Annotated in this window: 77 protein-coding genes and 1 pseudogene; 52 read left to right on the top strand and 26 right to left on the bottom strand. The window is 60.0% G+C overall.

The annotated features are described in order from the left end of the window. Positions 1 to 207: 207 nt before the first annotated feature. From Mal15_RS31885 to Mal15_RS31855, 7 genes are all read left to right on the top strand, one after another. Positions 208 to 1,149, top strand: a complete 942-nt coding sequence (locus Mal15_RS31885) for a type II secretion system F family protein (RefSeq protein ID WP_147871424.1) — start codon at positions 208 to 210, stop codon at positions 1,147 to 1,149. Then, positions 1,146 to 2,216 (top strand): type II secretion system F family protein, encoded by a 1,071-nt coding sequence (locus Mal15_RS31880; protein ID WP_147871423.1) that lies wholly within the window; start codon positions 1,146 to 1,148, stop codon positions 2,214 to 2,216. The genes Mal15_RS31885 and Mal15_RS31880 overlap by 4 nt, the downstream gene beginning before the upstream one ends. 8 nt (positions 2,217 to 2,224) lie before the next feature. After that, on the top strand, positions 2,225 to 3,301 hold the full coding sequence (locus Mal15_RS31875) for a type II secretion system F family protein (protein ID WP_147871422.1): 1,077 nt from the start codon (positions 2,225 to 2,227) through the stop codon (positions 3,299 to 3,301). A 102-nt stretch (positions 3,302 to 3,403) separates the two neighbouring features. After that, a complete protein-coding gene (locus Mal15_RS31870; RefSeq protein ID WP_233903152.1) occupies positions 3,404 to 3,889 on the top strand; it encodes a type IV pilus modification PilV family protein in 486 nt (161 codons plus the stop codon). Further along, the gene (locus Mal15_RS31865; protein WP_147871420.1) at positions 3,886 to 4,422 is read left to right on the top strand and encodes a pilus assembly FimT family protein; all 537 of its coding nucleotides are present in this window, start codon (positions 3,886 to 3,888) and stop codon (positions 4,420 to 4,422) included. The genes Mal15_RS31870 and Mal15_RS31865 overlap by 4 nt, the downstream gene beginning before the upstream one ends. Beyond that, positions 4,419 to 4,796 (top strand): hypothetical protein, encoded by a 378-nt coding sequence (locus Mal15_RS31860; RefSeq protein ID WP_147871419.1) that lies wholly within the window; start codon positions 4,419 to 4,421, stop codon positions 4,794 to 4,796. The genes Mal15_RS31865 and Mal15_RS31860 overlap by 4 nt, the downstream gene beginning before the upstream one ends. Continuing rightward, positions 4,793 to 5,632 (top strand): DUF1559 domain-containing protein, encoded by an 840-nt coding sequence (locus Mal15_RS31855; protein ID WP_147871418.1) that lies wholly within the window; start codon positions 4,793 to 4,795, stop codon positions 5,630 to 5,632. Before Mal15_RS31860 ends, Mal15_RS31855 begins: the two co-directional genes overlap by 4 nt. Positions 5,633 to 5,670: 38 nt before the next feature. On the opposite strand, the gene Mal15_RS34830 is transcribed toward Mal15_RS31855, so the two are convergent. From Mal15_RS34830 to pyk, 5 genes and pseudogenes are all read right to left on the bottom strand, one after another. Beyond that, on the bottom strand, positions 5,671 to 7,185 hold the full coding sequence (locus Mal15_RS34830) for a carboxypeptidase-like regulatory domain-containing protein (RefSeq protein WP_233903151.1): 1,515 nt from the start codon (positions 7,183 to 7,185) through the stop codon (positions 5,671 to 5,673). A gap of 222 nt (positions 7,186 to 7,407) precedes the next feature. Beyond that, positions 7,408 to 8,295: pseudogene (locus Mal15_RS35220) on the bottom strand (M56 family metallopeptidase); the annotation flags it as partial. 19 nt (positions 8,296 to 8,314) lie between these two features. Then, positions 8,315 to 8,707, bottom strand: a complete 393-nt coding sequence (locus tag Mal15_RS31845; protein WP_147871416.1) for a BlaI/MecI/CopY family transcriptional regulator — start codon at positions 8,705 to 8,707, stop codon at positions 8,315 to 8,317. 175 nt (positions 8,708 to 8,882) lie between these two features. Next, positions 8,883 to 9,845, bottom strand: a complete 963-nt coding sequence (locus tag Mal15_RS31840; RefSeq protein WP_147871415.1) for an oxidoreductase family protein — start codon at positions 9,843 to 9,845, stop codon at positions 8,883 to 8,885. Continuing rightward, positions 9,842 to 11,278, bottom strand: coding sequence for a pyruvate kinase (gene pyk / locus Mal15_RS31835; protein WP_233903149.1), 1,437 nt, complete (start codon positions 11,276 to 11,278; stop codon positions 9,842 to 9,844). Before pyk ends, Mal15_RS31840 begins: the two co-directional genes overlap by 4 nt. A gap of 189 nt (positions 11,279 to 11,467) precedes the next feature. Here pyk and Mal15_RS31830 point away from each other — a divergent pair, with 189 nt between their 5' ends. The 4 genes from Mal15_RS31830 (at position 11,468) to xylA (ending at position 18,990) form a co-directional block, all read left to right on the top strand. After that, on the top strand, positions 11,468 to 12,292 hold the full coding sequence (locus Mal15_RS31830) for an SDR family NAD(P)-dependent oxidoreductase (protein ID WP_167547174.1): 825 nt from the start codon (positions 11,468 to 11,470) through the stop codon (positions 12,290 to 12,292). A 152-nt stretch (positions 12,293 to 12,444) separates the two neighbouring features. Continuing rightward, the gene (locus Mal15_RS31825; RefSeq protein ID WP_233903148.1) at positions 12,445 to 15,084 is read left to right on the top strand and encodes a secretin N-terminal domain-containing protein; all 2,640 of its coding nucleotides are present in this window, start codon (positions 12,445 to 12,447) and stop codon (positions 15,082 to 15,084) included. Positions 15,085 to 15,236: 152 nt separating this feature from the next. Continuing rightward, the gene (locus tag Mal15_RS31820; RefSeq protein WP_147871413.1) at positions 15,237 to 17,123 is read left to right on the top strand and encodes a proprotein convertase P-domain-containing protein; all 1,887 of its coding nucleotides are present in this window, start codon (positions 15,237 to 15,239) and stop codon (positions 17,121 to 17,123) included. Positions 17,124 to 17,670: 547 nt separating this feature from the next. Next, the gene (xylA, locus tag Mal15_RS31815; protein ID WP_147871412.1) at positions 17,671 to 18,990 is read left to right on the top strand and encodes a xylose isomerase; all 1,320 of its coding nucleotides are present in this window, start codon (positions 17,671 to 17,673) and stop codon (positions 18,988 to 18,990) included. A gap of 154 nt (positions 18,991 to 19,144) precedes the next feature. Here the strand turns inward: xylA and Mal15_RS31810 are convergent, their stop codons facing one another. Then, entirely contained in the window at positions 19,145 to 20,125 is a 981-nt protein-coding gene (locus Mal15_RS31810; protein ID WP_147871411.1) for an ROK family protein, read from the bottom strand. 218 nt (positions 20,126 to 20,343) lie between these two features. Here Mal15_RS31810 and Mal15_RS31805 point away from each other — a divergent pair, with 218 nt between their 5' ends. The 5 genes from Mal15_RS31805 (at position 20,344) to Mal15_RS31785 (ending at position 26,546) form a co-directional block, all read left to right on the top strand. Next, positions 20,344 to 20,961 carry an RNA polymerase sigma factor gene (locus Mal15_RS31805; protein ID WP_147871410.1) on the top strand — a complete coding sequence of 206 codons (618 nt, stop codon included), beginning with the start codon at positions 20,344 to 20,346 and terminating at the stop codon, positions 20,959 to 20,961. Positions 20,962 to 21,013: 52 nt separating this feature from the next. Beyond that, on the top strand, positions 21,014 to 21,619 hold the full coding sequence (locus Mal15_RS31800) for a hypothetical protein (protein WP_147871409.1): 606 nt from the start codon (positions 21,014 to 21,016) through the stop codon (positions 21,617 to 21,619). Further along, entirely contained in the window at positions 21,609 to 22,235 is a 627-nt protein-coding gene (locus Mal15_RS31795) for a coiled-coil domain-containing protein (RefSeq protein ID WP_147871408.1), read from the top strand. Before Mal15_RS31800 ends, Mal15_RS31795 begins: the two co-directional genes overlap by 11 nt. Before the next feature lie 81 nt (positions 22,236 to 22,316). Continuing rightward, a complete protein-coding gene (locus tag Mal15_RS31790; RefSeq protein ID WP_233903147.1) occupies positions 22,317 to 25,181 on the top strand; it encodes a DUF1549 and DUF1553 domain-containing protein in 2,865 nt (954 codons plus the stop codon). A gap of 60 nt (positions 25,182 to 25,241) precedes the next feature. After that, positions 25,242 to 26,546, top strand: coding sequence for a DUF1501 domain-containing protein (locus Mal15_RS31785; protein WP_147871407.1), 1,305 nt, complete (start codon positions 25,242 to 25,244; stop codon positions 26,544 to 26,546). A 655-nt stretch (positions 26,547 to 27,201) separates the two neighbouring features. Here the strand turns inward: Mal15_RS31785 and Mal15_RS31780 are convergent. From Mal15_RS31780 to Mal15_RS31765, 4 genes are all read right to left on the bottom strand, one after another. Further along, entirely contained in the window at positions 27,202 to 27,918 is a 717-nt protein-coding gene (locus Mal15_RS31780; RefSeq protein ID WP_147871406.1) for a flagellar biosynthesis protein FlhF, read from the bottom strand. A gap of 290 nt (positions 27,919 to 28,208) precedes the next feature. Continuing rightward, positions 28,209 to 30,860 (bottom strand): [protein-PII] uridylyltransferase, encoded by a 2,652-nt coding sequence (glnD, locus tag Mal15_RS31775; RefSeq protein WP_167547173.1) that lies wholly within the window; start codon positions 30,858 to 30,860, stop codon positions 28,209 to 28,211. 276 nt (positions 30,861 to 31,136) lie between these two features. Continuing rightward, positions 31,137 to 31,475, bottom strand: a complete 339-nt coding sequence (locus Mal15_RS31770) for a P-II family nitrogen regulator (RefSeq protein ID WP_145391120.1) — start codon at positions 31,473 to 31,475, stop codon at positions 31,137 to 31,139. 317 nt (positions 31,476 to 31,792) lie between these two features. Further along, complete coding sequence (locus Mal15_RS31765) at positions 31,793 to 32,347, bottom strand: cob(I)yrinic acid a,c-diamide adenosyltransferase (RefSeq protein WP_147871404.1); 555 nt, start codon at positions 32,345 to 32,347, stop codon at positions 31,793 to 31,795. 126 nt (positions 32,348 to 32,473) lie between these two features. On the opposite strand from Mal15_RS31765, the gene Mal15_RS31760 reads away from it, so the two are divergent. Beyond that, entirely contained in the window at positions 32,474 to 32,932 is a 459-nt protein-coding gene (locus Mal15_RS31760) for a bis(5'-nucleosyl)-tetraphosphatase (RefSeq protein ID WP_147871403.1), read from the top strand. Here Mal15_RS31760 and Mal15_RS31755 read toward each other — a convergent pair. Then, on the bottom strand, positions 32,917 to 34,569 hold the full coding sequence (locus tag Mal15_RS31755; protein ID WP_167547172.1) for a transglutaminase-like domain-containing protein: 1,653 nt from the start codon (positions 34,567 to 34,569) through the stop codon (positions 32,917 to 32,919). The two genes, Mal15_RS31760 and Mal15_RS31755, sit on opposite strands and share 16 nt — an antisense overlap. Before the next feature lie 427 nt (positions 34,570 to 34,996). On the opposite strand from Mal15_RS31755, the gene Mal15_RS31750 reads away from it, so the two are divergent. Continuing rightward, on the top strand, positions 34,997 to 35,740 hold the full coding sequence (locus Mal15_RS31750; protein ID WP_233903146.1) for a hypothetical protein: 744 nt from the start codon (positions 34,997 to 34,999) through the stop codon (positions 35,738 to 35,740). A 221-nt stretch (positions 35,741 to 35,961) separates the two neighbouring features. Continuing rightward, positions 35,962 to 36,489, top strand: coding sequence for an NADPH-dependent FMN reductase (locus Mal15_RS31745; RefSeq protein ID WP_147871401.1), 528 nt, complete (start codon positions 35,962 to 35,964; stop codon positions 36,487 to 36,489). A 146-nt stretch (positions 36,490 to 36,635) separates the two neighbouring features. Here the strand turns inward: Mal15_RS31745 and nadD are convergent, their stop codons facing one another. Next, the gene (nadD, locus tag Mal15_RS31740; protein WP_147871400.1) at positions 36,636 to 37,250 is read right to left on the bottom strand and encodes a nicotinate (nicotinamide) nucleotide adenylyltransferase; all 615 of its coding nucleotides are present in this window, start codon (positions 37,248 to 37,250) and stop codon (positions 36,636 to 36,638) included. Positions 37,251 to 37,477: 227 nt separating this feature from the next. On the opposite strand from nadD, the gene priA reads away from it, so the two are divergent. After that, positions 37,478 to 39,997 (top strand): replication restart helicase PriA, encoded by a 2,520-nt coding sequence (gene priA, locus Mal15_RS31735; RefSeq protein ID WP_147871399.1) that lies wholly within the window; start codon positions 37,478 to 37,480, stop codon positions 39,995 to 39,997. A gap of 7 nt (positions 39,998 to 40,004) precedes the next feature. Here priA and Mal15_RS31730 read toward each other — a convergent pair whose 3' ends face one another. After that, on the bottom strand, positions 40,005 to 40,514 hold the full coding sequence (locus Mal15_RS31730) for an SET domain-containing protein (RefSeq protein ID WP_147871398.1): 510 nt from the start codon (positions 40,512 to 40,514) through the stop codon (positions 40,005 to 40,007). A gap of 399 nt (positions 40,515 to 40,913) precedes the next feature. Here Mal15_RS31730 and Mal15_RS31725 point away from each other — a divergent pair, with 399 nt between their 5' ends. From Mal15_RS31725 to Mal15_RS31695, 7 genes are all read left to right on the top strand, one after another. After that, positions 40,914 to 41,660 carry an SDR family oxidoreductase gene (locus Mal15_RS31725; protein ID WP_147871397.1) on the top strand — a complete coding sequence of 249 codons (747 nt, stop codon included), beginning with the start codon at positions 40,914 to 40,916 and terminating at the stop codon, positions 41,658 to 41,660. A 119-nt stretch (positions 41,661 to 41,779) separates the two neighbouring features. Beyond that, positions 41,780 to 42,721 (top strand): PP2C family protein-serine/threonine phosphatase, encoded by a 942-nt coding sequence (locus tag Mal15_RS31720; protein ID WP_147871396.1) that lies wholly within the window; start codon positions 41,780 to 41,782, stop codon positions 42,719 to 42,721. Positions 42,722 to 42,821: 100 nt separating this feature from the next. Continuing rightward, positions 42,822 to 43,739, top strand: coding sequence for a DMT family transporter (locus Mal15_RS31715; protein WP_147871395.1), 918 nt, complete (start codon positions 42,822 to 42,824; stop codon positions 43,737 to 43,739). 231 nt (positions 43,740 to 43,970) lie between these two features. After that, entirely contained in the window at positions 43,971 to 44,504 is a 534-nt protein-coding gene (locus tag Mal15_RS31710) for a hypothetical protein (RefSeq protein WP_147871394.1), read from the top strand. A gap of 301 nt (positions 44,505 to 44,805) precedes the next feature. Continuing rightward, a complete protein-coding gene (locus Mal15_RS31705) occupies positions 44,806 to 45,384 on the top strand; it encodes a hypothetical protein (RefSeq protein ID WP_147871393.1) in 579 nt (192 codons plus the stop codon). A gap of 258 nt (positions 45,385 to 45,642) precedes the next feature. Further along, on the top strand, positions 45,643 to 46,953 hold the full coding sequence (locus Mal15_RS31700) for a tetratricopeptide repeat protein (protein ID WP_233903145.1): 1,311 nt from the start codon (positions 45,643 to 45,645) through the stop codon (positions 46,951 to 46,953). A 146-nt stretch (positions 46,954 to 47,099) separates the two neighbouring features. After that, a complete protein-coding gene (locus Mal15_RS31695) occupies positions 47,100 to 48,452 on the top strand; it encodes a S1C family serine protease (RefSeq protein ID WP_147871392.1) in 1,353 nt (450 codons plus the stop codon). Positions 48,453 to 48,862: 410 nt separating this feature from the next. On the opposite strand, the gene Mal15_RS31690 is transcribed toward Mal15_RS31695, so the two are convergent. The 4 genes from Mal15_RS31690 to Mal15_RS31675 all read right to left on the bottom strand — a co-directional run bounded on the left by Mal15_RS31690 (position 48,863) and on the right by Mal15_RS31675 (position 53,022). Beyond that, entirely contained in the window at positions 48,863 to 50,188 is a 1,326-nt protein-coding gene (locus Mal15_RS31690) for a PQQ-binding-like beta-propeller repeat protein (RefSeq protein ID WP_233903144.1), read from the bottom strand. Between the two features lie 291 nt (positions 50,189 to 50,479). After that, the gene (locus Mal15_RS31685; RefSeq protein WP_147871391.1) at positions 50,480 to 51,709 is read right to left on the bottom strand and encodes a DUF1559 domain-containing protein; all 1,230 of its coding nucleotides are present in this window, start codon (positions 51,707 to 51,709) and stop codon (positions 50,480 to 50,482) included. A gap of 71 nt (positions 51,710 to 51,780) precedes the next feature. Beyond that, a complete protein-coding gene (locus tag Mal15_RS31680; protein WP_147871390.1) occupies positions 51,781 to 51,963 on the bottom strand; it encodes a hypothetical protein in 183 nt (60 codons plus the stop codon). A gap of 114 nt (positions 51,964 to 52,077) precedes the next feature. Further along, positions 52,078 to 53,022, bottom strand: a complete 945-nt coding sequence (locus Mal15_RS31675) for a LysR family transcriptional regulator (protein WP_147871389.1) — start codon at positions 53,020 to 53,022, stop codon at positions 52,078 to 52,080. A 97-nt stretch (positions 53,023 to 53,119) separates the two neighbouring features. Between Mal15_RS31675 and Mal15_RS31670 the strand changes: the two genes are divergently transcribed. After that, positions 53,120 to 53,299 carry a hypothetical protein gene (locus tag Mal15_RS31670; RefSeq protein WP_147871388.1) on the top strand — a complete coding sequence of 60 codons (180 nt, stop codon included), beginning with the start codon at positions 53,120 to 53,122 and terminating at the stop codon, positions 53,297 to 53,299. 209 nt (positions 53,300 to 53,508) lie between these two features. On the opposite strand, the gene Mal15_RS31665 is transcribed toward Mal15_RS31670, so the two are convergent. Together Mal15_RS31665 and Mal15_RS31660 are read right to left on the bottom strand one after the other, a co-directional pair. Continuing rightward, on the bottom strand, positions 53,509 to 54,795 hold the full coding sequence (locus Mal15_RS31665) for a DUF1559 domain-containing protein (RefSeq protein ID WP_147871387.1): 1,287 nt from the start codon (positions 54,793 to 54,795) through the stop codon (positions 53,509 to 53,511). A 262-nt stretch (positions 54,796 to 55,057) separates the two neighbouring features. Next, positions 55,058 to 58,036: an FG-GAP-like repeat-containing protein gene (locus tag Mal15_RS31660; protein WP_167547171.1), complete on the bottom strand. Its 2,979-nt coding sequence runs from the start codon at positions 58,034 to 58,036 to the stop codon at positions 55,058 to 55,060. 395 nt (positions 58,037 to 58,431) lie between these two features. Between Mal15_RS31660 and Mal15_RS31655 the strand changes: the two genes are divergently transcribed. Next, complete coding sequence (locus Mal15_RS31655; protein WP_147871385.1) at positions 58,432 to 58,632, top strand: hypothetical protein; 201 nt, start codon at positions 58,432 to 58,434, stop codon at positions 58,630 to 58,632. Positions 58,633 to 58,721: 89 nt separating this feature from the next. On the opposite strand, the gene Mal15_RS31650 is transcribed toward Mal15_RS31655, so the two are convergent. From Mal15_RS31650 to Mal15_RS31640, 3 genes are all read right to left on the bottom strand, one after another. Beyond that, a complete protein-coding gene (locus Mal15_RS31650; RefSeq protein ID WP_147871384.1) occupies positions 58,722 to 60,005 on the bottom strand; it encodes a DUF1559 domain-containing protein in 1,284 nt (427 codons plus the stop codon). 325 nt (positions 60,006 to 60,330) lie between these two features. Then, on the bottom strand, positions 60,331 to 63,591 hold the full coding sequence (locus Mal15_RS31645) for a TolC family protein (RefSeq protein WP_147871383.1): 3,261 nt from the start codon (positions 63,589 to 63,591) through the stop codon (positions 60,331 to 60,333). Positions 63,592 to 63,923: 332 nt separating this feature from the next. Next, entirely contained in the window at positions 63,924 to 64,859 is a 936-nt protein-coding gene (locus Mal15_RS31640) for an alpha/beta hydrolase (protein ID WP_199773772.1), read from the bottom strand. A 311-nt stretch (positions 64,860 to 65,170) separates the two neighbouring features. Between Mal15_RS31640 and nrfH the strand changes: the two genes are divergently transcribed. Continuing rightward, a complete protein-coding gene (nrfH, locus tag Mal15_RS31635) occupies positions 65,171 to 65,710 on the top strand; it encodes a cytochrome c nitrite reductase small subunit (RefSeq protein ID WP_147871382.1) in 540 nt (179 codons plus the stop codon). Between the two features lie 58 nt (positions 65,711 to 65,768). Next, positions 65,769 to 67,316 carry an ammonia-forming cytochrome c nitrite reductase subunit c552 gene (locus tag Mal15_RS31630; protein WP_147871381.1) on the top strand — a complete coding sequence of 516 codons (1,548 nt, stop codon included), beginning with the start codon at positions 65,769 to 65,771 and terminating at the stop codon, positions 67,314 to 67,316. Positions 67,317 to 67,584: 268 nt separating this feature from the next. Here Mal15_RS31630 and Mal15_RS31625 read toward each other — a convergent pair whose 3' ends face one another. Together Mal15_RS31625 and Mal15_RS31620 are read right to left on the bottom strand one after the other, a co-directional pair. After that, complete coding sequence (locus Mal15_RS31625; protein WP_147871380.1) at positions 67,585 to 68,907, bottom strand: ABC transporter permease; 1,323 nt, start codon at positions 68,905 to 68,907, stop codon at positions 67,585 to 67,587. Continuing rightward, positions 68,907 to 70,646, bottom strand: coding sequence for an efflux RND transporter periplasmic adaptor subunit (locus tag Mal15_RS31620; RefSeq protein ID WP_147871379.1), 1,740 nt, complete (start codon positions 70,644 to 70,646; stop codon positions 68,907 to 68,909). The genes Mal15_RS31625 and Mal15_RS31620 overlap by 1 nt, the downstream gene beginning before the upstream one ends. A gap of 584 nt (positions 70,647 to 71,230) precedes the next feature. Here Mal15_RS31620 and Mal15_RS31615 point away from each other — a divergent pair. From Mal15_RS31615 to Mal15_RS31600, 4 genes are all read left to right on the top strand, one after another. Next, positions 71,231 to 72,127 carry an ATP-binding response regulator gene (locus tag Mal15_RS31615; protein ID WP_147871378.1) on the top strand — a complete coding sequence of 299 codons (897 nt, stop codon included), beginning with the start codon at positions 71,231 to 71,233 and terminating at the stop codon, positions 72,125 to 72,127. Between the two features lie 13 nt (positions 72,128 to 72,140). Beyond that, positions 72,141 to 75,056, top strand: coding sequence for a hybrid sensor histidine kinase/response regulator (locus Mal15_RS31610; RefSeq protein ID WP_147871377.1), 2,916 nt, complete (start codon positions 72,141 to 72,143; stop codon positions 75,054 to 75,056). Between the two features lie 614 nt (positions 75,057 to 75,670). After that, positions 75,671 to 77,119 carry a protein kinase domain-containing protein gene (locus Mal15_RS31605; protein ID WP_167547170.1) on the top strand — a complete coding sequence of 483 codons (1,449 nt, stop codon included), beginning with the start codon at positions 75,671 to 75,673 and terminating at the stop codon, positions 77,117 to 77,119. Between the two features lie 460 nt (positions 77,120 to 77,579). After that, the gene (locus tag Mal15_RS31600) at positions 77,580 to 79,265 is read left to right on the top strand and encodes a cation:proton antiporter domain-containing protein (protein ID WP_167547169.1); all 1,686 of its coding nucleotides are present in this window, start codon (positions 77,580 to 77,582) and stop codon (positions 79,263 to 79,265) included. Between the two features lie 177 nt (positions 79,266 to 79,442). On the opposite strand, the gene Mal15_RS31595 is transcribed toward Mal15_RS31600, so the two are convergent. Beyond that, entirely contained in the window at positions 79,443 to 80,930 is a 1,488-nt protein-coding gene (locus Mal15_RS31595; protein ID WP_147871374.1) for an arylsulfatase, read from the bottom strand. 489 nt (positions 80,931 to 81,419) lie between these two features. Here Mal15_RS31595 and Mal15_RS31590 point away from each other — a divergent pair, with 489 nt between their 5' ends. From Mal15_RS31590 to Mal15_RS31575, 4 genes are read left to right on the top strand one after another with little or no spacing between them, the layout of a single operon-like run. Then, a complete protein-coding gene (locus Mal15_RS31590) occupies positions 81,420 to 83,648 on the top strand; it encodes a DUF1549 and DUF1553 domain-containing protein (RefSeq protein WP_147871373.1) in 2,229 nt (742 codons plus the stop codon). A 12-nt stretch (positions 83,649 to 83,660) separates the two neighbouring features. After that, positions 83,661 to 85,001 (top strand): DUF1501 domain-containing protein, encoded by a 1,341-nt coding sequence (locus Mal15_RS31585; RefSeq protein WP_147871372.1) that lies wholly within the window; start codon positions 83,661 to 83,663, stop codon positions 84,999 to 85,001. Between the two features lie 2 nt (positions 85,002 to 85,003). Further along, positions 85,004 to 86,728 (top strand): serine protease, encoded by a 1,725-nt coding sequence (locus tag Mal15_RS31580; RefSeq protein ID WP_147871371.1) that lies wholly within the window; start codon positions 85,004 to 85,006, stop codon positions 86,726 to 86,728. 22 nt (positions 86,729 to 86,750) lie between these two features. Continuing rightward, on the top strand, positions 86,751 to 89,753 hold the full coding sequence (locus Mal15_RS31575; RefSeq protein WP_147871370.1) for a WD40 domain-containing protein: 3,003 nt from the start codon (positions 86,751 to 86,753) through the stop codon (positions 89,751 to 89,753). Positions 89,754 to 90,162: 409 nt separating this feature from the next. On the opposite strand, the gene Mal15_RS31570 is transcribed toward Mal15_RS31575, so the two are convergent. Continuing rightward, complete coding sequence (locus Mal15_RS31570; RefSeq protein WP_147872760.1) at positions 90,163 to 91,023, bottom strand: helix-turn-helix domain-containing protein; 861 nt, start codon at positions 91,021 to 91,023, stop codon at positions 90,163 to 90,165. Positions 91,024 to 91,226: 203 nt separating this feature from the next. Here Mal15_RS31570 and Mal15_RS31565 point away from each other — a divergent pair, with 203 nt between their 5' ends. The 13 genes from Mal15_RS31565 to Mal15_RS31505 all read left to right on the top strand — a co-directional run bounded on the left by Mal15_RS31565 (position 91,227) and on the right by Mal15_RS31505 (position 115,004). Next, a complete protein-coding gene (locus Mal15_RS31565; RefSeq protein WP_147871369.1) occupies positions 91,227 to 92,510 on the top strand; it encodes an L-rhamnose isomerase in 1,284 nt (427 codons plus the stop codon). A 48-nt stretch (positions 92,511 to 92,558) separates the two neighbouring features. Then, the gene (locus Mal15_RS31560) at positions 92,559 to 94,001 is read left to right on the top strand and encodes a hypothetical protein (RefSeq protein WP_147871368.1); all 1,443 of its coding nucleotides are present in this window, start codon (positions 92,559 to 92,561) and stop codon (positions 93,999 to 94,001) included. 10 nt (positions 94,002 to 94,011) lie between these two features. Further along, entirely contained in the window at positions 94,012 to 94,209 is a 198-nt protein-coding gene (locus Mal15_RS31555) for a hypothetical protein (protein ID WP_147871367.1), read from the top strand. A 54-nt stretch (positions 94,210 to 94,263) separates the two neighbouring features. After that, positions 94,264 to 97,683 (top strand): glycoside hydrolase family 78 protein, encoded by a 3,420-nt coding sequence (locus Mal15_RS31550; RefSeq protein ID WP_147871366.1) that lies wholly within the window; start codon positions 94,264 to 94,266, stop codon positions 97,681 to 97,683. A 243-nt stretch (positions 97,684 to 97,926) separates the two neighbouring features. Then, positions 97,927 to 101,226: a sulfatase-like hydrolase/transferase gene (locus Mal15_RS34820; protein ID WP_233903142.1), complete on the top strand. Its 3,300-nt coding sequence runs from the start codon at positions 97,927 to 97,929 to the stop codon at positions 101,224 to 101,226. A gap of 20 nt (positions 101,227 to 101,246) precedes the next feature. Further along, positions 101,247 to 102,674, top strand: a complete 1,428-nt coding sequence (locus Mal15_RS31540) for a sulfatase family protein (RefSeq protein ID WP_147871365.1) — start codon at positions 101,247 to 101,249, stop codon at positions 102,672 to 102,674. Position 102,675: 1 nt separating this feature from the next. Beyond that, positions 102,676 to 104,592: an arylsulfatase gene (locus Mal15_RS31535; RefSeq protein WP_147871364.1), complete on the top strand. Its 1,917-nt coding sequence runs from the start codon at positions 102,676 to 102,678 to the stop codon at positions 104,590 to 104,592. A 142-nt stretch (positions 104,593 to 104,734) separates the two neighbouring features. Next, positions 104,735 to 105,883 carry an alpha-hydroxy acid oxidase gene (locus tag Mal15_RS31530; RefSeq protein WP_147871363.1) on the top strand — a complete coding sequence of 383 codons (1,149 nt, stop codon included), beginning with the start codon at positions 104,735 to 104,737 and terminating at the stop codon, positions 105,881 to 105,883. A gap of 401 nt (positions 105,884 to 106,284) precedes the next feature. Then, positions 106,285 to 108,552, top strand: a complete 2,268-nt coding sequence (locus tag Mal15_RS31525; protein ID WP_233903140.1) for a DUF1549 domain-containing protein — start codon at positions 106,285 to 106,287, stop codon at positions 108,550 to 108,552. 315 nt (positions 108,553 to 108,867) lie between these two features. Continuing rightward, positions 108,868 to 110,940: a PPC domain-containing protein gene (locus Mal15_RS31520; RefSeq protein ID WP_233903139.1), complete on the top strand. Its 2,073-nt coding sequence runs from the start codon at positions 108,868 to 108,870 to the stop codon at positions 110,938 to 110,940. Further along, positions 110,937 to 112,388 carry a DUF1501 domain-containing protein gene (locus Mal15_RS31515; RefSeq protein ID WP_199773771.1) on the top strand — a complete coding sequence of 484 codons (1,452 nt, stop codon included), beginning with the start codon at positions 110,937 to 110,939 and terminating at the stop codon, positions 112,386 to 112,388. The genes Mal15_RS31520 and Mal15_RS31515 overlap by 4 nt, the downstream gene beginning before the upstream one ends. 178 nt (positions 112,389 to 112,566) lie before the next feature. After that, positions 112,567 to 113,880, top strand: coding sequence for a Gfo/Idh/MocA family protein (locus tag Mal15_RS31510; protein WP_147871362.1), 1,314 nt, complete (start codon positions 112,567 to 112,569; stop codon positions 113,878 to 113,880). Further along, a complete protein-coding gene (locus Mal15_RS31505; RefSeq protein ID WP_147871361.1) occupies positions 113,880 to 115,004 on the top strand; it encodes a Gfo/Idh/MocA family protein in 1,125 nt (374 codons plus the stop codon). Before Mal15_RS31510 ends, Mal15_RS31505 begins: the two co-directional genes overlap by 1 nt. Positions 115,005 to 115,343 lie beyond the last annotated feature (339 nt).

The following is a 115,343-nucleotide window of genomic DNA, read 5'->3' as shown; positions in this document are numbered from 1 at the left end:
TCAGACAAATCGACCGCCCCGGCGCATCAGCCCTTTGCCCTGATGATTATTTCCCGGCCTGTCGATTTAATCCGATTCTACGTGGGATCAGCCGTTTCGCGCGAGCGTACGGGCATTGAAACAGCAAAAGATCTCACCCGGGCCCGTAGGCTCGCGCCATACGGCTGATTAAATCAACGGGCCGTTCCGCCGCCGGCAAGCTGTTACATGTCCGACACCACTGCTGCACGATTGCTTTCGTTGAACCAACAAGCGATCGCGATCTTGCATCTGAACATCCCGTTGGATTTTGGGCTCGGCGGCGACACCGCCGAGCGGCTTCGGGAAATCAATGACCGATTGCTCAGCGACGTCGGCCGCGACCTTGCGCCGGACGCCTTGCTTGAGCGACACGCGTTGCCCGATCGCTACCGGGCGATCGCCCGCATGCTGCTGGAGTCCGATGATCCGGTTCCGATCTTTGAATCGATTGCGATCCAAAACTTGGATCGCGACGCGGCGGCCACCCCGCTCCGTCAGGCGATCACGGAGCCACTGATCGTTGCGGCCCTGGCGTACATCGGGATGATTATCTTGTGTACGTTTTCGGTTCCCCACATCCAAGCCCAATACACCCAGCAGGGCCTGACGCCCAGCGGTGTCTCGCGGTGGTTGATCGCGGTCCGCGAGGCGATGCCCCTGTGGGTTGCCGGCTTCCCGTTCGTGATGATCGCAACCTGGTGGGTCTGGCGAAAACTTGCCGCCGGCCCGCTGCTGAATCTCGTTCCGGGCAGTTCCCAGTACGCGCGGTGGCTGGCGGCCGAATCACAATCGCGCCGCTTGGCCGTGTTGGTCGGCTCGGGTGTCGAACCGGAAACAGCGCTCTCGTTGGCCGGCACCAGTGTTTCGCCCCAGCTGCCCGTCCGACCGATCGCCGAAAGTATTGTCCGCGACGGAACCCCACCCTCACGGCCGCGGGCGCTCGGACGCTTGGCTCGGTTCTACCATTTTCTGGCCGATGACCGTCGCCACGCCTTCTTTTCCAAAACACCTGGCTACGTCGGCCTTTTGATCGCGGCGCTGCTGGTGCTGGGCTATGCACTGGCAACGTTTCTGCCCTGGATCGCCATCTTGCAAAATGAAAGCTCGATGGAGGCGTTGAATCGATGAAGATCCAGTCCAAGGGCGGTGCTGCCGGCGGAGCCGAAACACTGGTTCCGATGAAGTCACTCTACGATCGCATCGACCAGGTCCGCACGGCGCGAAAGGACCTGCCCAAACAGTTGCGCGACATCGCCGAAGAGATCCCCGGGGCTTGGACGCGAAACACGCTGCGTCAACTCGCCGTCGATCTGGACCGCAACGTCTCCTCGGCGCATTTGGTCGCCCACTATCCAGAACATTGTTGGCTACTGACGCTTCAATCATCCGCGGCAACGACCGATGCGTTGACCGCGATGCTCGAACAATCCGCGTTTCAGCACGGTCTGCGCACCAAAAAGATCCGCACCATCGCCTACCCCGTCGTCCTGTTGGCGATCGCGGCGACCCTGATGACCGCGGTCATCGCAATCCTGGTTCCGACCTTTGACGAGATGTATCGCGAGTTCGAACTGCGGTTGCCGGTGACCACCGAAGCGCTGGTCAACGTCTCCAGAGCGGTTAACGCGCATCCGTTGGTCACCGTCGCCCTGCTGATCGCGTTTCTCGCCTGCCTGGCCGGTGGGCTGTGGGCCTGGATCGGCAACGGTGTTCTGAAAACCAAACTCCTCGGCCCCAGGATCGACGGCCAGACGATCCGACAGTCGCTGGCGAAAACCTCGCTGCAGGTGGCCGAACTGCTGGACGAAGGCATCGAGTTGGATCGCGCGTTGAAGATCGCCGCGGAATCGGCTTCCGAGGTAACCGTCAGGACTCTGGTCGGCGATCTTGCGATCCAAGCCGGCCACGACGCCGGAAATCTGCATCGGACGCGGGCGGCAATGGTTTTTCCACCGAACTTCCTGTTCGCACTCAGCCCCACCCGACCGTCCACCGGAAGCATCGCGTCGGCACCCAACACGACCATGCTTCGTGAACTGGCCGCCAGCTACCGCGAATTGTCGATTCGCCGCCGGGACTGGATCGCCTTTGTGCTCGGGCAGATCACCGTCATCGGCGTCGGATTGATGATCGGCTTTCTGGTGCTGGCGTTGTTTTCACCGATGATCAGCCTGGTTTCAGCCCTTTCCTCGTAATCGATCCCATGTTTAATTTCATCACCGGGCCTGTTCAATCGATCCTTCCCAGCGGGTTGGTCGGCAATTCGACGCGCAGCAAGCAGCACGCGCTGCTGCGGATTCTCGCGCTCGCCCACTCGCAACGCCTGGATCCGAAACTACTGATCCAGAACCTGGCCGCCGAGCACCGAGGCCGCTACGGCAAAAAACTGACGCTGCTCCAACACTGGATCGCCGCCGGCAGTTCGATCGGCGCGGCACTCGTGCACACGCCCGGTGCCTTGGACGACGACGACACGCTGGCCATTCAGTGTGCGATCGAAACCCGGACGCTCGACGAAACCTTTGCGTCCCTCTTGGAACGTAGCGACGTGGAGGATCAATCGTCGGTCGGTGAAGTCATCCGCGGCACGCTCGGCTATGTGCTCGCCGTGCTTGGCTTTGCCCTCCTGGTCGGATCGTTCTTGATGCTTTACATCGTCCCGATTCTGGAAGACATGTTCGAAGAATTTGCGTTGGAGTTGCCGCCGTTGATGTTAGCCGTCGTCGAATTCGGCGACACCTTCTCAGCCACACTAACCTTCGCCTTCCTGATCGGTCTGCCCTGCGGGATCTTGCTGCTCTTTGAAGACGTACGGCGCAGAATCCGCTATTCGCCGCTGGGCAGAAGGTTGCCGACCATGGCCGAGCGACAATCCGCCGGACTGCTGCGTCTGCTGGCAATCCCCACCGCGCAGGGCCTACCCATCGCGCCGACCCTGACTGCGGCGGCTCAGTTCCATCCCGACCGCAGCTACCGAAAACGATTGCTACGCGCCCGCACCGACGCGCAAGACGATGCGGACGTCTGGCCGCAACTGGCACGGCAAGGCTTGATCAGCAGGGACCAAGCCACCCAGATCGGCAAGATCAACGCCTTGCCGCTACGCGCCTGGACACTCCACACGCTGGCGACACAGAAACGACGCCGCGCCGATCGGAAAGCGGAACTGTTGGCCCGGACGCTGCAACACGTCCCGATCCTCTTGCTGGGACTGTTCGTCGGCTGGATCACGATCGCCGTCATGCAAACCCTGACCAACCTGGTCCATTCACTCGCCTAGCCGGACAGCGTTACTGTGCTCAACAACTTCATGAATCGCCCGTCAAACGTTTCTGCCTTCGCCAGAAGGTGGATCCCCGGGGTTGCCCACGCTCTGGCGAGCGTGGCAACACCGAAACAATCAAAACGTCGCAGACCGAGAGGCCTGGTCCTGCTGGAGACCCTGATCGCAGCCGGCGTCACGCTGGTCATGCTGTCGGTCGCCGTCCCGATGGTGATTCGTTCGGCACGCATCTGGAAACAAACCCAGCATCAACAGTTTGCCGCCGACGAATTGTCCGGACAAATGGATCGTCTGATCGCAATGCCGACTGAGCAACGCTCGCAGGCGATGGAAAACCTGACGTTGTCACCCGAAATTCAAAACGTTTTACACGACGCGACGATCGAAGCCGTGCTGATCGACGACCAAGACGGAAAACGCATCGAGTTGTCGATCGACTGGATTCGAGTCGGTGCACCGCCCCCGGTCACGCTGGTCGCCTGGATCAATCCCTTCCCCGAGGCGACGGAGCCCGCCGCGAAACCCGCGGACACCAATCCCGACACGCCGGAACCCGCTGCGGGCGACCCGGAGGACGAACAATGAATCCGCCTCGCCAACGACGCCGATCTCGCCATGGGTTCACGCTGCGTGAGCTGTCCATCGCGATCGCCCTGGGCGGCGCCGTCATGACGGTCGCGATCTCGCTGGTGCATCACGCGTTCGACTGGTCGACCCTGGCCCGGCATCGCCGCATGGATGACCAAACGTTCTTCCATCTCAGCCGGCAACTCCGCAGCGATCTGCATGTCACCCGACAGGCCGACCTGCAGACCAGCGACACCTCCGGCCAGACGCTGCGTCTTTCCGTCGTCGGCGACAGCGACGTCGTCTACACCATCGCCGGCCAGACGGTCACACGCAGCGAAACACATCAAGATGCCGCCATCCGCAATGAAACCTATCGGTTCAAACGTCCGAGGACGCTGTCGCTGAAGCGATTGGAATCCGACAACGCGATCCGGCTGGACGTTAAATCGATCACGCCCTTTGACGCGTCCGAAGTCCCACTCTGGCGATCGCTGCGGACATCGATCGGATTGCGACTGCGTCATCAAAACGGAGACATCGCATCATGAGGTACCCGCCACGACGACGACGCGGCACGCTGATGATCGGTGTCCTGGCTTGCCTGGTCGTCGTCGCATCGTTGATCGGATTGATCGCCAAAGACGCCTTGGCCGCGCGACGCGAAACGCGCCTTCGCTTGCAACTGCATCAAACCCAGCGGTTGCTGGACGCGGGGATTCTGCGAGCGGCAATCCGATCCCAACAAGACTCCGACTACACGGGCGAAACGTGGCAACCCACGCTGGAACTGGCCGGACAAGACGCCGACGCGACCGTCACGATCTCGATCGACGACGGTCAAACCACCGTGACCGCCAAACTCGGTCTCGCCCCGAACATCACCACCCAATCCTACGTTTACTCATCGAGCGAAGTCCAATGAAACGAAACGCGTTTACCCTTGTCGAACTCCTCGTCGTGATCGCGATCATCGGGGTCCTGGTCGGTCTATTGTTGCCGGCCGTTCAAGCCGCACGTGAAGCCGCACGCCGGATGTCCTGCTCCAACAACATGGTGCAGATCAGCCTCTCGGCCCACCACTATGAGTTTTCAATGGAACATTTGCCCGACGGAGTGACGGACGATCAAGGCCCGATTCGCAACGAAGCAAACGGCGGCAATCACATCGGATGGATGACACGCATCTTGCCGTACATCGAACAACAAGCTGCGTTTGAAAAGCTGGACCTCAGCAAAAGCGCCTACAGCCCCGAGAACGCCGAAGTCCGCTCGTATGGCATCCCGACCTTTCGCTGCCCTTCCAACCCCACCACGTTCGGAAGTGATGGGATGAACCGCGTCGGCACGTCGGACTATGCCGGCTGCCATCACGACGTCGAATCCCCGATCGATGACGACAACAACGGCATCTTCTTCTTAAACAGCTCCCTCCGGTTCGCCCAGATCACCGACGGGACGACCAACACGATCATGATCGGCGAGCACCTGGGGGACAAAGACCCGTTGGGATGGATCACCGGAACGCGGGCCACCTTGCGCAACACCGGTGAGTTCGTCGACCGAAACTACAATGACCACATCAACCAGGAACTCACCGCGTTGGAAGTCGGTGGATACGACAGCTACCACGCCGGCGGAGGCAATTTCGGCATGGCCGACGGCGCCGTCGTGTTCCTCACGCACAACATCGACCCACAGGTCTACCGCCACCTCGGAAACCGAGCCGACGGCGAACTGATCGACGAAACCGAGCGTTGATCGCGACGTCACTGCCCCCGAAACGTCAACCCGATTCGCTACAGACGCTCAAGCCGGACATAGTTGTTATCGTCTTCGGCCACATGCAACGTCGCGAACTTGGGCGTCACGATGCCGTTCTCGACTCGCTCTCCCTCCTCGATCTCCCAGTGGTAAATTCGAGAAAGGAACGGATTGGACCGAGTTGATTCCCAATTTCGAATCGGCATCACGAACTTTCCATCGGCCTGAGTGACCGCCCGGTTTCCGTGGACATGCCGGCCTGAACGGTGGAAAACCACCGTTGCTCCGACGATCGGGTTCCCCGACGAATCAGTCAGTTGCCCCCGGATCATCCTCTTGAGCGGCAACAGGAACGGCGCGAAGTCCAGTTGCTCGGCATCGTCGGAAATGGTCAGCGGATCTGTCCGGGGATACTCATATCGCTCGTACAACGACCTGTCTGTGCCCATCGACACGACCCGCACGATGTCGCCTGCAGACGCATGAATCTTGAAATTGCCACGATCGTCAGTCAATGTGTTACGACCAGTCACAAGGCTCCCGCGTGACTGAACCGACACCCTCGCCCCGCCGACCGGTTGGCGGGAATCAGCCGTCAAGACGCGTCCGCTGACCTCCACCGCACGAACGGTCTGGATCTCCAGATCCAGGACTTCGCCGGCGCGGACCTCCAAGTCCTGTGTTGCAATCGACGGTAAGAATTGCAGTTCGTCATTCCAGTTGATGTACAGCACCAGTTTGCGGCGGGCCGGAAAGGCGGGCACATGAAATCGGCCCGTTTGATCAATCTGAACTCGAGCATATCCCGCAGGATCTTCGCCCAATAGCGAAAGAATTGACAACTCGGTCCCGGCGATCCGTTCCGGATGATCCGTCACCACTCGGCCGCGAATCTCCCCGACGTCCTGCAAACGAAGGTCCCCCGCCGGGCGAAACAACTGTGTCCCGAATCGATCTGATCGCACGGCGATTCTGTTGCCTCCACTCAGTGGGATCGCACTGATCCAAGCCTTCCCATTTGCATCCGTGCGAACGGCAATCCTTTCGGCTAGCGAGTGGGGAATCTTCCCAGCGAGCCCCCGTCGTTCATCGATCGCATAGATTCCGTCGACCACCCGTACAGTGTCAATTGGCAGCGACTCTGGAAAAACGACCGCCCCTGACAACTCTGATCCACCGGGATCGAACACCCGCACTGATTGCTTTTGTTCATGAGGCAATCGGATCTCCACTCCGCTGGCACTGGATTGATCAACCACTAACTCGGCGAACGATGTACCTCGAATCGCGTGTCCATCGGCGTGGAACCAGGCAATGACTGAACGTAATTCGCCGGAAACCACACGAAATCGCAGAGTGAATGATCCGTCGTCCGCCGTTTGTCCTTGAATCGTCTTGCGCGACAGATCGTCAGAGTAGACGGAGTAATAGATCGCAGCACCTGGAAGCGGTGTTCCGCCAGCATCGAGCACGCGTCCCGAGACCACCTTCCAATCAATTTCCTCCTTCTTGTTTGCCGTTCCCGTTTGGCGGGGTTGACCGCCGGTCATTCTGTCATCCGCTGCAACGACCGGTCGGCTTCCAGGTTGTTTCGGCGGAGCGTCGGCGCCCACCATACCGACTCCAATCAGGCACATGCCAATTAAGAGCACAACCCTCACCATCCCTCCCCGGCCGACCGGCCTTCGATCGACCCTCTCCTTCATCACCGAGCGAATTCGCTTTTCGATTCTGCCGCTTGATGCCATCGCGACCCCCAGGTTACGAGAAATCGGACGCAAGAACGCCCCCGAAACAACCGCGAGTAGACAACGTGCATACTGATCCGATGCGACGCCGGCGCTTAAGACGCGATCATCACAGGCACACTCACGAAGAGATGCACATTGATGCCTGGCGTACCAGTAAAGTGGGTGAAACCAGTACAAAACCCCTGTCAGTTCAACGAGACAATGCCACAGCGGATCCCGTCGCGCAACATGCCCCAGTTCATGCATCATGACGATCCGACGGCTATCCGTGGTCGACAAAGCCATCGCAGCAGGCAAAACGATTTTCGGAAACAAAATCCCAGTTGCCATCGGGATCACATCCGATTTCGCGACCATCAACTCGACGTGGCGGTGAATTCCCATCATGGAAATGCAAGCCCTGAACTCTCGATCCAGCGCAGGGGCAATCCCCGTCCGCCGCCACGTGATCGAAGCCAGCCAAACGAATGATATCAACAATCGAATTGAGACGATCGCGCTGCCCACCATCCAGACGAACAGGCACACAGCCGGCATCGACCAACGCGTCACCGAATCGAGGCCCGTCGGCTGCACTCCCGATCGGTGTATCTGATGACCTATGGTGCAGTGTTTCCGTTCATCACCATGTTCATCCCGGGTCGCAATCCATGGACTTGAAATCGCGTCACCAGGGAACCTGACGCTTTCCTCTGAAACGTTCGCGTTTGTTGCTATGGCCAAACCGTCAAAACTTGGCAGCACGGCCAACCGCGGCCCGAAAGCCACGACAGATGGCACTACCATCAATCCGATCAACCCACCGGCCCACAATCCATGACGACTCGCAGCGGATCGGTTCCGCCAGAAGACAGATGCGAAGCAAAGCACGAGCAGCAGCACCGTTGCGCCAACAACACTGTCAACCATCCATCGAATCAAGTTCGGCTCAATCATTGTCAGACTCCTTTTGTTTCAAGTCCTCGATCACCTGCTCCAATCGTTTGACATCCGCCTGCGTTAAACGGCTGCCCGGGCGTTCCAAATGTGTGGCGAGTGCCGCACCGATCGATCCTTCAAAGAACGTGTCGATCACTTGCCGTAACGCTTTCACACCGGCGCGGGGCTTGGACTGCTTCGCCAAATAGACGAATTCGCGGCCCACTTTCTTCCGCTTCAGATGGCCTTTTTCCATCAGGATTGCCAGCATCCTGCGAACGGCCATCGGGGTGGGGTTGCCATCAAGCCGCTGACAAACCTGATGGACGGTCGCCTCACGGGCGGAAAAGATGATCTCCATGATCTCTCGTTCACGACGAGAGAGACTGGTCAAGTTCGTCATCGCGCGCTTCCAGTTCGATTCTTGAGCCACAACACAACGCTATTTTTTTAGCGTTTCAGAACCCAGGATGCAATCACAAAACGCTAAATTTTGTGCGCACGGATGTGGATGGGGTCAGCTGCGCCGAGAAGAGATCGGACACCTCGACAGGGCCATCAATGTCGAGGTGCAGGTGTTACCCCAAGACCCGATCCACCATGCGGCGGCTGTAGTCGGTCAGCTTGGGATGCGTCGCACACCAGCCGCACAGGAAACGATGAAAATCGGCCCAGGCCCAAGGGAACAGCCAGCGCCATTCCTGTTCCAGTTCGTCGCTCACCGCCGGAGCGACGCGCGAGCGCAGAGCATGGAAATAGACGTCCAAACACTGCATTTCGCGGCGATCGCATTGCTCGTCGCTCAGGCAGCTGCCCATCAGATACGCCAAGTCCTTCATCCCGCAGCCGCCGCCGACGTATTGAAAATCGACCGCGGCCACTTCGGCGTGATCTTCGGCGAAACAAAAGTTGGCGACCTTGGCGTCCCCGTGCACCAGCGTCTTGAAGCGACATCCCGACAAGCGGGCGTCGATCTCGGCGGCGGCATCCTTCAGCGGCCCCGGCTGCATCGCCGCCCATTCGTCCGGCCGCGTGTCCAGGTGCCAATACGTTCCGGTTTCCCAAAGCCCCGTCGGGTCTCGGTCTAAAAACGTGGCGTGAAAGTTCGCCAGCCAACCGATGCACGCGAAAAGCTGCGGATCACTTAGCCGACCGCAACGATTGGGAAAACCCGCTGCATCCAGATCCTCCAACACCAGCACACGACCGCCGGCAAGCGACTCGATCGCGTAGCATGCCGGGACGCGACACCGCGAATCACAATGACGGCTCCAGTCGCGATACCAGTTCGTCTCGACATCATAAGAACGCAGCTTGCGGGCGTGCGAAAGATCGCCGGACCAGCCGCGTGGATTGGCAACCCCAAATTCCGGCGGGGCGATGTGTTTGACGATCACCGATGACGGCACATGATCACCGCGGAGCGTCATCCGCAGGATTTGTCCGTAACCGCTCCAGAGCGATTGGATCGGTTCGACGTCGATCACGCCGTCGGCACCCACCGCGTCACAGACGAAAGACTGAAGTTCGCGTTCGTTCATTCCACCGTATGGACGACGACGGAATTGTGCGCGTTTTCAACCACACCGCTGCCGCTGACGAAGACGATGCGATCACCGGTCTTGAGGTGACCTTTTGCCTTGGCCCACTGACACACTTCGGCGCGGATCATGGCGGGGTGTTCCATTTGAGAGACCTTGCGAGGCTTGATCCCCCAGAACAAGTTGATCCGCCGCAACGTCGCCTCGCAATCACTGACGCCCAGCGTGGGAATCAAACTACGGGACTTACTTTTGACCCACGCCGTGCCACCGCTTTTGGTGGCGATGATGATCATCGCCGCGCCGATCGCCTCGGCAATGTTTGTCGCCGCGTAGGTGACCGCCGTGGTGATCGGATGCACGCGATTGGTGATCGTGCGGTCGGACATGTCGTGCCGCAGCGATTTCTCGGTGAACTGCATGATGCGGCTCATCATTTGAACCGCTTTGATCGGATGATCCCCCACCGCCGTCTCACCGCTCAGCATGCAGGCATCGGCACCATCCAGAATTGCGTTGGCGACATCGCTCGCTTCGGCACGGGTCGGCCGCGAACTGTGATGCATCGATTCCAACATTTGCGTCGCGACGATCACCGGTTTGACCTTGTCCTTGCAAACCTGAATGATCCGCTTTTGCGCCATCGGGGTTTCGGCGACATCGATTTCGACCCCCAAGTCGCCGCGTGCGACCATGATCCCGTCGGCAACGTCGACGATGTCTTCCAGATTCTCCATCGCTTCCGGCTTTTCGATCTTCGCGATCACCAACGCTTCGCAATCGTGCGCCGTCAGGACACTCTTGAGCGAGTAGACGTCTTCGGCGGTCCGCACGAACGACAGGCTGATGAAATCGATGTGATGATCGGCGGCCCAGATGGCATTCTTAATGTCCTTGCGTTGCAGCGCCGAAACCGACAACTTGACACCGGGCAAATTGATCCCTTGGCGGCTGCGGACTTCGCCGGCGGCGGTGACGCGGCAGACCGCGCGCTCGCGATCGACCGAAACCACCTCCAACGAGACCAACCCGTCGGCCAGCATCACGCGATTGCCGGGCCGCAATTCGTCGATCAGCTTGGGGTAGGTCGCCGTCAGCTCGTGTGCCGTCGCCGGTTCACCTTCACGGATGAACGTCAGCTCCATCCCCACGTCACACTGCAGCGGATCGCAGACCAATTCTCCCAAACGGATCTTCGGCCCGGCCAGGTCCAACAAGATCCCGACCGGCGTGCCGGTCAGCTCCGATGCTTGCCGGATCGCCGTGACTTTCTTTTCGTGATCGGCGATCTCTCCGTGCGCCGTGTTGATTCGAAACACGTCCGCGCCGGCCCGAATCAACTCGGCAAGCTGTTCGGGCGAATCACAGGCCGGGCCGACCGTGGCGACGATCTTGGTGCATGACTGATGAAGCGTCGGACTGGGCATGGTCATTGGTTGTCTGGTGGTGGCGTTTCCATCGATCGATGGGGACCGTTGTAACGTGGATGGCAGAATCTGCAAAGAAAGGCGGCCTGGGGGTCACTTTCGATCCCCGTTACTTTGCCTACAATGGGAACGATGTTCCCTTAGCTCGCCCTGCCCTTCCCTGCCCTGCTCTCCCCCCTCCCCTCGGCCGGCCCGTTGCCCGACTCACCACCATCCCCCAGCCGACCGGTCGTACTTGTCACCGGAGGCTCCGCCGGGTTGGGGTCGGTGATCGCAGAAACGTTCGCCGACGCCGGTTACCAAGTCATCATCGTCGGCCGGTCCGCCGAGCGACTCGATGCGGCAAAACAACAGCTTCAGTCGCGTCCCGGACGAAGCATCGCCACGTTGCCCGGTGACGTCGGTCGACGCAGTGAATGCGATCGCATCGCAACCGAGGTCGAGCGTCAATTCGGGCGTCTTGATAGCCTGGTCAATTGCGTCGGTGCCAGCGATCGCGGTCTGGCGGATGAACTGGACGCGGAACGTCTGCGCGAGCTGATCGACCAGAATGTGACCACCGCCCTGCTCTGCTGCCAAGCCTTGCGCGGATTGCTGGAACGCTCCGGTGGCAGCGTCGTCAACATCGGTTCACTGGCCGGCAAAGTCGGCGCGCGGTACCTGGGGGGGTACAACGTGGCCAAACACGCGCTGACCGGGCTGACGCAGCAACTGCGGTTGGAATGGCGGGAGCGGGGAATCCACGTCGCCCTGGTCAGCCCCGGTCCGATTCGCCGCGAGGACGCCGGCACACGCTATCGCGACCGCGCCGATGGTTCCCTGCCCGCCTCCGCCTCCGCCCCCGGCGGCGGCACCAAAGTCAAGGGTCTGGCGCCGCAGCGTGTCGCCCGAATCGTGCTGCAATGCGCCCGGCGACGCCGCACCGACGTCATCCTGCCCGGTTATCTGAGACTGTTGATCGTGCTCGGGAACGCCTTTCCGCGCCTGGGCGACTGGCTGCTGATCAAGTTCACCAGCTGATCAAGATTGACTTCGTCGCCAGCTTCACTACCCTCTATAGTGTCCCACCCACGCTGCGATCGGTCCCACCCGGTCCCCCGCCAGCGTCCCGCCCCACCCCAACGCAAGCTTGAACCGAAAGCGGGCGTTTCCATCGATCAACGAGTTGCCGAATGAATCGATCACGGCATGCCCGCCTCTCCTCCCCGGGCCAATGCGTCTTTCGTCTCGTTTTTGTCGGCGCAGTGGCCGGCGGAATTCTGGCCGGCGGAATCATCACGATGCCCTCGCTGCCGGCCCAAGAGCTGCCGATTCCGGAGCTTCCCGCTCCGCCAGCGACTCCCGACGCCACTGCCCAATCCGACGAAGTCCGATTCGCATTCACCGGAGTGCCCTGGCGGGACGTCATCGACTGGATCGCCGAAGAAGCCAATCTGGCACTGCACATCGACGGAGTCCCCGCCGGCAGCTTCACCTACAGCGACCCGAACTCATTCACGCACCAAGAAGCGATCGATCGTATCAATTTGTTTCTGTTGCCCCAGGGATACACCTTGGTGCGCAGCGGCAACCTGCTGTCGGTCATCAACCTGAGCGATCCGCGAAGTCTGCAACAACTCGACGCGCTGGCCGAATTGATTCGCGCCGACGAATTGGCCGATCGAAACAGCCATGACGTCGTCAAATGCCTGTTCCCGCTGGGCGCCCTCTCGGCCGAAGACGCGGTGGAGGAACTCGGCGCCATCAAGCTGATGATGACGCCCGCGGTCTTCAACAAGACGAATCAGTTGATGGTGACCGACACGGTGGCAAAGCTCCGAAACGTCAAAGCGATTCTGGATTCTTTTGAACCATCTAAATTGGACAACGGCACGATCGTCAAGAGTTTTCCGCTGAAACACGTCGAGGCGGAAGACGTGTTGTTGGTCGCCCGCCCGCACCTGGGTCTGGCCACCGGAGAAATGATCGGCATCGACGTCAGTCTGTCGGCCGACCTGGAAGGCAAGAACATCTTCGTGACCGGCATCGAAGACAAGGTCAAGCTGATCGAAAAGCTGGTCGAGTCGATCGATGTTCCGGCCCCCTCGCTGACCGACACCGAAACCAACGCCCAACTGCAAACGCATGAAGTCGCCGGCGGCAACGTCGACTTGGCCTACGACGTGTTGCAAACCCTGCTCGCGGGCAAGGACATCAGGATTTCCAAGGATGTCACCGCGGGCACCATTGTCGCCCTCGCCCCGCCGTCGATCCAAGAAGAAATCGCACAGACGGTCGAAAAACTGGCCGCCGACGAAGCGCGATTCGAAGTCATCGAGTTGAAGACCGTGGATCCCTACGTGGCGATCGCGCTGGTCGAACAGATGCTGGATCTGCCGTATGAGTTTGAGGACAACGATCGACGGGATCGCGATCGAGACGAAATGCCGTTGCCACCGCCGAAGATCGACGCCGACCCGGAAAACCGACGTCTGTTCGTCCGCGGCCGACAGTCACAAATCGACGAGATCAAACAGATCGTTGAAGGTCTGGACAAGAAACAAGACTCGGTCGCTTCCAGCGAAAGCATCCGCCTGCTGCCCCTGACCGGCAACCATGCCAAGCAATCGTTGATGCTGGCCGCCCGGTTCTGGCGATTGCCCAATCCGATCGTGTTCTTTGAATCCGAAGATTCCGCCGACAGCGGACGACGAGAACGCGTCGTTCATGATGCTGCAGACGAACGATCACAACGCGGCGATGACTTTTTGGATGCTTTGGAGAGCAAGACGCCGCCCCAGTTCGTTTCGATTTCCGACCGCGGGCGCCTGCTGCAAACGCCCGCTGCCGACGTCACCAAGTCCGCGATTGAATGCCAATTGACCACCCGCGGACTGTTGATCCAGTGCGATGACGTTGATGTCTTGAACCAATTCCAAGATCACCTGGAAACGCTGGCCGGACCGGGAACCGCGCTGCCGGCCGAACCCATCGTTTTCTATCTCAAATACACTCGCCCCGATGACGCCATTCGGATGCTGGCCGAATTGCTGGACGGCGGCGAAGCGGTGGCCGGCAGTAGCGACACCCTGGTCAACGCGTCGATCTCCTCCCCGACTGACTCCTTTTTGGGCAGCCTGATCACCAACCGCGAGGGCACGATCACGTTGATCGCCGGGTCAGCAACCGTGGTCGCCGACTCCCGGCTGAACCGGTTGATCGTTCAAGGGACCGTCGACGACGTCGAACTGATCGAAAACTACCTGCGGATCATCGAAAAAGACAGCAGCATCACCGCGATCGAAACCTACGGCACATCGCACGTGATCGAGCTACAGAATTCCAAGGCCGTGGAAGTCGAAGCGGCGATCCGGCAGGCGTTTGCCGGAAGGGTCGCCGCAGCAACCACAGGCCCCGGCGCTCCCGGAGGCGGTGGCGCGACCCGGGCCGATGCGGCTCGCAATGAGGAACAAGACTCGCCCAAGGACAAGAAGTCGGAGGGTAAGAAAGCCGCCAAGCCGGCCGCCCAACAGGCCCGCGATTTGGAACCCAAAATGACGCTGGCCGTTCACGAGCCCAGCAATTCGCTGATCGTGACCGCCCCCGATCCGTTGTTCAAAGAAGTCGAGGCATTGGTCAAGACCATCGACATCCGCGGCGAACAGATGATCCAAGTCATCACACCGAGCAATAGCGAGGTGCTGGAAACGGTGTTGCAAGAGATCTTCCTGGGCCAAAGTGACGGTCGCTCCCGATCGAGTTCACGCGTGTCCGCTTCGGCCTCGCGCGCCACCTCCTCGCGTTCGTCTTCCTCGACCAACGGAAAGCGATAGTGCCAAACCAACTGCTCGGGCTGACCGATCAGCCGATGAATCGTTGCACCGCTAGACGGCGTCAGTTTGACGTAGCGACGCTCGCCGGAGCGTGGGAAACGCAGGGGAACCGCCTTCTGGCGAAGGTAGCTACGCTGGACCGACGATTGTCGATGTCTCGTGCTCGACCGCAGTTGCGGCCGGCCGTTTGTTTGATCTGTTTAATCGTGTGCGCCGTCGCCCACACCTTGGACGCAACAACAGCACATGCCCAAGCCGGCCTGCGTGAATCCCTGGACCTGCTCGATCGCAACGAGAACGGTTACATCGAACCCGAGGAGATCACGACACTCTCTCGACCGTACTTTGAACGGATCGCCGAAGCGCGACGCATGTCGCTGGATCGCCCCAACCGCATCGAAAACTGGCAGGAAGCAGCCCGCATCTATCACGCACTCAAAAACGGGGTTGCCGGCGAACGAGTTCGCGCCAGCCGCGATCGAGCGGTGAAGGATTTCCGGCCGCAAGACGAGGATCCCGTGGTGCCGGAGTTCGGTTTGTCGGAGGTCAAATACCCGTACCAACACCAAGACCTGGAAGAAGCCGACGAAACGCTCGAGCGTTACGACCGCGACCGCGACGGCTACCTCAGTCGATACGAAGCCTCACGGGCCCGCTGGACGCATCGCGATCCGTTTAGCATGGACCTGAACAAGGACGACCAACTCAGCCGCCTGGAACTCGCCCAGCGCTACGCCCGACGACGGATGCTGAGCGACGAGTCGGACGAACTGCGGCAACGCGCCCGACGAACCGGGATGGGGGTCCGGCGCAGCGAAAAAGAAAGCGAAGACGATCGACGGCGGCGCGAGCGATCCGAATGGTGGCGATCCGGCGGCGACCGTTTCTGGTTGACCGCCGCCGTGCTGGGACGGTTCGATGCGAATCGCAACGGTCGGCTGGAACTGGAAGAGACGATCGATCTGGGCCTGCCCACCGGCGCCATCGATGCCGATCAAAACGGTGAACTCTCACGCGACGAGCTGTTCGCCTACTTCAAGAACCTGCAGGATCAGACCGGTGACCTGATGGAAGGTCTGCCCGGCTGGTTCTACGAACTGGATGTCAACCGCGACAAGCAGGTCGACCTGACCGAGTTTGCGACCGAGTTGACCGACGCACGGGTCGCCGAATTCGTCGCGCTCGATGCCAACCGAGACGGACTGCTCGCGCCGGAAGAAGTGCTCGCGTCGAAGTCCATGATGGGCGGCAGGTTTGAAAATCGTGACGCCGAAATCTTGCCGCCCAAAAAAACCATTGTTTCGGAAATCGACATCCCGGAAAACTTTCTGGTTGCAGACCTGAACCTGCAACTGTCGCTGACACACACCAACGTCTCCGGCCTGGACGCCTACCTGACCGGCCCCGATGGCACACGGATCGAATTGTTCACTCAAATCGGCGGCCGAGACGACCACTTCGACAACACCGTCTTCGACGACCAGGCTTCCACGCCGATCGTCAAAGCGCGACCACCCTTCGAAGGCTCCTTCCAACCCGAAGGTCTGACGAAACGACAACCCAGCTTGAGCGCGTTCAACGGCAAGAGCATCCATGGCGTCTGGCAGTTGACCATCCGCTGCTCCCGCAGCGATCGCTTCGGCATGCTGCACCGCTGGTCCCTGATCGCACGACCGGATGAAGAGTCGTTGCTCGACCGCCCCGAAATCGACGACACGCCGGCAGAGGAGACCCTGACCGGCGAAGCGGACGTGACCGAATCGCAGACGACGGCGGTCGGGACTGAACAACCTTCGCCGACGCGTAGCGATTCGTCATTCGCGATCAAGGCGCTGTCGATGGGCAAGGACGTCAAGCCATCCGCTTCTGGATTTTGGACCCCCGAGCGAAAAGCGGAGTACGCCCAGAAGCTGCGCAAGCCGTCGCCGGAAGAATGGCAGAAAATGAGCGACGAGGAAAAACGCCGACAAATGACCGAACGTGCCGCCGCCATTCAAGAATACAAGAATGCCCTAGGCAAACGAGGCGGCGACCAATGAAGGTCGGTCAAACCTAGCGACATTCAGTTAACGCTGTCCAGTCAGGCCTTGTTCGACGCATCTCTGCAACCCCCAGCCTGCACTCTCCCTCGCCAGGATGAATCATGCCCACGGATGGCAGGGCGTGCCCACGGATCCCCGGCTGGTATTCAAACGCGTGTTGAACGGCAGCTCACGCCTCCTCACCATTCTGCCCCTCATCACTCCGCCCCACCATCACTCCGCCCCACCATCACTCTGCCCCACCATCATTCTGCCCCACCATCATTCTGCCCCCATCGTTTTGCCCCCATCGTTTTGCCCCCATCGTCTTGCCCCTTCTCATTCTGCTCCCCATCCTCCTGCCACCTCCTCCCCTGATTCCCATCCCCCGGACACGAGACACCGACCCGGCATTGAGATTCTTTCCCAGCGGAATGAGCGTGAGTATCATCTTGGCGACTTATCGGCTTGTTGAGGAGCGTCAAGGTTTCAAAACTGGACGCTGTTGATTCGCACTCCCTCCTTGGCGATTCTTTCATACCACCTTCCATCCCCAGATCTTTTCATGTCAGCGTTTCCCGACATTTCGACCGTCCAGTACGAAGGCCCCCAGAGCGATAACCCACTGGCGTTTCGCTGGTACAACCCCGAAGAAGTCGTCGAAGGCAAGACGATGAAGGACCACTTCCGGTTCTCGATCGTGTACTGGCACACGTTCCGCGGCACCGGCAGCGACCCCTTCGGCCCCGGCACGGCGGTGCGGCCTTGGGATGATGGCAGCGAGTCGGTCGAGAACGCCCAGAACCGTGCCCGAGTGGCGTTCGAATTGTTCGAAAAACTGCAGGCCCCCTACTACGCGTTTCACGACCGCGACGTCGCCCCGGAAGGCAGCTCGCTGCGTGAAACCAACGCCAATTTTGACGCCGTCGCCGACGTGCTGGAAGAGGAACAAAAACGCAGCGGCGTCAAACTGCTGTGGGGCACCGCCAACATGTTCTCCAACCCACGCTTCATGCACGGGGCGGCAACCACCTGCAACGCCGACGTGTTCGCTTACGCGGCGGCACAAGTCAAAAAAGCCCTTGAAGTCACGCAGCGACTGGGCGGGGAGAACTATGTGTTCTGGGGCGGCCGTGAAGGTTACCAAAACCTTTACAACACCGACATGAAGCGTGAACTGGACCACCTGGCCAAGTTCTTTCACATGGCCGTCGACTACGCCAAAGAAATCGGGTTCAAGGGCCAATTCCTGATCGAGCCGAAGCCGAAAGAGCCGACCAAGCATCAATACGACAGCGACGCGGCCGCCTGCATGAACTTCCTGCGGGCCTATGACTTGACCGACCACTTCAAGCTGAACTTGGAAACCAACCATGCGACGCTGGCCGGTCACACCATGATGCACGAAATCGATTACGCCGGCGCCCAGGGCGCCTTGGGCAGCATCGATGCCAACACCGGCGACATGCTGCTGGGCTGGGACACCGACCAGTTCGCGACCGATTACTACCTGACGACCCAGATGATGTATTACATCCTCAAACACGGCGGTCTGGGCAGCGGTGGCGTGAACTTTGATGCCAAGGTCCGTCGCGAATCCTTCGAACCGATCGATCTGTTCTACGCCCACGTCGGATCGATGGACGCCTACGCCAAGGGACTGAAAATCGCCGCGGCCATCCGCGCCGACAACGCCCTGGAAGGTTTCATCAGCGATCGGTACAGCAGCTTCGACAGCGGCATCGGTGCCAAGATCGAAGCCGGTGAAGTCAACTTCGCCGACCTGGAAACCTACATGCTGGAAAAAGGCGACGCGGCACCCAACGTCAGCGGCCGACAAGAGTTGCTCGAAAGCGTCGTCAATCGCTACGTCGATCGCGTTTAACGCTTCTGGTTTCAGGCTCAACTTGTCCCCGGGCTCCGCCTGGGGACACACTGACTTCGGAGGCTCCGCCTCACGTACGGTCGGTGACGTGTGGCGGAGCCACAACGGCATTGCGTTCCAAGGCGGAGCCTTGGAACGAGGCATCAACTTGAAACTATGTTTCAATCTTCCGCCGTGCCCAGGCGGCGGCACCTTTCACCCCGGCGTCGTCGCCGAGTTGTGCGGCGACGACCCTGAAGCGGTCTTTGTAGACGCTCATCACGCTCTTTCGCGCCGTTTTGGTGACGGTGCCGATGATCAGGTCTTCCATCGCCTCGACCAAACCGCCCCCCAGGACGATCGTATCGGGGCACAGCAGGTGGATGATGTTGACGACGGAAATCCCGATCGTTTCGCTGGCCTCTTCGACCAACCGCCGGACGACCTTGTCGCCCGCTTTGATCGAGTCGGCCAACGCACCGCTGCGGATATCAGCCAAGTCGGTTCCGGCGTCTTTGGCCAGGGCCGGTGCGTCGCCACGAAACACCGCTTTGGCCGCTTCGGCCGCGATCGACAATCGGCTCGCTTCGGCTTCCAAGGTTCCCGGTAATTCGAAGCCGCTGCTGCGCGATCCGCTGCTGATCCGGGTATGCCCGATCTCCATGCAACTGACGCCGGCGCCCTGCAAGATCGTCCCTTCATAGACACAGGCCCCGCCGACGCCCGTACCGGGAAAGATCCCCACGGCACAGCGTGATCCCTTGGCGGCGCCGAACTGGTACTCGCCATACAAACCGGCGTCGACATCGTTGAGCACGACGACGGGGCAATCGAAATTCTTCTGCAGGAACTTTTGGATGTCGACGTCGTCCCAGCCCAAATTGGGTGTCGTCAAGATTCGCCCGTTGTCCAAGTCGATCGGGCCGGGACATCCGATGCCGATGCCGCGGATCCGCTTGGCGTCCAAATCGTTTTCAGCGATCAAACGTTCGATCGTCGACCCGATTCGGGCGATCCCGCTATCGCTGCCCTCGCGGCCACGCGTCTTGCGGCGGCGACGGCCGAGCACGTTGTACTGATCGTCATAGGCGATCGCCAACATTTTGGTGCCGCCAAGGTCGAATCCGATCCAGATGTCGTCTGATTTCTCTGCCATGATCACTCCAGCGTGTCTCTCTACGTTCGGCTAAGCTACATCATCCCACCACGCCACGGATCGCGTCAGTAGGGGCGACGAATTTTCTCGTGCTTGGTCAACACTTGCCGCATTCTGGCGATTTGGGGTCGATTCGCCGAGAAAAAAATCGAAATCCGACTGAACGTATGAAATAAACCTGCCGCGGCGCGCAATGTATATCGCGGCTAGTGCAGAACATGAGCAACCTCCCTGCCGACGATGGCGACCCCGTCCCTGAGATTCCCGCCCCCGAACTTCCTGGCGATTCGTCCCGGCAACCACACCCCAGCAACAACGGCGTTGGCGAGGGGGGCAACCAGGACCTCTGGCGTCGGGTGTTTGATGACGCGGAGACGGGTTTGCGACGGTTCCTGTCCGGAAAGCTGCCGCAGACGGCCGACGTCGATGACTGCCTGCAGACCGTTTTCGTTGCGATGCTCAAAAACGATGCCGCGATCCCACCGCCCGCCCGCCGAGCTTGGCTCTATCGGGTTGCCGCCAACGAGGCGGCACGCTGGTGGCGAAAGAAATCCACGACCGACCGTGTGCTGGAAAAGCACGCCCATTCGACCTTTCAGATCGATACCGATTCAACACTCAACCTGGAAACCGAAGAGACGCTGCAACGCGTTCACCAAGCGATCGCAACGCTGCCCGAAAACGTCCAGCAAGTGATCCGGCTACGGCTCGGCGAAGGCATGACCTTTCAAGCCATCGCCGATCGACTCGATCAGCCGTTGGGGACCGTGTTGACGCGAATGCGTCGCGCGATGCAACAGCTGCGAAATGAACTTGATGTCGACGACTCGACCTAACACCGACCACCCCGCGTGAAACACTCGGCCCTGCACAAGAAGGGCGATCCCCATGAACTCTGACAACGTCCCCTCCGACCGCGATCCGCTGCTTCGCCAGCGCTGCTCGGATTACCTGCTGGGCGAAATGACAGCGGCCGACGCCGCGGCATTCGAATCCGAATTTGATTCGGCCGTCGTCGCCCAGGCGTTGCTCCGCGAAAGCGAATTGCTGTGCAACGTCGCGGCCCGCTCTCTGCCAGCCGGCGATGCCATCGCCCCGACGCCGCGATCGCAACCGCCACTCGAAACCACGATCACGACGACACGAACGCGGCAACGAGTCATGCTGCTGATCACGTCGCTCGCGGCCAGCATCCTGGTCCTTTCGCTGTATCGGATGAACTCTCCGCAAAACCAGATCGACCGCAACGCGACCGCACTGAATCTCGAATCGATTCCCAACCCAGCGGCATTTGAATACGAACTGGCCAAGACCTGGGTTGATCCCGCCATCGACTGGGAAACGATCGATTGGCAGGCCGTCGACTGGGAGACGACAGACCTGAACGGTGAAGCGGCGGATGATGCGAGCGAAGCGGTCGACGACGATTCATTTTCTTGGATGGTGGTGGCCGTCGAAGCGGCGATGGGCGAGGGAGAGCGGAATGAAGGTTGAACGAGGACCACGCCGGATCCTGCATCTGGCCTGCATTCTGGGCATTTTCGGATCTGCCATGCCGCCGGTGCACGCACCACTTCTGGGCGCTGACAACCCGCCTCAATCGAAATTGGAAAAAGCGGGACCGCAACCCACGCTTGCCACCGAACGCGAGCAAGCGGTACTGCAGATGGTCCACGACCACCTGCCCGAAATCAAAGTCCTGCTCGACCAACTGCGCGAAAAAGAACCCAAACAATACGGCATCGCCATCAGCAACTTGGCCAAGTCGTCGCGGCGATTGCAAACCGCGAAAAAGCGTGGCGAAGAAGCGTTTGAATTGGAAGTCCACGTCGTGCAAGCACAATCGGCTATCAACCTGTTGGTCGCCAAGTTGAAAATCCGTGACAACAAGAAAGACCGCGCGGCACTGCGTGAAGCGACCAAGCGATTGGAATTGGCCCAGATCGCGCGTGCCAGCTTCGAAGTCGAACAAATCCGATCACGACTCGACAAACTGAACGAACAACTCGAAACCGCTGAAAAGCGACTCGACGAAAAACAGTCCAATTTGGACGACAACATCCAGAAGGGTTTCCAAACCTACCTGCGGAAATCCGGACGAAAAGAATAGCCGTTGATGACGCCGCTTGTTCCCCCGCGTCGATTACCGCTCTTTCCTTCCCCTTCCCTCCCACCGACCTGCCTGAATCCCATGAAACAGCTTTCATCACGTCTGTTGGTCTGCTGCTTGGCGGCCGCCGCGACTGCCGTCGTCGGCATCGGCGTCGCAACGGCGGAGCCGATTTCGCCCATCCGGTCGGACCAACACAGCGACGATGTCGTCACGCTCCCGACTGCTTCGATCCAATCGCGTTTTTCCGACGCGGACGTCGACGAAGTTCCGGACTTTCAAAAACACGTGATGCCCCTGCTCGGGCGTCTGGGATGCAACGGCCGAGCCTGCCACGGCTCCTTCCAAGGCCGAGGCGACTTTCAATTGTCGTTGTTCGGCTACGATTTCAGCGGCGACCACGCCGCGTTGTTGGCCGAAAACACCGGCCGGGTCGATCCCGATGACGTGGATGAAAGCCTGATCCTGGCCAAGCCAACCGATGCCGACATGCACGAAGGCGGGAAACGATTCGAAAAAGGCCAATGGCAGTACCGTGTGCTGCGGAACTGGATCGCCGACGGCGCGCGGTTCGACAAAGAGTCGTTCCAGTCGCTCGACAAGCTTCAAATCGAACCGGCTGAAATTCGCTTCGGTGACAACGCCGAAACGGTCTCGCTGACCGCCATCGCTCACTGGGCCGACGGCACCGTGGAAGACGTCACCGCACTGTGTCGATTCAGCAGCAACGACGATTCGATCGCCGCGATCGACGCCGAAGGGAACGTCCAATCCGGTGACGCCGGCGACACCCACGTCGTCGTCTACTACGACAATGCCGTTGTGCCTGTTCCGGTCCTGCGCCCGATCTCCGCCGCCCCCAGCCAGACCGCCAGGGACGCCGCCGAATCGATCGCCCAAGGCGAACCGACCCACGCGATCGACGTGCTGGTCCGGCAAAAGCTGGACAAACTCGGCGTCGTCGCCTCCGACATCTGCACCGACGCCGAATTCATCCGCCGAGCGTCGCTGGACATCACCGGCGTGCTGCCGGCGGGAGAACGCGTCGCCGCCTTCCTGGCCGACGACGCCCCCGACAAACGCCAGCGGTTGATCGACGAACTGCTTCGATCACCCGCCTACGGCGCCTGGTGGGCCACTCGCTTGAGCGACTGGACGGGCAACAACGCCGAACAGCTGAACAACGTGCTGCCGGTCCAAAACGTCGGCACCAAGCTGTGGTTCCACTGGCTGCGCAAACGCCTGCAAGACAACATGCCCTATGACCAAATCATCGAAGGCATCGTCAGCGCCAATTCACTTGAAGAAGACGAAAGTTATCTCGAATACTGTCGCGAAATGACTGAGATCTGCGGCGGGGATTACGAACGCTTTGCCGATCGTGAGAGCATGCCGCTGTATTGGTCGCGGCGGAATTTCCAAAAACCCGAAGACCGCGCGATCGGATTCGCCTACACCTTCCTGGGCGTTCGGATCGAGTGCGCCCAATGCCACAAACACCCCTTCGATCAGTGGTCCAAACAAGACTTTGACGATTTTTCAAAGCTGTTCGGCGTGGTGCGATCCGGCAACGCCAACCAAGTCTCCCCGGAATCCAAAAAGGCCCGCGAGGAGTTGATGGAGAAACTGACCGGAGGCGAAAAGCTGAACGGGGGTGAGCTGCGCCGCAAGATTCAGCAAGCCGCCCGATCCGGCGAAGTCGTCCCGTTCGGCGAACTTTACATCACCACCCGCGGCCTGAGCGACGCGCAAAAGAAACAACGTGCGAACGCTAAGAAGAAAGGACGCAAGCTGCCGCCGGTTCGCGTTCCCACCGGAAAAATTCTCGGCATCGACCAGGCCCTCGAGCTGGACGATGATCCGCGGCCGGCCCTGATGCAATGGCTGCGTGACGAATCCAATCCCTACTTTGCCAAAGCGATCGTCAATCGCGTCTGGGGAAACTACTTCGGCAGCGGCATCGTCGATCCGACCGACGACATGAACCTGGCTAACCCGCCCAGCAACGCCGCACTATTAGATCATTTGGCCGGCGAGTTCATCGCCCATGACTTTGACCTGAAATGGCTGCACCGCGAGATCGTCTCCAGCGACACCTACCAGCGAAGCTCGGCGACGAATTCCACCAACGCCGGTGATCGCAAGAACTTTTCGCACCACATCCCCCGTCGTCTGCCCGCCGAAGTCGTTTACGACATGGTGGTGCTGGCGACCGGATCGACCGAAAAAGCCTCCCAACTGCGCGGTGAGCTTGACCAGATGGCCATCGCCGACGGCAAAGCCCGACGCCGTAACGGTTCGGATTTCGCACTGGAAGTCTTCGGCCAGTCGATCCGCGAAAGCAATTGCGACTGCGACCGCAGCGACGCACCGAGTTTGTTGCAATCGATTTATCTGCGAAATGACTCGGAAATGTACAACCGGATCGCCGCCCGCGACGGCTGGGTTGCCGAAGCCTGCAAGGAACTCGGAATCGCCGCGCCACGTGCCGGTGCTGGTACCGATCCCAAAGCCGCCGCGGCCGAACGTGCCGCCGAATCGATGCGGCGGCAAATGATCGGACGCGTCCGTCAATTCGCCAAGCTGCCCGAAGCGCGTCGCGAATCGATGAGAAAGAAGCTCGCCCAGCAATACAACAGCTACGCCAAAAAGCTTCGCAAAAACTATCACGTGCCCTCGTTGGACGAGCTGATCGCCGACCCGAATGGCTGGCCGGAACTGACACCGCCGCTTCACAGCGGCGACACCGATGCGGCGATCACGTCGGACCGAACGCTTCGAGAGGTGGTCGACGAGGCTTACCTGCGGACGCTCAGTCGTTACCCCGACGACGAAGAAATTCAAATCGCCGTCGACTACATCAACGAGTCGGAAAACAAGACCAATGGGATCGAGGGCCTGATGTGGGCCCTCGTGAACACCAAAGAATTCATCATCAGCCACTAAGCCGCCCTTCCCTCCCCTTCCCGTCTTTCATCCTTCCAATCGTTCTCCGGATAATCACTCATGAGATTTCATCAAACCTGCGATGGCGTTCGACGACGTGACGCTCTGAAGATCGGCACCCTGTCGGTCGGCGGCCTGACCCTGGCCGGTTACAACCGCTTGGCCGCCGCCGGACAGGTCGCACCCGGACACGCCGATCGGGCGATCTTTATCGAGCTGCCCGGTGGCCCATCTCACATGGACACGTTTGACCTGAAACCGAACGCGCCGGACACCCATCGCGGTTCCTTCAATCCGATTTCAACCAACGTTTCCGGTATTCAGATCTCCGAGCACTTGCCGAAACTGGCCCAGTGCATGGACAAGTTTGCGATCCTACGCGGGGTCAGCCACACCTTGGCCGCACACCGACTGGGACGCGAATACGTCAACACCGGCAGCAAGCCGATTCCCGCGTTGGAATACCCCAGCTTTGCCGCCGTGATGTCCAAGGAACAACCCGCCGATCCGGACATCCCCAGCGCCGTCGCCGTCCCCAAGGCCAGCCAAGGGCCCGGATTCCTGGGCATCCGCTACTCGCCGCTGGAAACCAATTCGGCGCCCAGCTTTGGACGGCCGTTCAATGTCCGCGGCATCTCGCTGCCCGGCGGCATCGGCGTAGACGAAATCAATCGCCGACAATCACTGCTGCAAAAACTCGATCGACGTTTTGCCGATCTGGAAAAGAACGACCAATTGCTGGACGGTCTGGACCAGTTCGGCGACCAGGCGTACTCGATGATCACTTCTTCGCGGGCACGATCGGCGTTCGACATCAGCCAGGAACCGGAAAGCTTTGCCCGCCAATTCGGCGAAGACTCGTTCGGCCAAAGCTGCATGCTTGCTCTGCGGCTGGTCGAATCCGGCGTCCGCTTCGTCACCGTCCAACTGGGCGGCTGGGACACACACACCGATAACTTCACCAAACTGAAAACCCAGAATCTGCCCAAGCTGGATGCCGGCCTGAGCGGTCTGCTCAACGGTCTGGAACAACGCGGCTTGCTCGGTTCGACGGCCGTTTACGTCACCGGTGAATTCGGACGCACACCGAAGATCAACACCCGATCGGCTGAAGGCGGACGCGACCACTATCCGCGTTGCATGTTCATGCTGATGGCCGGCGGCGGTGTGCGCGGCGGCCAAGTGATCGGCGAAAGTGATGACACGGCGTCGGGTCCGCGACACGAAGGCATCTCGCCCGATGACGTCGCAGCCAGCTTCTACCACAACCTGGGCATCGACCCGACGCTGGAATACGACAGCACGACCGGACGTCCGATCACCCTCGTCCGCGACGGCTCGATCATCAAGGACCTGTTTGCGTAGCGCGCGTCATCAGTCGAAATGATGCGCCGGAGCGAGGAACACCAGCGACACCAGCCCGAAGCACTAGCGAGAGGCGTCGGGTGGCCCTCGGCGCTGGCGACTTGAGCCCGATACCGCTTGATGATCGGGCCGCTCGCGCTGGCGCGAACCGGCTGATGTCAAACCATGATCAGCCGTTTGGCGCGAGCCTACGGGCCCTTCCCAGTTGAACGTTCGCGTGACGTGGCGGTCTGCGGCTCGCAGTCAGTCCTTTCCAATCGACCGCCGAGAATGCGGCCCTCGGCAACGCATACCGAAAGCCTTGGCGGCTCCCGCTACCCACCAAAAAAACAAGCTCGACGTGCGGACACGTCGAGCCTGTCGGTCGGGTTCGTTGGGCTGCAATGCTCCTTCGCGAAAGATCCCTCCTTCGCAAAAGGAGAAGGGCCATGGTGAAGCCCTCCCTGCCTCACCATGGCCCATCAGTGCTGGAACGATGGCACCGATCGTTCCACCCTCCCAATCCATGGTACCTGGAGTATCGGCACGCACGCCGCGATTCCTGTAGCGGTTTCGCGGCGTCGGCCGATTTTTTTCTTCGTCCAGGTCAGGCAGTTTGCTAGCAAAGGCGATTACGGCTTCCTCGCGAAGCGATTACGGCTTCCTAGCGACGCGATTACTGCGCGTTGCCGCCGGACCATTCGGCCGGCGCGGGGCCGCAATCGACCGGCGCTGCGGCACAGCCACCGTTGTCACAGGCGCCGTTGCAGCAGCCGCTCTTGCAGCAACCATGCGACTTGCCGTGGATCGACAGATCGATGTGGGGTTTGCAGCGGTTTTGGAATCCGTCCCAGACGTGGACGTTGCAGGCGTTGGAACGCCAGTATTGATAGAACGTCGACGTCGGCAATTGGGGCGGCATGTAGGGCTGGCACGATCCGGGTTGATACCGATGCCCGCAGTTGTGGCCGGCCGCTTGGCAATGGTGACCACAGCCAGAGTTGCATGATTGGCAGCTCGCGACCGTGGCGATCGGTGCGGCCGCAGCAACTTGATCGTGCGGTTGGTCGTCCGCCAGCGGGGCGGGCGGCGCGGGCAGCTTTTCCGCCGCCTGGGGCAGCGTCATCGCTTCAGCCGCCGGAGCGGTCGTCAACTCCGTCGCCTGGACCGGTTCATCGATGGCCTGGACGTTCTGGTCCACCAGAGTGGTCGCCCGCGGCTGGGCGATGTCCTGAAGCGGGGCCGGCGGCGTGACTTCGGGGACGCTGTCAAAATTGACGTCGGCCAGCAGCGCGTCGAAATCGCTTTTGGCTTGGGCTTGTCCGGCCGTCACGATTGCCCCGGCAAACATTGCTGCGAGGACCAATCGCGCGAAAGGGTTGCGAGTACGCATGAGATACATCCATGTGCTTTGGTGGAGGGGGAGAGGATCGACATGTCGTCGCGCCGCCTTGACCGGCGCAGCATCCATGCCTCTATCGGTTCTTTCACTGTAAGCTTTCCCGCGCATCGGGGTTGACGCAAACCGCCGGCGAGAAAACTTTGGAAAACCGGTCGCATGGTGAGCATGCATTCGAATCGACGCGACGTCTTTTTTCAGCCGTTAAACTGCCACTCGTCCGCGGGTCTTACCGGAGCGGAAAAACCGGACGCGGAGACAGCGAAATCACGGCGTCAAATGACTCAGGCGTCGGCTGAATCTTGATCCTCGGGCGAGATCACGCTCAGGACCGCCTGGCGGACCTGCGATTGACGTTCTTTCGATTCGACTTGCCGGCCGTCGGCTTCGGTCAGATAGAAAACGTCGGCGACCTGATCCAGGTGCGTGTCGATTTTTGCGAAGTGCAGCACCAGGTTCAGCTGCGAAAGCGCTGTGGCGACGCGGTACAGCAATCCGGTTTGGTCATAGGCGAACAGCGACAGGATCGTGAACCGATCCAACGTCTCGTTGTCCAAATCCACCTTGGTCGGCAGCACATTCAGCGTTTCGGATTCGTCTTTTTTGCCGACCGACCACTTTCGTTTGCGCGGCGGCAATGGTGCGTCCGGTGAGTCGAGCAAGTCCCTCACGCGCGACGAGACGGCATCCAGTCGCTCCGGCGGCGGTTGATCGGGGTAGTCGGGATCGGAGACCCAGAATTCATCCCAGACGATGTCTTCGAGCGTGACGATTTCGGCGCGCAAGATATCGATTCCGCAGGACATGAATGCACCGGCGACCCGGGCAAAGATGCCAACCCGGGTGTCGCCTTGGCGAAAGATGACGACGTAGCGCATCGCCGACGGGATCGGGTCGTATTGTGAAAAACACAGCGTGCGTTGGCCGGCGTCCAGTGCGGCGGCGACGTGGATCAACTGCGTCGCCAGATCTTCCGGTTTCTCCCGTCGCAACATCGACAACGGGATCTGGCGAAGCAGACCCAGACTGGTCGCCGCGGTCGTTTCATCCCCCAAGCACTCTCGGACCTGATGTCGAATCTCGTCTGCCAATTCGGCCTGATCGGCATCCAGGTCCCCGGTTTCGAAATAACGCCGGGTCCGCAGATACAGGTCTTCGATCAACTTCATCTTCCAATCGGTCAACACATCAGGACCGACCGCCGCCAGATCCGCGACCGAATGGATGATCAGCAACTCGAGCCGTCGGATCGACCCGACCTCTTTGGCGAACGCGATGACGATTTCGGGATCGTTCAAATCGTGGCGAAAGGCGACCGTGTTGACCGACAAGTGCTTCAACACCAGCCATTCCAGAATCTCGATGCTGCTGGCATCTAAATCCAACCGCTCGCCGGTTTTTCGCGCGATCCTTGCACCGACGATCGAATGATCCTCTTCGTAACCTTTGCCGATGTCGTGGATCAGGAGCGCCAGGTGCAACAACGTCTTGTCTTTCAACCGGCGATAGCGACGCCCCATCGCCGTCGGATCATCGGCGAAATCGGTCGCCACTTCGACGGCACGAATGCAGTGGGCGTCGACGGTGTATTTGTGATAGGCGTTGAACTGCAACAACCCGCGCGTGCGTTTGAAATCGGGAATCAACTGATCGATGATCCGCAGCTCGTGCAAGCGTCGCAGCAACGGCGCCAACCGACCGCCGCGGCTGAGCAGCGACAGGAATGCGCCCACCGATTCGGCGTCCGGGCGCGCCGGTTGCCGCTCCTGCATCGCCTTGCGAATCGTTTGCCAAGTGTGATGTCCGATCCGCCGGTTGTGATGATTGGCCAGACTCATGAACCGCAGGATCCGCGGCAGACTTAGCGAGAACTCGCGCAACTTCGACGCCTCGACCCAAATGTGTGTCGGGCCCATCAGCACATCGGTGCCGATCCGGCGGGCCCGAATCCGCTCGATGGCCTGACCGATCAGCGGCCGGCTGCGGTTGTCGTCGGCAAAGAACCGGGCGGCATAGCGGACGTCCCGCGTGACGTCAAAGTACTGCTGCATGAACGCTTCAACCGGCAGCACGCCTTCACGGCCCTTGTATCCCCAGGCCTTGGCGATCACCACTTGCGTCGCCCGGTCCAGGACATCCTGCGCCCGGTTCTCGCGAAAATGCAGTTCATTTCGCAACCGGATCAGAAAGTCATAGGCCCGCCGCAGCATCCGATAGTCTTCATCGGTCAGCGTTCCGAGTTTCAGCAATCGCTCCAGATCCACCTCGCCGTAACGGGCGAACCCGATCCAGCGAATCATCTGGATGTCACGCAATCCGCCGCGCGACTTTTTCACATTGGGTGTCAACAGATAGTTGGTGTCCCCCCACTTGCTCCGTTCCTCTTGACGGGCTTGGGTCAAATCGCGGACCAATCGACCGCCGCGACGGACCGCACCGTGTCGCAACGATTGAAAGAAGCGTTTAAAAACCTTCAAACTGCCGGCCAGGAACCGTGATTCGGTCAGCGACGTGAAGATGACCGGATCGGACCAAGACAGCGAACAGGCCTCGCGCGGGGTCCGCAGCGCGAAACCGACTTCCAATCCGATATCGACCAGATCGCGGGTCAACGCCTGGGCCAGTTTTTCAGCCACCGCGGTGGAGCGTCCGCGGACGATCAGCATCAGGTCGGCGTCCGAATACGGTGCCAGGTCGCGACGCCCGAATCCGCCGTGGGCCACCAACGCGACCCCCGCCGGTGTGGCCGAGTCAAAGTAGTCGGCGCAGGCCTGATTCCAGACCTCCAACACCAAGTCGTCATACAGATCGCTGACCAGGGTAGAGACCTGCGTCCCCCGCGACCCGCCATCATGTTGACGGCGACATCGCTCGCGTCCCTTGCGCAACATCTCGCGGCCGCGTAAGACAACATCCGAGAGCGAGGAACCAGCCATCAAGAATACGCCGCCTCGTGATTCATCAACACTTGATTTTGGGGTTGGGCTGCGAAAAGGGGGCGGGAACCGTTGGTGTGTTAGCCTCGAGGCGATTCCCGGTCGCTGCGACCGTGGGCGGCTAAAGCCCGCACACCAACACGTATGCCCGTGCCATTCGTTCCTGATCCCAAGTTGCGAATCAGCGCTGACGACCCCGGCGACGGAGTTTGCACCCGAACGGGGCACCGCCACCAAACCGCTCGGCAGGACGCTTTCGAGCGTTTTTTCGACGCGCTAGAGCGCCTCTTCGCCACGCTCACCGGTGCGGATCCGGATCGAATCTTCCAGGTTGGTGACGAAGATTTTTCCGTCGCCGATCTGACCGGTCTGTGCCGTTTGCAAAATCGTGTCGACCACCGTTTGCAGATTTTCGTCGGTGCAAATCACTTCGATTTTTACCTTGGGGACAAAATCGATCGCGTATTCCGTCCCCCGATAAATCTCCGTGTGCCCCTTCTGACGCCCGAAACCGCGCACCTCGCTGACCGTCATCCCGTGGATGCCCTGGTCCGTCAACGCGTTTTTGACATCTTCCAATTTGAAGTGCCGAACGATGCCTTCAACTTTTTTCACGTTTATGCCTCGGAGGATGCGGCTGGATTTCCAGTCCCATAGGGTGAACTCAGATCGTACGTCAGGCGGCCAGCCGATCGGCGGCCACACCACGTCTGTCCAATTGTAATCGGGTCAATTCTGTACTCTGCGTCAATTGGACTCGGATTCATTGTACACTCGCCTGCCGAAGTCCATCCAGCGGGTATCCCGGCGAGACGGATCGGCCCTACCGGCCCGGTCAGTCGGGCCCAGTCAGTCGGGCCCAGTCAGTTGGGCCCGGTCAGTTGGGCCCGATCAGTCGGGCCCGATCAGTCGGGCCCGATCAGTCGGTCCGATCAGTCCGGGCGCCGCCACGGCACGTCGGCGATCCCCGCCTGGGCATTCACTTGCCGGGACAATACAAACAGGTAGTCGCTCAGCCGGTTCAGGTAGACGATCACCGCGTCGGAGATCTCGACCCCCGACCGGTCGCCCAGCGTCACCACGCGTCGCTCGGCACGGCGACAAATCGCCCGGGCCAGGTGCAGCAGCGATGCGGCGTGCGTCCCACCGGGCAAAATGAATTGTTTCAACGGACTCAACCCGCTCTCGTGCTCGTCGATCCACGTCTCCATTCGGGCGACATGGGACGTCCCGATCACCCGCAGATCGTGCTCGTCCGGATCCGGGGTCGCCAATTCCGCCCCGATCGAAAACAGCTCGCGCTGAATCTGTTCCAATTGCCGGTCCAAGCCGTCGCCCACGCCGCCGGCCGAACGCACGCAACCCAGCGCCGCGTTGAGTTCGTCGACCGTCCCGTAAGCCTCGATCCTGGCATCGTCCTTGGAGACCCTCGGCCCCCCGAACAGTCCCGTGCTCCCGGCATCCCCGGTTCGCGTATAAATTTTCATGATGCACCCGGCTGGAATGGAATCTGTGGACGTTCTTTTTAGGGCGCTTCGCTCTGACGACAAGTCCGCCGCGGCCGAGAAACCTGAATTCGATTTCGCTGCCCCAGTTTTGCTGCCCCTGTTTTGATGACCCAGCTCAACAACCCACCGACCAAACGCGCTGCCGGTATCCTGCTGATCACGCGATCGGAGCCCCGGCAATTTCTGCTGATGCAACACCACGACCGTTGGGATTTGCCCAAAGGACATTGCGATCGGGGCGAATCGGACCTGCAAACGGCGTTGCGGGAAACCGAGGAAGAAACGGGGTTGGCCGCCGATGACATCCAGATCGACCCCGACTTTCGATTCGAACTGAGTTATCCGGTCCGATACAAACGCCACGGCGACCAAACGTTTCTTAAAACCGTCGTCTACCTGCTCGGCAGCGTCGAATCGGCCTTCAACCCCACGCTGACCGAACACCCGGGATTCCGCTGGTTTCCCTGGAATCCGCCTCACCAGATCCAGACCCAAACGATCGATCCGCTGTTGCAAGCCGTCGCCAAGCACTTGGAACGCCCCGAAAGTCAATCGGCCCCATAACTCGCGCCGCGGATTTCAATCTCGATCTCGGCCAGACGCCGAAACACCTTCGCCAGCTCACGGCTCAAATCCGCATCCCCGGCCGGTCGGCTCAAACCAATCTGATCGGCGCGATTGATTCGCGACGAGATCGGATCGATCGAAATCCACTCGCCGTCGATCGATGCCACCACCCAGGCGTCCAGATTCATCCTCAATCGGTCGCCAGCCGATGGCCCCCCCGCGGATGTCCCGTCCGTGCGGGATCGCGAGAGCCCGAACACGACCCGGGCCGGAATCTGCCGGGCGCGCAGCAACGCCGTGATCAAAATGGCGTGGTCGATCGCACCACCTTGGCCGGAACGGACAATTGCCGATGCCGGACGCAAATCGCCTTGAGGGATCAACGCCAGGTCGTTCTGAACCAGCCGCGCCAGTTCCTGGGCCAGATCGCCGACCGGTAGCTCGCCGATCGCGCCGGCCATGCGGATCACCGAGGCATGGCCGGTGTCGATGATCTCCGTCGCGGCCGTATCGATCGGCAGGACAACCGACCGGTCCTGCTGAAACCCCGCCGGTGCCTTCCTCTGGGTCGACACCAACACGTGCACTCCGTCGCCGCGCTCGCGCACGGATTGCCCCGCGACCGCCGGAATGAATTCAGCCGCGGCCGGGTCGGCCTTGCTGCCCGCTTCGGATTCCGGCCGGTCTTGCGATCGCGACGCGTCGACGACCACATACGCGACCTCCGTCGGATCGGCATCCCGGCGCAGCGACCCCGCGACGCTGAAAGCCACTTTCCCGTCGTCCGGTTGATCGAACAAATCGCCGGCCGTCACGCGGTCGGTCCGAAACGATTCCAGCCTAAGCCCGAGGTGCAGCGATTTTTCGATCACGCCCTGGTCGTCGATCCAGACGACCAACGAATCGACTTGCTGTCCGTCTTGAAAGGTCGCCACGTCGACCTCGCGCAGGGTCCGATAGCTGCCGCTGAGCATCGGCACCGATGCCGCGCCGGTACAACGCAACTCGATCACTCCGATCGACTGAAGCGAGGGCATCAAGACGGACAGCCGTCGTGTTTGGCCGGTTTCGATTCCCCGCCGTCGCAACGTCTGTTCCAGCGCGAACAGCCCGCGTGTCTTCGCCGGCCAATCCAGCTGGTTGCTCTTCTGTCCGCCTTCGCCCGTCGTGGTGACCGTCAGTTTCTGTTGGTTGCGTGTTCCGCGAGCCGAGGAGGAGATCGGTCCGGCGTGCACGTCGCTGCTAAAACTTCGAAGCGCCCCGTCAACCGACTCGACGCTGGTAAGTGTGATGCGACGAACGAACGAGGCGTTGCCGGTCCGAAAGATCATCCGCTCCCGACGACTGTATCGGGCTTCGGTCGCCGCGGCAAAGTCGATGCCGTCGATCACCGCATCGGCTTTGATTTCCGTCACTCCCACGACTTGGCTGCCGAAGCGATGCACGTACCACGCACCCCAATCCCCTTCGAAGGATTCTTGCGGAGATGGATCCGTTTCCGCGACCGTTTCGCTTTCCGCTGTTTCGCCGCGTTCGATCTGTTCCGTCTCCGCGGCGGGCTGCCCGATCGGTGGTCGCGGCGGAATCAAATCCTTGCAGCCCGAAGTGGCCAACAGACCACTCGACAAAATCATTGCCCCCAGCGCCCCAACCGACCACTGTGGGAAAGGCCTTTGCCGCACACGGTCGACAGCCATCAGCAATTGCGCATTCAAGACGCGGACCACCAGTATTCTCACGGAGAAAAACGAATCGCGACGCTCTCATCGCCACGATTGCAATCTATCACGCCGAGACGCCTATGGCATAGACGCAACACGAATCGCCTCGCGGGCACGTCTGGCACTGCGGAATGATGCCTTTGGACAACACGTTTAACTCAAGCGAAGGAGTCCGATTGCAGGGATCGATCCGGTCGATTCGCCTGATCCGAACATGCCTGAACGATTTCATGGGGCGAGAGATCCGGTTTGGCGAAACGTTGCGCCACGGCCATCACATGACCTAGCGTTGGCTGTAGACCGAGGCGGAGGTTGACTTCGCCCGATCTTCATAGTTCCCGTGACCATCCCCCCCGCGATAAGAACCGGACCGCCTGACATGGGCTTTTTGAAACGCATCCTCCGCAACAATACCGTCGAAGACACAGGGTCGATCTTCACACCGGGTAGCTTTGAAGCGTTGACGGAGGAGGAGCTGCAAACGCATATGGGTATCGACACCTACGGTGCGTTCGACCTGACCGATGCGATCCGGCCTTCGTATGACTTGCAAGTCGTGCCTCGCCAGGGTTTCCGCTTCGACGAATACGTCGACGATAACAGTCAAGTCCGCACCCCGGTCATCATGGCCGCGGCGACGCGACATCGGATCATGGACCTGTTTCTGGACCTGATCGACAAACTGGGGCCCGTCGTCGATGTCGTGCTGGAAACCAGCCACCATTTCGCACCCAACCAGCAGGACCTTTATCGCGAGCACATCGATGTGCCCGTCCTGAAAAGCATTTTGCTGGACCACGAAGACCTGCTGCTCAACGACGGCTGCACCGGCATCGCGGTGATCAATCCGGGACGACGCCAGGAAGTTCAATTGGACGAGCACAAGTTGATGATCATCTATGGTCGCCCGCTGGAACAGTTTGAACAAACGCTGATCGCGTCGGACGTCTATCCCGATGAAAACATCAAGTTCATCACCGAAGCGGAACATGTCCACAGCAGCAGCGAAGCTTACTTTGACAAGTTCAACACGCTCAAACACCGCCTGGGCATGGACAGCGACGACCAGTCGGGCTGCTGCTAGCGGGGATCGCGGTCGACCGAAGTGTCGTTTCCACGAGGCTGGAGCCCGAAGGCTTGCGCCATTCGGCTGACCTCCGTTTGACATCAGCCGGTTCGCGCAAGCGTCCGGGCATCGACGTAGCAGTATCGGGCGTCGCCCCCGGTCGGGTTGCCGTTTGAGGGTCCCGTGAACTAGGATTCGCGAAGACATCCGCATCGCCCGCCTCGCAGGACTTCGCCATCATGATTCTGGTTTTGAGCGCCAGTTTGAACCCTGGCAGCCGCAGCCGCATTCTCGCCAGCGCGTGCCGAGAGAAACTTGAAGCCGCCCGACGCGATGTCGCCTGGTTCGATCTCGCCGCGACCCCGCTGCCGTTTTGTGACGGTGCCGCCGCCTACGGACACCCCAAAGTCATCGACCTGGGAAACCTGATCGAATCGGCCGATGCCATCTTCATCGCGTCCCCGGTGTACAACTTTGACGTCAATGCGGCGATCAAAAACGCTGTCGAGCTGACCGGAAAGAAATGGACCGGGAAAGTCGTCGCGATGATGCTGGCCGCCGGCGGGGCGGGCAGCTACATGAGCGCGATGGGATTGGCCAACAGCCTGATGCTGGATTTCCGCTGCCACATCGTCCCCAGGTTCGTCTACGCCACCGGCGAATCCTTCGAAGGCGACAAGCTTGCCGACGAAGACATCCAGTCGCGTGTCGACCTGCTGGTCACCGAAACCCTGCGTCTGGCCGACGCCCTGGCACCGGGCGTCTGAACAGCGCACGTTGGTGTCTCGCCTTCAGGCGACCGTCCAGCTTAGGGCGATGCTTTTCTCGCGGTACGATGGCCCTTCCGAGCCGTCGCCCGTGGGGCTCTGCGCGACGACCTAGAAAGGACGTCGTACACCCATCCACCGACCACCTACCCACGATAAACCCCGTTGGCCTGGATATATGCCTCGACCGATCGGGGCACGCGGTGGCGAATGCTACTCCCCTGCCCTGCCCTGCTCCGAATCTCGCTGCTGGAAATCTCAATCACCGGCATGTTGATCACGCAACCACGAAAGCGTTCGATCCGGTCTTCGCTGACGAGCCCCTTGAGCACCGAAAAATCGATTTGCTCTTCGCCGCCGCGCTGAACCACCGCCAACGATACCCGCGAAAGCAACGCCTCCGGCTGATGCCAGCGACGCATCGATGCCAACGAATCGCTGCCGATGATCAGATACATCTCGGCGCCGGGATGCTCCTGCTGCAACTCCGCGATGGTGTCCACGGTGTAGCTGACGCCCGCACGATGAAGCTCGCGTGTATCGACCTCGTGCCCGGGACGCCCCGCGATGGCCAGCCGCAACATCTCCACCCGTTGGTCATCGCTGGCAACTGGTCCGTCCGGCTTAAGCGGCTGCGTCGCGGTCGGGATCCACAGCAACCGGTCCAGATCCAGGGCTTCCGTCGCGGTTTCGGCGATCCACAAGTGTCCCACGTGAACAGGATCAAACGACCCGCCAAAGACTCCGATGCGCATCTCCATGGCTCCGTTACTCTTGCTGGTGATTTCGCTGGCTGTTTTTTGCTGCCAACCGCTGCGATCAACAACTCACTCAAGTCCATGTTGTCGCCTTCGGCCTCGCATTTGACCACCCGTGTCAGTCCGATCGGAACGATGAAGTGACTGATCCGACGGTCCCAAATCTCCAGGAATGCTTTATGCTGACAGGCGACGCCCCCCACGCTGCAACCTCCGCCGGCCCGATCCCCATGCCGTCCGCCGTTCCCCCCCAACGCCCCAACGACACGCGCCCTGGCGACAGAAATCCAAACGATACCGCTGCCCCTGGCGATGGCCTCGGTGAAGTCTCCGGCAGCCTTTCCGCACCCGGATTTCTATCTTCCGGCGATGACGCAGCCGATGCCGGAGACGCCGCCCAGAATCGCGGCGCCCAGAATCGCGGCGCTCAACACAAGAGCGGCGCTCAGCACGAAGCCACCCAGGGACAGTTGTTCGAAACCGATCCCCCGCCCTGGGAATTGGCGGTCGAAGAGGACGTGGCGGTCGCGAGCGTCGTGTTTCGCGACGCGCCCTACGGCCCCTACGATTATCGCATCCCGGCAGAGATGCGGGACCAGCTTCACCCCGGCATGCGGGTGCATGTGCCGCTGGGCCGACGCAAACGCCCGACCGTCGGCTGGTGCATCGAAACCAAGATCGGCAGCCAGAGCGGCAAATCGCTCAGCGACGTCGCCGAAATCCTGGACGATGCTCCGCTATGCGATCGGCCGTTGGTGCGGCTGGTGACGTGGATGAGTCATTACTATCAGTCACCGGCCGGACAGGTCTTTGACGCGTTGATACCGTCCAGCGTTCGTGCAAGTGCGGGGACTCGTGAACGGACCTACCTGACCCCCGCGCCGTCGACGGCCGATGAATCCGTCGTCGACGCGCTGCCAAAGAAGCAACAGCGGGCGCTGCGATTGTTGATCACGGCTGGCAAACCGATGACGGCCTCACAACTCATGGTGCACGCCGAGTGCACCGCGGCGCCGATCAACGCGCTGCGAAAGAAGGGGCTCCTGTCCGAGGACACACGCCGCGAAATGGCGACCTCGATGCCCGTCCGCTGGCAGACCAGCGACGGGGAAAAGACCGAGGCGCATGAACTGACCGACGATCAATCCCTCGCCTTGCAGCGGATCACCGCAGCCCTCGATGCGGCGGCCGCCAAAACGCTGCTGCTGCACGGCGTGACCGGCAGCGGAAAAACAGAGGTCTACATCCGTGCGATCGAGCACGTCGTCAAATTCGGCCGCGCCGCGATCGTGCTGGTGCCCGAAATCAGTCTGACCCCGCAAACCCGAGGACGATTCGAACGACGCTTCGCCTCGGTCGCGGTGCTGCACAGCCAAATGACGCCGGCCGAACGTCACTTCCAATGGCAACGCATCCGACGCGGCGAAGTCCAAGTCGTCGTCGGCCCCCGCAGCGCCGTCTTCGCACCGCTGCCACGGTTGGGACTGATCATCCTGGACGAAGAACACGACGGGTCGTTCAAACAAGACAGCCAGCCTCGCTACCACGCACGCAAGGTCGCCTACGCCCGCGCCCAATCCCTAAAAATCCCCTTGTTGCTCGGCAGCGCCACGCCCTCGCTGGAATCCTGGCACGCCACCCAATCCGGCCACGCCGAATTGATCTCCATGCCCAGCCGCGTCGGCAACCGCCCGATGCCCGACGTCCAACTGGTCGACCTGAGGATCAAGGACGAACGGTCCCGGGGCGGCGCGATCAGCCGTCAATTGCACCTGGCCGTCAACGAAACCCTGCGCGAAAACGGGCAAGTCATCCTGCTGCTCAACCGCCGCGGCTTTGCCACCACCATCCAATGCCCCTCCTGCGGTCACGTCGTCGCCTGCCCGGACTGTGAAATGCCACTGACCCATCACCGCGACGGCGGCAAAGCGGTCTGCCACTACTGCGACTACACCATCGCCACGCCACCGTGGTGCCCGGAGTGCCGCTTTGACGGGATCCGGTACGGTGGACTGGGCACGCAGAAACTGGAGGTCGAAGTCAAGGCTCGGTTCCCCGATGCCCGTGTCGCACGGATGGACAGCGACACGATGCGCCGCCCGGGTAGCCACCAAAAAGTCCTCTCGGCGTTTCGCAGCGGCGAGCTGGACCTGTTGCTCGGAACCCAGATGATCGCCAAAGGCCTGGATTTCCCCAACGTGCTGCTGGTCGGCGTGATCAATGCCGATGCGGCGCTGCACTTTCCCGATTTCCGCGCGGGCGAACGCACCTTTCAACTGGTCACCCAGGTCGCCGGACGAACCGGCCGGGGCAACCGCGGCGGACGCGTCATCGTGCAAACCTTTTCACCCGAACACATGGCCATCCAAGCCGCCTCGCGTCACGATTACCTGCAATTCGCCAACGCGGAGATCGCCAACCGACGAAAATTCAATTACCCGCCGCTGGGCAGCGTGGCCCGGATCATCATTCGCGGCACCGTCGAAGACGTCACCGAGGCGACCGCGAACTCGCTGCTGCTGCGGTTGGAATCGGCTCGCGAACGCCTCGGCGCGGAAGTCCGTCTGCTCGGCCCCGCCCCGCCGCCGATCGCCAAGCTCCGCGGCAAGTATCGGTTCCACCTGTTGCTTCAATCACTGGACCCGCTGCAATTGGGCGCGACGATTCGCATGGCGACCAAGACCTTCAAGATCCCCGAAAAAGACGATGTGCAGTACGTGATCGACATCGACCCGATGGACATGCTGTAGGGCCCGGCTACTTCGCCTTCTTGTTCCGCGCCGCGATCTTCTTCATCTTCTTGACCTGATCCTCACCGACCACCCAGCCGCGACAATCCCGCGCGCCACATCGACAGCGGGGGATCCACCATTGGGCATCCCACTGGTAATCGAAACAGAGTTCCGTCCCCGCTTCAATGTTGCAGCGGGCGATCAGGCCGTTGGTCGTCGCGGTGACCTGCACCAGATCACAATTCGGACTGCAGGAGTGATTGATAAAGGCACCGGGGATGACCGGTTCCAAATACCAATCGTCCTCCAAATGCATCGCATAGGTGGATCCGTCATATTCGGCTGCCGGAATCAACTGGCCCTTGATTTCGATGACCAGTTCGCCGGGGAGAAACTGACGCGCGGCGAACACACCACAGCCCAGCTTTCCGCCATGATCGTACACGTACACGTCACGATCTTCATATCGGCGATACCCGTAATCCTGATCGACAACCGACTGCAACTTCTTCCGTCGTTTCTTTGACAGTTCCATCTCTTGCCCAACCCAAACTTAACCACCTTGCGTCACGCAAACATACCTGACGCTTGCGACACATCAATCATCAATCGCACAAAGATACTGTTTTGATAGCCGCATGTTGAGTCATCAAGAATGACCTGACGGTCTTCCACCCTTGGCGTACGGTAAAGCGAGACTTGACGCCAAAGCGTCTGCCCCCAAGTCACTCGACGTCGAAGGTAGCGACGTCGGGCAGCGGCGGCACGACGCTTGGTAGAAAATCTTCGCATTGGTGTAAGACGCCATGCATCGCGTGGTACCCCATGTTGTAGACCGCAGCCTGCCTGGCCGACGATCACGACGCGTGCTTGCGATCGCCCCGAAGGCTGTGCCAGACGCCCGATTCAATCCACCACTGACAGGAGCATCTCCATGTCGATCGACGTTCAAAACCAAACCGTCTTGATCACCGGTGCAAACCGCGGCATCGGAAAGGCAATCTTGGAAACCGCGATCGCCCAGGGGGCCAAAAAGGTGTACGCAGCCGTGCGGGACCCGGATTCCGTGGCCGGTCTGGTGGCCGAGTATGGCGATCAGGTCGTGCCCATCGCCGTCGATTTGCAAGCCCCCACATCGATCGACGACGCGGCCGCGGTTGCCACCGACGTCAACATCGTCATCAACAACGCCGGCATCCTGAGAACCAATGATGTGCTGTCCCCCGAAGTCTTCGCCGATTATGAAGCGGAACACCGAACCAATGTGCTGGGATTGCTGCATGTCGCCCAGGCATTCGCACCGGTATTGAAAGCCAACGGAGGCGGCGCGCTGGTCCAACTCAATTCGGTCGTTTCGATCAAGTCGTTTGTGGACTTCGCCTCGTACTCCGCCTCCAAAGCGGCCAGTTATTCGTTGACCCAGGCGCTGCGCGAACGGCTGGCCGGCCAACACACGGCGGTCGTCAGCGTTCACCCGGGGCCGATCAAGACCGACATGGCCCACACCGCGGGCTTGGAAGAGTCCGCGGATTCGCCTGCGGTGGTCGCCGAAGGGATCTTTGCGGCCCTCCGCGAAGATCGATTCCACGTGTTCCCCGACGCGATGGCAAAAGAATTCGAATCGGCCTACCAGAGCTATGCCAAATCCTTCATCGAGGCGGAGATCGCCGAGTCGACCTGAGCGGAATCTCGCCGCGGATCGCAAAACAGAATCTTGGCCCCCGAGACGCTTACCGACGGTACATCCCTCGCTACAATTTGGACTGCCACCATTATTCGTCCTCGGCGAAGGTCCTGGAGATGCGCGATTCTGAATTCGAATTCACCCGATCGGAAACCTTCGGATTGACCGATGTCGGAATCAAACGCGCGGTGAACCAGGACCAGTTCCTGATCGCGGAATTGAGCAAATCGATGCTCGTTTCCGCGTCCAGTTTGGCGGAGATCAGCACCGGGCGTTTCTTCGGCGGCATTCAAGGCCAAGTCCTGTTGGTCGCCGACGGGATGGGCGGTCACGCGGCCGGCGAAAAAGCCAGCAGCATCGTGCTGCAACACCTGATCGGCCGACTGCTTAACAGTGTCCACTGGTTCTTCCAGTCCGACACCGGATCGGAAGAAGAGTTCATCAACGGACTGCGAAATCTGTTGCGGGACGCTCACAGCCGACTGCTGGCCGAGTCGCGCGAAGACCATGAGGCGGCCGGGATGGGAACCACGCTGACGATGGCCTACATCCACTGGCCGACCATGTACGTCGTCCATGCCGGCGACAGCCGATGCTACCTGATCCGCGACGGCGCGGCGCGGCAAATCACGACCGACCACACCCTGGCCCGACAGATGGTCGAAGCGGGCGGGATGAAACCCGAAGACGAAGCCGGCAGCCGCTGGAGCAATATCCTGTGGAACGTCGTCGGCGGAAACAACCAGCGAAGTCTGCTCGCGGAAGTGCATCGCGTCGATCTCCAGGAAAACGATTCCGTCGTGCTGTGCAGCGATGGACTGTACCGCTACCTGGACGCCGATCACCTGCCGGTCATGCTGGCCCACGAACCCGACGCATCGGTGGTGTGCCAACAACTGGTCGACCTTGCCAACCAACGCGGCGGCGAAGACAACATCACCGTGATCGTTTCTCACCCGACGCCCCGAAGACACTTGGCCGCCAACGGGTCCATGATCGAAAGCGATCCGGCGTGCAAAGAAACCTTCCCCGACGTCCAAGACGATCCCGAGGTTTGATCCGCTGTCCGCCGTTTCGTCTTCCCACGGTCGGATCGCTTGGCTCGGCCCCGTCTGCGGCATCGCCTCGGCCGTCCTGTACACCCTGACCAATATCGCATTGCGAAATTGTGTCGACGTAGACGCCTACCTCGTCTCGGCCGTCAAAGCCGCACCGACGGTCATCGTGATGGGACCGATCGTCGGCTGGCTTTCGGTCCGTCCATCGCCGACGCATCGTCCGACGGCGACGATCGCCCGAGCAGCGTTGCGGCGATTTCCGCAATTCATCCTGGCATCCTTTCTGGCACAATTCTTCGGAAACGCCGCCTTCCAAAAGGCACTCGAGCGGATCGGTTTGGCCGCGTCGGTTCCGATCACCCTGGGAGTGCTGATCGTCGGCGGGGCCATTTTGGGCGCCGTCCTGTTGAAGGAACCTGTCAGCCGTCGCAAAGTCGTCGCCATGGTGACCTTGATCACCGCCGTCGTGGTGCTGTCGATCCCGGATCGCGAAGTATCCGAACCTCGCGAGATCGAATCCGTCACAACCTCCAGCGCTGAGGCGGATCTGCCCGAGGCGATCGACGTGGTCGTCGGATCTCTGTGGGCCGCGGTCTCCGGACTGGCCTATGCCTTCTTTGGCGTGACGATGCGGCAGACGCTGCAAACCGGAATCCCGGCTCGCAACCTGATGCTCGTCAGTGGGTTGACCGGCAGCATCGCGCTGTGGGCGTTCTGTTTCGTCACGCTGGGGACCGCAACGATCACGTCGACCAGTCCGTCCCAGTGGGCGCTGATGTTCACCGCAGGCTTCTTGAACTTTTCCGCCTTCGTTGCCATCACCACCGCCCTGAGACTGCTTCCGGTCGTTGCCGTGAACTTGATCAATGCGTCTCAGGTGGCGATGGCCGGGGTGGCCGGCGTGATCCTGTTCAACGAACCCATCACGATTCAGCTTGCCATCGGAATCAGCTTGACCTTCATCGGCTTGATCATCCTGGCTCGCCGCACGCGCGCCCCGATCGTGATCACCGACTAGTGGTCCGTCTCGCCTTCAGATTCGGGCCAGCAGGAGCGGACGAGGCAGTTGCGAAAAAAGAGTGCATTTCGCAGTACCTTTTTCATACGGCACGGTTTAAGTATCGGATCGCTCACACAACATCCGTTCAGGCGAACCGGCAACCCCGTCGGTCGCCCCGTTGACGGCGTGCTCTGGTGTCAGCGGCCTTACCTCCCCTTGGTTGTGTTCCCCCCCAATAAAGAATTCGCGATGAAGAAATCAATCCTCGCCGTGGCCTGCGCCCTGCTGATCACCCCCTCGTCGTTCGCCCAAGATGCCCCCGCAAAGAAAGGCAAGAAAGGCCAGGCGGCCCGAAACGCCCCGGCGGCCGTCGTGCTCAAGCAGCTCAGCGATGTCGGGCTGACCGATGAACAGAAAGCCAAAATCCAGACGATGGCAAAAAAAACAGCCGCCGAAACACAAGCCGCCCTCAAAGAAGCCGGCATCACCCCGGCCATCATGAAACAGCGAGTCGCCGCTCAACGTGAGCTGAAAGACAGCGGCAAGAAACCGGCCGAGATCCAGGCGGCCATTCACGAAAAGCTCGGCCTGACCCAAGATCAAATTGCCGTGCTGAAAAAGTCCAACGCGATGCGGACCGCCCTGCTTAAGGACGCCGTCGCTTTGCTGACCGAAGAGCAAAAAGCCAAATTGCCCGAGCGACTTGTCAAAATGACCAGCCGCGGCGGCGATGCGAAAGGCAAGGGAAAAGGAAAGAAGAAAAAGCAGGACGAGAACAACTGATCCGCGCCGACCAATCGTCTCGGTCGAAGCATCAAGTGAACGGACGCACGCCCGTTGAGTGCCGGTGTCCAGGGCGTTCAAGCGAACTATACCGGTTATGCGGTCGTCCCGCCGGCAGGCAAAGACTGACCGGCAAGGATGCCGATGAGACCCAGGCGAGCGAACGGTTTGTCGTCTCGGAATACTCAAGAACCGTTGTCCCGAACGATTGCGAGCCATCATTCGAAACCCCCAGCGGCTGTGAATGCACCCCCAGCCGCCATTTGCAATCTCCCCAACCGGCGGAAGGAACTGCCTTATCATGCGATGCACTAGCTTTTATGGACGTTTGCTGATCGCTGCTGCTCTGATGTCGGTCACCACGACTTCGGTCAGCGCGAAATGGACCGATCACTGGAATAATTTTTGGCACAAGGTCGGAGTCGGATACGAACGCAACAACGCGTGGCCCGACCCCTACAACGAAATGGATGCCATGGCAGTGATCACTCCGTTCGAGGCGATGAAGCAGAACGGCTGGGTCCTGCACAACACCATCGGACCGCATCAATTCCGCGACGGTGATGGCGCCCTGAAGACCTCCGGCCAAGAAACCGTAGCCTGGATCGCTCGACAAGCTCCGTCTTCGCGTCGCCAAGTCTACATCGTGCGTGCCGCAACGCCGGAAGAAACCGAAGCCCGCATCGCCTCGGTGCGCGAATTGCTCGCACAACTTGACGGGCCCGGGCCGCAAACCACGGTCGCCATCACCGACCGCGTTCCGCCGACCGCTTCGGGTGCCTGGGCGACGAAGGTCAACCGCACCTGGTTGGAAGAATTGGCACCGCCCAAGCTGCCTTCCAGCAGCGCGGCGGGGACTTCCGCGGTCACCCAGCAATAGGCGACAACCCACGACTGCCCGGAGCGACCCACTGCGGCCGCCGATGCTAGCGAAGCAACTCTCATCTCTCCACCCGATGGCGGTTTCCCCTCTTCAGGGAAACCGCCTTTTTTCGTGGAATCTGAGTCGAACGCCAGAGCGAGTTGAAGTCAGTTTGACAATCGGCCGATCCCTACAATCGGTGCCATCGGACTCGCTTGGCCACCACGCCGCTTCGCCCTACTCGTTGACTCCGATTGTCACGGGAGAAACTTTGTCGTGACTGACCCAACCCAGACGTTTCGAAATCGACGACGAAACCGACTTTCCTCCGCGCTCGCGGCTTCCCTGGTGATCGGTTGCGTCGGATCCACCACCGGGTGCTCCAATTCCATCGGAACTCGCGTCGCTTCGTTGAACCCATTTTCCAGTGCCCCGGCAGATCCGAGCAGCGGTGCCAGCAGTTCGAACTGGTTGAGTGGCCCCAAGCACGTCGGCGCATCCATCGCAGGCACTGCGTCAAAGTCGCGTCAGACGGTCGCGGGTTGGTTCGGACGTTCCGACAAGAACGACCCCGACGTGCAGGAAGGCGACGCGACCGACCCGACGAGTTTGGCGCACAAGGCCGAAGTGACCCCGGAAGTCTTTGTCGCCAACGGACGACTGTGGGAATCCACCGGCAACTACGAAAAAGCCATGGAAAGCTACGCCAAGGCGCTCGAAAAACGGCCGAATGATCCCGACGCCCTGGCAAACATCGCTCGGCTTCATTTCCGACAAGAGAACAACGAAAAAGCGGCCGAGTACTTCGGCAAAGCGATCCAACAAAAACCCGACGACGCCGGGCTCTACAACGACCTGGGACTGACGCTCAGCAAACTCGGCAACCACAACGCGGCCGCAACCACCATCGAACAAGCACTTCGTCTTTCCCCGGGTTCCTCACGCTACGCCAACAACCTGGCCAGCGTGAAATTCCAGGCCGGTGACCCCACCGGTGCGTTGGAAGTCTTGGTGAAAAACAACAAACCAGCCGTCGCGCATTTCAACATGGCCTACCTGCACTACAAGCGTGGCCAACACTCCGAATCGACACGCCACCTGAACCAGGCGCTCGCCTACGCGCCCCAGGCCGCATCGGACGCGGCAACCAAACGTGCTGTCGAACGGTCCCGCGAACTGCTGGCCCAAATCGGAAATACCCCCGGAACGGCTTCTTCGGCGATCGCGATGGCCGGCTCCGCACAAGCGGACGGAAACCAAGCCGCCGCGGCAGCCGTGCAAGCTGCGGCAGCCGTCCAACAGGCCGCCCAGGGATTCCCCCAGGGATTCCCCCAGGGATTCCCCCAGGGCTTCACCCCGGGAACGCAGGTCCCGGGGTTCGAGAATGCCGTGCGTCCGGCCTCGACCGACAACGCGACCTTCAATTTCGGGAACGCGTCTTACAAATCGTCCGCACCGAATCAAAGCGTCAATCAAAACGCCGGATCGACCGCCCCGCAGGCCGCCACGACCGGCCATGGCAGCCGCAGCAACTCGAGCAATCCCGAAACGTTCGCCTTGCCGCCGAATTTCTCGATGCCCCAATAGGGGAATCATCCTGGCTCCCCTCTTCCCCAAAACCGCTTGATCGTTCTCTGGAATCACGAAAGAATTGATGGGTCACGCGTCGCGCCCCGGCGATCCTGACGATCGCCGCCTCGCGATCCTTGCAATCCACACCGGAGACACCCATCGTGAATCGAGTCCAGACTTGCCTCGTCGTCGCGTTCCTCCTGCCGCTGTCCACGGAGTCGTCGTCGCGAGCGTCTGCACAGACGCTCGTCGATTTTCGCGAAGCCGTCCGCAGCACTGAATCTGCATTGATGACCGTCGTCGTCGACGCGGCACACCAACAAGCGGAACAACCGCAAGGGCGCCGGATCGAAATCCTTCGTCCCGACGGCGCGCCGCTCAATCAGTTCCGCGGCGGGCTGCCGCGACGTGATATCGATCGTCGCCCGTTGGAAACCAACAGTGCGGCGTTTGCCATCGGCGATTCGATGATCGTCGCCTTCGTGGGTGATTCAGTGACCTCCGTGACCGTGCAAGCCGCGTCGGACGATCAAGCCGATGGCAAGGTTGTCGCGCTGGATCACGTGACCGGATTGGCCGTCATCCAGACGGACCTTGCCCCGGAATCCGGGCTGGTCGTCAGCGCCGCCGAAACCGAGCCCGGACAGCCCGTCGTCGCCGCCTGGATCACGGAGCGAGGCCTGGTGACCGATTCGGGAATGGTTTCCACACGTCCCATTGCGACCGCATCCGGTGTGGGCACCACACCGACGATCGACTTTGGGACCGGTCGGCAAATGACCGGTGCCCCCGTGATCGACGCCACCGGAATCGTGGTTGGTGTGCTTGTGCCGAGCCACACCGGCGGTCTGGTGTGCGTCCGTTCGACGCACCTGCTGCGGCTGATCGAGTCCGCCACCGGCGACACGCCAAAGGATTTGAAACGTGGCCTGATCGGCATCCAATTCGAAGGCGGCGGACCGCTGGTGCAACAGGTCAGCCCGGATTCCGCGGCCCAGCAAGCCGGCATCGCAGCGGGCGATCTGATCCGACGAGTCGGCCCAACATCAATCCGCGATTCCCAAGAGGTCGTCGCGGCGGTCGCCGATGCACGGGCCGGAGAGACATTGGAAATCACGGTCGTGCGCGGAGACCAAACCATCACGCTGCCCGTCACGCTCCAGGAGCATCCGGACCAACGGATTGCTCGACACCGACCGACCGATGGCACCCTGCCGCTGCAACAAGCCTTTGAACTCCGAGACGGGCAACTCGTCCCCCTGGAGATCGACCCGGACGCCGATCCGTTCCCACCAGGGATCCGAAGGTTTCCGATGGAAGATCTGTTCCGCAACTTCCAAGTCCCTGGCGGAGATCTCCAAACGCCGGGTGGACCGTTTTGGAGAACGCCGCGACCGGATGACGGCCAAGATGACGGAAAGGACTTGGAACGCAGCGATGTCGAAAAGACACTCAAAGAGCTGCAGCGCCAGATGGAACAGCTGAATCAACAACTCGGCACCGAAAGAGATTAAGCGGCGCCAGGCCGACATGATCTCGCGCTCGACCGATTTGACGAGAACGACAGGGTGAGGAGATTTCGGAGGTAAGAATATTTCCGAGCCGGCGAGGCCCTACCTGGGCTGTGCAAAATCTTGATTTTGCTGTGGTTCAGACTTCAAGCGAAATCATTCCGCGCTAAATGGTCGACTGACAGCATCCATCGGGCGACGAAACACGAGTGACATCAGCCGATTCGCGCAAGCGTTCGGGCCCCAGCGTCGATTGGAGGCCCGTAGGCTGGCGCCAACCGGCTGATCCCAAGAGGGTTTAGCGGAATCGAAAACGGCAAAATCTTCCTACCACGAAATCTTCCTACCACGAAACGCCACGGCGGTCGTTGGATAAAACCACAAGCACGTCCACCTCGGGCGTGGCGACGTGATCACTCGGCCCGTAGCGGGGCACAGACCAACTCCTTGTCATTCCGTGCGTAAATCATCCCCTCGGCAATCGCAGGATGCGACCACACGACACCTCCGCGGCGCCGAAGTTGCTGGAGCGTTGGAGAGATCAACTTGGACCGCGATCGGATCTCGATGCCGTCTCGTGAAAGCGTGGTGAACAGTAATTCGCCTTGATCATTCAGCATGATCTCGTCGTCACCGTTTCGAATGGTGTGCACCGTCGCCCAGCGGTTGATCGGGACCACCGATCGATCTTCCCAGATCCGGTCGCCGGTCACCAAGTCCAGACAGCGAAATTCGCCATAACTATCCGCTCCGTAGATCGCATCTCCCTTGATGATCGGGCCACTGATCATCGCGTGCAACGCGTCAGTGTTCTTCTCGTCTTGACCGATGCGATGCCACAGCTTTTTCGCGTTCGGACTGCTCATGTCCAATTCGATCAACATCGAACCGTCGTAGAACGACGAAACGAACAATCGATCACCGCTGACGACCGGCGTGGGGACGCCGATCGGCATGTTGCGCGGTTTCATCTCGATTGACCAGAACACGTTGCCGGTTCGCGGATCCAACCCGCTGACACTTTCGCCGGTCCAGCAAACGACGACGTCCTGGTCACCTTGCCGGATCATGATCGGCGCGCTGTATCCGGCTCGTTCATCCAAGGCTCTCCAACGCTCCTGGCCGCTGGCCAAATCAAACGCAACCAGACACGCCCCTCCGCGGCCGCCGGTCACTTGAATCACCATGTCATCGTGCACCAGCGGTGCCGCCGTGATGCCCCAATTCGGCATGCGAATCTGATAGTCCTGTTGCAGATCACGACTCCAGATGACTTGGCCGGTCCCGGCATCCAAACAATTCAAACGCCCCATCCCGCCGATGGCGATCGCCTTGCCTTGGTGCACGGTCACCGCGGCGCGCGGTCCCGACGCTTCGTAGCCGATCTCGTAGCGGACGGGATCACTGTGTTGCCAAATCAGTTTTCCCGTTGCGGCGTCCAAGCAGAGCACGCGTTCGCGAATCTCGGGGGCTTCCCCCTGTCGGTCGGTCAAGTAGACGGATCCGTCGCTGACCGTCGGTCCACTGTAGCCCGGCCCGACCGGCACCGACCAACGCAGCGGAATCTGTCCGGCAGGCAACTGCCGCACCAACGTCGGATCATCGATCGTCGCATCGCGTCCCACACCACGCCACTGCGGCCAGTCCTCCGCATCGACCGATCCAGAGCAAACCACCAGCATCGCCAAGCCGCAACACCAACCCATCCCACGCCCCGAATCCACCCAGCGCATCTTCATCATCTCTGTTTCCTCAAGTCATTCGATTTCTGCCTGACGCACAAAATTGTACCAGCACCAATTCGCCAGCAGACAGGCGCCCTGCCCCCATCGTTTTGCCCCCATCGTTTTGCCGCCATCGTTTTGCCCCGTATCATTCTGCCCTCCCAACTCCCAACTCCCAACTCCCAACTCCCAACTCCCAACTCCCAACTCCCAACTCCCAACTCCCAACTCCCAACAACAAAAAACGCCCCGTCCTGCACACAACACAGAACGAGGCGATGAAACCAATTCAAACGATCCGGCGCGTCACTGATTCAGCTGTTCCTCGATCGTTTCACTCGAAGCACGCGTTCCCAGTGCCCCCCACAGCCCATACGGGCTGGCGAACCCGACGGCATTTTGGTTGGCGTTGTTACGGAAATAGGGAACCGGCGCCCGCGAATTCCCCGCTTCGATCGAATCAGTGATGAAGATGACTGCGCCATCGCCCATCAAGACGTGTGCCCCGCCCTGGTGCCGACTGCTGGGCGGAATCGCACCGTGGCCGCCATGGTTAGCGATCAAACAAACCTCACTGTTGGGCGGCAAGATGGTTGCAACGGTGGAATACAGTGGGCGTTGGTCGGCCCAGCGGAATCCGCGCATCGTCCGGGTGCCGGTGTAGTTGACGCCCGTCGTTGCCCAGAAGTTTGGCCGGTCGGGATCGATTTGGTTGTCGTCTTCGCAGAACTTGGGGTTGTTCAACAGGTTGTCACGTCCGTTGGCGCGCGAACCCGTCGTCGAAATGTTTCGGTCACCCAAGTCCGTCATCATTTCACCGCCCATGATCGTGTTGGACAGGCCGTCCAACACATCGCGGAACTTGGTGCCCCGACTGGGGACGAACATGCCGCGACACGATCCCCGGACCTGACGCATGCGTCCGGTGTGATCAGCGTAACGCCAGCGACCGGTGTTGCCCTGGAAAAAATTTTGACCGTACTGCGTCCGCCACATGCTATCGCCGTAGCTGCACCCATAATTGGTGCGGCCCAGTGCCGGCAAACCACGTCCGGGATCACTGGGACAGCGATAGCTGGGGATATCGACGTTCCAAGGCCGATAGTCGATCGCATAGGGTGCCGGACCGAAAGCCGGCCAATACAAACCGTTGTCGTCGCGGTGTTGATTGGAGATTTGATCCCAAACTCCCTGCTGTTCCATGAACGGCGTGATGCCGACCAGCCAGCTGAGCAAATTCCGCGTGAACGCGACCGGCGGCGGAGACGCGGTGCCGGTCACCGCATCGCCGCAACACGCATTGTTGAACTCATTGGTCGGCCCGGTCCCGTTGATCGGCAACTGCTTGTAAGCCGAATGATAGTTGTGAAGCGCGATCCCGATTTGTTTGAAATTGTTGCTGCAACTCATCCGCCGCGCCGCCTCGCGGGCCGCTTGAACGGCCGGCAATAACAAGCCGACCAAAATTCCGATGATTGCAATCACCACCAATAACTCGACGAGCGTAAAGCCGCGTCGCAACGATCTACCGTACATAAGAACATTCCTCGACGAATAGAAAAAAGAGGGTGAGTGACGAAACAACTCACCACCAGATCAATCGACCTTCATTCCTCCTCCGCCGCGGCGGAGTCCGCTTCCTCGGCCGCGTAGACATCTTCCTTGTAGGCCTGGATCTGCTCTTCGGTGCGGGGAGCCATCGTCGGCTCGTTACTGCCACCGCATCCGCCGGCGCTGACGAAAGGGAAACCGAACAATACAATGAAAAAGCTGTCTCGAAAGAATCGCATCAGTGCTTCCGCAGGCGAGTAGGAACAGAGAGGGTCGACTTCGATTGTCGGCGGTTCAGCGGCCGCAAACAACTTTGAAGACAAACAATATTCCTAAAGCCGATTAGGTGACGCCTAATGGACACTACGGATCACGATTTCACGGAACGCTTTCTGGTGCTCCGGCTCGCGCCGATGTCGTCGTCGCAGGATCACAATCTGCTCGTGTCCGAACAGGCCCGACAGATCCCGCGAGCACAGCTTTTGGCGTTTGCCGATGGGCGGATTGGACTTCACGCCCCAACGCGGGCTGATCGGCGCGATCGCCAGCCCAAATCCGAGTTGGACAAACTGCATCGCCAGATTCTTGGTGCTGGTTTCACACACGATCCGCCGCTGATCCATCAACCCGGCGTCGGCAAACACTTGGTCGACCCGCGTCCGGGTATTGGTCCCGACGCTGGACATGACCAGCGGAAACCGCACCAGCGTTTTGGGCGTGATTCGTTTGTAGTCAAAGATCGGGTGACCTTCGGGTCCGACCAGGACAAAGGGGAATGACGTGATCGGGTCGGCGCACAAAGTCGACGGGAACGATGCCTCCAGTTGCCCGGCAACCGCGAGATCCACTTCGCCGCGTTCGAGTAGTGATCGAGCTTCATTGGAAACCACATCCACCAGACTCAATTCGACGTCGCCGTGCTGCTCGCAGTATTGCAAGATCGGTGCGGGAAGTTCATTGATCAAGATGTTTGCCGGCGAGGCGACTGACAACCGTTGCGGGATCGCCTGGGCCTGCAAATTAAACTCTTCCAACAATCCGTCAAAACCGTGCACGACCGGTTCGGCCAGTTCGACCAACAGGCGACCGTGCTCGGTCAACGTGACCTTTTGGCGTTCGACTTCGATCAGCGCCACACCCAGTTCTTGCTCCAAGGCACGAACTTGCTGCCACACCGACGGGGTCGCCAAGTCCAGTGCTTCGGCCGCCGCGGCAAAGCCCTTGCCGCGTGCCAATTCAAGCATCGCCCGGAACTGTGCGATGCGGACCTGCTTGAAATACCGGCGTTTGGAATTCATTCTGTCCCCCACCCCGGGACTCGATCGTCACCGGCCGACCTTGTATACTGTTGGTTTGTGTTCGGTGCAGAAACAAAACATTCAGCAAGGTTGAATTATGTTCAAATCATTGGGTTTGGTGTTCACGTTCGCGGTAGCCGTGTGTCTGGTCGGTTGCGGCGGGAACCAAGGCGGCAGCGTCACGGAAAACGCCGAGCAATCGGACATCGAAGCGTATGAGGCTGCCATCGCTGCCGAAGAAGCAGCGATGAATGAGGACTTCGAGGAAACGAAATAGCGGCATCGGAATCCGCGGCTGGAATCTCGTGATGGGCGCCTTCTGATAGACGTCCTCCAATGAACGCCCTCCAACGGACCGCAGATCAACTCCGTCAGACCAGCCGTTGCCAGTCCGGCTTTCATCACCGAGCGGGTGAAACACAAAAAACTCGGCTTCGCAGTGCGAAGCCGAGTTTCTTTTTTGACTGTCAGACGATCTCGTGCGAGCTACTGATTGAGTTGCTCTTCGATCGTTTCGCTGCTGGCACGCGTTCCCAAGGCGCCCCACAGCCCATAAGGACTTTGCGCACCGGGCACATTGTTGGTGGCCGGCGCCCCGTTGATAAACACCATCGGGTTTCGGGAATTGCCGGCTTCGATCGAGTCGGTCATGAAGATCACCGCTCCGTCACCCATCAGCACGTGGGCACCGCCTTGGTGACGACTCGATGCCGAGGCCACCATGGTGTTGCCGGTGTTGTTGATGCCGCAAATCTCCGAGTTCGGTGGCAAGATCGTTGACATTCCCGAGAACATGATCCGGAAGTCCGCCCAACGATAACCGCGACCGTTGGCGGCACCGGTGTCGACCGGGGCCGACGGATCCCAGAATCGTGGACGATCCGGATCGATCTGTCCCTGATCTTCACACCACTTGGGATTCTGCAAGATGACCGAGTTGTTGTTACCGGCCAAGTTCGCATTTCGCGTTTGCCGGCCGCGGATGTCTCGGTCCTGCAAATCGGTGATGATCTCACCCATCATGATCGTGTTGGAAAGGCCATCCAAGATGTCACGGAACTTGGAATCCTTGTGCGGCACAAACGCCCCCCGGTCACAGGCCAGAGAGTTCCGTGCTTGCCCGCTGGTCGATTTGGGCACCCAATAATCGGAACGACTCGCGCCACGGTCAAAGTCGATCGGACCGCGAACGGCCCAGTGGATCGAATCTCCCATGCAAGCTCCGTAGTTGGTCCGCCCCAGTGCCGGCAGGCCGACCCCCGGATCGCTGGGACAGCGAAGCGTCGGGATTTCGGTGACCCAAGGTCGGTAGCGATTCAGGTGCGGCGCCGGTCCCATCGGTGGCCACGGGATCGCGTAAGGCGTTGTCGGATCATTGGCATTGATTCGGTTCGGTTGGCTAATCTCGTTCCAAATCGCTTGCTGCTCCATGAACGGAGTCAACCCGACCAAAGCACTCAAACGCCATGCGTTGGCGTCACCGTAACCGGTCCACCAGTCGCGCGTGTGGTTGGCCGTCCCTTGGTTGGCATTGCCGCCGTCGGGACTGTCGGTCCCAGCACCCTGAACGGGTAGCTGCTTGTAAGCAGCGTGATAGTTGTGAATTGCAATCCCGATCTGCTTGAAATTGTTACTGCAACTCATCCGCCGCGCCGCCTCGCGCGCCGCTTGGACTGCCGGCAATAGCAGCCCCACCAGAATGCCAATGATGGCGATGACGACCAACAGTTCCACAAGTGTGAAACCCTGGCGCCGCTGTCCACGTCGGTTCATAAGAAATCTCTCAAAACGAAGAATGGAAAAGGCATGAGACCTAAGGGCAAATCCGACTCCGACAGAGCGGATTAACACAGTTCAAAGATACCAAGCTCCAGAATCAGTGTCCAACAATCGCCAACGCGATGCAACATTTTTATCCCCCGTTTGTCCGGATGGGCGTGGCTAGTGCGAACACACCCCACCAAGGACCAGAAACCACCCCCTCTTTCTGACTACGCCCTCACCTTCCCCCGTGCCGACGCCCTGCCGCGCCCCGCTACCGCGCCAACTCGAACAGATCCCCATGCGACTGGACGATCACCAGACGACGATCCACTGCCACATTTTCAAACCGCTGGACAACGCCGTCGGGCCAATGGACCTCCAGCTGGGTCACGACTTGGTGTTCGCCGAGCCCGCAACAGACCAAGGGCTGATTGCGGCACATGTATCCGTCACCGGACGAGACAACTTTGGTCAAACTCCGATCGCCCATGGACAGTTGAATGGACGCACCGATCGCATCGCGTTCGGCGGTCGTGCCGACCAGCTGGATCTGCAACCAGTGATACGGCGTCGGCGTCCGGTTTTCCAGCAGCGCGACCGGTTCCAACAAGTCGGACACCACAAAATCGACGCGCCCGTCATTGTTCCAGTCGCAAGTGGCAAGGGCTCGCGAAAGGTGTCCCGACTGCCAATACGCGGGATCTCCGCCCACTTCCTTGGCGACGAATCGCGACTGCTCGCTGGAAAACACCATCGTCGGCATCCGAAACGCACGACCTTCACGCGAATAATCTTCGACGTGCCCGTTTCCGATCACCAGGTCTTCGCCGCCGTTGTTGTCATAGTCCAGTGCCTGCACGCCGAAACCGAGCCGCTCGTAGGTCGGTTGGTCCAAACCGGAGGCGACCACCATGTCGTCGAAGACCCCGACCTGGTCCTGCATGTATTGATTGTTCCATTCCTTTTCGAAATTGGTCACATGCAAATCCGGTCGTCCGTTGAAGTCGAAATCCGCGACGGCGATGCCCATGCATCCCTGCGGAGTCCCGTTGGCACCGAACGCCACGCCACGCACGGCGGCCATGTTTTGCCACTGACCATCCTCGTCGGCCCCCGCGACGGCGCGCTGCCACAAATGGTTGGCCAAACGATCGTTGGCGACGAAGATCTCGTTTCGCCGGTCACCGTCTAAATCGGTCAGCACGACGCCCAAACCCGTCGCCGGTGCGACTTGCCCGTCGCCGTCGATCGATTGTCCGGCCAGCGAACCATCGCCGACGGACAGGAATAATCGGTCATGAGAGGGACGAAAGTCCAGGGGCGCCGGCAGCCGAACCGGTGTTCCGTCGGGGTTGTATCGGATCGGATCATAGACCCGCGGATCGTCGACGTAGTTGACTTCGACCAGATCCGGCAACGCATCGCCATCGACGTCACCCATCGCCAGACTGGTCGTGAATCGCGGTTGTTGCCAAACGTGATCGCCCGATTGCTCGGCGAATGTTCCGTCGCCTTGGTTGATCAACAATGTGTTTTGCATCAGATTGCCGACCACCAAATCGGGGAAACCGTCTTGGTTCCAGTCCCCCGCCGTGATGCCAAACGTGAAACCCCGATCATCGCAGTTTGCAAACTCAGTCACAGCGATCAAACGATCTCCCAACGAGCGAGCCAACAGATTCGGACGCGTCCCAAGACCCTCCGGCGGATCAGCGGAGGCTTGCCCCAGATAAATGTCGACGTGACCGTCCAAGTCATAATCGATGCACGCCACTCCTGCCCCCAATTGTTCATGCAACCGAAACTCGCGTCGTCGCTGCGTCGGGGCGTTGTAGTACGTGAACTCCAAACCGACTTGCGGCGCGATGTCGGCAAACGCCGGCTCGACCGCCGCGTCACGGGGTTGTTCCGCCGGCTGATCATTGATCGTCGCGTCCGTTCGCCTGAAGTCGGCAATCCGAACGTCACTGGGAAACCGCGTGACGTCGATGCCGCACAAAACCTTCTGCCGATTGTCGCGTTCGAAGCCGTCCTGCTCGGCCATCGCAAGCGCTTGATCGAGTTGCCGCACCGCACCGGCCGGCGATCCCATCTTCATCAGCGCGATGCGATACCAGGCCAGCGCTTCCAGCGGCCGGCCCGCATCGGTCAGCAATCGTGAAAGTTCGTCGATCGCAGCGGGATCGAATGCGGCCCCGGAAAAAAGTTGCCGGGTGATCGTCCTCGACCGATCGATCAACACGCCGCGGGCGCGAAACCGTTCGGACTCTGACCGGTGACCGCCGGCCGACAACGCCTGGCGGATCCGGTCGGTGGTCGCCAGGTCGCCCGGTTCGCGCAACACCGCTTCGGCAAACTGCCCCACGGCCCGGTCGAACTCGCGCTGCCGCATCGCCCAACCGCCCAGCGCCATCCAATATCCCGGATAGCGTTGTGATTCCGGCGGCACCCTCCCCAACCAATCGTCGAACACCTCGTACCGCTGCGATTCGATCAGCATTTGCCCATAAAACGCCATCGCCTCGGGATGTCGTTGGGCAACCAATCGACTCGTTTCCAACACCCGCGACGCGTCTTTCACATCGCCTTCGCCGTACATCGCACGTGCGACGTTCAACTCGCCGAGGGTTCGATTTCGTTCCACGTCCTCCACGCTCGGTTTCTCGGTCAGACCGGCAAACGATCGCGCGGGAAACATCAACCCGCGTAATTCGTCCGCGCTGGCTCTCCCTTGTCGACACAGCTTGCGAACATGTTCATTGGCGTCGAAACGGAATCCACGTCGATTCAAAATCGCAACCAGTTCATGGCGAACGTCATCCAACTCGCCACGCTCCTCGAGCAACGATTCCAAGCGATCGATCGCCTCCTGCCAGCGCTGCGCACGGGTCAGCATCGACGCGGCGCGCTGCCGCCATTTCCAACCCTCCTCGGCCGACAACCGGGCGGCCGAATCCAACATCGTGACCGCCTCGTCCACCCGTCCCTGACCGTTCAACACACCCGATGCCAAGACCATCGCACCGGCATCGTCGGGGTAGCGCAACAGGTGTGCCTGGACCGCCCGCATCGCCGCCGATGCATCACCTGACGCGATCAAACGGCGGATCCTGGCCAGACTCGCCTGCGGTGAAGGTGACTCGCGAGACGGCTTGGAATCCACTTCCACGTGATCGCGGTCCGGTTCCGGTCCTGTCACCGCGGATGGCCCCGGACCGCCACAACCGGTCGTCCATGCAAGCAGAAACATTACCCAAGCCGAGAACCAAACCGTGATCGCCCCCCATCGAAGATCGCGCCATCGGCTCCCCGCTCCCACGAATCCCCTGCGAGTGGAGCTTGCCTCGGATTCGGGAGAGAGGGGCTGGAGGTGAGAGGGAAATCTTGACATGGCGGAGCACGTGCAAACCTTGATCGATCGGAGTGATCAAGTTTAGCAGACGGTCGCCAGGGCAGCGTCTAACCGACCAATGGCAGAGTGCGTCGCGCCGGATCGGGAAGCGGGTGTCTAATCCGTCGGGGAATCGTTCCAACGCCCATCGGTAATGTCCGGATGAACGCTTAAAGTCCTCCTACTCGGATGACGCCGATGGGCTACAATGCTGGGGACTGATTTCCCACCGTCCCCCCACCACGGACTCCAAAATGAGAAGCCTTGTCGCAACATCCTTCCTTGCCGTTTTCTTTCTCTCACTCGCAGGATGCCCCTCACCTCCGGCAGATGCGATCTCCGGTGCGGAGCAGTCAGAGGTCGAAGAATATCTGGCTCGGGAAGCGGCGGACCAAGCGGCACTTGCCGGCGAGATGGAAGCAGGACTGAAGACCACACCTGCGAAGAAAAAGTAGCCGTTGGAATTGCCAACGAGCAGACATAAAAAGACCTCGGCTCCTCCCGGAGTCGAGGTTTCTTTTTTCAATTCTGAATCTGCGTCAGTTTACTGATTCAGCTGTTCTTGAATCGTTTCTCGGTTTGCTCTGGATCCCAATGCCCCCCACAGCCCATAGGGGCTTTCTGAACCCGGCACCGCTTGAACATTGGTCGCACTGACCCAAACCATCGGGTGGCGGGAGTCACCTGCTTCGATCGAATCGGTCAAGAAGACGACGGCGCCATCACCCATCAAGACGTGACAGCCACCTTGGTGCTGACTGGACGGTGGGAACATCCCCGTTTGTCCTGCGTTGTTGCCGCCACAGATCGGCGCATTGGGCCCATGAATCGTGAACATCCCCGTGAAGTGCGGCCGGAAATCCGCCCACTTGTATCCACGAGCATCATTGACGCCGGAAATCGCATGACTGCCAAGCCAGAATCGAGGACGATCCGGGTCGATCTGGTCGCCTTGCTCCTGGCACCACATCGGGTTATCGCGAACGTCATCGGGCGGGTTGCCTTCGGCGTTATTCGTCTGAATACCACGATTGTCCCGGTCACCAAGATACGTGATCATTTCACCCATCATGATCGTGTTGGACAATCCATCCAGCACGTCGCGAAACTTCGCTGATTTGTGAGGAACGAACATGCCTCGGTCCGCCGCGAGCGACTCCCGTGCGTAGTTTTGGTTCTTCAGCTTCTGTTCACCGTCGGGCGACTCGACGGCGTCCAACGCGTTGGTCGGACCGCGGACGGCCCACCACATCGAATCCCCTCCACAAGCCGCGTAGTTGCTGCGTCCCTGTGCGGGGAGCCCCACGCCGGGATCGCTCGGACAACGCAACATCGGGATCTCGGTCACCCAGGGGCGATACTGAAGAAACTGAATGGTCGGCCCCATTGGCGGCCACGGTGGAACGACCGGAGTGTTCGGATCCAACGCATCGACTCGACTCGGATTACTGATTTCATCCCACAGACCTTGCTGTTCCATGAAGGGAGTCAGTCCGACCAAGCAACTCAAACGCCACGCGTTGGCATCGCTGTAATTAGTCCACCAGTCCCGCGTCCGATCCACATTGCCATATCCCCCAGGTGCCGTGCCGCCATCGGGACTACCCGTTCCGGCACCGTGAATCGGCAGCTGCTTGTACGCCGAATGATAGTTGTGGATCGCCAATCCGAGCTGCTTAAAGTTATTGCTGCAACTCATCCGGCGTGCCGCCTCGCGCGCCGCTTGGACTGCCGGCAGCAGCAGCCCCACCAGAATGCCTATGATGGCGATAACGACCAACAGTTCCACAAGTGTGAAACCCGGACGTCGCTGTGGACGTTGATACATCAGTGATCTCTCAATGTAAGTTTGGAAAACGACAACCGACAGACGCAAAGCTGCTCTCGGTGTAAACCCCGATCCTCTCCGAACGGACCGCTTTTTTTAACGGTGACGCGTCACTGAAAACGGAAAGAAATGAGGGGGCAGAAAGACACTTCACGCCCCCCACTTCGGGGCAAAGATTTAGAACGTCGGTAGGGACCGATACAACGTCGCTCGTCCGTTCACGATGTTCGACATCTGACAGACGGTCCCGGTCGCGTCGCGCAAACGTCCCGATGGCGAGATCCAGATTCCATCGCATTCGTTTTGCTTTGACCAGCTCAACGCACTAATGATTCTGACGCACCTCGTCGCTGTACCGCACGCCCTTGGGCAAACGTCCCCAGGGATTGGGATTGGCATCGTAGAAGTCCGGCAGCGGAGGCAACTCCAGCGAATCGTCTTGCCCGCCGGACCAGTACCCGTTGGCGTCCAAACGGATCGACTCGGTGTCAAAGAACAACTCGATTCGGCGCCGAATGAACGAGATGTGATCGCGGGCGACCGAATTGAGCGCCGACGTGAACGCCTGCTGGGCTTCCAAAAAGTCCCGCGCGACCACATTCCCCACCGCCAATTGCAATTGCAGCCGGGTGCTGACGACTCGTTCATACGCCAGAGCCGCTCGCGCCACCGAGATTTCATACTGGTTGCGTTGCAAACGCAGTTGCCGCAGGTCTTCTCGGACGGCGAACTTGATTTGATCTTCCAGATCGATCAAGGCGCGGCGGCCGGCTTGATAATCGATCAACGCGGCGCGATAGGTGTTGCGTTCCAAACGACGGTTCAGCGGCGTGTCGAGCGCCAGCCCCAGCCGCGACGTGGAGCCGTCGGCGGTAAAATCGAACACTCCTTCTTCAAAGCGGTTGGCCGACAGAGTCTGCGTCGCGCGGATGTCCAAGATCGACCGCAAGTCATCGGCGGCCAACTTGATCTGGCGGCGGTCATCGGCAAGCTCACCCCGGCGGTTCATCAGGTCATAGCGCTGGTACAGGGCCAACAACATCGCCTGCTCCTGTTCCACCTGCACCTCATCCAACCCGCCGATATCACTCGTCTCCACACGGTCGACCAGGGCCACGGTATCGGCAACCGTTTGCACGATCACGTTTTCAAAATCCACGCCGTCCTCGGGCAACAGATCACCGACCAATCGGTCCTTCAACGCGTCCGTCTCCTTCAGCAAGGCGTCTGCTTTTTCAACCAGCTCTGGCAACTGATCCAATTCCCGGTCTTCGATCGCGCTGTCCCATTGCCGCCGCAGCTTGTAGAACTGCTTGCTCAGTTGATCGGCGGTCACCGCGTCGGCGACATCACTTTCCAGCCCCAGGTCCGCCCGCAACTTGACCGCGCGTTCGGATTGCGACAACGTCGATTCGACCAGGTCGATCGTGCGGGCGAACTGAATCAGCGCTGGTGGCGGCAAGTCCGAGTTCAACTCTCGCGAACGGATCGATTCCAGTTGATCGCTCTGCAGTCGGGCTTCCAGCAGTGCCAACCGCAACGCCAACGTCTCGGTTTCTCGCTCCGCGTCGGTCACTTCGGTCACCCCTTCGATCTTGCGGCGGACCCGCAGCGTTTCTCGAAGCCGGTTGATCAACACCGTCGCCCCGTTGACGGCCGCATCCCGGTCCCCCAAGCGAATCTGGGCGGCATCCAGCAGCGTCCGCCGAGTTCGCATCACCAGTTGCCGCGTCACCGTCAGCTCGTCGCTGGCCGTCAACGATTCCAACTCTTCCAGGTTCAGATTCAACGGCATCTCCGGCGGCAACCCGATCGACAATTTGAGTCGATCGAGCGCGCTTTCCAGCGTGTTGCACGCGCCGACCAACGAACTGCGACTGTCCAACGCGTTCTGTTCGAACTGGTCGACTTGCACGCGGGGAATTCGGCCGGCTTGCAAGTACTCTGCCCTGCCCTGCAAGAACGCCCGCAGATTGCTGAAGTAGTCTTGCGAGCTGATCTCGATCGCACGATAGGTCAACAACAACTGGTAGTAATCGCTCGCCAAATCGACGAACAGCGCCCGCTGGGCACGGATCAGATTACGCGCCTCATAGACCACGTTTCGCTCGGCCCGCGTCAGCCCTTCAAAAACGACGTCGCGCTGGAAGATGGTCTGTTGGAAGTCAAAGACCAGGTCGGACCCGATGTCCGCGGCAAACCCCTGCGGTCCGTTGAACGTGAACACCACGCTGTTGGCGAAACTGGCCAGGAACTGGCCGGCGATCGCCGTGGTTTTCCGCACGCTGGTTTCCGTCGGAACCACCAATCCGTCCCGCGTCGTACTGTCCAATCGGACGTGCGTGTACGTGACGCCGGATCCGTTTCCGCGACGCGTGGGCCGCAGCACATACTCGTAGCGTTGCCCCGACAGCACCAGCGCCGCCCGGTACAACCGCTCCTTTTGCGTTTGAATCGCGCGGTTGTTCAGCGACGCCAGCTCCGTGATCATCGGCAACGTCAATCGCGGCGCATCGCTCAGCATGCCGGTCATGCCCGCGGTCGTGACGCGGGGATAGGATCGCCGAAACTCCTCGCGTACCGATTCGAACTCCAACATCCGCGGCACACAGGTCTCGGGAAGCTGCTGCCAGAACTCATCGGGGATCGGCACAATCCGAAGCTGCTCGGTATCCTGGCGGTTGTCGGCCGTCGGATCCCAATCCGGCTGGTTCTCCGCGGCTTCGCCCGCTCCACCTTCAAGGCTCAACCCATCGTCCGCTTGTGCGTCCCCAGCCCGCTCATTTTCTGCCCGCTCATTTTCTGCCCGCTCATTTTCCGCCTGCCCATCCTCTGCCTGCTCATTTTCACGAATCAACTCGGCCAGCCGGACCTGCGGCGTCACCGCATCGGCCGACCGGGGCATCACCAGCTTCATCTCTCCAGACGCCAGCGAGATCGCACCGGTCTCGTCGTCATCTCCAAGATTTGTTATGGCTCCCTTCTCCCCCGGCTTTGCGGGTGAGAAGGGCTGGGGATGAGGGGGCAGGCGGCCTGTCGTAGCATCTGAAGCAGCTCTTCGTCCCGGTTGGGCATTTGGCCCCTCATCCCCGGCCCCTCTCCCCGACTCGGAACGAGGGGTGCCAGTATGAGCAAAACCCTCTACCGCTCGTGTCCCGGACTCCGCCTCCAGTCCCGCCAACGGCCCCAAGTCCAATCCCTCCGCCTCCGGAAGCGGCAACTCCTCCGCTCCCGGCGGGGGCAATTCCTCCGCTCCATCCGCTGATTCGATATCTGATCGCTTTCGCGGCAGATTGGGGTCACCGGTGGCAAGCTGCGGGAGCTGGTATCCGTACAACTGCGGTTCCGGTAGCGGCAGTGCGGGACAGTCCTCCGGCGAAGGGTCAAAGAAGCGAGACCGCGGGTCGACATCGATCCCCGCCAGCGGCGGCAACGTGTACGCTTCCTCGCACCGCGTCTCGGCGTAGATCGCGGCCACGTCCTGATCTGCCTGAGTCCGATAGTGCTTGCGAGAACAACCCGAAAACAGCGGAAACAGCCCGACCAACGGCAGCGTGAAACACCAGACGAAACAATTGCGAGACAAAACGAACGCACCCCAACGGTAGACGGAAGGACCTGTGGGAGAATCATCGTCACCGGGTTGTCGGCGATTTGACGGATTCCCAGCCTCTCGCGGTCGTACCGGTTGAGTAAACCCTGCGGGCAAAAGGGCCCACCGGTACCCGCTCCCCACTGTACGACGGCCCTTCCGGGCGATCACCCCAGCACGCCCCGCGTGCCGCCCACTGTACGACGGCCCTTCCGGGCGGTCGCTCCAGCACGCCCCGCGTGCCGCCCACTGTACGACGGCCCTTCCGGGCGGTCACCCCAGCACGCCCCGCGTGCCGCCCACTGTACGACGGCCCTTCCGGGCGGTCACCCCAGTACGCCCCGCGTGCCGCCCACTTGTACGACGGCCCTTCCGGGCGGTCGCTCCAGCACGCCCCGCGTGCCGCCCACTGAACGACGGCCCTTCCGGGCGGTCGCCCCCACGTGGACGACAGCCCGGAAGGGCCATCCTACGCCAGAAAGCGTCCTCTCAATGCAGGCCTCCCCATACATTCCGATGCGCACCCACCTTGAATCGGCCCAATCATTGTGCCCCACCGGAATCTCAACCAACCTGGCATTGGGAAACTGACCGGCCAACGCTCGCGCGTGCGTGATCGGAATGATTTCGTCCAGCGCCGCGCCGTACACCTCGACCTTTCCGCCGTAGCCCTCCAGTGCGGCTGCGTTGTCCCAGTCGTCCAACAGCAGCGGGCGGACGGGCAAGAACGGAAAATGGTGCGCCGCGACGTCCGCCAGCCGGTTGAATGGAACGACCAGCACGATCTTGTCCGGAGCAATCTCTTCTTGCGACAGAACACACGCCGGGCCGCTGCCGATCGATTCCCCCAGCACGCACACGGGCGTGCCCGGATGCGTCTCGCGCAAGTAGCGATAGGCCTGCCGCGCCGCATCATTCATGGTCTCCCGCGACGGACGCCCCTTGCGGTCCCCATAGCCGGGATACTCCAACACGAACACGGAATCCCGCTTGGACATGCAATCGAGCACGTACCAACGGTGCGCGGCCTGCCCGGCGTTACCGTGGGTCATCAACCAGACACAATCGGGATTTTCGGCCCGGCGACAATACCCGATCACACTGCCCTGACATTGCCACGGCTGGAGCGGCGTCATCGAATTAGAACGCGACGGATGAAAGATCAGTGACCTTTGAAAGAAAAACGCCATCGCCACCAAACAGCCGTAGCCCACCAAAACGATCAACACGAGACCTTGCAATCGTTTCACAATCCTCTGCATGGGTGCATTGCTGACTCGATGGATAGGACACTGGCATCCACTTGTTCCCAGGCAGAGCCTGGGAACGAGGACCAAGTAAACGAACACTTGATTCTATCCGGTCAGAGTCACTGCGGCATGGCTTCCTATCGCGGTTCCCATCTGCTGGATGTATTTTCCGTGAATCGCTGGACATTTGCTCCAGGAGATGATGTGCGAAATCCGAACGGGTAGAATCGACAACCCCCAGTCACGCGGCAGGCCGGTCGATGGCCTGCCGACGCACCTCAGCAGGCCCCACTCGCGAGCGCGCAGACGGTCAAAACGGATCAATGACGAAGGAAACGCCCAGCGAATCTCCATCGGAACCGGAGCGACACACAGCCGGCGCTGACGAAGCGACGGCCGCCGCGCCGAAACGCCGTCACACCAAAAGCGTGGTCGTCCTGGCATTGGTGCTCGGTGTCCTGGCCGGCGTCGGCACCTTCACGTTCGGCTACGGCAAAGGGGGCAGCTACCTGAGCAACAACCCCGAAGGCTGCGTCAACTGCCACGTGATGCAGGACCACTTCGATTCGTGGCAACAGAGCAGCCACCACCACGTCGCGGTGTGCAACGATTGCCATCTGCCGCATGATGCGATCGGCAAATGGGTGGTCAAGGCGGACAACGGTTTTTTTCATTCGCTCGCCTTCACGCTGGGCAACTTCAAAGACCCGATCCAAATCAAACCCCGTAATCGTCGGGTGACGCAAGGCACTTGCGTCGATTGCCACAACGACTTTGTCCATAGCCTGATGCCGGCCACCGAAGGCGCCGACATGCTGAATTGCGTCCATTGTCACGCCGACGTCGGCCACGCCGGACGTTAGCCCCCGATCGTCATTCCACATTCACGTCCCGATTTTTCTCCTACAGAAACGCTTCGCCATGTCTTCAGAGACGAAACGCAGTTCCGGATGGATAGCGGTTTTGATCCTCATCGCCACGCTGACCACGATCGGCGTGCTGATCTTGCTGGTCACGATCTTTGAACACAAGCAGGAAGCCCGCGCGCCGTTCACCAAGGTGGTCGAAGTGACGGAAATCAGCAGCGACCCCAAACCCTGGGGACTGAACTTTCCGCAGCAATACGAAGACTACCTCAAGACCGTCAATGATGACTACACGGACTTCGGCGGCAACCACGCCTTGCCGCCCAGCAAGCTGGAAGAACACCCCTGGCTGAAGCGGCTGTTCGCCGGATACGCGTTCAGTATCGATTACCGCGAAGCCCGCGGTCACGCGCACATGCTGGCCGACCAAGAGGTCACCAAACGGGTCACCGAAGTCCAACAGTCCGGTGCCTGCCTGCACTGCCACGCCTCGATCATCCCCACCTATCGCCGCATCGGGCTCGAACAGATGGGTCAAGACGCCTCGCCGGCCGCGCTCAGCAACGACTTCAACATGGACGCCGTGATGGCGGGATTCAAAGCGGTCAGCCAAAAGAACTACGAAGAGGTTCATGCCGAACTGGAGAAAACCGCCGACGGAATCGATGTCCCGACCGGTGATCCCCACATGGGCGGCGCCCACCCGGTTTCCTGCGTCGATTGCCACGACCCGGACACCATGCAGATCCGCGTCACGCGTCCGGGATTCATCTTGGGAATCGACAAACTGGCCAAAAGCGACGATCCCGTGCCGCACCTGCCCAGCATCGTCCAGTGGCGTGAGGCCGGCGCCAAAGGCGACTACGATCCCAACACGATGGCCAGCCGCCAGGAGATGCGCACCTTCGTCTGCGGACAGTGTCACGTCGAGTACTACTGCGCCAACAAGATGACGCTGACGTTCCCCTGGGGCAACGGGCTGAAGATGGAGGATCTGGAAGCCGAATGGGACGCGACGACCTTCCCCGACGGCGGCGAGTTCTACGACTACGTGCACAAGGAAACCGGCACCAAGGTCTACAAAGCCCAGCACCCCGAATTCGAACTTTGGAGCCAAGGGATCCACGCGCGATCCGGCGTCAGTTGCAGCGATTGCCACATGCCCTATGAAAAGAAAGGCGCGACGAAAGTCAGCAGCCACTGGGTGCGCAGCCCGATGACGAACATCAACAAGGCCTGCCAGACCTGTCACAACATCCCCGAACAAGAAATCAAGGACCGCGTCGACATGATCCAAGATCGCACGCGGGCGTTGATCGACCGGGCCGCCGCCGCGGTGACCGAATTGTTCGACGCGATCATCGAAGTCCAAGCGGCCGGGGCGACCGAAGAGCAACTCGCCCCGATCCGCAAACTGCAACGCAAAGCGATGTGGCGACTCGATTACATCGCTAGCGAGAACAGCAAAGGTTTCCACGCCCGCCAGGAAGCCGCCCGCATCCTCGGCGAATCGGTCGACTACAGCCGCCAAGCCATCGCCCTGTGCTACAAACTGGATCTGAAACCGCCCCGAGACAGCGAAGCCGTCGCCGACGCCAACTAGCGGACGCCGCCCACGTAAAAGGGGACGGGGGTGAATGGCACGGGCTTAGTGAGCCGACGGCGCTAGCCGCGGGCCTTGAAACGTCTTTAACATGGCGGTAAGGCCCGAGGCTAGCGCCTACGGCTCAGCGTATTGGGCTTAAGCCCGTGCCATTCGGGACGGGGGTTGATTTCGCCTTCGGACGCCTGTCGCATTGGGGCAAGACGATGGGGGCAAAACAATGGGGCGGAGCGATGGCAGAATGATGGCTGCAGCCCGTTTCCCAGGATCATGCCTTACGCAGGGCTTCGATGGGGTTCATCGAGGCGGCCTTGTAGGCCGGGTAGACGCCGAAGACGATCCCGATGCCGACGGAGATCCCGAAGGCCAGACCGATCGAAGAAATGCTGGTGGCGGTGTTCATCCCCGCAAACACAGTCACGATGATCGGGATGGCGACGCCCAGCACGATCCCCAAGACTCCGCCCATCGCCGACAGCACGGTCGTCTCCAAGAGAAACTGACGAATGATGTCGCGCTTCTTGGCCCCGATCGCGCGACGGATCCCGATCTCACGTGTCCGCTCGGTCACCGTCGCCAGCATGATGTTCATGATGCCGATCCCGCCGACCAACAATGAAATGCCCGCGATCGCGCCGAGCACCAAATTCCAAATCCGTTTCTCATGTTCCGCCTGGGCCATCAACTCCAACGGCACCAAGACTTGGTAATCCGATTTCGACGCGTGGCTTTTTTCCAGCAGGCTGCGAACCATGTTGGCCGTCGGCACGACGCGTCCCGACGCGTCCCGGCCGCCATCGGCGCTGGCCACGGCCAAAGTGATTTCGGTCAATTCGACGCGGTCGTACTCACGGCTACCGGCGGATCCTTCGCGGGCGAGAAACCCGAACCGCGCACGACCGGTGTCGAGCGGAATGAATATGTCTTGATTGGCATCGCCGCCTTCGGCTTGGCCCGCTCTGGCGACCCCGCTGTCACGTTCCTCCAACACACCGACCACCCGGAACGCAGTCCCACCGACCAGGATCGGTTGGCCGAGCGGGTCTTTGAATCCGAACAGCGCCGTTGCGGCACCGTCGGCCAACACGGCGACGTTGGACATCGTCTCCAAGTCCCCCGACTGCAAAAACCGTCCCCGGGCGACCGTGATACTGCGAACATCGCGCAATTGCGGCGTCGTCGCCAGGATACGAGCCTGAGGAATACGGTTGCGGTGATGTGACACTTCATGCCGCTTCATCATCACCGGAACGACACTTTTTCCGGTCGGCAATTCGTTCAAGGCCCGCAGATCGCTGTAGGTCAGCCCGTAGGCATTGACCTTGTACCGGCTGGTGGTGACCATCGCCGGTTGGGTGCTGCTGCCGCCACCGCCACCGGCTTCTTCGGAGGGCTGAACCGTGCGGATGATCACGTTGTTGGCACCCAGGCCGCGGATCCGATCCAGCGCGTCCTGCTTGCTGCCTTCACCGATCGACAGCATCGCGATCACCGAGGCGACACCCAGGATGGTCCCCAACAGCGTCAGCGAGCTGCGCATTTTGTGCAGCAGCAAGTTTCGGATCGCCAGCTTGAGTGTTGCCCACCACATCAGGAATCGCCACCTAAAACGTCATCAACGAATTGCCGTGGGTTGAGCGCAACTTGATCGCCATCGGAAAGCCCGCTGACGACTTGAACGACCGAATCGGTCTGCCGCCCCGTTTCTACCGGCTGGCCGACCAATTGATCGTTTTGGCGAATCAGCACCCAAGTTTGATCGTCGCGTTCGATGACGGATTGGATCGGCACGGTCAATGCATCTTCGACCGAATCGATCATGATTTCCGTCACGGCGGTCATTCCGGGCTTGAGTTGATCGACGGTGCCATCGATCGTCACGGTGGTTGCATAGACCTTGGTTTCACTGCCCCGCCATCCATTCTGTTCGGGCAACACGGCGATCGACTGGACCGTCCCGATGTACTCCTTGCCCGGGAACGCGTCGACCGTGATCCGCGCCTTCATCCCGATCCGGATCTGCTCCAAATCCGACTCGTGCACGGCGGTTTGAACTTGCATCTTGTCCAGCGCCGGCAGCGACATCAGGTGCTGACGAAACCGGACCGGCATGCCTTCGCGGATCTCGTCGTTGCGGCTGGACGCGTACGCGACCATCCCGGCTTCGGGGGCAAAGATCTTGCAGGCGGCCAGCTGTTCGGTGTACCGCTCCAATCGCTCTTCTTCCTTCTTCAGCGACTCGGTTCGGGCCCGCAGGATCGCTTGAACTTGGGCCAGGCGGGCTTCATTGTTTCGCAGCGTTTGTTCCAATCCGCGCTCGGCGGTTTGCAGCTTGCCGCGCAACCGCAGCAGTTCCATCTCACGCTCGTAGTTTTCTTTCTTGCGAAGGGTCGCGAGCGAGGTTTCCAGTTTATTGAGCTGGGCAGCATACTTTCCTTCAGCCTGCAAAAACGCGAGTTCGCTTTTACGCAATTCGTTGCGGTTGGCGTAACCGAGTTTGTACAGCGAATCGATGCCGCGGCGGTCATCGCGTCGCAGTTCTAACGTCGCCTGGGCTTCCAAGATTTGGTTGTTCACTTCGTCGATGGAGCGTTTGATTTCCTCCACCGCCAGCTTGTGCGTGCCGCTTTCGTCGTCGGTGTACATTTCCAGCTCCAGCTTGGCGAGTTGAACCTGCAACTCCGCTTCAGCTTTACTGGTTTCGTTTTGGACGATCTGGTTGTTGTAATTGGCTTCGGCCTGGATCTGCGTGGAGCGTGCGTCCTCGGTTTCCAACATTTGCTCGTCGAGCGCTTCACGCATCGGCGCCGACTCCAGTTCGACCAACAAGTCGCCTTCTTCAACGCTGCTACCGTTAGGAATGATCCACAGGATCGGGGTTCCGTTGATCCCGTCGCGTTGGACGTCTTCGACCATGCAGTGGATTTCGCGGTTGGTTTGGCTTTGCAGGTTCCCCCGTTCGATCACCGTGACCTCGACGTCTTCGCGGCCGACCGAATGCAGCAGGACCCCTTCATCGACTTGACCACCGCCGCCGAAGAAGAACGCCGAGAGCGAAAACCCGAGGACGGGAACGGCGACCAGGGCGGCCAACAGCGGCAGGATCTGAACGACGCCGCGGCGGCGGGGATGAGAACTGTCACGACTAACCGTCACACCGCTACGCCCACCTGTCCGGCGCTGATGACGCGCGGTGCCGCACGCGGCCCCGGAATTGCGGATGCCCCCGGAATCGCTGCTCCCTATGGTCGCAGCGGCGACGTCGAGATCGTTGTCGAATCGAAACGCTGGGTCGGCCGTGGCGGGCCGGGGATCGATGAATTTGGACATGGCGTCGTAGGTGGGCTTGGAGGGGGGGAAGGTGGGTGTGCGGAACACGCCGCGTACGGTCAGCCGGCGACCGCCGAAACCCGAGTTTTGCTGCGAAACGGGTCTGACAGCCGGTTGGCCGTGTGCGGCGCGGTCACATCGAATTGCGGGGCAATTCACATGCCTGAATCCGTCTGGCGACGGTTCAAACGGCGTTGGTGGTGGGCACGGGGTGGGTGGTGGCGGGACGTTTCTGACGGCCGACGGTCGCACAAGAGCGGCAATCGAGCAGAAACGCACACGTAGTGTAGTCGACCAGCAAGCCGTTGTCTCCCTAGCCTATCGAAAGAAGGGGGGAGATCCTGACCGGGTCAACTGAGGGAATTAAACCGGATTTATCGGGTCCAAAGCAAGACATCCGGCGGTTTAGACTGGGCAGCCTGATTGCACCACTGGATCCGAAAACTCCCCGTAACGCGGAACTTCTCAAAGTACCTCCAGAATGTGGCGCCTTTCGGACTATGATCCGAAAAAACGTGTAGGATGGGGGGTGGTTCCGTCGCTGAACCACTGTTCAAGCTCACACCATTCGGAATTCTGGCATCATGGCGAAGGTATTACTGGTTGAAGACAGTCCGACTCAGGCGGTTGAGATGCGGATGTTGCTGGAGGAAGGCAGTCATGAAGTGCGGCATGCGGCCAACGGACAATTGGCTTTGGACGTCTTGGCGCGCGAGTCGCTGGACATTGTCGTGACCGACCTGGAAATGCCCGAGGTCAACGGTTTGGAATTGGTCGAGGTGATGCGGACCGACTACCCGCACATCCCCGCTATTTTGGTCACCGCGCGCGGCTCGGAAGACCTGGCTGCCGATGCGTTACAGAAGGGAGCGGCCGGGTATGTCCCCAAGAACCATCTGCAATCGTTGCTCAACGATACGATCATCGACGTGTTGGGGGTCATTCGCACCGACGCCAGCTTTGCCAAATTGATCTCCAAGCTGACCAAGAATGTCTTTGAATTCGAGTTGCCCAACGACAGCGAGTTGATCTCGCCGCTGGTGGGGCTGTTGATGCAAGTCGTCTCGGGGATGGACCTGATCAGTGGTGCGGAGATGAATCGGTTGGGGGTTGCGATCGAGCACGCGTTGATCAACGCCATGTATCGCGGCAACTTGCAACTGGGGCCGTCGGTGACCCCGGCCCATCACGCGATCATTTATGACGATGCGACCTCCGATTTGATCGAGCGACGAAAGCAAGAGTCGCCCTACAAGGATCGTCTGGTTTTCGTCGAAGCGACGGCCAGCAAGCAAGAGATCAAGATCGTGATCCGCGATGAAGGCAACGGCTTCGACACCTCGAAAGTGCCCGACCGAGTCGATGCGGATCTGTTCGCCGCTGAATCAGGAAAAGGCCTGGTCCTGATGAAAAGCTTTGCCGACGAACTACGGTTCAACGACATCGGGAACGAGGTCACGATGATCAAGAAGTGCTGCTAAGTAAAACGGTCCGATGGCAAACATGCACGGCAGAGGTCCCGACGAATCGACGGTCGATGATTCCGGAAGCGACGTCATGGACACCTTGGCCCCCAACCACTCGCTGGCCGCCTATGAGTCGCTGGTCAACACGCTACCGTTAAGCCTGTTGATCAAGGACACCGACGGCCGACGACTGTTTGCCAACGAAACCTATCTCAAGACACGCGGCTGTTCACTCGACGAGGTGCTCGGCAAACGCGATGAAGACCTGTTTCCGATCGACATCGCCCGCGCCTATTCCAAGGATGACCAACACGTCATCCGCACCGGCGAATCGCTGCACAGCGTCGAAGAGTCGGTCGACAAGTTCGGCCGGCGGCGGTGGATCGAACGCATCAAGAGCCCCGTGCTGGATGCCCACCAACACGTCATCGGCATCCAGCTGATCTTCTGGGATGTGACCGATCGGCACCTCGCCGAACGCAAGCTTAAGCACGAACGCTATCTGCTGACGACGCTGCTGGAGAACATCCCCGACAGCATCTACTTCAAAGATTCCGACAGCCGATTCGTCCGGATCAGCGAAGCGATGGCGAAAAAATTCGGCTTGGCCCGCTCGGCCGATGCCATCGGAAAGACCGACGCCGACATCTTTACCGAAACACACGCCGCCGCGGCCCGCGACGATGAACTGCGAATCATGCAGACGCGTCAAGCGGTCGTCGATTTGGTCGAACGCGAGACTTGGCCCGACCGAGACGACACCTGGTGCATGTCCACCAAAATGCCGTTGGTCGAAGACGGCGACAAAGTCATCGGCACCTTCGGGATCTCGCGTGACATCACCGAACTGATCAAGTACGAAGAAGCACTGCGCAAAGCCCGCGACGAAGCCGATTCGGCCAACCGAGCCAAGAGCGAGTTCCTGGCCAACATGAGCCACGAAATTCGCACACCGATGAACGCCATCATCGGCATGTCGGAATTGCTGGCCCAAACCAAACTCAACAACGAGCAACTGGACTACATCAATCTGGTGCGTGATTCGGCCGAGTCGTTGCTGTTGTTGCTCAACGAGATCCTGGATTTTTCCAAGATCGAATCACGTAAGTTGCAACTGGAATCGATCCCCTTCTCCTTGCGTGATCTGATCCAGCGGACCAGTCAATCGCTGTCGATTCGCGCGGCCAAAAAGCCCATCGAATTGGCCTGCCGCGTCGCACCGAATCTGCCGGATCGCTGGATCGGCGACCCGGGGCGGTTACGACAAGTGATGATCAATTTGATCGGCAACGCGATCAAATTTACCGACGCGGGCGAGGTGCTGGTCGAAGTCTGTGCCGGAGCGCGGCGGGACGACGTGCCGCCGGATCACTTGCCGCTGCGGTTCAGCGTCAAAGACACCGGGATCGGAATCGCGAAAGAAAAACAGGCGTCGATCCTGGACCCGTTCACGCAAGCCGACGAGTCGACCACACGTCGCTTCGGCGGCACCGGACTGGGGCTGGCCATCTCCAAAGAGCTGGTCCACTTGATGCGGGGTGAATTGCAGCTGGAAAGCGTCCCGGGTGAGGGGACGACGTTTTATTTCACCGCGTACTTCCCATTGGCCGCGGACCAATCGGTCCCCCACGAGGGAGACCTGGAGAGCCTGGCGCAACTGCCCGTTCTGGTCGTCGATGACAACGCGACCAACCTGCGAATCCTGCAAGAGATCTGTTCGAATTGGCGATTGAGCCCGACGCTGGCCGACGGCGGCGAGAGTGCGTTGCGTGCCGCGGCCCAGGCCGCCGAACAGGGACAGCCGTTTCAGTTGGCGATTCTCGATTGCATGATGCCCGGCATGGACGGGTTCGAACTCGCCTCGCAACTCCGCCGAGACTACTCCAGCGATCAAATGAAACTGATCATGCTGTCCTCGGCCTCCGACGGCGATGCGTTGCAACGCTGCCAGGAAGTCGGCATCGCAAGGTACTTGACCAAGCCCGCCGTGCAGTCGGAGTTACTGGACACGGTCCTGCAGGTCATGCAGCGGAAACAGATCGGCGTGATCGACCCTCGTACCGATCTGCCAGCCTGTTTGCCGATGCGCGTGCTGGTCGCCGAAGACGGCTTGGCCAACCAACACGTTGCCGTCGGAATGCTCCGCGCGTCGGGGCACCAACCGGTTGTCGTCAGCGACGGACGCGAAGCAGTCGCGCGATACCGATCCGAACCCTTTGACATGATCTTGATGGACATGCACATGCCCATCATGGACGGCATCGATGCGACCAAAGCCATTCGAGCCCACGAGCGGGTCACCGGTCGACACATCCCGATCCTCGCCTTGACCGCCGCGGCGATGAAGCGAGACGCGGAGGCCTGCGAACAATGCGGGATGGACGGCTACCTGACCAAGCCCATCCACCAGCGACGGCTGCAAGAAATGATGGCCCGTTTCGCCCCCGAGACATCCGTCCTGGACCAGCCCGCACCCGGCGTTGCGGTCCCCGGCAACGCCCCCGCGGCGACCGCTGCACGCAATAGCGACGATCGCGACGTGGTTGTCCGTGACGCCGATGTCAAAGACGCCGGCACACCCTCGGGGACGAGCACCGAAGCTTTCCAAGTGATCGACGTCCAAGCCGTGACCCGGCGAATTCCCGGCGGGGCACAGGGGGTCGCTCAACTGGCCGAAGTGTTTATCAAGGAATGCACCGACCTGATGCAAGTCCTCAACGACGGCATCCCCGGCGGCGACGCCGTGGTCATCGCCCGCACGGCCCACACCCTCAAGGGCTCCGCCGGTTTGTTCTACGCCGAAAAGGTCCGTGAGCTGGCGCTGCAGATCGAGACCAAAGCCAAAGCCGGTGATTTGGCCGACACGGTGGACGACCTTGCCCGATTGAATCCCCAAGTCGATGCGATGCTGGCCGAACTGCACCGGCTGAGCCATTCCAATTAGCCAGCTCGGACCGTGGTTATTCGCATGTGCGACAGCCCTTCCGGGCCAGCGTCCGGGAGACTCGGCCTTCGATGTACGACAGCCCTTCCGGGCCGTCGTCCGGGGGACTCGGCCTTCGATGTACGATGGCCCTTCCGGGCCGTCGTCCGGGAAACTCGGCCTTCGATGTACGATGGCCCTTCCGGGCCGTCGTCCGGGGGACTCGGCACGACGACCTAGAAAGGACGTCGTACGATGGGCCAGGACACAAAACCCAATTGCCTGTCGAGCGTTCCGCATTTCCCCCACCCGCCCGCTCCATGAACGGGTATAATACGACCAGGCGGACAAACGTAGATTTTGCACAAAGTTTCGACGTCTCGGTCAGCTCACGGTGGACTCCCTGGGTCGATCGATGAGCGGCCGATCGCAAGGCGAGAGCCATACAGCGAGAGTTTGTGCAGCCTTGAAATCATCGTTGATCTCCGGCGGGACTCCTCACACTTCCCGCCGGCGATGGTCCCGCTGCAATGGCGATCGCCACGATGTCGGTCACGACACCGACCCAGCGGGTGTGGGGCAGGCAGATCATTCAACGCTGCACAAGCGCTCTTTTGAAAAAGAGTTTGCGAGCGATGACACTGATCCGACTCAGCCGCAACGTCACCCCGGCACCGAGTCACGACGATTCGGAGCGACCGATGATCGACCACTCGTCGGTGCGCACCGCATCGATCTCCAAAGAACGAGCGGACAGCAACTGGGCGGACAGCGGATCGTGGAAAGACTTTGATCACGATGGCCCCCTCCCGCAGCCGGTCGCTAGGATCCAGCGCTACCGGATCGGCGATCAAATCGGAAAAGGCGGGATGGGGTTGGTCTACCACGCCCATGACAACGTCTTCGACCGCGATGTTGCGATCAAAGTCTTGCTGAAGAGCTATCAATCGCGCGAGGAATCGCGGGAACGCTTCTTTCGAGAAGCACGCACGACCGCACGGTTGCAACATCCGGGCATCGTCGCCGTCTACGACATGGGCATCAGCGACGACGGGCAACCTTTCTTTGCCATGAAATTGGTCGAGGGCAGAACGCTCAGCACGTTGCTGCGAGAGTCGTTGGACAGTGAGCGGCAAACACAACTGCACCAAGCGAGGCTGTTGGATGTCTTTGCCCGAGTCTGCCAGACGATTGCGTATGCCCATTCCAATCAAACCGTTCACCTGGACATCAAACCGTCCAACGTCATGGTGGGCGCCTATGGTGAAGTCCACGTGATGGATTGGGGTTTGAGCCGCCAGTTGGGGAAATCTCCGATTCAATCGGTTCCGATTCCGCCGGCGGCGGTGGACTGCATTTCGGACGAAGCGTTGTCGGCCATCCTTTCCAACAGCAAGATCATCGGCACGCCCAGCTACATGGCCCCCGAACAAGCCCGCGGCCATCACATCAGCGTGCGTTCGGACGTGTTCGGACTGGGAGCCTTGCTGTGCGAAATCTTGACCGGCCGGCCCCCCTACGAAGGCGACAGTTTTCGTCGCGTTTACCGTCGTGCCGCTCGCGGGGCATTGCGAGATGCGTACCAGCGGCTCGACGCCAGCGACTCCGATCCGGCGATCATCTCGCTGGCCAAACGATGTTTGGCCCGAAACGAACACGATCGCCCTGCCGACGCGGGGGCCATCGCCGACCAGATCACGGCTTTCCGAGAATCGTCGATGGAACGCGCCCAACGCGATCTGTGCCGGTTCTTTGAAATCAGCATGGATCTGTTTTGCATCGCCAGCCTGGACGGCTACTTCAAACGCGTCAATTCAAACTTTTCGCGTGTGCTGGGATACAGCGACCACGAATTGGTTTCCAAACCGTTCCTGCATTTCGTTCACCCCGACGACATCACGCAAACGCGAAAAGCGATCGGCGCGCTGGCCGATGGCGAATCGATCGCAGAATTCCGTAACCGATACCGTGATTGTGACGGCCATTACCGTTGGCTGCAGTGGAACGCCAAGTCCATCCCCGAAGACAACATCGTGTTCGCAGTCGCTCGTGTGATCGATGCCCCAGGCGGCCAGCCGGACTGACCGCGGAAAAGGGGTCAGGCACCAAAAATGCGAAGCACCCTGGGGGCCATTTGGTTTTTGGTACCTGACCCGAATGGCACGGGCTTAGTGAGCCGACGGCGCTAGCCGCGGGCCTTGATACGCCTTCAACACGGCGGTAACGCCCGAGGCTAGCGCCTACGGCTCAGCGTATTGGCTTAAGCCCGTACCATTCGTACCTGCCCCCTTTTCCGCTTGATGTCGTAGCGACGCTCGATGCGAGCGTGGAGGGCGCTGAGGAACCACCTTCTGGCGCAGTCAACGGCGCACGACCAACGATTAACGATGTTTCTTGTGTCAAATGCCGCTGTGCAGCTAGACTTGGGCCGCGGCAAGCAAAGGGTACGCGGCAAAACCACGTCGTGCTCGCATTTGACACTCTTTGTGCATCGTCCAAATGCGGCCGCGGTTTGTCTCGATGCCACCTTCAGTTGCGATCCCCATGGGTGAGTTTCATCTGCACATCACCAGCACCATCGGGCTGCTGCTGGGCGTTTGCCTGGCCGCCGGCGTGCTGGCCGACTTGGTTCATCTGCCCAAGGTGACGGCGTTTTTGTTGGTCGGATTGCTGGTCGGCCCGAGCGTCTTGGACTTGGTGCCGACCGAACACGTCGAATTGTTCGAACCGTTGCTGAAACTGGCGATGGCGTTGGTCCTGTTCAACCTGGGCTGCGAATTCACGTTTTCCAAGGTGCGACGGGTCGCCGCACATTGCCTGACGCTTTCGGTCGCCGAAATCACCTTCACCGCCGTGCTGGTCTCGATCGGATTGGCTCTGTTCGGTTGCTCGGGCAGCATGGCGTTGCTGTTGGGGTGCTTGGCGGTGGCGACCGCGCCCGCGACGACCATCTTGGTGCTGAAGGAGTTTCGATCCGAAGGCCCGGTGACCGAGAGCACGGGCTTCTTGGTCGCGATGAACAACTTTGCTTGCATCATCCTGTTCGAGTTCGCATTTTTGGCGATCGAGTGGTTCCAGGGCAGTTTGCAGGTTTCCTTCGGCCGCCAGATGTTCGGCGTGCTGCTGAATGTCGGCGGATCGATGGTGCTGGGGATCCTGGGGGGACTGGTCGTCAGCTATGGCTGCGGTTTTTTGAACATGAAACGCTGGCTGGTATTGTTAGTCGCCGCGGTCACGTTCCTGCTGGGCGTCGACGAATCGTTCGAGATCCCGTACATGTTGTCGTTCCTGATGATGGGCGTCACGGTGGCCAACACGTCCGACTACAAACAAAAGATCGTCGACGAACTGGACCACTTGTCGGGCCTATTGGCGGTGCTGTTCTTTGTCGCCCACGGAACCGAGCTTGATGCCGGTGCGTTCATCGCCGCGGGGAAACTGGGGCTGGTTTACATCGCGTTTCGCATCGTCGGCAAATGGTTGGGCGTTTACGTGGCGGCCAAGGCGACCCGGCAACCGCCGGAGGTGCGGAATTGGGGCGGCGCGTGTTTGTTTGCCCAAGCCGGAGCGGCGATCGCCCTGTCGACCATTGCGGTCAACCGAAATCCGGAACTGGGAAAACCGATTCAAGACATCATCCTGGGTTCGGTCGTGTTGTTCGAAATCATCGGCCCGCTGTTCATCCGCCAATCACTGATCCGAACCGGCGAAGTCCCGCTGGCCCAGGCGATCCATCACACCAGTCGAACGCCGCTGGAACAAATGCGCGAGGTCGTCGATCGCTTTCGTGCGGCGCTCAACGGCACCGCACCGGCGGTGTCCGCGATCGGCAAAGTGAAAGTCAGCGATTTGCTGCGCAAGACCAAGGGGATTCATCAATCGGCCGACTTCGATCAAGTCGTCGCCCACATCGAACACAGCCACGACAACACCTATCCGGTCGTCGATGACCGGATGAGTGTCGTCGGTGTGATTCGCTACCCGCTGCTCAGCGACGTCTTGTTCGACCACAGCGCCGCCAAACTGGTGCGTGCGGAGGACCTGGTGACCGACATCGAATCCTGTCTGCACGAAGACGAACCGGCGGCACGGGCGTTCGAGCTGTTTCAGGGCGAGACCGACGACTGCATCCCGGTCGTCCAGCGCGCCAGCCCCCACGAGTTGTTGGGAGTGGTCCGCCGCAGCGACGTCATGCACGCGCTGATCACCCAGCGCCGCAAGAACAAGTGATTAGGGTCCAAGTCTCACCGGACAGCGTCGCTCTGACGTAGCTACGCTGACCAGAGCGTGGATGGCGCCGGGGATCCACCTTCTGGCGAAGGTAGCTACGTTTGAACCGCGAATCATCATGATTCTTGAATGACGAGTCGCTGTCCAACTCGACGAGCGTGCGAGCACCTGCGCGGCTCAGAACTCGCGCTCGACCGCATCCTCGGGAGCCCACTTCGCCTTGTCCCGCGCACGTTTGACCGCCCAGGCTTCTTTGGCACTCTTTGCCTGGGCTTCGCTGCGACCCTCGAGCGGCCAATTCGGATCCGGCCGGTGCGCTTCGCCAAAAATCGCTTCGGCCCGCGCGACCCGTTGCGGATGGCTCGATGCGACGTCATTCGTTTCGCCAGCGTCGACACTCAAGTCATAAAGCTCGATCGGTTTGTCGATCCCGTTGCGGACCGCTTTCCAGTTTCCGAATCGAGCCGCTTGGACCGGCTTGCCCAGGTGCAGTTCCCAGTAGAAATAGTCGCGGTCGGGTGCCGCTCCGCCTTTGAGATAGTCGACCAAGGATTTTCCATCGGTCTCGTAGCCGGCCGGCGGCTCGGCACCGGAAAGCTCGACAAAGGTGGGCATCAGATCCCAAAACGCCCAGGGTTGGTCGTCGACGCGACCGGCCGGAACGGTGCCGGGCCACCAGGCCAGCGCCGCCTGTCGCAACGCACCCTCGTACATGCCCCGCTTGTAGCCACGCAATCCGTTGCTGGCCTGATTGAACAGACTGCCGATGTCGGACTGGGGATCGAACGACGAACCGTTGTCGCCGCTGAAGACGATCAGCGTGTTTTCGGCGATGCCCAGCTCACGGAGCGTGTCCATCAACTCCCCCATGTCCGAATCGACCCGCGTGACCTGTGCCGCATAGGACTTCTGTTTCAAACTCCACGGCTTGTCGGCATAGATTCCCAAGTCATCGATCTCATGACGGCCGTGCGGCAGCGTGATCGCATAGAACATCATAAACGGCTGGTCGGCGTTGCGACGCAGCCAGGCGATCATGTCATTCTGAATCAGTGTTTGTGCATACGTCTTGCCGACGGTTTGGCCGTTGTTGCCCGGCAACAGAAACGCCTGCGCGTCGTCATACAAGTAGGTCGGAAAGTACGAGTGGGCGTGTCGTTGGCAGTTGTACCCGAAAAAGTGGTCGACGCCCTGATTGAAGGGGCTGCCGGTGGTGTCGAAGAACCCCATGCCCCATTTACCAAACGTCGCCGTCGCATACCCGGCCGACTTAGCCACCTCGGCGATCGTCACGGTCTCATCCGGCAGTGGCAACTGGCCCTCCGGAGCGACTTCATAGTTGCCTCGCACCGGACAGTGACCGGTGTGCAGCCCCGTAAAGAAGGACGATCGGCTGGGCGCGCAAACGCTGGTTCCACAATACGCTTGCATGTACCGCGTTCCCTCGGCCGCCATCTGATCCAACCGCGGCGTCTGGATCAGTTTCTGACCGTAGCACCCCAGGTCGCCCTGCGCGATGTCATCGCTGAGCACAAAGATAAAGTTCGGCGACGGCGAATCGAAGTTCTGAGCGGATGCGTGTGGAGCCGATGAGACGATGCCCCACGCCAGCAGCAGCAACAGTTTCAACGAGGTCAAAGATTTGTAACGTTGGATTCGTGGCATTTTGGGTCCCGAAAGAAGTGGTCGTGATTTCCGTCGCGATCATTCTACATGCCTCTGCGGCTTCTCCCTCGCAAGGCTCGCTCCGCTTCCAAAGACTTGCCGGGAGTACGGATCATTACTTCCGATTAGATTTTAAACATCGATCAGCAGCATTTACCGGCCGGAGCCCCCCTCATCCCCAGCCCTTCTCACCCGCAAAGCCGGGGGAGAAGGGAGCCCTCATAAGTTTTGTCGCCACCAATCATTCTCAGGAAAGGTTTCGTCGTCTCCTAGTGCATCAGCCCCATCATTCTGCCTGCCTCACATCGTTTTGCCCCCATTTTTTGACCACCCCATTTTTTGACCACCCCATTTTTTGACCATCCATCTTCCCGCTGCGCCTCCGCCGATAATTCCGGCCTCTCCTCCTTCTTGCCCCATCGACAGTTGGCCAGCGGTTATACTGAGGGGCCCTCCCCTTCCCTCCCCCGCCCTGCCCGCCTTGTTGCCATGCCCGATCGCCTTGGTCCGAGGTCGTCGAACTGCTACGTCATTGTGTCAGCGTTGTTGGTGACCGCACTGCTTACGGTCGATGCGACCTCGCTGGGCAACGAACCGCGACCCCGCGATGCCGTCAGTTTTGAATTGGACGTGCAGCCGATTTTGGCCGCCCACGGGTGCAACGCGGGAGCCTGTCACGGAAAGCAGCGTGGACAAAACGGGTTCCAGCTCTCTCTGCTGGGCTTTGATTCCGACTTCGATCACGACGCGATCGCCCGGCAGGCCCGTGGCCGTCGTCTGAGCATCGCGGCGCCGGCATCCAGTTTGCTGGTCCGGAAGGCGACCGCCGAACTCCCGCACGGCGGTGGACGAAAAATCGACGTCGGCTCGGATGCCTACCAGACCCTGGTCGCATGGATCCGCCAAGGCGCCCCACGCCGCATTGCCGACGAAGCCGTATTGGAATCGGTCCAGTTGCAGCAAACCGAGTTTGCACTCGCCCCGTCCGGTTCAGCGGCCCTGACCACCATCGCACACTACAGCGATGGGACCACCCGCGACGTCACCGGCATGACCAGCTACTTGTCCAACGAGGCGGCGATCGTGCAAGTCGATTCGGCGGGCCGTTTGACGGCCGGACCGATCCCCGGCGAGACCGCGGTGATGGCGCGGTACATGAATCACATCTGTGTCGCCAACGTCAGTATCCCCCGCACCGAAGCGTTGCCCGAAGGATTCTATGACGATCTGCCTCGGGCGAACTTCATCGACGACTTGGTGTACGACAAACTGAATCAATTGCGGATCCGGGTTTCTGATCCGGCAGGCGAAGCGGTGTTCCTGCGACGCCTCTACACCGACGTCATCGGCCGATTACCGACGCCCGAAGAAGCGGATCGGTTTCTCAACAGTCAAGACAGTGACAAACGGGCGCGACTGGTCGACCGCTTGCTCGACCAACCCGAATACATCGATCACTGGGCCAACCAGTGGGCGGACCTGTTGCGGCCGAACCCGTATCGGGTCGGGATCAAGGCGGTCTTGAACTATGACAACTGGATCCGCCAACAGTTTCGTGAAAACGTTTCGCACGATGAATTCGCGCGTCGTTTGATCACCGCCAAAGGCAGCACCTGGCACAACGGCGCGACGACGTTGTTTCGCGACCGCCGGAGCCCCGATGAAGTCGCGACGCTGGTCAGTCAATTGTTCCTGGGTGTGCGATTGGACTGCGCGAAGTGTCATCACCATCCGTTTGAAAAGTGGAGCCAGCACGACTTCTATTCCTTCGCGGCGTTCTTCGGCAAAGTCGGTCGGAAGGGCACCGGGCTTTCGCCTCCCATCTCCGGCGGCGAAGAGATCGTTTACGTTTCCACCAAAGGCGACGTCCGACATCCGGTAACCGAAGCTGTCCTCGCACCGGCTCCCTTGTTCGGCGACGTCGACCTGTCCGAAGAAGACGACCCGCGCGAGGCGCTGGTCGATTGGATGGTCTCGCCAGAAAACGATTATTTTGCCAAGGTTCATGTGAACCGCATCTGGGCACAGCTGATGGGCCGCGGCATCGTCGATCCCGTCGACGACTTGCGCAGCACCAACCCGCCCAGCAACCCCGCGCTGTTGGATGCGTTGGCAAAACACTTTCAACAATCCGGCTATGACCAAAAGGATCTGATCAAGACGATCGTGCTGTCGAACGTCTATTCGACCAGTTCCACGCCGAACGAAACCAACGCGGGCGATCGCCTGAATTATTCGCGCCACTACCGGCATCGTTTGCGTGCCGAAGTGTTGGCCGAAGCGGTGGCCGGCGTGACCGAGACGACCGAGTCGTTCTCTGCTCTCGCGCCGGAATCTCGCTCCAATCAGGTGTGGACGCACCGGATCGATTCGGTGTTCCTGGACACGTTCGGGCGGCCGGACCCGAACCAGGACCCGCCCTGCGAACGGGTCGCCGATTCGTCGGTCACCCAGACCTTGCACTTGATGAACTCACGCGAGCTGGACCGTCGCGTTCGAAGCGACCCGGGTCGCGCCGCACGACTGGCCGCCGGCAAGCAGTCGGCCGCAGAGGTCGTGACCGAGTTGTACCTGGCCGTTTTTTCTCGGCGGCCGACCGCGCAAGAACAACAGTACTGCGAATTACAAATCACATCGGCCGGTGAGAACCGCCGCGGTGCGATCGAAGATTTGATGTGGGCGATGATGAATGCACCCGAATTCGTTATTCAAAACTAGAGTGGAATCACGATGGCTAGATCTTGGATGAACTGTGAAGGCCTGACCCGGCGTGACGGATTGAAGCTGGGATTGGGAGGACTGATTGCCGGCGGCCTGACCGGCGCACTGGCGTCGCGCGCCCGCGGCGCCGCGACGACGGATGCCAAGCGACGCCCGGCCGAAGCCGAGGCCTGTATTTTGGTTTGGCAGGACGGCGGGCCGAGTCACTACGAGACGTTCGACCCCAAGCCCGATGCGCCGGTCGAGATCCGCGGGTCCTACCAGCCGATCGCCACGCAAACCCCCGGCGTGCACTTCGCCCAGCCAATGCAGAAGTTGGCCGCGATCAGCAACGAATTGGCGATCGTGCGTTCGATCCGGCATGACCAGGGCAATCACGGTGCGGGCAATCACTACATGATGACCGGTGCGCCGCCGCGGATCCCGGTCGGATGCGGTGCCTTTGTCAGTTTCCACCCCAGCTTGGGAAGCGTGGTGGCCAAAGAAATCGGCGCGCCCCACGGGATTCCCGCCTACTTTTCGCTGCCCCGCATGTCGCGCTCCGGCGGCCCCAATTTCTTGGGCAGCAAGTACGCCCCGTTTGTCGTCCCCGACAGCCCCAACAGCTCCAGCTTCCGCGTCCGTGACGTCACCATCCCCAGCGGATTGACCGACGACCGTTTCGCATCGCGACAACAAATTCGCAAACACGTCGACACGATGCTGCGTTTCAACGACGCTTCGGTCGCCGACCCGACCTTGGCGGTCGATGAGTTCTATGGTCAGGGGATGCAGATCATCAGCAGCAAGGAGGCCCAGGCGGCGTTTGACATTCACCAGGAAGCCGACGAGATCCGAGATGCCTATGGCCGCAACACGTTCGGCCAGCAAGCCCTGTTGGCCCGACGATTGGTCGGCGCGGGCGTGCCGTTTGTGACGCTGTACCAAGGCGGTTGGGACCATCACACCGACATCTTTAAAGCATTGGATTCCAAACTGCCCCCCTTTGAAGCGACGATCGCCGCGCTGATTTCAGACTTGAAACAACAGGGCATGCTGGAGCGAACGCTGGTCGTCGTGTTGGGCGAATTCGGACGCACGCCGAAAATCAACACGCGTGGCGGCCGCGACCACTGGTCCAACGCGATGAGCGTGATGTTTGCCGGCGGGAAAACGCCCGGCGGCCAAGTCATCGGCGCCACCGATCGACAAGGCTACGCGGCGATCGAGCGTGTGCTGTCCCCGGAAAATTTTGTTTCAACGATCTATCAGAAACTTGGAATCGATCCGGGACAAATGATGTACACGCCCGAAGGCCGCCCGACCCATTTGGTCAGCGACGCCACCCCGATCACCGAGTTGATGGGGTAGTGATGATCGGATTGATTCACAACCAATGGGCAAGCGCCGGCGTAGCGACGCTCGCCAGAGCGTGGTGGCTCGCGCTGATCCGAAAACCTGAACGGGCCGCTCGCTTACGCGTCCCGCTGACATGGGCGGTGTTTGCGTTTTGCGTCGGGGCGTCGCAACCGGCTCAAGCACAACTCAAGCTCGATCGACTGTTCCCGCCGGCCGTTGCTGCGGGGAGCGAATCCGAGATCAGCGCCGAGGGAAAATTCCCCAACTGGCCGGTCGAGGTCGATTGTGATCGAGCGGACGTTGAGATTTTGCCTGGGAAAGATTCCGGCAAGTTCACGATCAAGATCCCCGAAAACTCTCCACCAGGTGTCGCCTGGGTCCGATTCTACGATGACCAATCAGCCAGCCAGCTCCAGCCGCTGATCGTCGCGCCGCTGTCCGTCACGACGGAAACCGAACCCAACGACAATCGCGATGCCGCCCAATCGGTTTCGATGCCGGCCGTCATCACCGGGCGATTGGCCAAAGGCGGTGACAGCGATGCCTATCGAGTCTCGCTCAAGGCCGGCCAGCAACTGGTCGCTTCGGTCACCGCCAACCAACTGCTTGCTTCCCCGATGGATGCCGTGCTGCAACTGACAGATCTGCGTGGCAATGTGCTGGCTCAAGTCGACGACGTCCGCGGATTAGACCCGCAACTGGTCTACCGCAGCGAGAGCGACCAAGACGCCCTGGTCCGCATCTTTGCCTTTCCCGAAACACCCAACAGCACGATCGGATTTAGCGGATCGAGTAGTTATGTGTACGTCTGCGAGCTCACGACGGGCCCGTTCCTGGATCACCTGGTCGTCAGCGGCGCGAGCCCCCTGGCCTTCGGTTACAACCTGCCCGAACCGTGTACCGTCGACGTCTTACCGGCCACGCGAATCGCACCGGCGGGCGGATCGATCTCCGGTGGACTCGGCTGGGCCTGGGATTTGCGTCCCGCGGACACGGAGGTGCAACTCCATCACGGCGACGAATTTGACGGAACATTGCCAGCTGTTCTGACCGGACACATCACCGGGCCGAAGCAATCACACACGGTTTCGTTTGCAGGCGTCAAAGGGACCAAGTACCGTGCCGAAGTCCGTTCGAAAGCCGACGGGTACCTGCTGGATGCAAAACTGACCGTCACGGATCAAAATTCCGGCAGCATGTTGGCCAGCAACGATGACATCTCGCGAGACAACGTCGATGCCGGCGTCGATTTCACCGCCAAAGAAGACGGCATCGTCGATGTGACGGTGTCCGACATGATCGACGGTTTCGGGCCCCGACACTTCTACCAATTGACGATCCGTGAAAGCCGGCCGGAATGTCGACTGACACTCGCCGACGACCACTTTGTGCTGCCCCGAGACAAACCGCTGGAGATCCCCGTGACGATCGAGCGGTCATCGGGTTTTGGCGACAAGCTGCAAATCACGGCATCCGGACTGCCCCCCGGAGTGGTCGTCGAAAACGTGATTTCGGAACCGAAAGGCGACACGTCCAAATCCGTCAAATTAAAGTTGACCGTTGGTGAAGGTGCCGCCGGACATGCCACATTTCAAATCATCGGCACGTCGTTGGATTCCGATAGCAAACCGACCGACCGGACCGTCACCGCAACGTTCCCGCTGCGACCCTCCCTCTCGCCCTCCGAATTCTGGTTGACGATCCCGCCGGCACCGGCCGACGGCAAATCATCCAACTAAGTTTCGCCCCACCGGCAACGCCATGATCAATCCCGTCATTTGCTCTCGTCTGAATTTGCGCCTTGGTGTCGCAGGCACTTTCCTGTCGTCGTTGTTCCTGGTGTCGCTCTCCCCCGCGTGGATGTCTCAGGCGCTGGCCAACCCTCGCGAGATCGCAGAACTGCCCGAAGACCGTGAGGTCGTGTTCAGCCGTGACGTCGCACCGGTCCTGCAGAAAAACTGCGTCGCCTGTCACAACGCCAGCAGCGAAGAAGGCGGCGTCAATCTGGAGTCGGTGGCGAAAATGAAAGCGTCCGACGTGGACGATGTTTTGGTGCCCGGCGACGCGTCGAAAAGCCGTTTGTTTCTTTTGGCCTCCCACGCCGAAGATCCGGTGATGCCGCCGGAGGACAACGACGTTTCCGCCGCAGCGCTCAACCCCATCGAACTCGCCCTGCTGCGCCGCTGGATCGACTCCGGCGCGGCGGTCGACCAAGCGGCAGGCAGCCCGACGCCGCGCCAGTGGCAACCGCTGCCGAATTCTTTGCAGACCGTTTTCGGATCCGCCATCACACCCGACGGTCGACTGGCTGTGGTCGGATTCGGGAACCAGATCCAGGTGTTCGGCTCCAAGTCCTCCCAGCCGATCGATTCACTGCAGCGCGTGCTGGATGGCCAAAGCAGACCACCCCACGACGATTTTGTCCAAGATCTGCGATTCGATTCCGATGGCAGCCGAATCATTTCCACCGGCCATCGGAACGTCAAACTCTGGCACTTGGCCCCGTTCGAATCCACGACGATTCCCACGATCGATCCTAACGACACCTTGGCAATCGCGACCAGCGAGAGCGGACGCCACGTCGCGACGCTGTCTCGGCGAGGTGAATTGAGTGTGGCCGAAGTCGGCAAGAATCGCTGGCAGTGGATGAAGGGTTTCGACCTCCCGGCGGAAATTCAATCCGCGGCGTCCTCCGCGGCACCCCAGCGCATTCGCATCGCCGTCGGTGCCAGCGGCGGGCGCGTCGCGATCGCTTGGGACAACACGATCCGCATCGTCCGCATTGATGGAATGGAAGCAGAGACAATCAACACGTCCGATCCAACCACATCCATGATTTGGTTGGATCAAAACACTCTGGTCACCGGCCAGACGTCGGGCATTGTCAGCCGCCATCGCCGCGAAAACGACACCTGGTCAAGCAAGCCGTGGTCCGTTTCGGATCAACCGATCACGTTTCTTTGTTCCGCGCCCGGCGACGACGCGCCGTTGGTGGCCGTGGACGCGGCGGGCAAGATCGCACAGCTGGATCATTCGCAGGACAAGTTCATCGAACTCGGCAAACTGCCCGCTCCACCAGCGTCGATCGCCCTGGCCGCAAACAGCAAGTCACTGTGGGTGACCACACCATCCGGAGCGATCGGGACCTTCGACCTGGCGGGCAAAAAGTTTGCCGAAGTCGCCCAATCGGATCCCCAAGCCGCTGCGGCACATGCGAAAAACGAGTGGGATTCGTTGGTCGGGGAAAAGCTGGTTGCCGCCGATGAACAAGCGGTCAAACAGGCTGAATCGAACGTGGACGCGGAAAAGAAGAGTCTGGAAAAAATCGCCGGCGACATCGCCGCCAAGAAAACCGCGATCACCGAAAAAGAAAGTCAGGCTACCGCTGCAAAGCAAGCCGCCGAGCAGGCCGACAATAAACTGGCTCAGGCCAAAGCCGACGAAGCTGCGGCGACCAAGATGCGAACCGACTTGACCGCAGCCGTGACGCAGCTGGACAAACAGATCACGGAGCTCACCGAGCAACTCGACGCCGTAAAAAAGCAAAAGGCGGACGCCGAACAAAAGCTTGCCGCTGTTCCTGACGAGAAGAAACTCGCCGAGACGATCAAATCGCTGACCGAGGCCTCGCAAAAAGCGGCCAAGGAACTGGAAACGAAGGACAACGAACTCACCAGCGAACGCGGCGAACTGAAATCGGCCGAGGAAACTCAGGCCCGGGGTAAACGACGCCTTGAGGGCCTGGAAGCCGAAGTGAAACGTCGTCAAGAATCATTGGGAAAGACCAAGGCAGATCAAGAGGCTCAAAAGGCCCAGGTCGCGAAATCGAAGGCCGACGCCGATCAATCACAAGCGACCGACCAACCGATCGCCCTGATCGCCGACGGCTCTCGCTTTCTGACGCGTTCCAAGCCGAGCGGCGTCTGGAGCCTTTGGTCCGCCGCGGGCGACTGGCTGGGCGAACTGGCCCAATTGCCGGCCGGTAGTCAATTGCTCGCCGCGGGTGATGGCTGTGTGGTAATCCAAGCCGCCGACGGACAACTGCACGCTCTGCAAACCTCCCAGCACCTTTGGCGGCATCAACAATCGATCGGTTCGGCCACCGGGGAAAGCCCCTTCGCCGACCGTGTGTTGAGTGTTGATGTCGATCCGTCAGGGCAATACCTGGCCACCGGCGGAGGCGAACCGTCTCGCAGCGGCGAGCTGATGATTTGGAACACATCCGATGGTTCTCTGGTGCGTCGCATCGAATCGCCACACGACGATACCGTGCTGTGCGTTCGTTTCTCGCCCGACGGGAAAACCTTGGCCAGCGGAGGCGCCGATCGGATGATTAAGCTTTGGGACGTGGAGTCGGGAACGCTAATAAAAACGCTCGAAGGCCACACGCATCACGTCAGCGCGTTGGCGTGGAACGTGAACCGCAACGAACTGGCCAGCGGATCGGCCGACGAAACGGTCAAGGTCTGGAACATCGAATCGGGTAAAGCGACGCGGACGATCAGCGGGCTGAAATCCGAGGTCACTCGGTTGGTCTATGTGGGGCGAGACGAGCGCATCGGCATCACCTGCGGCGACGGCTACTTCCGCGTCTACCGCACAGACAACGGCGGACGCGAAACCAACGCCACGGTCCCCGGCGGCTACCTGTACGCACTCGACGCCAACCGCGACGGAACGCAGTTCATCGTCGGCGGCGCCGAAGGGGTCGCCACCCGAGTTGACAAGGCCGGAAAGCACCTGCAAACGCTCGACGCTGAATAATCGATGCGGTGAATCAGGCAGATGCCGAGGCGGCGATGCGACGCCGATTCGTGCGGGCGTGATCAATAGGACCAATAGGACGTAGTGGACCTATAAGTCCCATGCGTCCTATTGGTCTTATTGCACGATCGCTGCCAGATCCTCCAAGGAACGGCAAAACAATTCCGGGCTTTGATCGTTTTGCCCCCATCGTTTTGCCCCCATTGGAGCGCAACGAATCGCCCCAATCGCTGACAGAGGGCCAAAGCCTGAGTCGCGTTCCTGTTGCCTGCCATTATTTCTCCTTCCACCCTGCCTTTTTTGATCATGCCTGTTGCATCTGAAGGTCGTAGCAGAGGGATCTCCCATCGAACCGCCGTCGCGTTGGCATTCGCAGCTGCCTTTTTTTCCTGCCAAGCAGCCGCCGATCCTAGCGGTGACGTTTGCGGTACTCTCGTGGAGATTGGCCGTGAGTTTTGCGGAACTGACGACTGAAGTAATTACCATCGCTGAACCCGACATCGAATGCGATGTCGGTAATGCTTCGATCGGTGCTCCGCAGCAGTCTGCAGGCTTCTGCGATTCGAAGCCCGATCAGATATTTGATCGGCGATGTCCCCATCGCGGCCTCGAATATCCGTATGTAATTGGTCCGAGACATTCCTGAAATGGCCACGAGCTCTTCGAGTGCGATCACCTGCGAAACGTTGCGTCTCATGTGAGAAATCGTTTCGCCCACGCGGATCAGGGATTTGCTTGTCGGGTTGCGAGTTTCGCGGTAGCACCGAGAAAGGAACGTCACCAATTCCAGCATGGCTGCAATCGCCATCACGCCGAATCCGGGTTGCCGAGCTGTCAGTTCGTCGTCGAGCTTGTCGACTAACCGAAGCGTCTCGCCAATTTCCGCAGGGCTTAGCTGTAAGCGACTGGTGAATTGGTGTCGGCTACGCCAGGCAGGTTCGAGAGTGAATAGCGCGTGGTAGCCAGAAAGCGACTGCAAGTCGCCGAGAGACATTGGTAGTTCGGCGGGGTCGAACAGAATGTTGATCAGGCTCAGCTGATCCATATTCAGATAGTCGTGCGGACGGTCCCCCCCAATGACAAACGTGTCTCCCGGTTTCAGTTCGTAGCTGTCTTCGCCGGTGATATGCAGCCCGGCACCGCCGGTGATGATGACGATTTCGGAGAACTCGTGACAGTGCAGACCAAATGGCTCTTGCGGATCGCGACGCTCCACGACGATCGGAAAACCGTCGGCGTGAAACCAGTCCTGTTTTTTCAGTACTTTCATTCCGCGATGGCGCGATAATGGTGACCAGTTGGCCAACGGCTGGACTTAGCGGCTAAGCCTTGCGCCGGAAAAGCATTCTCAGATGGGACTATTGTGCTAGTTTCCGGTCCGATCGTCAAGGTTTTCGCTTGCGTGAGGGTCTAGACTGCCGCGTCGACTGGAGAACTTCGTGTGATCGGGCAAGGGCCCACAGGACCTAAAACATGAGCAATACAAAGAACGTTCGTGCCGCATTTGAGCTTGCATCAGAGCAGTACCAGGCACAAGGAGTTGATGTCAGCGCGGCACTCCAGAAGCTTTCCAGAGTCGCGATCTCGGTTCACTGTTGGCAGGGCGACGACGTTGCAGGATTCGAGGGTGAAGCGGGAACCCTTGGCAATGGTCTGGCGGTAACCGGCAACTATCCAGGCCGGGCGCGAACCGCAGATGAACTACGGAGCGATCTTGAAGTCGCGTACTCGTTGATCCCTGGCAAACACCGCCTCAACCTTCACGCGCTCTATGGCGAGTTCGACGGCCCTGTTGACCGTGACGAAATCGGGGTTGAGCACTTTCGGGGCTGGATGGATTGGTCGCGAGAACAGCAAGTTGACCTGGATTTCAACCCGAGTTACTTCTCTCACCCCAAAGCATCGGACGGGTTTACGCTGGCACATTCCGATGCGGGGATTCGTCAGTTCTGGATTGATCATGGGATCGCGTGTCGCAAAATTGCGGCGGCCATGGGCGCGGCACAGGGTAACGCCTGCGTGAACAACTTCTGGGTGCCCGATGGATACAAAGACACACCGGCAAGTCGGAAAGCTCCGCGGGAGAGACTTGCAAGTTCACTCGATGAGATCTTCGCGGAGGATCTGCCGCGCAGCCAGACGCTCGATGCGGTCGAATGCAAGCTATTTGGAATCGGCAGCGAGAGCTATGTCGTCGGCTCGCATGAATTTTACATGGGATATGCGATCTCGCGGAACAAAGTCCTGTGTCTCGATGCGGGCCATTTCCATCCAACGGAAGTGATTTCAGACAAAATCTCTTCGGCTCTGATGTATGTGCCCGAATTGTTGCTGCACGTCAGTCGTGGCGTGCGTTGGGACAGCGATCACGTCGTCACCTACAGCGATGAACTGCAGGCAATCATGCAGGAAATCATTCGCGGAGACTACTTGGATCGCGTCCATCTGGGCTTGGACTTCTTTGATGCCAGCATCAACCGAGTCGCTGCGTGGGCGATTGGAACTCGCAATGCGTTGAAAGCGCTCTTGGCGGCTCTGCTTGAACCGACCGAGCAACTGCAGCAGCTTGAGCGTGACGGCGACTTGACCGCTCGGCTCGCACTGATGGAAGAACAGAAGACCATGCCACTGGGTGCAGTTTGGAATCACTACTGCGAGTCGACGGGTGTTCCAGTCGGTGCCGAGTGGCTCGAAAAGGTACGGCAATATGAAAGCAGTGTGACTTCGAAACGCTGCGACGAATCGGTGGTGTCGTAAGGGACCATCAGCCAATGAAGCACACAACCTGTTGTCTGGAGACTTTGAATGACTGAAGAAGCATCATCAGCAACTCCCGGCGGAGAGTTCGAGCGTGAACCGGTGCCGGATTCGGCGTTGCTGGGTAGCGGGAAGTTCTGGGGCATGTATGCAGGCGAGCATGCTGCGGGAACGGAGTTCATGATTGGCCCGTTGTTCCTTGCGGCCGGTGCGAGCTTGTCGGATCTGATCCTGGGTCTGCTGCTGGGAAACGTTCTGGCGGTATTAACCTGGCGGTTCCTGGTCGTCCCCATCGCGATGGCGAAGCGGTTGACGCTCTACTATCAGCTGGAACGGATCTCGGGCGGGTCGCTGGTCAAGTTTTACAACCTCGTCAACGGACTGTTGTTCTGCTTTCTTGCTGGTGCGATGGTCACGGTTTCCGCATCGGCGGTGGGCGTCCCGTTTGACATCACGTTTGACGTGCCGAGCAACATGTTCGGATTGAGCAATCCGTCCTTCACGGTGCTGGTGGCGATCGTTGGTGTGGTGATTGCGGCGGTCGCAGCGGGCGGTTACGAGCGTGTTGCCCGAGTCGCCAACATCGCCGCGCCGTGGATGATCGCGGTGTTCGCAGCTTGCGGGATCGTCTCGCTCGCACAAATGGAAGCCACCAGCGTGGCGGCGCTGTCGGAAGGCAAGTTCTGGGACGACGCGATTGCGTTTGTCCAGGAGAAGAATGGGCCGCAAACCTTCGGTTTCTGGCAGATCGTTGTGTTCGCCTGGTTGTGCAATGGAGCGATGCACTTTGGAATGGCAGACCTTTCGATCTTCCGGTTTGCCCGGAGCAAGGCGTCTGGCTGGGCGCCTGCGATCGGGATGTTCCTCGGCCACTACATGGCATGGATTGCCGCAGCATTACTGCTGGCCGCACTCATCAAAATTCAACCAAGCCTGGCAGTGGGGGAAGATGGCAAAGTCACCGCAAACCCGGGTCTGCTTGCATTTCAGTCGCTCGGATGGGCCGGCATCATTTGTGTGGTCATCGCGGGTTGGACGACGGCAAACCCAACGATTTATCGCGCCGGACTCGCGTTCCAGGGCGTGCTGCCCAAGACTTCACGAACGGCGATGACCCTTGTCGCGGGCGCCGTGGCCACGATTGCCGGGGCCTTCCCAAACCTCTCTGCCCAGTTGCTGGGTTTCGTTGGGACCTACGGGACGGTTCTTGGTCCGATGGGAGCCGTGATTTTCGTCGACTTTTATCTGATGAAGAGGCTTGGGTTACGCGACGAATACGCCCGTCACAGTGGGACGCGGTTCAACATCGCGGTATTGGTTGCCTGGCTGCTGCCCGTTGCCGTGGGGCTGTACCTGATTCTCTGGCAGGGGCTGTTTGCCGCGTACGCGGTGATACCGTGCTGGATCGTCTGTGGCCTTCTCTATCTGGTACTCAGCAAGTTCACCCAGAAAGAACTTGCCGATCAAGCAAACGCGTCACCAAACATTTAGGAGTCATGCAATGAACAACATCGCAAAGCTTGTTTCGCTGGTCACTCTCGGTCTGGTCATCGGTCCATGCCTTTTGTATTTCACCGGGACGATCGGGCTGGACACCGTCAAGGTCGCCGCACTTGTCGGCACCGTTGGATGGTTCATTGCGACACCGATGTGGATGAGCCGCAAACTTCCCGTCGATGCAAGTGAAGTCGAAATCTGAGTCATTCAAATCCTCTCGCCACATTGTCTTGCTGCCTGCAAAAAACCGTTTGCTATGAGATCGAATCAACTGAGTGACAACTTGAAAACGACATCACTGTTCATCGCCTTTGCCCTAGCTGCCGTTAGCAGCGTGGCCGTCGCTGCTGGGCTGGATGCAGTCCACCTTCGTTGTGAGTACTTGGAGAATCCGCAGGGAATCGACATCGAACAGCCTCGCCTAAGCTGGCGAGTCCAATCGTCCGAGCGCGGCAGCAATCAGGTCGCGTATCGCGTCTTGGTGGCTTCGACCGAGGAAAGTCTCGCACGCAATAAAGCCGACCTTTGGGATTCCGGCAAAGTCGAATCGAGTCAGACGCTATTCATCAAGTACGCGGGATCACCTCTGCAAAGTCGGCAGCAGTGTTTCTGGAAAGTTCAGGTTTGGGGCGATTCCGACGAAACTCCTTCGACCAGCCAACCAGCGTCGTGGTCGGTGGGATTGCTCAATGAATCCGATTGGTCAGCGGACTACATCAGTTTTAAAGACGACAGGCCGATTCACACCGACGTTGATCAGCTGCATTTGCCCGCGGCCCGACAGTACCGCAAGGAATTTGAGTCTGGCAAAGCAGTCAAGCGAGCCACGATCTACGCGACGGCGCTCGGCATCTATGAATTGCATTTGAATGGGAAACGGGTCGGCAATGCCTACTTTGCACCCGGCTGGACCGATTACCGCCAGCGTGCCTATTACAACACCTACGATGTGACGGAGTTGGTTCAAGATGGCGAGAATGCGATTGGCGCGTGGGTAGCCGACGGCTGGTACAGCGGATACGTCGGATTCGGATTGCTGACCGGCATGGGCACGGAAAAAACGGGGCGAGCGACCTATGGAAAAACGCCGTCTGTGATGGCTCAGCTGGAGATTGAATTCGCCGACGGTTCGCGTCAGATCGTTGCAACGGATGCCACCTGGAAGGTGACTGGCGACGGCCCCATCCAGGAAGCGGATCTTTTGATGGGCGAAGCCTACGACGCCCGCAAGGAGATGCCCGGGTGGGCATTGCCTGGATTTGACGACAGCGATTGGCGGTCAGCAATTCTGGCCGAAGGCAACGGCAATCCGACCGCCACTTTCTATCAACGTCGGAATCCCGAACAGCCCGGACAGGGAGTTCGCAATGTTGGAGCAGAAGCTGAGTTTGGATTCAAACGCCCAAATCTCGAGGCCTTTCCCGGCGTCCCCGTCCGCGTGACCGAGGAACTTCCGGCAAAGAAACTGACGCGGCGGGAGCCAGGAACGTTTGTCTTTGACCTGGGCCAGAACTTTGCTGGGACGATTCGATTGAAGGTGAACGGTTCGGCGGGACAACGTTTGCAGATTCGTTATGGCGAAATGCTGCATCCCGACGGTCGCTTGATGACTGAAAACCTACGCAAGGCTCGGGCGACCGACTTCTACACCTGCAAGGGAGATCCAAATGGCGAGACCTATCAACCTCAATTCACCTTCCACGGGTTTCAATTTGTTGAAGTCTCCGGTCTGACGAGTGAACCGACTCTCGACAGTGTCACCGGGCTCGTGATGCACAGTGACACGCCGCTGGTCAGCACGTTCCAGTGCAGCGACCCGATGGTCAACCAACTTTTTAAAAACGTCGTCTGGACACAGCGTGCCAACTTCCTGGACCTGCCAACCGATTGCCCCCAGCGGGATGAACGCATGGGGTGGACCGGAGATGCCCAGGCTTATGTCGCCACGGCCGCCTACAACGCTGACATCGGTGCGTTCTACACCAAGTGGTTGCGGGAACTGATGGAGTCGCAGCGACCGAGCGGCGCGTTCCCCGGATACGCTCCCTTTCCGTTTCAGCACGGGTGGGACTTTGGCACTGCGTGGGCTGATGCCGGGGTGATTTGTCCGTGGACGATCTGGCAGTTCTACGGCGACACGCAAGTGATCGAAGACTGCTGGCAGCCGATGACGCGATTCATGGATTGGCGAAAGGCAACCAGCGTCGACAACCTGGGCGTGGTGCACGGCAACGCCTGGGGCGATTGGCTTTCGCAGGGCGAAGAGACTCCGTTGGATTACATCGACACTGTCTACTTCGCGATTTCGGCAAAGATGATGGCGGAAATGGCCGAAGCAACCGGTCGCGCTGGCGAAGCGAAATCCTATCGCGAACAATTCCAAGCCACGAAGTCTGCGTTCCAGAGAAAATACCTGAGCGACGACGGCAGCATCAACGTCCCGACTCAGACGGCTCAGGCACTCGCCCTGTTCGCGGATTTGGTCCCGGATGAGCAACGTGAGGCAACCGGCAGACACCTGGCCAACATGCTTGCGGACAACGGCAACCATATGGCGACCGGGTTCCTGGGAACCCGGCCGCTGCTGCCAGTGCTGTCGGCATCGGGCCAACACGATCTGGCCGTGTTCCTGCTGCAGTCGCGGGAGTTTCCCTCATGGGGCTACGAGATCGCCAACGGAGCGACCACCATCTGGGAACGCTGGGACAGTTACACGAAAGAAGACGCATTCGGTCGACACAACGCGGCCATGAATTCGTTCTCGCATTATGCATTTGGTGCCGTTTGCGAATGGATGTTCGCGACACTGGCCGGCATTCAGTCGGGCGGACCCGGCTTCAAGAAGATCATCATTCGACCGAATCCGCCGTCGCGGGGCAGCAACGCGATGCACGAGCCAATCGATTGGGTGAGTGCTTCGTACGAATCCATTCGCGGCATGATCCGTAGTGACTGGAAAGTCGATGGTGGTCGATTTCGCTTGAATGTGACGATTCCCGCCAACACCGCGGCCACGGTTTACCTGCCGACGTCCGACGCAAACAGCATTACCGAAGGCTGCGAGGCACTGGGCGCCAACAAACATGTGAAGTTGCTTCGCACTGAAGATGACGTCGCGATTCTGTCGGTGGAATCGGGAACTTACGAATTCGCCGCGGCAAGCGGTATCGCCGAGGCATCTGTTGCGCGGAAAACATCCAAGCCCAAAGACAACTCGATCAACCCCCACGGCATCGACCTGACGGGGGCAGTGAAACTGGCGTCATGGGACTTCACGAACCCGTCAGACGTCCAGGAATGGACCGATCGAAAAAGTGTCCAGATTGAGCAGCGAGATGGCAAGCCCTACCTGATTGCGACGGGCGAGGACTCACAGATGGCGGTGCGGTTGAAGGAACCTGCCAGCGGCAAGCTGGCGATTGAACTGAGAGCGATGCCGGAAAACGGCGCGACCAGCCAGTTCTATTGGGCGAAACCTGGCCGAGGATTCAACGGCGGGCAACAGACCAAACGTACGCTCCGCAAATCCGACCAAGTCAACGCCTATCTGTTCATCGTACAAGACGCCCAGCCCATCAAAAAGCTTCGTTTCGACCCGTTTGCGACCTACGACAAATACGCCAAGGTCGGTGGGATGATGATCGAATCGATCTCGGTTTATCGGCTTGATGAATAACCCCACCAGAAGCGAACGCGTTTACGAGTCCCGACACAAATGGCACGGGCTTAAGCCAATACGCTGAGCCGCAGGCGCTAGCCTCGGGCCTTACAGCCGTGTTAAACGCGCATCCGGGCCCGCGGCTAGCGCCGTCGGCTCACTAAGCCCGTGCCATTCAGTCCCGACACCATTTAAAACGAACGAAAAAAGCCAATGCGACAACTAGCGACCGCACTCCTTTGCACTCTAAGCGTTAGCGCGATGGTCATCGCGCGAGGCAACGCTGCCGAACCGAGGCCCAACGTGGTCTTCATCCTCGCCGATGACCTTGGCTGGAGCGACACAACGCTTTACGGGACAACCGACCTTTACAAAACGCCCAATGTCAAGCGGATGGCCGAGCGTGGAATGACATTCACCCGGGCATATTCGTCCAGCCCGTTGTGTTCGCCGACTCGAGCGAGCGTCCTGACGGGATTGAGTCCCGCGCGGCACGGCATCACGGCACCAACGTGCCACCTTCCCAAGGTGATTCTCGAACCGGTCGTGCCAACCAGCGCTGCGCCGAACAAATTCTCGACGACACCCCAGTGCGTGTCCCGGCTGGATACACGGTACTACACCATGGCCGAAATGTTCCAGGACAACGGCTACGCGACGGGGCACTTTGGCAAATGGCATCTCGGGCCGGAACCCTACTCGCCACTGGAGCATGGATTCGATGTCGATGTCCCCCACCATCCCGGACCAGGTCCGGCGGGTAGCTATGTCGCTCCGTGGAAGTTCAACGATTTCGACCATGACCCGGACATTCCGGACGAGCACCTTGAAGACCGCATGGCCAAAGAAGCCGTGGCCTTCATGGAAGAACATAAGAACGAACCGTTCTTTTTGAACTACTGGATGTTCAGCGTGCATGCTCCGTTCGATGCTAAACAGGATCTGATCGACAAATATCGCAAAGTCGTCGACCCGAAGGATCCGCAGCGCAGCCCGACTTACGCGGCGATGATCGAGAGCATGGACGACGCGGTAGGTACGCTGCTCGACACGTTGGACCGCCTGGAGATCGCCGACAACACCATCATCATCTTCGCGTCGGACAACGGCGGAAACATGTACAACCTGGTCGATGGTGGAACGGCGACCAGCAATGCACCGCTGCGAGGCGGCAAGGCAACGATGTACGAAGGTGGTGTGCGAGGGCCGGCAATTGTCGTTCAACCGGGTTCTGTCGAAGCCGGCTCGCGTAGCGACGAGATCATTCAAAGCAGCGACTACTATCCGACGTTGCTGGACATGTTGTCGATCGATGCAAAGCCCGGTCAGGAATTCGACGGAATCAGCATTGTCCCGGCATTGCAGGGCGACTCGTTGGACCGCGAAGCCATCTTCACGTACTTCCCGCACGGGCCAGGTGTTCCGGATTGGTTACCACCGTCGGTCAGCGTCCACGCCGGCGACTGGAAACTGATTCGCATCTTCCACGGCGGTGAAAATGGCGGTCACCGTTACAAACTGTTCAATCTGAAAGACGACATCGGCGAACAACGCAATCTCGCCGAACGGTTCCCCGAGCGTGTGAAGCAACTCGACGCGCTGATCGAACAACACCTGAATGAAACGCAGGCCGCGCGTCCGCTGGCGAATCCGAATTTCGACCCGTCGAAATTCGACATCACCAACGAAGGCAAAGCCGAGCTGAAAGGCGGCGCAAGCAAGAAGCCGGTCGGCGGAAAATCAAAGCCTGCCGGCAAACCCGTCGCGGGATGGCGATCCGGAGGCACTTGCACCTTGTCTGCCGCAAACGGTGCGTTGCTCGTAAAGAGTACCGGAGGTGATCCCCACCTCAGTCACACGCTCACCGAACCGCTCCCCGCCGGCTCCTTCACGCTGCAGTTCACGATGATCTCCGGTTCGATCGGAAACGGCCAGGTGTTCTGGCAGGAGCAAGGGGCTGGACCGTTTAACGCCGATCGCAGTCATAAGTTTGAAGTGGAACACGACGGGAAAGCACATCCCTATACGGTCGAATTTACCGCGGCCAGTCCGGTGCTTGCAGTACGAATCGACCCCTCACGCGGCGATGGCGAGGTGCAGATTTCAGACATCCGATTAGTTGGCGAGGATGGTTCGGCACTGTATCAGTTGAAGCTTCCCACGGCCTCGGATGCGTCACAACCGGTTTCGCAAAATAGTAGCCGTCAACCAAACGTTATCGTCATCTACACCGACGACCATGGCTATTCGGACCTCAGCTGCCAAGGAGTCTTCGATGACGTTAAAACGCCCAACATCGACGCGCTCGCGCGGGGCGGCGTCCGCATGACCGACGGATACTGCACCGCACCGCAATGCGTTCCTTCGCGGGGCGGACTGATCAGTGGTCAGTACCAAACCAAGTGGGGGCTGGAATCGAATCCGCAATTCAGAGATGCAGCGACCATGAAGCGTTTCGATGAACTCGAGACGATCCCCGAGCGATTGCAGAGCGTTGGTTACGTCACGGGCATGGCGGGAAAATGGCATCTTGGACCGAGCCATGCCGAGAGTATCGCGACTCACGGATTCGACAAGGCCTTTCACAAGAACAGCAACGGCCCTGGTCACTGGAACATGAACCTGGAAGGTGAAGACGTCGAGCCACAGGAGCAAAAGGGCGGCGGCTATCACATCGACATGATTTCTGATTTCGCCTGCACGTTCATCGATCGATTTCACGACAAGCCGTTCTTCTTCTATCTCGCCTGCCGAGCGCCGCACGTGCCGCTGGACGCACCAAAGACGTACCTCGATCGTTTCCCTGGCGAAATGCCAGAGCGTCGACGTCAGGCACTCGCGATGTTGTCCGCCGTCGACGATGGGGTCGGCCGAATCATGGCATCGCTGCGAAAGCATGAACTCGAAGAAGACACACTGATCTTTGTGATCAGCGACAACGGTGCACCGCTGAAGATTCACAAGCTGGATGCGCCCGGCGGCGGCCCCGGCTGGGACGGTTCGTTGAACGATCCGATGAACGGCGAGAAAGGAATGTTGACCGAAGGAGGCATTCGGGTGCCGTTTGTCGTCCAATGGAAAGGCACGATTCCCGGTGGACAGGTCTACTCCCATCCTGTCATCACGCTCGATGTCGGTGCGACGGCTTGCTCCTTAGCCGGACTCCCCAATGACCCGGTGCTGGATGGTGTCAACCTGATCCCGTTCCTGACCGGAGAAAACAAAGCGGCACCCCATGAAACTTTGTATTGGCGGTGGCTCGGCCAGTCGGCGATCCGCAAAGGGCGATGGAAGTACATCCGAGCCGACGATCGCGAGTATCTGTTCGATATGGAAAACGACTTCCAGGAGACCAACGATCTGCTTAGCGAATCACCTGAGATCGCAGCGTCGCTTCACAAGGATCTCAAGGCCTGGGCCGAGACTCAATCTCCGCCCGGAATCTGGGCTCAACGATCAGAAGCGATGAGCCGTCAGGCGGCGAAGTACTTCGATTGGTACATCGAGAGGAAACTTGATACCGGGTCGGCGGCAAATCAGCAGGAGCCAACGACCAAATGAAAACAGAGGAAGATTGAACAGTGAACTTCCGATCGATTGGTTTCGCCGCCGTCCTTGCATTCCACTGTGCGACTGCTGCCGGTGCCTCTGAACGCCCGAACGTTTTGTTTATCTTGACGGAAGATCAAGGCGCGCACTTGGGCTTGTTGGAAACGCCGGGACTGCAGACACCGCACATGGACGCGCTGGCGAAGTCCGGAACGTACTTCAGCAACGCATTCGTCGCTTATCCAGTGTGTTCCGCATCCAAGGCGGCGATCTACACCGGGCTGCACAACCACACCAACGGCATCCTGAACAACACGCACAACTTTCACAAACCGGCTGATCAAGTCACTGCGGCGGAGCGCGGACTCAAACTTGCGCGAACGAACCGTGTCCACGACCAGTTCAAAACGCTGACCGAGATCCTGAAAACGAACGGCTACTATCAAGGCGTCACGCACAAGCTGCATGTGCTGCCGAATGACAAGTTTCCGTATGACGAGTTCCTGGAAGGCTCGCGTGCGGAAATGGTGGGATTCATCCGAAACGCGAAAACCCACAAGAAGCCTTGGTTCCTGATGGTCAACATACCGAACTCGCATCGGCCTTACCCGAACAGCGACAAGACACCGATCCGTGTTGATCCGGACGAAGTCGAACTTCCTGCTTACCTGCCCGATTCGCCGGAGGTTCGCAAGGACTGGGCGGAGTACTTGGCGGGGATCGAACAAGCGGACTCCCTAACCGGACAGGCGTTGAGCGTGCTTGAACAATCCGGCCAAAGCGACAACACGATCGTGATCTTCATGAGCGACCACGGCCCTACGTTTCAGCACGGCAAGATGACGTTGTACGACCTGGGCCTGCGTGTGCCGCTGATCGTTCGCGGCCCCGGGATCGCACAGGGCGCCAACCGCGACGAACTGGTGAGTGAGCTTGATTTGCTTCCAACCATTCTGGATCGATGCGGCATCGATCTATCTTTCGACTATCCGCTTCACGGCAAATCGGTCACCGGATTACTGCAGGGGGACAAGCACGCGATGGGGCATGATTACATTTTCGCCGAGATCTCCAACCGTGGTCCGCTGCCCAACAACGGCATGCAGGAACGCAGTGTCTTCGATGGCCGATGGAAGTTGATCTATCGTGAAAACGTCGAAACCGCGTGGCGGCAGGTCAATGCAGACAGCCGGCAGTTCAAGGTGTGGGGCAATCGCACCTACGCGGAGACGATTCGGCTGAAGGACAGGTTTCCGCGACAGTACCAAATTCTGGCAGAGATGGATCCGCAGAATCTTGGAGGCAAAGTTCCGAAGCTAGAGCTTTACGACCTTCAGTCGGACCCACACGAAATGAACAACCTGGCGTCGAAAACTCAGCATCAGGAACAACGCGACAGGCTACTCAGTGCTCTCAGAAATTGGGTGAAATCAACCAAGGATCCAGCGGTAAACCCCTGACATGAACTTAAAGCCCTTCGTTGCCGTGATTCGGGTTCTCTTGGTTTCCTTGGCCGGTGTTTCCGTTGCTGAGGCGGCTGAGCGTCCCAACATTCTTCTGATCGTCGCGGACGATGTCGGTTTCTCGGACCTCGGGTGCTACGGTGGAGAAATCGATACGCCAAATCTAGATCGGTTGGCAGCCGAAGGAATCCGCTTTAGCGAATTCCATGTCAATCCGATGTGTGTGGTGACGCGTACCAGCTTGATGACCGGCCATGAGCATTCTCAGTCCGACAACTATCGACGATCGCTTCCGATCGTACGTCTGATGACCGATGCAGGTTACGCCACGTCGATCAGCGGCAAGTGGCATCAGCCGGGACATCCGCTCGATGCGGGCTTCGACTCGTTCTACGGGTTTCTTGGGGGCGCGATCGATAGCTGGACCGGCATCGAACGCGGCAAACCGGCCATTCAATCAAACAGACAGAAACCGAAACCAGTACCGCAGGGCTGGTACAGCTCCGATGCTTTCACGGATGACGCGATCAGGCAGATTGATGCTTCGGTCACGGCAGGAAAGCCGTTCTTCACTTACGTCGCGTTCAATGCTCCGCACAGCCCACTGCACGCGCCGCGCGAGAACGTTGAAAAGTACTACGACCGCTACACGGCCGGCTGGGAATCGTTGCGGCAACAGCGGATGCAGCGAATGAAAGCGATGGGGCTGATCGATGATCGCTATGTGATGACTCCGCCTGAGGCCGAAGTCCGACGATGGGACGAATTGCCTGCGTCGATTCAGAAACAGGAAAGTCGTCGTATGGCAGCGTACGCCGGAATGCTCGATCGACTGGACTGGAACGTGGGGCGAATCCTGAAGCATTTGCGGGATCAGCGACTGGACGAAAACACGCTTGTGATTTTCATGGCGGACAACGGCGGTGCGTACAGCAACGGAGACATCCGCACCTACGACCAGCAGATTCCCTGGAAAGCCGGAACCAATCCGTTCGCATCCAATGGGTGGTCCTATCTAAAGAACACGCCGTTTCGCTGGTACAAATCGTGTGCTCAGGAAGGTGGCGTTTCCGTCCCGTTGATCGTTCGATGGCCAATGAAACTCGCTGAACAAGCTGGCGGGGTTCGCAAGCAGCGACTACACGTCACGGACCTGTACCCAACGTTTCTGGAGTTAGCGGGCGCGTCGTACCCAGCCACCGACGGAGCGCGCGAACTTGAACCACTGTTTGGCAAGTCGTTGCTTCCGTTGCTCTGCGACGCCACGTTGCCTCACCACGCCATCCACGACGAGATCTTCTGGTGCTTCAATCAGACCGGCAAGGGGCTGACGAAAGGCGACTGGAAGATCTCCAGTATCAGCGACGGACCATGGCGACTCTACAACATCGTTCGCGATCCCGCAGAGTCAAAGGATCTTGCGGCCGAGCGACCAGAAATTGTCGCCGAGATGAGCGAGCGTTGGTTCGACTTCGCAAAGAATCACACCGCCATGCCTCGTTCATGGCGAGCCCCGCTCCACGACTATCAGGAAGGCTGGGGCTTCCATCGCATTCGCATGGCCATGCCGGCATTTGTTCGAGCCGAACCCGCATCGTCGGCGATGAACGTACCGTGCGATACGAACCTGAGTTTTTGTTTTTCCCAGCCGATCAGTTTCGCCAATTCAGAAGGCAAAACGATCCGACTCTATGAAGCCGACGACATCGACAAAGTCGTTTGGCAGGCGGATCCCGAGCCGGGGCATCCCGCTGAAGGAACAAAGCAAATTATGTTCAATGATCTTCCTCGCCTGAAGCCCGATACGACCTACTTCGCGCTCTCGGATTCCGGCTGGATCACCATGGGTAAAAAACGTGCGATCGGACTGAACGACGGCGCTTTCTGGTATCGCTTCCGCACAGGGTCGAATTAGGTCGAGCCGTATTAGATCGGGGTCGGATCAGCCGGCACCTGTTGTGATCAACGCTCGTGAGATCGATGCCGTGTCAGCGATGCCCCATTGTGTCATTAATGAGCGATGCGTGACCCTTAACCCAAACTGAGGTTTTGAAACGGTGGAACTGGAATACGACCCGCGATACCCCAGCGTGGATGACCTTCGGCAACGTGCCCGGCGACGCATCCCGCGTTTCGCCTTCGAGTATCTCGACGGCGGCTGCAACGAAGATGTCAACCTGCATCGGAACACAGCAGAGATACGCGACGTCGAGCTGATTCCTCAGTACCTGTCCGAGCACATCAAATCGGACATGCGAACCGAGCTTTTTGGCCACACTTACGACGCCCCCTTCGGTATCTCGCCAATCGGATTGCAAGGCCTGATGTGGCCGAAGACTCCGGAAATCCTCGCCAAAGCCGCGTTGAAGCACAACATCCCGTTTTGCCTGAGCACCGTTTCCACCAGTAGCATCGAAACAATTGCGGAGATCAGCGAGGGCCAAGCTTGGTTTCAGCTGTATCATCCAACCGAAGACAGCGTTCGTGACGACATCATCAATCGCTGTAAGGCTGCCGAGCTTCCGGTGTTAGTTATCCTCGCTGATGTACCCACATTCGGTTACCGGCCGCGTGACATACGCAACGGATTGGCGATGCCGCCAAGTATGTCGCTAAGGAATATTCTGCAAATTCTTTGCCGTCCGGTTTGGGCGGCAAGTACGTTGCTAGACGGTCAGCCTGAGTTCGAAACTCTGAAACCCTACATGCCGAAAGGCTTGAATCTCAAGCAACTCGGCCTGTTCATGGACAAGACATTCTCGGGACGCTTGAACGAAGAAAAGATCAAGCCGATTCGCGACATGTGGCCGGGCAAACTGGTTGTCAAAGGCATCGCCTGTGAAGCCGACGCCGAGCGCTGTCTTCGCTTGGGAGTAGACGGACTGTGGGTTTCCAACCATGGCGGTCGCCAGCTCGACGCCGGACAATCCGCCATCAAAGCGCTTCGCCCGATCGCGGAAAGATTCGGCGAACAAGTAACCATCATGATGGACTCCGGCATCCGTGGCGGACCAGACATTGCCAGAACGATGGCGATTGGCGCCGACTTTGCAATGCTTGGGCGGACCTTCATGTACGGCACGGCGGCACTCGGGAGCCGCGGTGGAGATCACACCATCGCAATTTTGAAGCGTCAGCTCCAGCAAGTCATGGAGCAACTGTGTTGCCAGCGCACTCGTGACTTCCCAAACCACCTTTCGAAGTAGGTCGTTACACCTGATTCTTCTGCTAGGACGCTTGATCCGGAACCGGGTGGTCGCCTAAAGGGACCGTCCAGCTTAGGGCGATCGTTTTCTGGTGTACGATGGCCCTTCCGGGCCGTCGCCCGTGGGGCTCTGCGCGACGACCTAGAAAGGACGTCGTACACCCTCCGCCGCCCACCCCTTACCCGACCAGTCAGATCATTCGGATTTTTTGCGTTTTGCCTCAGCCCTAAGCTGGACGGTCCCTAAAGGCCAAACACCAACGGTTGCGTCGACCGCCGTACCGGATCAGCGGTGATTCCATCTGAAAATCAAAATTGGACGCGGCGCCCCGAACACGGTAAACTGATGTCCCCTCCCACATCAACAACGCGACGTTGTCCCCCCCTGCCGCCGCTCGGCCCATGACCACCGTGTCTGACCACGATCGAATCCAACGATGGCTGCTGCCCGTGTGCTTGACGTTCATGGTGTTCGTCAGCCAACGCCCCACCCTTTGTGTCGCGAATACGCCAGAGGACCAGGTCAGCCCAGAAGGCCAGGTCAGCTTCGTCAACGACGTCGTGCCCGTGCTGACCAAAGCCGGTTGCAATGCGGGTGTCTGTCACGCCAAGGCCGGCGGCGGACAAAACGGATTTCAACTGTCGTTGTTGGGTTTCGAGCCCCAGGAAGATTACCAGCACCTGGTGATGGAAGGTCGTGGCCGACGTCTGTTTCCGCTCGATCCCCCGCGCAGCTTGCTTCTGGCCAAAGCGGCCGGCGACGTCCCTCACGGCGGGGGCGTTCGCATCGAAAAGGGTTCGAAGAACTACAACACGCTGCTGCGTTGGATCCAAGCGGGTTCACCGTATCGGCCGACCGCGGATCCCGATCTGGTCACGATCGCCATCGAACCGGCCACCGGAACGCTCCGCCCCGGCGAAAGTGTGACGCTTCGTTCGATCGCCACATTCTCCGACGGATCGACTCGCGACGTGACGGCGACCAGCCTGTTTGAATCGAATGATTCGGCGATGGCCACCGTCACCGAATCGGGACAGGTGACTGCGTTGGACTTGCCGGGGAAAGTCTCCGTGATGGTGCGACACCAGGACCGCATCGTCGTCTACAACGCCTCCATTCCACTCGGCCAACCGATCGAGACGCTTCCCACGCCGAATAACTTCATCGACGAACTGGTCTTCGCCAATCTAAAGCAGCTCGGCATTCCGGCGTCGGAAGTCTGTGACGACGCCACATTCCTGCGACGCGTCAGCCTGGACATCGCCGGACGCGTTCCTACCGAATCGGAGGCCAAAGCGTTCGCAGCGGACGACACGGCGGACAAACGCGCCGCGGCCATCGATCGCTTGCTGCGAAGCCCCGACTATGCCGATTACTTTGCCAACAAATGGACGGCGCTGCTGAAGAATCGCCGTGACGATGCGAGTGACATCACGTCCAATTTTGCGTTCCACGCCTGGGTCCGGGACAACCTGTTGGCCGGAACGGCGTACGACCAATTGGTTCGCCAGTTGTTGGCCGCCACGGGAACGGTGATCGCCAATCCGCCGGTCGCTTGGTACAAGCGGGTCAAAGAACCGAAACAACAAATCGAGGACGTCGCGCAGCTGTTCCTCGGCGTGCGGCTGCAATGTGCCCAGTGCCACCATCACCCGTTCGAACGCTGGAGCCAACAGGATTACTACTCGCTGGCCGCTTTCTTTAGCCGGATCGGGCGAAAACCCACCGACACCGCCGGTGAGGACCTGATCTTTCACCAGCGGGGTTTGGCCCAAGCGGTCAACATGAAGAACGGTCAATCGGTGCCCCCGGCAGCGCTCGGCGATTCGGTCGGCCAGATCCCGCCGGACGAAGACCCACGGCTGCGACTGGCCGATTGGATGGCCGACCCGGGCAACCCGTTTTTCGCCAAGTCGCTGGTCAATCGCTACTGGAAACATTTCTTCCGTCGCGGACTGATCGAACCGGAAGACGACATCCGCGACACCAACCCGCCGACGAATCCCGAATTACTCGCAGCGTTGGAACGACATTTCGTCGACAGCGGATTTGATCTGCGGGCACTGATCCGTGCGATCACCAACTCCAAAGCGTATCAGTTGAGTGCGATTCCCAACGAACACAATCTGGTCGATTCCCAAAACTACTCGCGGTTCTACCCCAAACGATTGCAAGCCGAAGTCATGCTTGATGCGATCGACCAAGTCACCGGGGCACAAACTTCGTTTGCGAATCTGCCGATCGGGACGCGAGCGGTCGCGTTGCCGGACAACAGCTACAACAAGGCGTCGCCGTTCTTGCGCGTGTTCGGTCGGCCCGAAGCGACCAGCGTGTGCGAGTGCGAACGCGTGCAATCGGGCAGCCTGGCGCAAAGCTTGCACCTGATGAATGCCGGCGACATCAAATCCAAACTGGCCGCCGGCGGCGGCCGCATCAATCGACTGGTCGGCCAACCGACGTCGGCGGCGGAAAAAATCAACGAGTTGTATTTTGCGGCCTTCGCACGTCCCCCCAGCGAATCCGAACTCGCGACCGCATTGCAATACGTCAACGAGTCGCGAACCGACGCCGACGGCAAACCACTCGATGCAACTCAAACGCTCCGCGAGAACCTTCAAGACCTGACATGGGCACTGCTGAACACCAAAGAGTTTTTGTTTAACCATTAGTCCTTTACAAAATTTTGGATCGAACCTTAGCGGAAGTCGTTAACGACTTGTCGATTGAATCAGCCGTATGGCGCAAGCCTACGGGCAACCGAATCAGCCGTATGGCGCAAGCCTACGGGCAACGGTAAGCAATCTGCGAACCGGGTGCCCGTACGCTCGCGCGAAACGGCTGATCCCTCGAGTGATCAGATTAAATCAACAAGCCGCCAAGACTTTCGGCACGACACAGGTGGTAGCGAAACTCTTGGCGAGTTCCGCTACCCGAAAATCGCTTAAGTCCCACGTTTCCCCACGACCACCGATTGGATTTTTTCGATGAGCACTCCCCTGCCCGACCGGCGGCATTCACCGCGCGCCGGTCGCTGCACATGGCCGGCCGCATGGCTGTGCATGGCGGCGTCGATCTGCCTGCCCACATTGCTGCACGCACAGTCGGTCTGTCTGCCGGCTCCCAGATTGTTGACCACGATGCCGATGGGCGGCCAAGCGGGGACGGAATTCGAAGTCAGAATCACCGGTCAATCGCTCGACGGCGCCGAGCAGCTGATCTTTCCCGATCCGTCGATCAGCGCAACGCCCAAGCTGAACGATGACGGGACGGTCGTGGCCGACACGTTCCTGGTTCGCGTTGACGGAAACTGCCCCGTGGGAGTTTATGACGCGCGGATCATGGCCGGGCTGGGCATCTCCTCGGCCCGCGCGTTTTCGGTCAGCGACGTCCCCGAGCTCACGCAGACCAAACCGGGCACTTCGCTGGAAACCGCGTTGGAGGTTCCCATCGGTTCGATCGTCAACGCCACGTTGGTCGACCGTTCGGTGAATTTTTATGCGTTCGATGCCAAACAAAACCAGCGGGTCATCGTCGATTGCGTCGCCAAGGGGATCGATTCGAAGATGAACCCGGTGTTGGTCGTCGCCGACGCCACCGGCAGCGACCTGATCGTGGAGCGTCGCGGCGGCATCATCGACTTCACCGCCCCCCAGGACGGTCGCTATTACGTCAAGGTCCACGACCTGACCTTCAAGGGCGGCCCTTACTACTTCTTTCGCCTGGCACTCACCGAAGCGACCGCCGATGCCGTCGCGACTCGCTTGCCCGCGACGAACAGCGTGAACTCGTTCTCCTGGCCTCCGCCCGATGTCGATGCCAATCCCGCCGCGGACGAAACCGAACTGGCGGCGGTCGACGACGACGCACGGGGGATCACGTTGCCGTGCGATGTCGGCGGCAGTTTCTTTCCGGCCGCGGATGTGGACACGTATCAGTTCACCGCCAAGAAAGGCGAAACGTGGTGGGTCGAAGTCGCGTCGGAACGACTCGGCCGCCCGACCGATCCCTCCGTCGTCGTGCAACGCGTGATCGACGATGGCAAGGTCGTCGATGTCGCGGAACTGGCGGACATTCCCAGCCCGGTCAAACGGTCCTCCAACGGTTACTCCTATGACGGTCCGCCCTACAACGCCGGATCTTCCGACGCGATGGGGAAATTCGAGATCAAAGAAGACGGAACGTACCGAATTCGAGTCACCGACCTGTTCGGCGGCACACGAAATGATCCGGCCAATCGCTATCGGATGATCGTGCGGAAGGCATCGCCCGATTTTGCACTGGTCGGCTGGGCCCTGCACATGGGGCTTCGCAACGGGGATCGAAACGCACTTAGCAAACCGATCGCGCTGCGTGGCGGTGCGGTCATGCCGCTTGAAATTGTGGTCGTCCGCCGCGACGGTTTTGATGGCGAGATCGAACTGTTTTTCGACAACCTGCCCGAAGGCGTCACCGCAACGGGACTAACGATCGCCGCCGGGCAAACCCGCGGCATCATGTTGGTCAGTGCGGCCGCCAACGCACCGCGCGGGTTGCAGTTGGCCGACCTGTTCGGCCGTGCCACCATCGACGGCCAGGACGTCGTGCGACCCTGTCATTGGGCGTCGATGAAATGGCCGGTGACGAATGCCAAGAGCGAAATCCCGGATCCGCGTCTGGTCGATCGGATTCCGGTTTCCGTCGGCGGGATCGAGCAAGCCGGGCTGTCGATCGAAGCGGCCGAAGACAAGGTGTGGCAGGTCCAAGCCGGCGGGAAGCTGACGATCCCGTTGCGATTGATCCGACGCGGCGATTTCTCAGGAAAATCGATGGCGTTGGATACCTTCGGAGCCGGGTTTGAACACAACACGCGTTTCGATCTTTCGCTGACCCAAGATCAATCCGAAGCGGTCCTGGATCTGGCAAGACTCAAGACCCCGCCGGGCAATTACACGATCGCGTTCTACGGTGGCGCGGTTGCCAAGTATGCGCGGGGTGACGAAAAACCGAAAGACATCGTTGACATCTACGTTTCCAAACCGATTTCGATTCACGTGGTCCCCGCCGAGGCGACGAAATGATCCATCACGATTGTGACGATTGCGGTAGCCAAACTCCCGGCATGCCAGTTCACGGATTGCCACAGCGCCGCCGCAGTTTCATGAAACTGGGGCTGGCCGGGATGGCAAGCGTCTCGCTGCCGGGCATCCTGCGTCTGCGCGCCGCCAGTGCGGCGGAGTCAAGCCAAACGGATCCCAAAAAGCGGACGGCGGTGATCATGGTGTGGAAACCCGGCGGTTGTTCCCACATCGACACCTACGACCCCAAACCGTTGGCGACCAGCGAGTATCGCGGCCCGTTCGGAACGATCGCCACCAAAGTGCCCGGCATGCAGTTCACCGAACTGTTGCCGCGTCAGGCCGCGATCGCCGACAAGTTCACGGTGCTGCGGAGCATGTACCAGGGCGCCGGTGGGCACCCCGCCGGTTCGATGCAGTTGCTGTCCGGTGACAGCGATACCCGCGACAAACCCAAACCGCGGCTGCCCGATTGGATGTCCGTTGCCAACTACCTGCGATCCTTGGACGAACCGCGAACCAACCCGCTGCCCGCATACGTCGGCATCAATCCCCCGACCACCTACAACGGCCCCGCGTACCTGGGAGACGCTTATTCGCCGTTTTCGGTCACCGGCGACCCGAACGCGCCCAATTTCGTCGTTCCCAATATCGGTCTGGGCGACAAGGGCGAAGTCGAGCGATTGAGGCGTCGGACGACGCTGCGACAAGAACTGGACACGCTGCACCGAGCCTTTGACACCTACGGCGAACTCGGCGCGCTCGACCAGTTCGAAGCCCAAGCGTTGACGTTGCTGACGAACCCAAAAACCAAAGAAGCGTTTGACCTGACGCGTGAAGACGAATCGACGCGTGACCGTTACGGCCGAAACACGTGGGGACAGCAATTGCTGTTGGCACGTCGTCTGGTCGAAGCCGGCGTCGACGTGTTGACGACCAGTCTGAGAGGCCCCCTTTGCGGCCGAGTCAACAATTGGGATGACCACGCCGTCAACCACCACGTCTTTGACGCGCTGCGATTTCGTGCCGAGGCCTATGACCAGGCCGTTTCGGCCTTGATCGAAGACATCCACGAACGCGGGTTGGACCAACGTGTATTGGTCGTGGTGACCGGTGAATTCGGCAGAACACCAAAGATCAATTACCAACCCAGCACCGGCGCCGGCAACGCCAGCGCCCCATCGGGAACCAAACAACCCGGACGCGATCACTGGCCGCGGGCGTTTTCCAACCTGTGGGCGGGCGGCGGAATCGAAACCGGTCGCTTCATCGGCGCGACCGACAAACGCGGCGAAGACGCGATCGATCGACGCTGTGGGCCTGGCGATTTTTTATCCACCATCTATCACCACCTGGGCATCGATGCATCGAAAGTGTTCATCAAAGACTTCAACGGACGCCCGACGCCGATCGTCGATCACGGCAAACCCATCCCCGAACTGACCGCATGAAGCACATCACAAACGATACGATTCGGGGAATCGGTAGTGGACGACGCGAGGAGTCCTGGCTGTGCGCGATCCGAATGGACTCGTCGTCTCGTCCACTACCTGAAAAACAATCTGCGGCGGAATCCTAACCTGCCGCTCCACCATCCACTTTATTTCCACCTGCACCGGACTGATTTGAATGAACGATTTTGAGACCTTGCAACGTGACCGCCGGCTGTTTTTGAAGACCGGCGTCGCCTCGATGACCGCGCTGGGGCTGACCAGTCGCCTGGACGCCCAAGAGACGCCTGCCGCCGCGGCGCCGCCTTCGGAAAAACTGTCCATCGGCGTGATGGGCGTCAACGGCCGCGGCGGTGCGATCGTCAAAGGCATGTTGGCCAGCGGACAAGTCGACATCGCGTACATCTGTGACGTCGACGAACGGGCGGCCGAGCGGGCGGCCAAGATCGTCAACGAGAAACAGTCGACGAAGACCGAAACCGTCAAGGACTTTCGCCGCATCCTGGATGACAAATCCGTCGACGCATTGATCTGCGCCGCACCGAACCATTGGCATGCCCCGGCGACCATCATGGCCTGTGGTGCGGGCAAGCACGTGTATGTCGAAAAACCCTGCAGCTACACGCCGGCCGAGGGCGAGATGGCGATCGCGGCGGCACGCAAGAACGATCGCGTCGTGCAGATGGGGACGCAGCGCCGCAGCTGGCCCGGGATCGCCGAAGCCGTCGAGAAGATTCACAGCGGGGCGATCGGAAAAGCGTTGTACAGCCGAACCTGGTACAACAACCGACGCGGTCCGATCGGTGTCGGAAAACCCGCCCCCGTGCCGTCTTGGTTGGACTGGCGGTTGTGGCAAGGCCCCGCGCCGGACCGTCCCTTCAAAGACAACATCGTCCATTACAACTGGCACTGGCATTGGCACTGGGGCAACGGCGAACTGGGCAACAACGGCGTCCACGGTCTGGATGTCGCCCGCTGGGGGATGCAAGTCGAGTTTCCCACGCGCGTCACCGCAGGCGGCGGAAAATACCGCCACGAAGACGACCAGGAAACGCCCGACACGATGATGGTCACGTTCGATTTTCCCGAGAACAAAACGATCACCTGGGAAGGGCTCAGCTGGTCCCCCTTGGGGCCGCACGACTCCGGATTCGGCGTCAGTTTCCACGGCACCGAAGGAACGATCGTGATCCGTGATGCGGGATACACCCAATACGACATGCAACGCAAAGAAGTGGCCAGCGGCAACGGCGCGGGCGGGGACAAGGATCACTTCAACGACTTCATCACGGCGGTGCGCGACGGCCACCGCACCAACGCCGACATCGAAATCGCCCATCGCAGCACGCTGCTGTGTCATCTGGGCAACATCGCTTATCGCACGTCCAGCGTGCTGCACACCGACGCGAGCGACGGCCGGCCGCAAAACAACGACGCCGCCGATCAACTGTGGTCGCGAGAATACGCCAAGGGATGGGAGCCGGTGGTCTGATGAAAACCCTATCCAAATTTCTCCATCGCGACGCACAGCAAGACGTGCCCCATCACCGTAGCGACGCTCGCCAGAGCGTGGTTCCCTCTCCTCTGTACTCTCGCCGGAGCGTTGCCACCCTGCTGGCAATCACGCTGGCCGTCACCTCGATCGCCAACGGCCAAGACGCCCCGCCGACCGAAACCACGCTCCGCATCGGAGTGATCGGGCTGGACACTTCACACGTCCCGGCATTCACCAAGTCGTTCAACAGTGAACCGGCAAATCCCGAGATGCAAAACTGTCGCGTCGTCGCGGCCTATCCCTACGGCAGCCGCACGATCGAATCCAGTTACAGCCGCATTCCGAAGTACACCGAACAGATGCAGGAGATGGGAATCGAGATCGTCGATTCGATCGACGATCTGCTGGACCGAGTGGACTGTGTGCTGTTGGAAACCAACGACGGGAAACCGCACTTGGATCAGGCGCTTGCCGTGTTCAAAGCGGGAAAGCCCGTGTTCATCGATAAACCGGTGGCAGCTAATCTGGCCGAAGTCGTCGCGATCTATCGTGCGGCGGAACACTTTGGCGTGCCGATGTTTTCCAGTTCTTCACTGCGTTACAGCGAAGGCGCCCAAGCGATCCGCGATGGAAAGGTGGGCCGCGTACTGGGCTGCAACGCGTACAGCCCCGCGTCGACCGAACCGTCACACACCGATCTGTTCTGGTACGGCATCCATGGCGTCGAATCACTTTACACGTGCATGGGCACCGGTTGCCAAAGCGTCAGCCAAACGCTGACCCCGGGCCGCGAGGTGGTCGTGGGCGTTTGGTCGGGCGGTCGGATCGGAACCTATCACGGCATCCGCGAAGGGAAAACCGGCTACGGCGGAACCGCGATGGGAGAAAAAGGCATCGCGGCGATCGGTGACTACGGCGGCTACAAACCGTTGGTCGTCCAGATCGCAAAATTCTTTCGAACGCGGGAGCTGCCGATCGATCCGAACGAGACGATCGAACTGTACGCGTTCATGGAAGCCGCCGCGGAAAGCCGCAAACGCGACGGCCAGCGTGTGACGATCGCCGAGGTGATGCAAGCCGCCGAAAAGGCCGCTGACAAACTGCTGGCTGGAAGACTCTAGATGTCGGCGGCGGTCCAGCGCCGTTGCCGCTGGACCTCCCCAGCAGATGTGAGGGCCGGTGGTCGCCTTGGTGCGCCACCGGTTACACCTCCACGAGGACATCTTCCAAAGCCGGAGAGGAATTGGCCCACGGATGGCAAAGCGTCCCCACGGATGCGAACCAGCCGAGGGCCGCGCGGGTATGCCCTGACGTTACAAACGATGCGCCGATCGTTCGCTCCCAATCAAAAGCAAGACCATCCTCCCGCCCCCATCCTCCCGCCCCCATCGTCTTGCCCCCATCGTCTTGCCCCCATCGTCTTGCCCCCATCGTCTTGCCCCCATCGTCTTGCCCCCATC

The sequence above is a fragment of the Stieleria maiorica genome (assembly GCF_008035925.1).
GTDB lineage: Bacteria > Planctomycetota > Planctomycetia > Pirellulales > Pirellulaceae > Stieleria > Stieleria maiorica.
Note: the sequence above shows the minus strand (reverse complement) of the source record. Positions and strands in the feature narration are given on the sequence as shown.

Bases quoted from the DNA above. Each gene is read 5' to 3' on its own strand.
- Mal15_RS31575 (WP_147871370.1), top strand. From the start codon at position 86,751: ATGATCAATCCCGTCATTTGCTCTCGTCTGAATTTGCGCCTTGGTGTC.
- Mal15_RS31600 (WP_167547169.1), top strand. From the start codon at position 77,580: ATGGGTGAGTTTCATCTGCACATCACCAGCACCATCGGGCTGCTGCTG.
- Mal15_RS31665 (WP_147871387.1), bottom strand. From the start codon at position 54,795: ATGAACCGACGTGGACAGCGGCGCCAGGGTTTCACACTTGTGGAACTG.
- Mal15_RS31785 (WP_147871407.1), top strand. From the start codon at position 25,242: ATGAGATTTCATCAAACCTGCGATGGCGTTCGACGACGTGACGCTCTG.
- Mal15_RS31630 (WP_147871381.1), top strand. From the start codon at position 65,769: ATGTCTTCAGAGACGAAACGCAGTTCCGGATGGATAGCGGTTTTGATC.
- Mal15_RS31790 (WP_233903147.1), top strand. From the start codon at position 22,317: ATGAAACAGCTTTCATCACGTCTGTTGGTCTGCTGCTTGGCGGCCGCC.
- Mal15_RS31520 (WP_233903139.1), top strand. From the start codon at position 108,868: ATGAGCACTCCCCTGCCCGACCGGCGGCATTCACCGCGCGCCGGTCGC.
- Mal15_RS31800 (WP_147871409.1), top strand. From the start codon at position 21,014: ATGAACTCTGACAACGTCCCCTCCGACCGCGATCCGCTGCTTCGCCAG.
- Mal15_RS31810 (WP_147871411.1), bottom strand. From the start codon at position 20,125: ATGGCAGAGAAATCAGACGACATCTGGATCGGATTCGACCTTGGCGGC.
- Mal15_RS31685 (WP_147871391.1), bottom strand. From the start codon at position 51,709: ATGTACGGTAGATCGTTGCGACGCGGCTTTACGCTCGTCGAGTTATTG.
- Mal15_RS34830 (WP_233903151.1), bottom strand. From the start codon at position 7,185: ATGACCGGCGGTCAACCCCGCCAAACGGGAACGGCAAACAAGAAGGAG.
- Mal15_RS31720 (WP_147871396.1), top strand. From the start codon at position 41,780: ATGCGCGATTCTGAATTCGAATTCACCCGATCGGAAACCTTCGGATTG.
- Mal15_RS31760 (WP_147871403.1), top strand. From the start codon at position 32,474: ATGACCCAGCTCAACAACCCACCGACCAAACGCGCTGCCGGTATCCTG.
- Mal15_RS31560 (WP_147871368.1), top strand. From the start codon at position 92,559: ATGACTGAAGAAGCATCATCAGCAACTCCCGGCGGAGAGTTCGAGCGT.
- Mal15_RS31805 (WP_147871410.1), top strand. From the start codon at position 20,344: ATGAGCAACCTCCCTGCCGACGATGGCGACCCCGTCCCTGAGATTCCC.
- Mal15_RS31820 (WP_147871413.1), top strand. From the start codon at position 15,237: ATGTCTCGTGCTCGACCGCAGTTGCGGCCGGCCGTTTGTTTGATCTGT.
- Mal15_RS31580 (WP_147871371.1), top strand. From the start codon at position 85,004: ATGATCGGATTGATTCACAACCAATGGGCAAGCGCCGGCGTAGCGACG.
- pyk (WP_233903149.1), bottom strand. From the start codon at position 11,278: ATGACCATGCCCAGTCCGACGCTTCATCAGTCATGCACCAAGATCGTC.
- Mal15_RS31605 (WP_167547170.1), top strand. From the start codon at position 75,671: ATGACACTGATCCGACTCAGCCGCAACGTCACCCCGGCACCGAGTCAC.
- Mal15_RS31710 (WP_147871394.1), top strand. From the start codon at position 43,971: ATGAAGAAATCAATCCTCGCCGTGGCCTGCGCCCTGCTGATCACCCCC.
- Mal15_RS31840 (WP_147871415.1), bottom strand. From the start codon at position 9,845: ATGAACGAACGCGAACTTCAGTCTTTCGTCTGTGACGCGGTGGGTGCC.
- Mal15_RS31655 (WP_147871385.1), top strand. From the start codon at position 58,432: ATGAGAAGCCTTGTCGCAACATCCTTCCTTGCCGTTTTCTTTCTCTCA.
- Mal15_RS31615 (WP_147871378.1), top strand. From the start codon at position 71,231: ATGGCGAAGGTATTACTGGTTGAAGACAGTCCGACTCAGGCGGTTGAG.
- Mal15_RS31510 (WP_147871362.1), top strand. From the start codon at position 112,567: ATGAACGATTTTGAGACCTTGCAACGTGACCGCCGGCTGTTTTTGAAG.
- Mal15_RS31640 (WP_199773772.1), bottom strand. From the start codon at position 64,859: ATGCAGAGGATTGTGAAACGATTGCAAGGTCTCGTGTTGATCGTTTTG.
- Mal15_RS31730 (WP_147871398.1), bottom strand. From the start codon at position 40,514: ATGGAACTGTCAAAGAAACGACGGAAGAAGTTGCAGTCGGTTGTCGAT.
- Mal15_RS31795 (WP_147871408.1), top strand. From the start codon at position 21,609: ATGAAGGTTGAACGAGGACCACGCCGGATCCTGCATCTGGCCTGCATT.
- Mal15_RS31565 (WP_147871369.1), top strand. From the start codon at position 91,227: ATGAGCAATACAAAGAACGTTCGTGCCGCATTTGAGCTTGCATCAGAG.
- Mal15_RS31505 (WP_147871361.1), top strand. From the start codon at position 113,880: ATGAAAACCCTATCCAAATTTCTCCATCGCGACGCACAGCAAGACGTG.
- Mal15_RS31535 (WP_147871364.1), top strand. From the start codon at position 102,676: ATGAACTTAAAGCCCTTCGTTGCCGTGATTCGGGTTCTCTTGGTTTCC.
- Mal15_RS31705 (WP_147871393.1), top strand. From the start codon at position 44,806: ATGCGATGCACTAGCTTTTATGGACGTTTGCTGATCGCTGCTGCTCTG.
- Mal15_RS31590 (WP_147871373.1), top strand. From the start codon at position 81,420: ATGCCCGATCGCCTTGGTCCGAGGTCGTCGAACTGCTACGTCATTGTG.
- Mal15_RS31845 (WP_147871416.1), bottom strand. From the start codon at position 8,707: ATGACGAACTTGACCAGTCTCTCTCGTCGTGAACGAGAGATCATGGAG.
- Mal15_RS31755 (WP_167547172.1), bottom strand. From the start codon at position 34,569: ATGATTTTGTCGAGTGGTCTGTTGGCCACTTCGGGCTGCAAGGATTTG.
- Mal15_RS31595 (WP_147871374.1), bottom strand. From the start codon at position 80,930: ATGCCACGAATCCAACGTTACAAATCTTTGACCTCGTTGAAACTGTTG.
- Mal15_RS34820 (WP_233903142.1), top strand. From the start codon at position 97,927: ATGGTCATCGCGCGAGGCAACGCTGCCGAACCGAGGCCCAACGTGGTC.
- Mal15_RS31525 (WP_233903140.1), top strand. From the start codon at position 106,285: ATGACCACCGTGTCTGACCACGATCGAATCCAACGATGGCTGCTGCCC.
- nrfH (WP_147871382.1), top strand. From the start codon at position 65,171: ATGACGAAGGAAACGCCCAGCGAATCTCCATCGGAACCGGAGCGACAC.
- Mal15_RS31690 (WP_233903144.1), bottom strand. From the start codon at position 50,188: ATGAAGATGCGCTGGGTGGATTCGGGGCGTGGGATGGGTTGGTGTTGC.
- nadD (WP_147871400.1), bottom strand. From the start codon at position 37,250: ATGGAGATGCGCATCGGAGTCTTTGGCGGGTCGTTTGATCCTGTTCAC.
- Mal15_RS31625 (WP_147871380.1), bottom strand. From the start codon at position 68,907: ATGTGGTGGGCAACACTCAAGCTGGCGATCCGAAACTTGCTGCTGCAC.
- Mal15_RS31880 (WP_147871423.1), top strand. From the start codon at position 1,146: ATGAAGATCCAGTCCAAGGGCGGTGCTGCCGGCGGAGCCGAAACACTG.
- Mal15_RS31780 (WP_147871406.1), bottom strand. From the start codon at position 27,918: ATGCGTACTCGCAACCCTTTCGCGCGATTGGTCCTCGCAGCAATGTTT.
- xylA (WP_147871412.1), top strand. From the start codon at position 17,671: ATGTCAGCGTTTCCCGACATTTCGACCGTCCAGTACGAAGGCCCCCAG.
- Mal15_RS31670 (WP_147871388.1), top strand. From the start codon at position 53,120: ATGTTCAAATCATTGGGTTTGGTGTTCACGTTCGCGGTAGCCGTGTGT.
- Mal15_RS31725 (WP_147871397.1), top strand. From the start codon at position 40,914: ATGTCGATCGACGTTCAAAACCAAACCGTCTTGATCACCGGTGCAAAC.
- Mal15_RS31515 (WP_199773771.1), top strand. From the start codon at position 110,937: ATGATCCATCACGATTGTGACGATTGCGGTAGCCAAACTCCCGGCATG.
- Mal15_RS31585 (WP_147871372.1), top strand. From the start codon at position 83,661: ATGGCTAGATCTTGGATGAACTGTGAAGGCCTGACCCGGCGTGACGGA.
- Mal15_RS31885 (WP_147871424.1), top strand. From the start codon at position 208: ATGTCCGACACCACTGCTGCACGATTGCTTTCGTTGAACCAACAAGCG.
- Mal15_RS31865 (WP_147871420.1), top strand. From the start codon at position 3,886: ATGAATCCGCCTCGCCAACGACGCCGATCTCGCCATGGGTTCACGCTG.
- Mal15_RS31610 (WP_147871377.1), top strand. From the start codon at position 72,141: ATGGCAAACATGCACGGCAGAGGTCCCGACGAATCGACGGTCGATGAT.
- Mal15_RS31570 (WP_147872760.1), bottom strand. From the start codon at position 91,023: ATGAAAGTACTGAAAAAACAGGACTGGTTTCACGCCGACGGTTTTCCG.
- Mal15_RS31855 (WP_147871418.1), top strand. From the start codon at position 4,793: ATGAAACGAAACGCGTTTACCCTTGTCGAACTCCTCGTCGTGATCGCG.
- Mal15_RS31745 (WP_147871401.1), top strand. From the start codon at position 35,962: ATGATTCTGGTTTTGAGCGCCAGTTTGAACCCTGGCAGCCGCAGCCGC.
- Mal15_RS31860 (WP_147871419.1), top strand. From the start codon at position 4,419: ATGAGGTACCCGCCACGACGACGACGCGGCACGCTGATGATCGGTGTC.
- Mal15_RS31660 (WP_167547171.1), bottom strand. From the start codon at position 58,036: ATGTTTCTGCTTGCATGGACGACCGGTTGTGGCGGTCCGGGGCCATCC.
- glnD (WP_167547173.1), bottom strand. From the start codon at position 30,860: ATGGCTGGTTCCTCGCTCTCGGATGTTGTCTTACGCGGCCGCGAGATG.
- Mal15_RS31550 (WP_147871366.1), top strand. From the start codon at position 94,264: ATGAGATCGAATCAACTGAGTGACAACTTGAAAACGACATCACTGTTC.
- Mal15_RS31650 (WP_147871384.1), bottom strand. From the start codon at position 60,005: ATGTATCAACGTCCACAGCGACGTCCGGGTTTCACACTTGTGGAACTG.
- priA (WP_147871399.1), top strand. From the start codon at position 37,478: ATGCCGTCCGCCGTTCCCCCCCAACGCCCCAACGACACGCGCCCTGGC.
- Mal15_RS31680 (WP_147871390.1), bottom strand. From the start codon at position 51,963: ATGCGATTCTTTCGAGACAGCTTTTTCATTGTATTGTTCGGTTTCCCT.
- Mal15_RS31875 (WP_147871422.1), top strand. From the start codon at position 2,225: ATGTTTAATTTCATCACCGGGCCTGTTCAATCGATCCTTCCCAGCGGG.
- Mal15_RS31765 (WP_147871404.1), bottom strand. From the start codon at position 32,347: ATGAAAATTTATACGCGAACCGGGGATGCCGGGAGCACGGGACTGTTC.
- Mal15_RS31620 (WP_147871379.1), bottom strand. From the start codon at position 70,646: ATGTCCAAATTCATCGATCCCCGGCCCGCCACGGCCGACCCAGCGTTT.
- Mal15_RS31825 (WP_233903148.1), top strand. From the start codon at position 12,445: ATGAATCGATCACGGCATGCCCGCCTCTCCTCCCCGGGCCAATGCGTC.
- Mal15_RS31555 (WP_147871367.1), top strand. From the start codon at position 94,012: ATGAACAACATCGCAAAGCTTGTTTCGCTGGTCACTCTCGGTCTGGTC.
- Mal15_RS31675 (WP_147871389.1), bottom strand. From the start codon at position 53,022: ATGAATTCCAAACGCCGGTATTTCAAGCAGGTCCGCATCGCACAGTTC.